92 protein-coding genes and 2 pseudogenes (2 of these 94 only partly in view) are annotated in these 115,343 nt (G+C 63.7%); 44 read left to right on the forward strand and 50 right to left on the reverse strand.

The window, feature by feature from the left end:
• From LOY22_RS04940 to LOY22_RS04950, 3 genes are all read left to right on the forward strand, one after another.
• A protein-coding gene (locus tag LOY22_RS04940; RefSeq protein ID WP_258596621.1) for an MFS transporter crosses the window boundary here: on the forward strand, nucleotides 1-1,126 show its 3' portion. It extends 158 nt beyond the left edge of the window; the window shows 1,126 of its 1,284 coding nt (coding positions 159-1,284); its start codon lies beyond the left edge, outside the window; it ends in the stop codon at nucleotides 1,124-1,126.
• Between the two features lie 88 nt (nucleotides 1,127-1,214).
• Entirely contained in the window at nucleotides 1,215-1,685 is a 471-nt protein-coding gene (locus LOY22_RS04945; RefSeq protein ID WP_093387155.1) for a nuclear transport factor 2 family protein, read from the forward strand.
• 39 nt (nucleotides 1,686-1,724) lie between these two features.
• On the forward strand, nucleotides 1,725-2,024 hold the full coding sequence (locus LOY22_RS04950) for a GIY-YIG nuclease family protein (RefSeq protein ID WP_045196374.1): 300 nt from the start codon (nucleotides 1,725-1,727) through the stop codon (nucleotides 2,022-2,024).
• Here LOY22_RS04950 and yejK read toward each other — a convergent pair.
• Nucleotides 2,005-3,012 (reverse strand): nucleoid-associated protein YejK, encoded by a 1,008-nt coding sequence (gene yejK, locus LOY22_RS04955; RefSeq protein WP_045196375.1) that lies wholly within the window; start codon nucleotides 3,010-3,012, stop codon nucleotides 2,005-2,007. The genes LOY22_RS04950 and yejK overlap by 20 nt on opposite strands.
• A 408-nt stretch (nucleotides 3,013-3,420) precedes the next feature.
• Here yejK and LOY22_RS04960 point away from each other — a divergent pair, with 408 nt between their 5' ends.
• Nucleotides 3,421-3,702 (forward strand): HU family DNA-binding protein, encoded by a 282-nt coding sequence (locus LOY22_RS04960; RefSeq protein ID WP_009398256.1) that lies wholly within the window; start codon nucleotides 3,421-3,423, stop codon nucleotides 3,700-3,702.
• A 51-nt stretch (nucleotides 3,703-3,753) separates the two neighbouring features.
• On the opposite strand, the gene rlmF is transcribed toward LOY22_RS04960, so the two are convergent.
• From rlmF to LOY22_RS04985, 5 genes are all read right to left on the reverse strand, one after another.
• Nucleotides 3,754-4,716, reverse strand: a complete 963-nt coding sequence (gene rlmF, locus LOY22_RS04965) for a 23S rRNA (adenine(1618)-N(6))-methyltransferase RlmF (RefSeq protein ID WP_093387145.1) — start codon at nucleotides 4,714-4,716, stop codon at nucleotides 3,754-3,756.
• Between the two features lie 101 nt (nucleotides 4,717-4,817).
• Nucleotides 4,818-7,664, reverse strand: coding sequence for a valine--tRNA ligase (locus LOY22_RS04970; protein ID WP_045196381.1), 2,847 nt, complete (start codon nucleotides 7,662-7,664; stop codon nucleotides 4,818-4,820).
• A 285-nt stretch (nucleotides 7,665-7,949) separates the two neighbouring features.
• Nucleotides 7,950-8,297: a hypothetical protein gene (locus LOY22_RS04975; protein ID WP_045196382.1), complete on the reverse strand. Its 348-nt coding sequence runs from the start codon at nucleotides 8,295-8,297 to the stop codon at nucleotides 7,950-7,952.
• A gap of 5 nt (nucleotides 8,298-8,302) precedes the next feature.
• On the reverse strand, nucleotides 8,303-8,731 hold the full coding sequence (locus LOY22_RS04980; protein WP_258596624.1) for a DNA polymerase III subunit chi: 429 nt from the start codon (nucleotides 8,729-8,731) through the stop codon (nucleotides 8,303-8,305).
• A gap of 51 nt (nucleotides 8,732-8,782) precedes the next feature.
• Nucleotides 8,783-10,276 carry a leucyl aminopeptidase gene (locus tag LOY22_RS04985; protein WP_258596626.1) on the reverse strand — a complete coding sequence of 498 codons (1,494 nt, stop codon included), beginning with the start codon at nucleotides 10,274-10,276 and terminating at the stop codon, nucleotides 8,783-8,785.
• Between the two features lie 280 nt (nucleotides 10,277-10,556).
• On the opposite strand from LOY22_RS04985, the gene lptF reads away from it, so the two are divergent.
• Both lptF and lptG read left to right on the forward strand, forming a co-directional pair.
• Complete coding sequence (lptF, locus tag LOY22_RS04990) at nucleotides 10,557-11,672, forward strand: LPS export ABC transporter permease LptF (RefSeq protein WP_045196390.1); 1,116 nt, start codon at nucleotides 10,557-10,559, stop codon at nucleotides 11,670-11,672.
• Complete coding sequence (lptG, locus tag LOY22_RS04995) at nucleotides 11,665-12,726, forward strand: LPS export ABC transporter permease LptG (protein ID WP_045196392.1); 1,062 nt, start codon at nucleotides 11,665-11,667, stop codon at nucleotides 12,724-12,726. Before lptF ends, lptG begins: the two co-directional genes overlap by 8 nt.
• A 52-nt stretch (nucleotides 12,727-12,778) precedes the next feature.
• Here the strand turns inward: lptG and LOY22_RS05000 are convergent, their stop codons facing one another.
• From LOY22_RS05000 to arcD (LOY22_RS05055), 12 genes are all read right to left on the reverse strand, one after another.
• Nucleotides 12,779-13,267, reverse strand: a complete 489-nt coding sequence (locus tag LOY22_RS05000) for an RDD family protein (protein ID WP_093387135.1) — start codon at nucleotides 13,265-13,267, stop codon at nucleotides 12,779-12,781.
• Between the two features lie 97 nt (nucleotides 13,268-13,364).
• Nucleotides 13,365-13,577 (reverse strand): cold-shock protein, encoded by a 213-nt coding sequence (locus LOY22_RS05005; protein ID WP_007931076.1) that lies wholly within the window; start codon nucleotides 13,575-13,577, stop codon nucleotides 13,365-13,367.
• A 348-nt stretch (nucleotides 13,578-13,925) separates the two neighbouring features.
• On the reverse strand, nucleotides 13,926-15,050 hold the full coding sequence (gcvT, locus tag LOY22_RS05010) for a glycine cleavage system aminomethyltransferase GcvT (protein ID WP_258596635.1): 1,125 nt from the start codon (nucleotides 15,048-15,050) through the stop codon (nucleotides 13,926-13,928).
• A 28-nt stretch (nucleotides 15,051-15,078) separates the two neighbouring features.
• The gene (locus LOY22_RS05015) at nucleotides 15,079-16,455 is read right to left on the reverse strand and encodes an L-serine ammonia-lyase (RefSeq protein ID WP_258596637.1); all 1,377 of its coding nucleotides are present in this window, start codon (nucleotides 16,453-16,455) and stop codon (nucleotides 15,079-15,081) included.
• 100 nt (nucleotides 16,456-16,555) lie between these two features.
• On the reverse strand, nucleotides 16,556-19,411 hold the full coding sequence (gene gcvP / locus LOY22_RS05020; protein ID WP_258596639.1) for an aminomethyl-transferring glycine dehydrogenase: 2,856 nt from the start codon (nucleotides 19,409-19,411) through the stop codon (nucleotides 16,556-16,558).
• 9 nt (nucleotides 19,412-19,420) lie between these two features.
• Nucleotides 19,421-19,804 (reverse strand): glycine cleavage system protein GcvH, encoded by a 384-nt coding sequence (gene gcvH, locus LOY22_RS05025; protein ID WP_045196405.1) that lies wholly within the window; start codon nucleotides 19,802-19,804, stop codon nucleotides 19,421-19,423.
• 274 nt (nucleotides 19,805-20,078) lie between these two features.
• Nucleotides 20,079-21,587, reverse strand: a complete 1,509-nt coding sequence (locus LOY22_RS05030; RefSeq protein WP_093387118.1) for a sigma-54-dependent transcriptional regulator — start codon at nucleotides 21,585-21,587, stop codon at nucleotides 20,079-20,081.
• A gap of 145 nt (nucleotides 21,588-21,732) precedes the next feature.
• Nucleotides 21,733-22,098 carry a DUF5064 family protein gene (locus LOY22_RS05035; protein WP_195885744.1) on the reverse strand — a complete coding sequence of 122 codons (366 nt, stop codon included), beginning with the start codon at nucleotides 22,096-22,098 and terminating at the stop codon, nucleotides 21,733-21,735.
• A gap of 54 nt (nucleotides 22,099-22,152) precedes the next feature.
• Nucleotides 22,153-23,082: a carbamate kinase gene (arcC, locus tag LOY22_RS05040; RefSeq protein ID WP_093387115.1), complete on the reverse strand. Its 930-nt coding sequence runs from the start codon at nucleotides 23,080-23,082 to the stop codon at nucleotides 22,153-22,155.
• Between the two features lie 131 nt (nucleotides 23,083-23,213).
• A complete protein-coding gene (locus LOY22_RS05045; RefSeq protein WP_045196413.1) occupies nucleotides 23,214-24,224 on the reverse strand; it encodes an ornithine carbamoyltransferase in 1,011 nt (336 codons plus the stop codon).
• Nucleotides 24,225-24,302: 78 nt separating this feature from the next.
• Nucleotides 24,303-25,559: an arginine deiminase gene (arcA, locus tag LOY22_RS05050; RefSeq protein WP_045196415.1), complete on the reverse strand. Its 1,257-nt coding sequence runs from the start codon at nucleotides 25,557-25,559 to the stop codon at nucleotides 24,303-24,305.
• A 33-nt stretch (nucleotides 25,560-25,592) separates the two neighbouring features.
• A complete protein-coding gene (gene arcD / locus LOY22_RS05055; RefSeq protein WP_045196417.1) occupies nucleotides 25,593-27,020 on the reverse strand; it encodes an arginine-ornithine antiporter in 1,428 nt (475 codons plus the stop codon).
• A gap of 442 nt (nucleotides 27,021-27,462) precedes the next feature.
• Here arcD (LOY22_RS05055) and arcD (LOY22_RS05060) point away from each other — a divergent pair, with 442 nt between their 5' ends.
• Nucleotides 27,463-28,890 carry an arginine-ornithine antiporter gene (arcD, locus tag LOY22_RS05060; RefSeq protein WP_045196419.1) on the forward strand — a complete coding sequence of 476 codons (1,428 nt, stop codon included), beginning with the start codon at nucleotides 27,463-27,465 and terminating at the stop codon, nucleotides 28,888-28,890.
• Nucleotides 28,891-28,905: 15 nt separating this feature from the next.
• On the opposite strand, the gene LOY22_RS05065 is transcribed toward arcD (LOY22_RS05060), so the two are convergent.
• The 9 genes and pseudogenes from LOY22_RS05065 to gap form a co-directional block, all read right to left on the reverse strand.
• Nucleotides 28,906-30,264: a CoA transferase gene (locus LOY22_RS05065; RefSeq protein ID WP_258596644.1), complete on the reverse strand. Its 1,359-nt coding sequence runs from the start codon at nucleotides 30,262-30,264 to the stop codon at nucleotides 28,906-28,908.
• 49 nt (nucleotides 30,265-30,313) lie between these two features.
• Nucleotides 30,314-31,069, reverse strand: a complete 756-nt coding sequence (locus tag LOY22_RS27015) for a methyl-accepting chemotaxis protein (RefSeq protein WP_408980946.1) — start codon at nucleotides 31,067-31,069, stop codon at nucleotides 30,314-30,316.
• A gap of 102 nt (nucleotides 31,070-31,171) precedes the next feature.
• A pseudogene (locus LOY22_RS27020) lies at nucleotides 31,172-32,440 on the reverse strand (HAMP domain-containing protein); the annotation flags it as partial.
• 100 nt (nucleotides 32,441-32,540) lie between these two features.
• The gene (locus tag LOY22_RS05075; protein ID WP_045196600.1) at nucleotides 32,541-32,966 is read right to left on the reverse strand and encodes a YbaN family protein; all 426 of its coding nucleotides are present in this window, start codon (nucleotides 32,964-32,966) and stop codon (nucleotides 32,541-32,543) included.
• A gap of 60 nt (nucleotides 32,967-33,026) precedes the next feature.
• A complete protein-coding gene (locus LOY22_RS05080) occupies nucleotides 33,027-33,641 on the reverse strand; it encodes a biliverdin-producing heme oxygenase (RefSeq protein ID WP_093387105.1) in 615 nt (204 codons plus the stop codon).
• Between the two features lie 134 nt (nucleotides 33,642-33,775).
• Nucleotides 33,776-36,370, reverse strand: coding sequence for a TonB-dependent receptor (locus tag LOY22_RS05085; RefSeq protein WP_093387100.1), 2,595 nt, complete (start codon nucleotides 36,368-36,370; stop codon nucleotides 33,776-33,778).
• 119 nt (nucleotides 36,371-36,489) lie between these two features.
• Nucleotides 36,490-37,452: a FecR domain-containing protein gene (locus LOY22_RS05090; protein ID WP_093387096.1), complete on the reverse strand. Its 963-nt coding sequence runs from the start codon at nucleotides 37,450-37,452 to the stop codon at nucleotides 36,490-36,492.
• Between the two features lie 93 nt (nucleotides 37,453-37,545).
• Nucleotides 37,546-38,058, reverse strand: coding sequence for an RNA polymerase sigma factor (locus LOY22_RS05095; protein ID WP_093387092.1), 513 nt, complete (start codon nucleotides 38,056-38,058; stop codon nucleotides 37,546-37,548).
• Nucleotides 38,059-38,142: 84 nt separating this feature from the next.
• The gene (gene gap / locus LOY22_RS05100) at nucleotides 38,143-39,144 is read right to left on the reverse strand and encodes a type I glyceraldehyde-3-phosphate dehydrogenase (RefSeq protein WP_045196433.1); all 1,002 of its coding nucleotides are present in this window, start codon (nucleotides 39,142-39,144) and stop codon (nucleotides 38,143-38,145) included.
• 269 nt (nucleotides 39,145-39,413) lie between these two features.
• Here gap and edd point away from each other — a divergent pair, with 269 nt between their 5' ends.
• From edd to LOY22_RS05150, 10 genes and pseudogenes are all read left to right on the forward strand, one after another.
• Nucleotides 39,414-41,240: a phosphogluconate dehydratase gene (gene edd, locus LOY22_RS05105; protein WP_258596648.1), complete on the forward strand. Its 1,827-nt coding sequence runs from the start codon at nucleotides 39,414-39,416 to the stop codon at nucleotides 41,238-41,240.
• Nucleotides 41,237-42,190: a glucokinase gene (locus LOY22_RS05110; RefSeq protein ID WP_093387076.1), complete on the forward strand. Its 954-nt coding sequence runs from the start codon at nucleotides 41,237-41,239 to the stop codon at nucleotides 42,188-42,190. Before edd ends, LOY22_RS05110 begins: the two co-directional genes overlap by 4 nt.
• A 40-nt stretch (nucleotides 42,191-42,230) precedes the next feature.
• Nucleotides 42,231-42,929: a response regulator gene (locus LOY22_RS05115; protein ID WP_258597783.1), complete on the forward strand. Its 699-nt coding sequence runs from the start codon at nucleotides 42,231-42,233 to the stop codon at nucleotides 42,927-42,929.
• On the forward strand, nucleotides 42,910-44,367 hold the full coding sequence (locus LOY22_RS05120) for an ATP-binding protein (RefSeq protein WP_283817154.1): 1,458 nt from the start codon (nucleotides 42,910-42,912) through the stop codon (nucleotides 44,365-44,367). The genes LOY22_RS05115 and LOY22_RS05120 overlap by 20 nt, the downstream gene beginning before the upstream one ends.
• 145 nt (nucleotides 44,368-44,512) lie before the next feature.
• Nucleotides 44,513-45,772 carry an ABC transporter substrate-binding protein gene (locus LOY22_RS05125; RefSeq protein WP_195885752.1) on the forward strand — a complete coding sequence of 420 codons (1,260 nt, stop codon included), beginning with the start codon at nucleotides 44,513-44,515 and terminating at the stop codon, nucleotides 45,770-45,772.
• Between the two features lie 89 nt (nucleotides 45,773-45,861).
• A complete protein-coding gene (locus tag LOY22_RS05130; protein ID WP_258596656.1) occupies nucleotides 45,862-46,770 on the forward strand; it encodes a carbohydrate ABC transporter permease in 909 nt (302 codons plus the stop codon).
• Nucleotides 46,763-47,608 carry a carbohydrate ABC transporter permease gene (locus LOY22_RS05135; RefSeq protein WP_045196445.1) on the forward strand — a complete coding sequence of 282 codons (846 nt, stop codon included), beginning with the start codon at nucleotides 46,763-46,765 and terminating at the stop codon, nucleotides 47,606-47,608. The genes LOY22_RS05130 and LOY22_RS05135 overlap by 8 nt, the downstream gene beginning before the upstream one ends.
• A 5-nt stretch (nucleotides 47,609-47,613) precedes the next feature.
• A pseudogene (locus tag LOY22_RS05140) lies at nucleotides 47,614-48,767 on the forward strand (ABC transporter ATP-binding protein).
• A gap of 54 nt (nucleotides 48,768-48,821) precedes the next feature.
• Entirely contained in the window at nucleotides 48,822-50,168 is a 1,347-nt protein-coding gene (locus LOY22_RS05145) for a carbohydrate porin (protein WP_258596659.1), read from the forward strand.
• A 143-nt stretch (nucleotides 50,169-50,311) separates the two neighbouring features.
• The gene (locus LOY22_RS05150; RefSeq protein ID WP_213602304.1) at nucleotides 50,312-51,166 is read left to right on the forward strand and encodes a D-hexose-6-phosphate mutarotase; all 855 of its coding nucleotides are present in this window, start codon (nucleotides 50,312-50,314) and stop codon (nucleotides 51,164-51,166) included.
• Here the strand turns inward: LOY22_RS05150 and hexR are convergent.
• Entirely contained in the window at nucleotides 51,159-52,019 is an 861-nt protein-coding gene (gene hexR / locus LOY22_RS05155; protein WP_176794343.1) for a DNA-binding transcriptional regulator HexR, read from the reverse strand. The genes LOY22_RS05150 and hexR overlap by 8 nt on opposite strands.
• A 213-nt stretch (nucleotides 52,020-52,232) precedes the next feature.
• Between hexR and zwf the strand changes: the two genes are divergently transcribed.
• The 5 genes from zwf (at nucleotide 52,233) to LOY22_RS05180 (ending at nucleotide 56,765) form a co-directional block, all read left to right on the forward strand.
• A complete protein-coding gene (gene zwf / locus LOY22_RS05160) occupies nucleotides 52,233-53,702 on the forward strand; it encodes a glucose-6-phosphate dehydrogenase (RefSeq protein WP_195885756.1) in 1,470 nt (489 codons plus the stop codon).
• Nucleotides 53,689-54,402, forward strand: a complete 714-nt coding sequence (pgl, locus tag LOY22_RS05165) for a 6-phosphogluconolactonase (protein ID WP_195885757.1) — start codon at nucleotides 53,689-53,691, stop codon at nucleotides 54,400-54,402. Before zwf ends, pgl begins: the two co-directional genes overlap by 14 nt.
• Before the next feature lie 17 nt (nucleotides 54,403-54,419).
• The gene (locus tag LOY22_RS05170; RefSeq protein WP_258596662.1) at nucleotides 54,420-55,094 is read left to right on the forward strand and encodes a bifunctional 4-hydroxy-2-oxoglutarate aldolase/2-dehydro-3-deoxy-phosphogluconate aldolase; all 675 of its coding nucleotides are present in this window, start codon (nucleotides 54,420-54,422) and stop codon (nucleotides 55,092-55,094) included.
• Nucleotides 55,095-55,266: 172 nt separating this feature from the next.
• Entirely contained in the window at nucleotides 55,267-55,998 is a 732-nt protein-coding gene (locus tag LOY22_RS05175; protein ID WP_093387036.1) for a monalysin family beta-barrel pore-forming toxin, read from the forward strand.
• A gap of 56 nt (nucleotides 55,999-56,054) precedes the next feature.
• Nucleotides 56,055-56,765 (forward strand): monalysin family beta-barrel pore-forming toxin, encoded by a 711-nt coding sequence (locus LOY22_RS05180; RefSeq protein ID WP_093387031.1) that lies wholly within the window; start codon nucleotides 56,055-56,057, stop codon nucleotides 56,763-56,765.
• Nucleotides 56,766-56,831: 66 nt separating this feature from the next.
• Here LOY22_RS05180 and LOY22_RS05185 read toward each other — a convergent pair whose 3' ends face one another.
• From LOY22_RS05185 to LOY22_RS05215, 7 genes are all read right to left on the reverse strand, one after another.
• Nucleotides 56,832-58,184: a hypothetical protein gene (locus tag LOY22_RS05185; protein WP_258596664.1), complete on the reverse strand. Its 1,353-nt coding sequence runs from the start codon at nucleotides 58,182-58,184 to the stop codon at nucleotides 56,832-56,834.
• A gap of 4 nt (nucleotides 58,185-58,188) precedes the next feature.
• On the reverse strand, nucleotides 58,189-59,628 hold the full coding sequence (locus LOY22_RS05190; RefSeq protein WP_258596666.1) for a DUF6384 family protein: 1,440 nt from the start codon (nucleotides 59,626-59,628) through the stop codon (nucleotides 58,189-58,191).
• Nucleotides 59,628-60,767 carry a hypothetical protein gene (locus tag LOY22_RS05195; protein WP_045196463.1) on the reverse strand — a complete coding sequence of 380 codons (1,140 nt, stop codon included), beginning with the start codon at nucleotides 60,765-60,767 and terminating at the stop codon, nucleotides 59,628-59,630. The genes LOY22_RS05190 and LOY22_RS05195 overlap by 1 nt, the downstream gene beginning before the upstream one ends.
• Before the next feature lie 158 nt (nucleotides 60,768-60,925).
• Nucleotides 60,926-62,599: a 2-isopropylmalate synthase gene (gene leuA / locus LOY22_RS05200; RefSeq protein ID WP_045196464.1), complete on the reverse strand. Its 1,674-nt coding sequence runs from the start codon at nucleotides 62,597-62,599 to the stop codon at nucleotides 60,926-60,928.
• Between the two features lie 311 nt (nucleotides 62,600-62,910).
• Nucleotides 62,911-63,735 carry a M23 family metallopeptidase gene (locus LOY22_RS05205; RefSeq protein WP_093387011.1) on the reverse strand — a complete coding sequence of 275 codons (825 nt, stop codon included), beginning with the start codon at nucleotides 63,733-63,735 and terminating at the stop codon, nucleotides 62,911-62,913.
• A gap of 3 nt (nucleotides 63,736-63,738) precedes the next feature.
• On the reverse strand, nucleotides 63,739-65,118 hold the full coding sequence (gene xseA / locus LOY22_RS05210) for an exodeoxyribonuclease VII large subunit (protein ID WP_258596668.1): 1,380 nt from the start codon (nucleotides 65,116-65,118) through the stop codon (nucleotides 63,739-63,741).
• A gap of 105 nt (nucleotides 65,119-65,223) precedes the next feature.
• Nucleotides 65,224-66,108: a LysR family transcriptional regulator gene (locus LOY22_RS05215; protein ID WP_258596670.1), complete on the reverse strand. Its 885-nt coding sequence runs from the start codon at nucleotides 66,106-66,108 to the stop codon at nucleotides 65,224-65,226.
• A 101-nt stretch (nucleotides 66,109-66,209) separates the two neighbouring features.
• Between LOY22_RS05215 and LOY22_RS05220 the strand changes: the two genes are divergently transcribed.
• The 4 genes from LOY22_RS05220 to guaA all read left to right on the forward strand — a co-directional run bounded on the left by LOY22_RS05220 (nucleotide 66,210) and on the right by guaA (nucleotide 70,827).
• The gene (locus LOY22_RS05220; RefSeq protein WP_408980935.1) at nucleotides 66,210-66,992 is read left to right on the forward strand and encodes a sulfite exporter TauE/SafE family protein; all 783 of its coding nucleotides are present in this window, start codon (nucleotides 66,210-66,212) and stop codon (nucleotides 66,990-66,992) included.
• Nucleotides 66,993-67,010: 18 nt separating this feature from the next.
• Nucleotides 67,011-67,568, forward strand: coding sequence for a sugar ABC transporter ATPase (locus LOY22_RS05225; RefSeq protein WP_045196470.1), 558 nt, complete (start codon nucleotides 67,011-67,013; stop codon nucleotides 67,566-67,568).
• An 85-nt stretch (nucleotides 67,569-67,653) separates the two neighbouring features.
• Complete coding sequence (gene guaB / locus LOY22_RS05230; protein WP_045196472.1) at nucleotides 67,654-69,123, forward strand: IMP dehydrogenase; 1,470 nt, start codon at nucleotides 67,654-67,656, stop codon at nucleotides 69,121-69,123.
• A 126-nt stretch (nucleotides 69,124-69,249) separates the two neighbouring features.
• Nucleotides 69,250-70,827, forward strand: coding sequence for a glutamine-hydrolyzing GMP synthase (gene guaA / locus LOY22_RS05235; protein WP_045196475.1), 1,578 nt, complete (start codon nucleotides 69,250-69,252; stop codon nucleotides 70,825-70,827).
• Between the two features lie 65 nt (nucleotides 70,828-70,892).
• On the opposite strand, the gene LOY22_RS05240 is transcribed toward guaA, so the two are convergent.
• Nucleotides 70,893-73,820, reverse strand: coding sequence for a membrane-targeted effector domain-containing toxin (locus tag LOY22_RS05240; protein WP_258596673.1), 2,928 nt, complete (start codon nucleotides 73,818-73,820; stop codon nucleotides 70,893-70,895).
• 210 nt (nucleotides 73,821-74,030) lie between these two features.
• On the opposite strand from LOY22_RS05240, the gene LOY22_RS05245 reads away from it, so the two are divergent.
• The 3 genes from LOY22_RS05245 (at nucleotide 74,031) to tadA (ending at nucleotide 78,635) form a co-directional block, all read left to right on the forward strand.
• On the forward strand, nucleotides 74,031-76,646 hold the full coding sequence (locus LOY22_RS05245; RefSeq protein WP_258596675.1) for a membrane-targeted effector domain-containing toxin: 2,616 nt from the start codon (nucleotides 74,031-74,033) through the stop codon (nucleotides 76,644-76,646).
• Between the two features lie 130 nt (nucleotides 76,647-76,776).
• Nucleotides 76,777-78,153, forward strand: a complete 1,377-nt coding sequence (locus LOY22_RS05250) for a multicopper oxidase family protein (RefSeq protein ID WP_093386984.1) — start codon at nucleotides 76,777-76,779, stop codon at nucleotides 78,151-78,153.
• The gene (gene tadA, locus LOY22_RS05255; RefSeq protein ID WP_093386979.1) at nucleotides 78,153-78,635 is read left to right on the forward strand and encodes a tRNA adenosine(34) deaminase TadA; all 483 of its coding nucleotides are present in this window, start codon (nucleotides 78,153-78,155) and stop codon (nucleotides 78,633-78,635) included. The genes LOY22_RS05250 and tadA overlap by 1 nt, the downstream gene beginning before the upstream one ends.
• Nucleotides 78,636-78,659: 24 nt before the next feature.
• Here tadA and mltF read toward each other — a convergent pair whose 3' ends face one another.
• Nucleotides 78,660-80,120, reverse strand: a complete 1,461-nt coding sequence (gene mltF, locus LOY22_RS05260) for a membrane-bound lytic murein transglycosylase MltF (protein WP_045196482.1) — start codon at nucleotides 80,118-80,120, stop codon at nucleotides 78,660-78,662.
• A 246-nt stretch (nucleotides 80,121-80,366) separates the two neighbouring features.
• Here mltF and purL point away from each other — a divergent pair, with 246 nt between their 5' ends.
• Together purL and LOY22_RS05270 are read left to right on the forward strand one after the other, a co-directional pair.
• Entirely contained in the window at nucleotides 80,367-84,266 is a 3,900-nt protein-coding gene (gene purL / locus LOY22_RS05265; protein WP_258596678.1) for a phosphoribosylformylglycinamidine synthase, read from the forward strand.
• A gap of 3 nt (nucleotides 84,267-84,269) precedes the next feature.
• Nucleotides 84,270-84,581: a YqfO family protein gene (locus LOY22_RS05270; RefSeq protein ID WP_093386966.1), complete on the forward strand. Its 312-nt coding sequence runs from the start codon at nucleotides 84,270-84,272 to the stop codon at nucleotides 84,579-84,581.
• 91 nt (nucleotides 84,582-84,672) lie between these two features.
• Here LOY22_RS05270 and nagE read toward each other — a convergent pair whose 3' ends face one another.
• The 9 genes from nagE to tatA all read right to left on the reverse strand — a co-directional run bounded on the left by nagE (nucleotide 84,673) and on the right by tatA (nucleotide 94,730).
• Nucleotides 84,673-86,340 (reverse strand): N-acetylglucosamine-specific PTS transporter subunit IIBC, encoded by a 1,668-nt coding sequence (gene nagE, locus LOY22_RS05275; RefSeq protein ID WP_258596680.1) that lies wholly within the window; start codon nucleotides 86,338-86,340, stop codon nucleotides 84,673-84,675.
• Between the two features lie 12 nt (nucleotides 86,341-86,352).
• Nucleotides 86,353-88,893, reverse strand: a complete 2,541-nt coding sequence (gene ptsP, locus LOY22_RS05280) for a phosphoenolpyruvate--protein phosphotransferase (RefSeq protein ID WP_258596682.1) — start codon at nucleotides 88,891-88,893, stop codon at nucleotides 86,353-86,355.
• Between the two features lie 19 nt (nucleotides 88,894-88,912).
• Nucleotides 88,913-89,935: an SIS domain-containing protein gene (locus tag LOY22_RS05285; RefSeq protein ID WP_093386953.1), complete on the reverse strand. Its 1,023-nt coding sequence runs from the start codon at nucleotides 89,933-89,935 to the stop codon at nucleotides 88,913-88,915.
• Nucleotides 89,925-91,022: an N-acetylglucosamine-6-phosphate deacetylase gene (gene nagA, locus LOY22_RS05290; RefSeq protein ID WP_258596685.1), complete on the reverse strand. Its 1,098-nt coding sequence runs from the start codon at nucleotides 91,020-91,022 to the stop codon at nucleotides 89,925-89,927. Before nagA ends, LOY22_RS05285 begins: the two co-directional genes overlap by 11 nt.
• 10 nt (nucleotides 91,023-91,032) lie before the next feature.
• Nucleotides 91,033-91,764 carry a GntR family transcriptional regulator gene (locus LOY22_RS05295; protein ID WP_123565693.1) on the reverse strand — a complete coding sequence of 244 codons (732 nt, stop codon included), beginning with the start codon at nucleotides 91,762-91,764 and terminating at the stop codon, nucleotides 91,033-91,035.
• Between the two features lie 80 nt (nucleotides 91,765-91,844).
• Nucleotides 91,845-93,356: a Fic family protein gene (locus tag LOY22_RS05300; RefSeq protein WP_258596693.1), complete on the reverse strand. Its 1,512-nt coding sequence runs from the start codon at nucleotides 93,354-93,356 to the stop codon at nucleotides 91,845-91,847.
• A 92-nt stretch (nucleotides 93,357-93,448) separates the two neighbouring features.
• Complete coding sequence (tatC, locus tag LOY22_RS05305) at nucleotides 93,449-94,228, reverse strand: twin-arginine translocase subunit TatC (protein ID WP_045196498.1); 780 nt, start codon at nucleotides 94,226-94,228, stop codon at nucleotides 93,449-93,451.
• Complete coding sequence (gene tatB, locus LOY22_RS05310; RefSeq protein ID WP_195885775.1) at nucleotides 94,228-94,506, reverse strand: Sec-independent protein translocase protein TatB; 279 nt, start codon at nucleotides 94,504-94,506, stop codon at nucleotides 94,228-94,230. The genes tatC and tatB overlap by 1 nt, the downstream gene beginning before the upstream one ends.
• Complete coding sequence (tatA, locus tag LOY22_RS05315) at nucleotides 94,506-94,730, reverse strand: twin-arginine translocase TatA/TatE family subunit (protein ID WP_258596702.1); 225 nt, start codon at nucleotides 94,728-94,730, stop codon at nucleotides 94,506-94,508. Before tatA ends, tatB begins: the two co-directional genes overlap by 1 nt.
• A gap of 143 nt (nucleotides 94,731-94,873) precedes the next feature.
• Between tatA and gspK the strand changes: the two genes are divergently transcribed.
• A complete protein-coding gene (gene gspK, locus LOY22_RS05320) occupies nucleotides 94,874-95,839 on the forward strand; it encodes a type II secretion system minor pseudopilin GspK (RefSeq protein ID WP_258596704.1) in 966 nt (321 codons plus the stop codon).
• Nucleotides 95,840-95,863: 24 nt separating this feature from the next.
• On the opposite strand, the gene LOY22_RS05325 is transcribed toward gspK, so the two are convergent.
• Nucleotides 95,864-97,912: a PhoX family phosphatase gene (locus LOY22_RS05325; RefSeq protein ID WP_258596706.1), complete on the reverse strand. Its 2,049-nt coding sequence runs from the start codon at nucleotides 97,910-97,912 to the stop codon at nucleotides 95,864-95,866.
• A 237-nt stretch (nucleotides 97,913-98,149) separates the two neighbouring features.
• Between LOY22_RS05325 and LOY22_RS05330 the strand changes: the two genes are divergently transcribed.
• From LOY22_RS05330 to gspN, 12 genes are read left to right on the forward strand one after another with little or no spacing between them, the layout of a single operon-like run.
• On the forward strand, nucleotides 98,150-99,781 hold the full coding sequence (locus tag LOY22_RS05330) for a lipoprotein UxpA (protein ID WP_258596708.1): 1,632 nt from the start codon (nucleotides 98,150-98,152) through the stop codon (nucleotides 99,779-99,781).
• Nucleotides 99,778-100,203, forward strand: coding sequence for a pilus assembly protein PilZ (locus LOY22_RS05335; protein ID WP_093386916.1), 426 nt, complete (start codon nucleotides 99,778-99,780; stop codon nucleotides 100,201-100,203). The genes LOY22_RS05330 and LOY22_RS05335 overlap by 4 nt, the downstream gene beginning before the upstream one ends.
• Nucleotides 100,204-100,206: 3 nt before the next feature.
• A complete protein-coding gene (gene gspD, locus LOY22_RS05340) occupies nucleotides 100,207-102,159 on the forward strand; it encodes a type II secretion system secretin GspD (protein ID WP_258596710.1) in 1,953 nt (650 codons plus the stop codon).
• A gap of 5 nt (nucleotides 102,160-102,164) precedes the next feature.
• The gene (locus LOY22_RS05345; protein ID WP_258597785.1) at nucleotides 102,165-103,613 is read left to right on the forward strand and encodes a GspE/PulE family protein; all 1,449 of its coding nucleotides are present in this window, start codon (nucleotides 102,165-102,167) and stop codon (nucleotides 103,611-103,613) included.
• A 3-nt stretch (nucleotides 103,614-103,616) separates the two neighbouring features.
• Complete coding sequence (gspF, locus tag LOY22_RS05350) at nucleotides 103,617-104,819, forward strand: type II secretion system inner membrane protein GspF (RefSeq protein WP_258596712.1); 1,203 nt, start codon at nucleotides 103,617-103,619, stop codon at nucleotides 104,817-104,819.
• 14 nt (nucleotides 104,820-104,833) lie between these two features.
• Nucleotides 104,834-105,268: a type II secretion system major pseudopilin GspG gene (gene gspG, locus LOY22_RS05355; protein WP_258596714.1), complete on the forward strand. Its 435-nt coding sequence runs from the start codon at nucleotides 104,834-104,836 to the stop codon at nucleotides 105,266-105,268.
• 2 nt (nucleotides 105,269-105,270) lie between these two features.
• Nucleotides 105,271-105,705, forward strand: a complete 435-nt coding sequence (locus LOY22_RS05360; RefSeq protein WP_258596716.1) for a prepilin-type N-terminal cleavage/methylation domain-containing protein — start codon at nucleotides 105,271-105,273, stop codon at nucleotides 105,703-105,705.
• The gene (locus LOY22_RS05365; protein ID WP_045196520.1) at nucleotides 105,702-106,070 is read left to right on the forward strand and encodes a type II secretion system protein GspI; all 369 of its coding nucleotides are present in this window, start codon (nucleotides 105,702-105,704) and stop codon (nucleotides 106,068-106,070) included. Before LOY22_RS05360 ends, LOY22_RS05365 begins: the two co-directional genes overlap by 4 nt.
• On the forward strand, nucleotides 106,067-106,654 hold the full coding sequence (locus tag LOY22_RS05370; RefSeq protein WP_258596724.1) for a type II secretion system protein GspJ: 588 nt from the start codon (nucleotides 106,067-106,069) through the stop codon (nucleotides 106,652-106,654). Before LOY22_RS05365 ends, LOY22_RS05370 begins: the two co-directional genes overlap by 4 nt.
• Nucleotides 106,654-107,763, forward strand: a complete 1,110-nt coding sequence (locus tag LOY22_RS05375; RefSeq protein WP_093386891.1) for a type II secretion system protein GspL — start codon at nucleotides 106,654-106,656, stop codon at nucleotides 107,761-107,763. Before LOY22_RS05370 ends, LOY22_RS05375 begins: the two co-directional genes overlap by 1 nt.
• Nucleotides 107,760-108,146, forward strand: a complete 387-nt coding sequence (gene gspM / locus LOY22_RS05380; protein ID WP_258596738.1) for a type II secretion system protein GspM — start codon at nucleotides 107,760-107,762, stop codon at nucleotides 108,144-108,146. The genes LOY22_RS05375 and gspM overlap by 4 nt, the downstream gene beginning before the upstream one ends.
• Nucleotides 108,143-108,790: a type II secretion system protein N gene (gspN, locus tag LOY22_RS05385; protein ID WP_258596740.1), complete on the forward strand. Its 648-nt coding sequence runs from the start codon at nucleotides 108,143-108,145 to the stop codon at nucleotides 108,788-108,790. Before gspM ends, gspN begins: the two co-directional genes overlap by 4 nt.
• Nucleotides 108,791-108,803: 13 nt before the next feature.
• On the opposite strand, the gene LOY22_RS05390 is transcribed toward gspN, so the two are convergent.
• The 3 genes from LOY22_RS05390 to LOY22_RS05400 all read right to left on the reverse strand — a co-directional run.
• Complete coding sequence (locus tag LOY22_RS05390) at nucleotides 108,804-113,276, reverse strand: hemagglutinin repeat-containing protein (RefSeq protein WP_258596742.1); 4,473 nt, start codon at nucleotides 113,274-113,276, stop codon at nucleotides 108,804-108,806.
• A gap of 28 nt (nucleotides 113,277-113,304) precedes the next feature.
• The gene (locus LOY22_RS05395) at nucleotides 113,305-115,002 is read right to left on the reverse strand and encodes a ShlB/FhaC/HecB family hemolysin secretion/activation protein (RefSeq protein WP_258596745.1); all 1,698 of its coding nucleotides are present in this window, start codon (nucleotides 115,000-115,002) and stop codon (nucleotides 113,305-113,307) included.
• A gap of 151 nt (nucleotides 115,003-115,153) precedes the next feature.
• Nucleotides 115,154-115,343, reverse strand: the 3' end of a protein-coding gene (locus tag LOY22_RS05400) for a murein L,D-transpeptidase family protein (RefSeq protein ID WP_045196533.1). It continues 368 nt past the right edge of the window; 190 of the gene's 558 nt are visible here — the last part of the coding sequence; the start codon falls outside the window, past its right edge — the gene reads right to left on this strand; its stop codon occupies nucleotides 115,154-115,156.

A 115,343-nucleotide genomic window follows, 5' to 3' on the forward strand; every position in this document is an offset into this window, starting at 1 on the left:
GAACCTGCGTCCGGCGTTGTCGAGCATGGCGCCGCTGCTGGGCCAGGTCAGCGACAACCTCGGCTTGAGCGCTTCCCAGGCGGGCCTGCTGACCACCTTGCCGGTGCTTTGCCTGGGCTTGTTCGCGCCACTGGCGCCGGTGTTGGCGCGACGTTTTGGCAGTGAGCGGGTCATTCTCGGCATCCTTCTGGTACTGGCTGCGGGGATTGCCGTGCGCAGCGCCTTTGGCAGCACCGGGGTATTCGTCGGCAGTATCATGGCCGGGGCTAGCATCGGTGTGATCGGCGTGCTGTTGCCGGGCATCGTCAAGCGCGACTTCCCCAAGCATGCCGGGACCCTGACCGGCGTCTACACCATGGCCTTGTGCCTGGGCGCGGCAATGGCTGCGGGCGCCACCGTGCCCCTGAGCGAGCGCTTGGGCGACAGCTGGTCGCTGGGCCTGGGCTTCTGGTTGATCCCGGCCTTGCTGGCGGCGCTGATCTGGCTGCCCCAGGCCCGCCAGGGCCACGGCGCCCACAATGTGGCCTACCGTGTACGCGGCCTGCTGCGCGATCCGCTGGCCTGGCAGGTCACCCTGTACATGGGCCTGCAATCGTCGCTGGCCTATATCGTTTTCGGCTGGCTGCCGTCGATCCTCATCGGTCGCGGCCTGAGCCCGACCCAGGCCGGGCTGGTGTTGTCCGGCTCGGTGATCGTGCAGTTGCTCAGTTCGCTCAGCGCGCCGTGGCTGGCGACCCGTGGCAAGGACCAGCGCCTGGCCATCGTGGTGGTCATGCTCATGGCCCTGGCCGGCTTGTTCGGCTGCCTGTATGCGCCGCTGGAAGGCCTGTGGGGCTGGGCCATTGTCCTGGGGCTGGGGCAGGGCGGTACCTTCGCCCTGGCATTGACCCTGATCGTGCTGCGTTCCAAAGACGCTCACGTCGCCGCCAACCTGTCGAGCATGGCCCAGGGCATCGGTTACACCCTGGCATCGATGGGGCCATTCGCGGTCGGCCTGGTGCATGACCTGACCGGCGGCTGGAACGCGGTGGGCTGGATCTTTGCCGTGCTGGGCATCGGCGCCATAGGCTTTGGCCTCAAGGCCGGGCGCAACCTGCATGTGAAGGTGGTCAGCGAGCGGGTTTGAGCAGACATTCGCCAGGCAAATGCCCATAGCTTTTTGCCACTTCAGCGGACTATGGTGCAGGTCTATTGCCATGAACCGGACCTGCACCATGAGCGACGCCAATACTGCCCTGATCACCCGCTTCTACCAGGCTTTCCAGCGCCTGGACGCCGAAGCCATGGTCGCCTGTTACAGCGACGATATCGTTTTCAGTGACCCGGTCTTCGGTACTTTGCGCGGCAAGGATGCCGGTGACATGTGGCGCATGCTCACCACCCGCGCCAAGGACTTTACCCTGACCTTCGACACGGTACGCGCCGACGAGCGCGCTGGCAGCGCCCGCTGGGTCGCCCGCTACCTGTTCAGCCAGACCGGCCGCACCGTGGTCAACGACATCCAGGCACGCTTTGTGTTTCGGGACGGCAAGATCTGCGAGCACCACGACAGTTTCGACCTGTGGCGCTGGGCACGTCAGGCCTTGGGCACCACGGGGGTGCTGCTGGGCTGGTCGCCGCTGGTCCAGGGCAAGGTGCGCGCCCAGGCGCAGAAAGGCCTGCGGGCGTTTCAGGCGGGGCGCTGAGGCGCTAAGCTGTGCGCTTTGCCGTTGATAGTCACTAACGTGTCCGAGCCCATTGCCCAACCACCGAACAAACCCTGGTACGTCTACCTGGTACGCGCCGCCAATGGCTCGCTGTACTGCGGGATCAGCGACAACCCGGAGCGGCGCTTCCAGGCCCACCAGAAGGGCCAGGGGGCACGCTACTTCAGCACCAGCCCGGCAGTGGCTTTGGTCTATGTCGAGGCCTGGCCCGACAAAACCAAGGCGCTGCAACAGGAGCGGCTGGTGAAAAAGCTGCGCAAGAGTGCCAAGGAGGCGCTGGTGGCCTCCTGGGCGGGGCTCAGTCCTTGCGACGCTTGAGCTGATCGGTCAGTTGCGTCGGCAGGCCTTTGATGATCAGGGTGCCGGCTTCCTCGTCGTACTCGACCTTCGAGCCCAGCAAGTGCGCTTCAAAGCTGATCGACAGCCCTTCGGCACGGCCGGTGAAGCGGCGGAACTGGTTGAGCGTGCGCTTATCGGCGGGGATTTCCGGCGACAGGCCGTAGTCCTTGTTGCGAATATGTTCGTAGAAGGCCCGTGGGCGGTCTTCATCGATCAGCCCTGAGAGCTCCTCGAGGGTTACTGGCTCGCCGGCCTTGGTCTGGCTGGTGGCGTAGTCGACCAGGGTCTGGGTCTTCTCGCGGGCGGCTTCTTCGGGCAGGTCTTCGCTTTCGACAAAATCGCTGAAAGCCTTGAGCAGGGTGCGGGTCTCGCCCGGGCCGTCGACGCCTTCCTGGCAGCCGATGAAGTCGCGGAAGTACTCCGAGACCTTCTTGCCGTTCTTGCCCTTGATGAAGGAGATGTACTGCTTGGAGGCCTTGTTGTTCTGCCACTCGGAAAGGTTGATGCGCGCGGCCAGGTGCAGCTGGCCCAGGTCCAGGTGGCGCGACGGGGTCACGTCCAGCTCGGCGTTTACCGCCACGCCTTCGCTGTGGTGCAGCAAGGCGATCACCAGGTAATCGGTCATGCCTTGCTGATAGTGGGCGAACAACACGTGGCCGCCGACCGACAGGTTGGACTCTTCCATCAGCTTTTGCAGGTGCTCGACGGCGACGCGGCTGAAGGCCGTGAAGGTGCTGCCTTCGTCGAGGTATTCCTTGAGCCAGCCGCTGAACGGGTGGGCGCCTGATTCTGCGTGGAAGAAGCCCCAGGCTTTGCCCTGTTTGGCGTTGTAGCTATCGTTGAGGTCGGCCAGAAGGTTTTCGATGGCACCCGACTCGGCCAGTTCCGAGTCGCGGGCGTGCAGCACGGCGGGGCTGCCATCGGGTTTCTTGTCGATCAGGTGGACGATGCAATGACGGATCGGCATGGGATTCTCGGTTGAAAATGGGCGGTGCTGGCCGCGTTGCAAAGTCGCCAAGTGTACCTCAGCACAGGGGTGATTCAGCGGCCAGATGTTGGCAGATATGTCGGTTGTTTATTTTTTGTTCAAATTTTTGCGTTTTTTCGCGCAAACCCCCGAAAAACCTGCACATTTGCCCTGTGGGAGGCGGATATTTATCTATTCCTGTGGTAGTTTTGCCCGGTCTTGCGCCCCGTGTGTGGCGCATTGCTGGCAGACCGCTCGCGTCACGTCGAACCAAACGTCGTTTTACGTATCTACATACGCGATTGACGTGGCTGTAACACCGGACCGCCGGATCCCCCGCAGGTCTGGCTCGATGACTGACGTAGCACTCTGCATACTCACTGAATTTGATAGGGAAGGAACACCACCATGGCATTGACCAAAGACCAACTGATCGCCGATATCGCTGAAGCTATCGACGCGCCAAAAACCACCGCGCGTAACGCTCTGGAGCAACTGGGCCAGATCGTTGCTGATCAACTGGAAAATGGCAGCGAAATCACCCTGCCAGGCATCGGCAAACTGAAAATCACCGAGCGTCCTGCCCGTACCGGCCGCAACCCTTCGACTGGCGCTGCCATCGAAATCGCTGCCAAGAAAGTCGTCAAGTTCGTACCAGCCAAAGTGCTGACCGACGCTGTAAACAAGTAATTGTAAACAGCTCGACAAAAGCCGCGTCCGGGTTGCCCGGACGCGGTTTTTTTATGACTGGGTTTTGCTCCAGCGCTGCTGGCGCCAAGCCTGGCGCGCTGCGGCGTCCTGGAAGGTCCAGGCGATCATGCGGCTCTGTTTCTGCCCCTGGCCCATCTCCACCACCCGCTGTTCGGCCGCCCCGGCCTTTTTCAGCGCGGCCTGGATGCCGGGCAGGTTGGAGGCTTTCGATACCAGGCTGGTGAACCACAGCACCTGCTGGCTCAGGCTGACGCTCTCGGCCACCAACTGGCTGACGAAGCGGATCTCGCCGCCTTCGCACCACAGTTCGTTGTTCTGCCCGCCAAAGTTCAGCACCGGCAGCTTGCGCTTGGGATCGGCCTTGCCCAGTGCCCGCCATTTGCGCTGGCTGCCGCGGGTGGCTTCTTCGCGTGAGGCGTGGAAGGGCGGGTTGCACAGGGTCAGGTCGAAGCGCTCGTCGCTTTTGAGCAGCCCCAGCAGGATGTGCTTGCGGTTGCCTTGCTGGCGCAGGCTGATGGCCTTGCCCAGGCCGTTGGCCTGGACGATGGCGCCGGCCGCAGCCAGTGCCGTGGCGTCGATGTCTGAACCGAGAAAGCGCCAGCGGTAATCGCTGTTGCCCAGCAACGGGTAGATGCAATTGGCACCGACGCCGATGTCCAGGGCCTGGACCTGCGCGCCACGGGGTATTTCGCCGCCGTTTTCGTCTGCCAGCAAGTCGGCCAGCACGTGTACGTAGTCGGCCCGGCCGGGGATTGGCGGGCACAGGTAGTCAGCCGGGATGTCCCAGTGCTGGATACCGTACTGGGCCTTGAGCAGGGCGCGGTTGAAGACCCTGACGGCATCCGGGTTGGCGAAGTCGATGCTCGGCTTGCCGTGGGGGTTGGTGATCATGAACTGGCCCAGCTGCGGGCTGCTCTTGATCAACTGGGGGAAGTCGTAGCGGCCCTGGTGGCGGTTGCGCGGGTGCAGGGTCGGTTTGTTGGTTGTGGTCATGTTGAGGTCCGGTGCAAAGCATCGCGGGTCAAGCCCGCTCCTACAGAGACTTCTGTGGGAGCGGGCTTGACCCGCGATGGCATCACTGAGGTCAGCGATCGTTACAAGGCGGCAATCCGCGCATGCTGCTCGGTGAAGTTGGCCAGGGCCTGTTCGGCTTCAGCCAGCTTGGCGCGTTCCTTGTCGATCACCGCAGGCGGTGCCTTGTCGACGAAGGCGGCGTTGGACAGCTTGCCGCCGACGCGCTGGACTTCGCCCTGCAGACGCTGGATTTCCTTGTTCAGGCGAGCCAGCTCGGCGTCCTTGTCGATCAGCCCGGCCATCGGCACCAGTACTTGCAGATCGCCGACCAGGGCGGTGGCGCTCAGCGGCGCCTCGTCCTGTTCGCCGAGCACGGTGAAGGACTCGATCTTCGCCAGCTTCTTCAGCAGCGCTTCGTTTTCCTGCAGGCGGCGCTGGTCTTCGGCGCTGGCGTTTTTCAGGAACAGTTGCAGTGGCTTGCCCGGGCCGATGTTCATTTCGCCGCGGATGTTGCGCACGCCGAGCATCAGCTCCTTGAGCCATTCGATATCGCCTTCGGCAGCGGCATCGATGCGGCTTTCATTGGCCACTGGCCATGGCTGCAGCATGATGGTCTTGCCTTGCGCGCCGGCCAACGGCGCCAGGCGCTGCCAGATTTCTTCGGTGATGAACGGCATGAACGGATGGGCCAGGCGCAGTGCCACTTCCAGTACCCGGACCAGGGTGCGGCGAGTACCACGGGCGCGTTCGACCGGGGCGTTCTCGTCCCACAGGACCGGCTTGGACAGCTCCAGGTACCAGTCGCAATACTGGTTCCAGATGAACTCGTAGAGCGCCTGGGCGGCCAGGTCGAAGCGGAACTGGTCGAGCTGGCGGGTGACTTCGGCTTCGGTGCGCTGCAGCTGCGAGATGATCCAGCGATCAGCCAGCGACAGCTCGTAGGCTTCGCCGTTCTGGCCGCAGTCTTCGCCCTTGTCCAGAACATAGCGCGCAGCGTTCCAGATCTTGTTGCAGAAGTTGCGGTAGCCTTCGACGCGGCCCATGTCGAACTTGATGTCGCGACCGGTGGACGCCAGCGAGCAGAAGGTGAAGCGCAGGGCGTCGGTGCCGTAGCTGGCGATGCCTTCCGGGAACTCGGCCTTGGTCTGCTTGGCGATCTTCTCGGCAAGCTTTGGCTGCATCATGCCGCTGGTGCGTTTTTCCAGCAGTTCGTCCAGGGTGATGCCGTCGACGATGTCCAGCGGGTCAAGGACGTTGCCCTTGGACTTGGACATCTTCTGGCCCTGGCCATCGCGCACCAGGCCGTGGACATACACAGTCTTGAACGGTACCTGCGGGGTGCCGTCCTCGTTCTTCACCAGGTGCATGGTCAGCATGATCATCCGGGCAACCCAGAAGAAAATGATGTCAAAGCCGGTGACCAGCACGTCGGTGGAGTGGAACTTCTTGAGGAATTCGGTCTGCTGTGGCCAGCCCAGGGTCGAGAAGGTCCACAGGCCCGAGCTGAACCAGGTGTCGAGCACGTCGTTGTCCTGGTTCAGGACCACGTCGGCGCCGAGGTTGTGCTTGCTGCGCACCTCTTCTTCGCTACGGCCGACATAGACCTTGCCCGATTCGTCGTACCAGGCCGGAATACGGTGACCCCACCACAGCTGACGGCTGATGCACCAGTCCTGGATGTCGCGCATCCAGGAGAAGTACATGTTTTCGTACTGTTTGGGCACGAACTGAATGCGGCCGTCTTCGACGGCAGCAATCGCAGGCTCTGCCAGCGGCTTGGTCGACACGTACCACTGGTCGGTCAGCCACGGCTCGATGACGGTACCCGAGCGGTCGCCTTTCGGCACTTTCAGGGCGTGGTCGTCGACGCTGACCAACAGGCCGGCGGCGTCGAAATCGGCAACGATCTGCTTGCGCGCAACGAAGCGGTCGAGGCCTGCATACTGGGCCGGCAGGGTCGCGTCGATACTGTCGTTGACGCTGCCGTCGAGGTTGAACACCTGGGCGGCCGGCAGGACGAAGGCGTTCTTGTCGAAGATGTTCAGCAGCGGCAGGTTGTGGCGCTTGCCGACTTCATAGTCGTTGAAGTCGTGGGCCGGGGTGATTTTCACACAGCCGGTACCGAACTCAGGGTCGCAATAGTCGTCGGCGATGATCGGGATACGGCGGCCAACCAGCGGCAGCTCGACGAACTTGCCGATCAGCGCCTTGTAACGCTCGTCTTCCGGGTTCACGGCAACGGCGGCGTCGCCGAGCATGGTTTCCGGGCGCGTGGTGGCGACGATCAGGTAGTCCTTGCCGTCGGCAGTTTTGGCGCCGTCAGCCAGCGGGTAGCGCAGGTTCCACAGGTGACCCTTCTCGTCGTGGTTTTCCACTTCGAGGTCGGAAATCGCCGTGTGCAGCTTGGTGTCCCAGTTGACCAGGCGCTTGCCGCGGTAGATCAGGCCGTCTTCATGCAGGCGCACGAAGGCTTCTTTCACTGCTTCCGAGAGGCCGTCGTCCATGGTGAAACGCTCGCGGCTCCAGTCGACCGACGAGCCCAGGCGGCGAATCTGGCGGCTGATGTTGCCACCGGACTGATCTTTCCATTCCCAGACCTTTTCCAGGAACTTCTCGCGGCCCAGGTCGTGACGGTTCTGGCCTTTGGCTTCGAGTTGACGCTCGACCAGCATCTGCGTGGCGATACCGGCGTGGTCGGTACCTGGCTGCCACAGGGTGTTGCGGCCCTGCATGCGGCGGAAACGGATCAGGGCGTCCATGATCGCGTTGTTGAAGCCATGACCCATGTGCAGGCTGCCGGTGACGTTCGGCGGCGGGATCATGATGGTGTAGGAATCGCCCGCGCCTTGCGGAGCGAAATAATTCTCGGACTCCCAGGTGTTGTACCAGGAAGTTTCAATGGCGTGCGGCTGGTAGGTCTTATCCATGCGCGGCGGGACCCTTAGGCATTTATTCAGGAAAGCCGGAGAGTATAGCGAAGCCGCAAGCTTCAAGCGACAAGCTGCAAGCTCAGAGCGCCGCACGGCTCTTGCAGCTTGTCGCTTGAAGCTTGTTACTGCTTTTTATTGGTTAAGCATGCGCTCAGGCTTGGCATCGAGGCGGCGCTTGATTTCGCTTTCGATATGCGGGGGGGCAAACTTCAAGCGACAAGCTGCAAGCTCAGAGCGCCGCACGGTTCTTGCAGCTTGTCGCTTGAAGCTTGTTACTGCTTTTTATTGGTTGAGCAGGCGCTCGAGCCGGGCATCCAGGCGGCGCTTGATTTCGCTTTCGATATGCGGGGCGAAATCGTTGATCACGTCCTGCATGATCAACTGGGCCGCCGCGCGTAGCTCGGCGTCCAGGTGCAGCAGGGTTTCCTGGCGCTTGGCCTGCGGGTCGGCTGGCGCTTCAGGCGCCGGCTGCGGCGCTGCTTCGGCCTCTTCGAGCAGCAGCGGGATCTGCTCCTCGACGGTGTCGGTCAATAGCGGCGGCTCAAGGGATGCATCGCCAAGCAGCTGGCGGATCGACTCCAGGTCGTCCAGCAGGTGCGCGGATTGGGGCAGGGGAGTGGGTTTGTCCATCGTCTTCAGAGTCGCTGTAAGCGGTGATCTTGCAGAGCATAGCCCTGTTCGCGGTAGAAACGGAAACTCTCTCGGGCCGCCTGACGAATCGCCGGCTCTTCGACCACGATCTCGGCGATCCGGGCAAAGCGGGAAGCGAACGCCGGTACCTTGAGGCCAAGGTTGATCAGCAGGTCCTGGTGGCTGCCGGCATCATCGCCAAGGCCCAGAGCGACGCTGCCCTGCGGGTTGTCTTCAGCCGCGTCGTGGGGCACGAAGGCCTCGCCCTTGAACGCCCACAGGCGCGCGTCCAGTTCATCGCGCTGGGCGGCGTCGCTGCAATGCAGGTAAACCCGGTGCCCCAGGCGCCAGGCCTTGTCGCACAGTTTGCAGGCGAAATCCAGGCGCGCCGAGGGCGCGGCGCTGGGCAATATGTAGAAATCGACTTTGCTCATGGTCTGCCTGCCGGCCGGCTACGCCCCAAGGCGCAGACGGCCAGCGTCGCCTCAGGCGTTGGCGCGATCGAGCAGGTACTGGGTCAGCAGTGGAACCGGGCGGCCAGTGGCACCCTTGTCCTTGCCGCCGCTGATCCAGGCGGTGCCGGCGATGTCCAGGTGAGCCCAGTTGTAGGCCTTGGCAAAGCGCGACAGGAAGCAACCGGCGGTGATGGTGCCGGCTTTTGGCCCGCCGATGTTGGCGATGTCGGCGAACGGGCTGTCGAGCTGTTCCTGGTATTCGTCGAACAGCGGTAGCTGCCAGGCGCGGTCGTCGGCGCGCTTGCCGGCGTCGAGCAGTTGCCCGACCAGGTCATCGTTGTTGCCCATCAGGCCCGAGGTGTGGCTGCCCAGGGCGACGATGCAGGCGCCGGTCAGGGTGGCGATGTCGATCACTGCCTGAGGCTTGAAGCGCTCGGCGTAGGTCAGGGTGTCGCACAGCACCAGGCGGCCTTCGGCGTCGGTGTTGAGGATCTCGACGGTCTGCCCGCTCATGGTCGTGACGATGTCGCCAGGACGGGTGGCGCCGCCGCTCGGCATGTTCTCGGCGCAGGCCAGCAGGCACACCAGGTTGATCGGCAGTTGCAGCTCGAGCACGGCGCGCAGGGTGCCGAAGACGCTGGCGGCGCCGCCCATGTCGTACTTCATTTCATCCATGCCGGCGCCGGGCTTGAGGCTGATGCCACCGGTGTCGAAGGTGATGCCCTTGCCCACCAGCACGAAAGGCTTCTCGCTCTTTTTGCCGCCCTGGTAGTTGAGCACGATCAGGCGTGGCGGCTGGTCGCTGCCCTGGCCGACGGCGTAGAAAGCGCCCATGCCCAGGTCCTTGATCTTCTTCTCGTCCAGCACCTCGACCTTGAGGCCCTTGAATTCCTTGCCCAGGGCCTTGGCCTGTTCGGCCAGGTAGCTTGGGTGGCAGACGTTCGGTGGCAGGTTGCCCAGGTCGCGGGTGAAGCCCATGCCGTTGGCGATGGCAACGGCATGCTTGACCGCGCGCTCGACATCGCTGGCACCGGCCTTGGCGCTGAGCAGGGTGATTTTTTTCAGGGCGCGAGGTTCGGCTTTCTTGCTCTTGAACTGGTCGAACACGTACTGGCCATCGAGCAGGCTCTCGGCCAACAGGCGGGTCTTGCCATAGAAAGCATCGCGGCCGGCAACCTTGACGTCGTCCAGGGCCAGAGCTGCGTCGCTGCCGTTCAGCCCCTTGAGCACTGCCAGCACGGCGGCAACGACCTTGCGCCAGCTGCGATCACCCAGCTCGGCATCCTTGCCGGTACCCACCAGCAATACGCGCTCGGCCTTGAGGTTTGGCAGGCTGTGCAGCAGCAGGGTCTGGCCGACCTTGCCGGCCAGGTCGCCGCGCTTGAGCACGCTGGCCAGGGCACCGCCGGTGGCTTCGTCGATGGTTTTGGCGATGGCGCCGAGTTTGCCGCCTTCAGCCACTGGCAGGACCAGGGTGGCGGTTTTCAAGGATGCTGCGGCTACGCTTTTTACAACCAGTTCCATGTCAGGTTCCCCGAATGATCTGTCGATGCGCGTTGTCTATGCAGGCGCGGTCGTGGCCGCGTGGTCGCGTACCAGTGCTAAAGCCCCCAGTTTGAGCCTGCTTCGCCCGCCCTGACAACCCCGAGATGAAGCATTGTGCGGCGCCAAGTGACAGGCACGGCCAATCACAGGATAATGCGCCAACTTTTACCCGGGTTCGCTCTGGCGAGCGGGCTACTATCTTGGCTGTTATGGATTTCTTGTTCGGCTGTCCGAGCCTGACAACCCAGGAGTGTCTGGTTTGATCGTCTTTCGTTATCTGTCCCGCGAGGTCCTGGTGACCTTGAGTGCCGTCAGCGCTGTGCTGCTGGTCATCATCATGAGTGGGCGCTTCATCAAATACCTGGCCCAGGCGGCCCAGGGCGTGCTCGACCCGAGCGTGCTGTTCCTGATCATGGGCTACCGCCTGCCGGGCTTCCTGCAGTTGATCCTGCCTCTGGGGCTGTTCCTCGGTATCCTCCTGGCCTATGGCCGTTTGTACCTGGAAAGCGAGATGACCGTGCTTTCGGCCACCGGCATGAGCCAGCAGCGGTTGCTGGGCATGACCATGGCGCCGGCGGCACTGGTGGCCTTGCTGGTAGCCTGGCTGAGCCTGAGCCTGGCGCCCCAGGGCGTTACCCAGGTCGCACAGATCATCAACCAGCAGGACGCCCTGACCGAGTTCGACACCCTGGTGCCGGGCCGCTTCCAGACCCTGCGCGATGGTTCACGGGTTACCTATACCGAGCAACTGTCGGAAGATCGGGTCAACCTTGGCGGCGTGTTCATTTCCGAGAAGCGCTTCAACCAGGACAAGACCAAGGACCGCGGTCCGTCGGTACTGGTGGCGGAAAAAGGCCACCAGCAGGTCAACCCCGATGGCAACCGCTACCTGATCCTGGAAAACGGCTACCGCTATGACGGTAACCCTGGCCAGGCTGATTACCGCGCAATCAAGTACGACACCTACGGCGTGCTGTTGCCCAAGCCTGAAGTCAGTGAAGAGATCACCGAGCGTGAAGCCATCCCGACCTCGCAACTGATTGGCAGCAAGGGCCTGCGCGAGCGTGCCGAGCTGCAGTGGCGCCTGTCGCTGCCGTTGCTGGTGTTCATCGTCACCCTGCTGGCGGTGCCACTGTCGCGGGTCAACCCGCGCCAGGGCCGTTTCCTCAAACTGCTGCCGGCGATTCTTCTGTATATGGCGTACCTGACAATGCTGATTGCCGTGCGTGGCGCCCTGGAGAAAGGCAAGCTGCCGATCGGCCTGGGTATCTGGTGGGTCCATGGCCTGTTTCTGTTGATCGGCCTGGGGCTGATGTACTGGGAGCCGTTGCGCCTCAAGCGCGCCGCTCGCCGTGCGGAGGTGGCCCATGGTTAAGCTCGACAGTTACATCGGCAAAAGTGTACTGATGGCGATTCTTGCCGTACTGGGGATCATTCTGGGCCTGGCTTCGCTGTTCGCCTTCATCGATGAAATGGGCGATATCACCGACACCTACACGCTGATGGACGCCGGCAATTTCGTCTTGCTCACCGCACCGCGGCGGCTCTACGACATGCTGCCGATGGCTGCCCTGATCGGCTGCCTGATCGGCCTGGGGAGCCTGGCCAGCAGCAGCGAGCTGACCATCATGCGCGCCGCCGGCGTGTCGATCGGGCGGATCGTCTGGGCGGTGATGAAGCCGATGCTGGTGCTGATGCTGGCCGGTATCCTGATTGGCGAGTACCTGGCCCCGGTCACCGAGAACAAGGCCCAGGCCGACCGTTCCCTGGCCCAGGGCGGTGGTGAGGCGCAGAGCTCCAAGCGCGGCATGTGGCACCGCCAGGGTGACGAGTTCGTGCACATCAACTCGGTGCAGCCCAACGGCTTGCTCTACGGCGTGACCCGCTATCGCTTCGACAACGAGCGGCACATGCAGACCTCGAGCTTTGCCCGCCGTGCCCAGTACAAGGAAGATCACTGGCTGCTCAGCGACGTGACCACCACCTATTTCCGCGGCGATCACACCGAAGTCATCAAAACGCCTGAAGAACGCTGGGACGTGTCGGTCACCCCGCAGTTGCTCAATACCGTAGTGGTCGCACCAGAATCACTGTCGATCACCGGTCTTTGGGATTACATCCACTACCTGTCCGACCAGGGCCTGAACAACGCCCGGTACTGGCTGGCATTCTGGACCAAGGTGCTGCAGCCGATGGTCACTGCGGCGCTGGTGCTGATGGCCATTTCCTTCATCTTCGGCCCGCTGCGCTCGGTGACCCTTGGTCAGCGGGTGTTCACCGGGGTGCTGGTGGGTTTTGTGTTCCGCATCGCCCAGGACCTGCTCGGGCCTTCCAGCCAGGTGTTCGGCTTCCCGCCGTTGCTGGCGGTGGTGCTGCCGGCGGCGATCTGTGCGGTGGCCGGGTTGTGGATGTTGCGGCGCGCCGGATAAATTGCCGCAGACAAGAAAAAGCCGACCTCAGGGTCGGCTTTTTTGTGCGCGGTTATTTTTTGCGCTTGGGAATTCGCACCAGTTGAGTGTCGGAGTAGATGTCGTGCCAGCTGCGCTTGCGCTTGTCGAACAACGCCCAGATAAAACCCAGGCCCAGGCACAACCACGAGCCGATCGATACGACAAAACGCAGCAGTGCCTGCCACAGGCTGATGGCGCTGCCGTCGGCATTTTGCACACGGATGCCCCATACCTGCATACCCAGGGTCTGGCCGCCGTGGGTCCAGAACTTGGCGAAAAAGCCGAACAGGGCGAACAGCAGGATGGTCGACAGCAACGGGTCGCCATCCAGGGCGCCGGCCTCGGTCAACTCGCGCATGCGCGCTTCCCCGATGAAAGCCATCTGGATCATCTTGTAGGCACCGGCGGTGACGATCAGCAACGCGGTGCACAGCAAAAAGTCATAGAACATGGCGGCCAGGCGGCGGCCAAGGTCGACAGGGGGAAATTCACCTTCGGGCTGTAACAGCTGCTTGGGCACTGGCGAGGCCCTCCTTGCGCAAAACGCCCATTCTACGGAATTGCGCGCACAAAAAAGCCCCTGCTGTTGCCAGCAGAGGCTTCTTTGTTGATGAAGATCAGCCTTCGGCTTGAACTTCGTCAGCCTGCATGCCTTTCTGGCCCTGCACGGCGATGAAGGTGACTTTCTGACCTTCTTTCAGGCTCTTGAAGCCGTTACCCTGAATAGCGCGGAAGTGTACGAACAGATCCGGACCGCTTTCTGGAGTGATGAAACCAAAACCTTTCTCGTCGTTAAACCACTTGACGGTACCGCTCTGACGTTGGGACATTGTCTTATTTCCTTTGAAACTTAGAATTAGTAACAGCTTCTTCCAAATGAAAGAGTACTGGGCTGGGTTGCAGGAAAGTAAGAGACGTCGAACGGGTGTAGCAAACATCAGAGCTACTGCCCAGGTCACGAACCATAGCGACCCATGCAAACACAGTGCACAGACAATACGCTAACTTTGAAGACAAAAACAAGCCCTGCAGACCGCCGCCGCTGTGCCTTTTAGCCGCCGTTCGGTCGATTTTTTCCGGCTCATTCCAAGCATTGTCGCAACGCTTTTCGAAAGTTATAAAAAGCGTTCGAATTCGAAAATCCGAACGCTTCATGACACGTTGTTTCAAGTATCGATTCAGCCGCGATAATAGCGTTGGGCAACGAAGGGCATCTTGCTCACTTTCATCGCCACGCGCTTGCCGCGCACGATCGCCCACACTGGGGTTTCCAGTGCGCTGTATGCGGCATCGAGGTACCCCATCGCCACCGGCGCATTCAATGTCGGGCCAAAGCCGCCACTGCAGATGCTGCCGATAACCGTGCCTGACTGGTCAACGATCTCGGCGCCTTCGCGCACCGGTGTGCGCTCCTGCGGCAACAGGCCCACGCGCTTGCGCGCAACCCCGCTTTGCTGCTGGGCGAAGATCGCCTCGGCACCGGGGAAGCCGCCGGCGCGCTGGCCATCGGCACGGCGCACCTTGGAGATGGCCCAGAGCAGGCTGGCTTCGATGGGCGTGGTCTGGGTGTTCATGTCGTGGCCATACAGGCACAGGCCGGCCTCCAGGCGCAGCGAGTCGCGTGCGCCCAGGCCGATAGCCTGGACTTCGGGTTCGGCCAGCAGGCGGCGCGCCAGCTCTTCGGCTTTGCCGGCCGGCACCGAAATCTCGAAACCGTCTTCACCGGTGTAGCCCGAACGGCTGACAAAACAGTCTGCGCCCAGCAGTTGTACCGGCTGGAACTGCATGAAAGTCATTTTCGCCACGACGGGTGCCAGGCGCTCGAGCACCTTCACCGCCGCCGGCCCCTGCAGGGCCAGCAGGGCGCGCTCTTCAAACAGTGGCTGGATCTGGCACTGATCGCCGATATGTTTGCGCAAATGGGCCAGGTCTTGCTCTTTGCAGGCCGCGTTGACTACCAGGAACAGTTCGTTGTTGCCCAGGTTAGCGACCATCAGGTCATCGAGGATGCCGCCGTGTTCGTTGGTGAACATGGCATAGCGCTGCATGCCCACCGGCAGGTCGATGATGTCGACCGGCACCAGGGTTTCCAGGGCCTTGGCTGCAGCGGCGCCGCTCAGGCGGATCTGGCCCATGTGCGAAACGTCGAACAGGCCGGCCTGCTCGCGGCTGTGCAGGTGTTCTTTCATCACTCCCAGCGGGTACTGGACCGGCATGTCGTATCCGGCGAACGGCACCATGCGGGCGCCCAGTTCCAGGTGCAGGGCGTGCAGCGGGGTCTTGAGCAGTGTTTCGGTGGACATTGATGACTCCTTGGGGCTTGAGAGGGTGTCAGCATTCGATGATGTTGACGGCCAGACCGCCGCGGGCGGTCTCCTTGTATTTGCTTTTCATGTCGGCGCCGGTCTGGCGCATGGTGCGGATGACCTTATCCAGCGAGACGAAGTGCTGCCCGTCACCGCGCAGGGCCATGCGCACCGCGTTGATGGCCTTGACCGAACCCATGGCGTTACGCTCGATGCAGGGCACCTGGACTAGCCCGCCGATCGGGTCGCAGGTCAGGCCCAGGTTGTGTTCCATGCCGATTTCGGCGGCGTTCTCGACCTGCTGCACCGTGCCGCCCATCACCTCGCACAGGGCTCCGGCGGCCATCGAGCAGGCAACGCCGACTTCGCCCTGGCAGCCGACTTCGGCACCGGAGATCGAGGCGTTCTCTTTATAGAGGATGCCGATGGCGGCGGCGGTGAGCAGAAAACGCACCACGCCGTCGTCATTGGCGCCCGGGATAAAACGCATGTAGTAGTGCAACACTGCCGGGACGATGCCGGCGGCGCCATTGGTCGGCGCGGTGACCACGCGCCCGCCAAAGGCGTTTTCTTCGTTGACGGCCAGGGCATACAGGTTGACCCAGTCGAGCACCGACAGCGCGTCGCGCAGGCTCGCCTCCGGGTTGCTGCACAGCTGGCGGTACAGTGCGGCGGCGCGGCGTTTGACCTTGAGCCCGCCAGGCAAGATACCTTCGTTGCGACAACCGGCAGACACGCAGTCCTGCATGACCTGCCAGATGTGCAACAGGCCGCTGCGGGTGTCGCTTTCCGGGCGCCAGGCGGCTTCGTTGGCCAGCATGACCTGGCTGATCGACAGGTGCTGCGCGGTACAGTGGCCAAGCAGCTCCTTGGCGGTCTTGAACGGGTAGGGCAGCACGGTGCTGTCTTCGACGATGCGATCGGCGCCGGCGGCGTCCTCGTCGACCACGAAACCACCGCCCACCGAGTAGTACTCGCGGCTGCGAATCTGCAAGCCGGCGGCGTCAAAGGCACGGAAGATCATGCCGTTGGGATGGAAGGCCAGGGGTTTGCGGATCATCGCCAGGTGCTGCTTTTCAACGAAGTCGATTGCATGCTCGCCGAGCAGGTTGAGCCGGCCGCTGCTGCGGATGGCCTGCAGGCGTGCGGGGATGCTTTCGGTGTCGACGCTGTCCGGGTGTTCGCCTTCAAGGCCGAGCAGCACGGCCTTGTCGCTGCCGTGGCCTTTGCCGGTGGCGCCGAGCGAGCCATAGAGCTCGGCCTTGACGCTGGCTGTAGCGGCCAGCAGGCCGTCGCGACGCAGGCCTTCAGCAAAACGCGCAGCGGCGCGCATAGGGCCTACGGTATGGGAACTGGAGGGGCCGATGCCGATCTTGAACAGGTCGAAGACGCTTAGTGACATGGTCGTACCCTCGTTGTGATGAAGGCTATCGCGGGGCAAGCTCGCTCCCACAGGGAATGAGGTTCTCACTGTGGGAGCGGGCTTGCCCCGCGAAGAGGCCTCAGACGTCCTGATAGCTCTCGATCGACGGGCAGGCACACACCAGGTTGCGGTCGCCGAACACGTTGTCAACGCGGCCGACCGGTGGCCAGTACTTGCCTTCGACCAGCGAGGCCAGCGGATACACCGCCTGCTCGCGGCTGTACGGGTGGCTCCACTCACCGGCGATTTCGGCGGCAGTGTGCGGGGCGTTCTTCAGCGGGTTGTCGTCCTTGTCCAGGCTGCCGCTTTCGACCGCGCGAATCTCTTCGCGGATGCGGATCATCGCCTCGCAGAAGCGGTCCAGTTCTTCTTTAGACTCGCTTTCGGTCGGTTCGATCATCAGCGTGCCGGCCACCGGGAACGACATGGTCGGGGCGTGGAAGCCGAAGTCGATCAGGCGTTTTGCCACGTCATCGACACTGATGCCGCTGCTGTCCTTGATCGGGCGCAGGTCGAGGATGCACTCGTGCGCCACCAGGCCATTGCTGCCGGTGTACAACACAGGATAGTGCTCTTCCAGGCGGCGGGCGATGTAGTTGGCGTTGAGGATGGCCATTTGCGAGGCACGCTTGAGCCCGGCGCCACCCATCATGCGGATGTACATCCAGGTGATCGGCAGGATGCTGGCGCTGCCGAACGGTGCGGCGCAAACCGCGCCCTGCTTGTTGTCCATGTGCGCATGGCCCGGCAGGAACGGCGCCAGGTGCGATTTGACGCCGATCGGGCCGACGCCCGGGCCGCCACCGCCGTGGGGGATGCAGAAGGTCTTGTGCAGGTTCAGGTGCGAAACGTCGCCGCCGAACTTGCCCGGGGCGCAGAGGCCGACCATGGCGTTCATGTTGGCGCCGTCGATGTACACCTGGCCGCCGTTGTCATGGATGATCGCGCAGATCTCGCCAATGGCTTCTTCGAACACGCCATGGGTCGAGGGGTAGGTGATCATCAGCGCGGCAAGGTGTTCGCGGTGTTCGATGGCCTTGGCACGCAGGTCGTCGATGTCGACGTTGCCGCGGGCGTCACAGGCGGTGACTACAACGCGCATGCCGGCCATGTGCGCGGTAGCGGGGTTGGTGCCGTGGGCCGAGGACGGGATCAGGCAGATGTCGCGACGCGCTTCGCCGCGGCTCTGGTGATAGGCGCGAATCGCCAGCAGGCCGGCGTATTCGCCCTGGGAGCCGGCGTTGGGCTGCAGCGACACGGCGTCGTAGCCGGTGGCGGCGCAGAGCATGGCTTCCAGCTCGCTGGTCAGTTGCTGGTAACCCTGGCTCTGCGCGGCCGGGGCGAACGGGTGCAGGCTGCCGAACTCGGCCCAGGTCACCGGGATCATTTCGCTGGCGGCGTTGAGCTTCATGGTGCAAGAGCCCAGCGGGATCATGGTGCGGTCCAGCGCCAGGTCCTTGTCAGCCAGGCGGCGCAAGTAGCGCATCAGCTCGGTTTCGCTGTGGTAACGGTTGAACACCGGGTGCTCGAGAATCGCCGACTGGCGCAGCAGCGTGCGTGGCAGTTGTGCCTGAACGCTGGCGGCGAGAGCGGCGAAGTCCGGGCTGGCCTTGCCAGCGGCGAACAGCTGCCACAGGGCTTCGACGTCGGCCTGGGTGCTGGTTTCATCCAGCGACAGGCCCAGGCGCTGGGCGTCGATCTGGCGCAGGTTCAGGCGTTGGCCGCGGGCCTGGTCGTGCAGAGCGGCGGTGCTGCTGCCGGTGGCCAGGGTCAGGGTGTCGAAGAAGTGTTCCACTTCGACCTGTACACCCAACTGTTGCAGGCCGGCCTTGAGGATCGCGGTCAGCGCGTGGGCACGCTCGGCGATCTGCTTCAGGCCCTGAGGGCCGTGGTACACGGCGTACATGCTGGCGATGTTGGCCAGCAGTACCTGGGCAGTGCAGATGTTGCTGGTGGCTTTCTCGCGGCGGATATGTTGCTCGCGGGTCTGCATGGCCAGGCGCAGTGCGGTCTTGCCGAAGCGGTCGATCGACACGCCGACCAGGCGGCCGGGCATGTCGCGCTTGAATGCATCGCGGGTCGAGAAGAAGGCGGCATGCGGGCCACCGAAGCCCAGCGGTACACCAAAGCGCTGGGCGCTGCCGATGGCCACGTCGGCGCCGAATTCGCCCGGAGGGGTCAGCAGGGTCAGGGCCAGCAGGTCGGCCGCCACGGCGACCAGGGCATTGGCCGCGTGGAAGCGCTCGACCAGCTCGCGGTAGTCGAAGACTTCACCACTGCTGGCCGGGTATTGCAGCAGGGCGCCGAAGAAGGCGCTGACATCGCTCAGCTCACGCTCGTCGCCGACGACAACCTCGATACCCAGCGGCTCGGCACGGGTGCGCAGCACGTCCAGGGTTTGCGGGTGGCAATGCACCGAGGCGAAGAAGGCGTGGCTGCCCTTGTTCTTGCTCAGGCGTTTGCAGAAGGTCATGGCTTCGGCAGCGGCAGTGGCTTCGTCGAGCAGGGAGGCGTTGGCGATCGGCAGGCCGGTGAGGTCGCTGATCAGGGTCTGGAAGTTCAGCAGCGCTTCCAGGCGGCCCTGGGAAATCTCTGGCTGGTAAGGGGTGTAGGCGGTGTACCAGGCCGGGTTTTCCAGCAGGTTGCGCAGGATCGGCGCCGGCGTGTGGCAGTTGTAGTAACCCTGGCCGATGAAACTCTTGAACAGCTGGTTGTTGCCGGCGATGGCCTTGAGCGAGGCCAGCGCCTGGGCTTCGCTTTGCCCGGCGCCCAGCTCAAGGACGCTGGTGCCCTTGATGCTGTCGGGGATGACCGCGGCGCTCATGGCCTCCAGCGAGTCAAAACCGAGGGTGGCGAGCATGTGCTGCTCGTCGTGCTGGCGCGGGCCGATGTGGCGGGCGATGAATTCGTTGGCAGTGCCGAGGTTGATGGTCATGGCGGTTCCTCAGGCGTCAGCGTTGGCTTTGATCAGGCGGTCGTAGGCGTCCTGGTCGAGCAGTTGCGCGACGGCGCCGGCGTCGGCCGGGATGAAACGGAAGAACCAGCCTTCACCCAGCGGGTCTTCGTTGACCCGTTCGGGGTTGCCTTCGAGCTGGTCGTTGACCGCTACCACTTCGCCGGTCAGCGGCATGTACACGCCGCTGGCAGCCTTGACCGATTCGACGGTCGAGGCTTCGGCGCCTTGCTCGTAGCGTTGCAGCTCTGGCAGTTGCACGTAGACCACATCGCCCAGGGCGTTCTGGGCGAAGGCGGTGATCCCGACGGTGACGCTGCCGTCAGCTTCGCTACGCAGCCATTCGTGATCTTCGGTAAAACGCAACTCGCTCATGGAAACTCCTCAAGGGCCGCAGGGGACGGCTGTGGGCATGGCTCAGGTGAGCCCAGGGATGGGTAATGCCATAGCAATATTGCGGCCATATCTAAAATATCGTTTTAAAACAAATAGTTAGATAATTTACGGGAAGAGAATACATAACCGGTGTAGCGAAATCGCTACACCTAGGGGTGAGAAAAAAAGCTCAAGTGGATCAGAACCTTGCACTGTGGCCCTGAAATTGTGCTGTATCGATATCGTTACGATGTAGTGATTTCGCTACAGTTGTTCAGGGCTTGGCCGGGATGCCGTACTTGCGCAGGCGATGGGCGATGGCGGTGTGCGAGGTTTGCAGGCGGCTGGCTAGCTGGCGGGTCGAGGGGTAGCTGCTGTAGAGCTTTTCCAGCAGGTTGCGCTCGAAGTCTTCCACGGCCTGTTCAAGGCTGTCGACTTCAGCGTCATGGCCGCGAGCCACCGAGGTGCCGGCAATGTCCAGGTCGCCGATGTCCACCAGGCTGCTTTCGCTGATGGCCGCGGCGCGGAAGATCACGTTCTGCAGCTGGCGCACGTTGCCCGGCCAGCGGTTGCCCAGTAGCGCCGGGTAAGTGGCCGGGGCCAGGCGGCACAGCGGGCGCTGGATCTGGGTGCAGGCCTGCTGCATGAAGTAGCGCGCCAGCAGGAGGATGTCCTGGCCACGTTCGCGCAACGGTGGCACCTGCAGGTTGAGCACGTTCAGGCGGTAGAACAGGTCTTCGCGAAAGGTGCCCTCGGCGACCATTTTTTCCAGGTCGCGGTGGGTGGCGCTGAGGATCCGTACATTGACCTTGACCTCGCGATCACCGCCGACCCGGCGAAAGCTGCCATCGTTGAGAAAACGCAGCAGCTTGGCCTGCAGGTACGGTGACATCTCGCCGATCTCGTCGAGGAATACCGTGCCCTGGTTGGCCAGTTCCATCAGCCCCGGCTTGCCGCCACGTTGCGCGCCGGTAAAGGCGCCGGGGGCGTAACCGAACAGCTCGCTTTCGGCCAGGTTCTCCGGCAGCGCCGCACAGTTGAGGGCCAGGAAGGGCGCACTGTGACGGCTGCTGATAGCGTGACAGGCGCGGGCCACCAGCTCCTTGCCGGTGCCGGTTTCACCGTTGATCAGCAGCGGCGCGTCCAGAGCTGCAACGCGTAGGGCGCGGGCCTTGAGGGTGCGGATCGGCGGGGAGTCGCCGAGCAGCGCATCGAAGCCCTCGGCGTGATCATGGTGCAGTGCCGACAGCCGTTCGCCAATGCGGTTGGGCTGGTACAGGGTCAGCAGGGCGCCGGCGTTGGTGATCGGCGTGGCGTCGAGCAGCAGGGTCTGGCCGTTGAGGGTCACTTCGCGCAGGGGCAGGTGAAAGCCCTGTTCGATCAGCGCTTCGAGCAAGCCCGGGTCGCCAAACAGGTCGGCCACCGAACGGTCGGACGGTTCCTGCCCGCACAACGCCACCAGCGCCGGGTTGGCCAGCAGCACGTGGCCGGCGCTGTCCAGGGCCAGCACCGGGTCGCTCATGGCCGCGAGCAGGGCATCGAGCTGCAGGTGACGGCGCTGGCCGGGGAGGATGTCGACCACTTGTACGGTTTGCACGCCCTGCACGTTGAACAGCGCGTCGTGCAGCTCTTCGAGCACGTGGGGGCTGAGGGTCGGGGCGTCGATGTAGACGTTCGGCGGCACCATCTCCACGGCGTCCAGGTTGAGGTTGCGGGCGCCGAGCAGGGCCAGCACTTCCTGGGTGATACCGACACGGTCGATGAAACTGACGTGGATGCGCATGGGGGAGGGGGTCAAGGCTGCCGAAGGCGGCCAGTATGCTGTTCAGCGCAATCGCGGGGCAAGTCGGTTCGCCGCACCGCCGCTCCTACCTGGGTGAGAGCGGCGGTGCGGCGAACCGACTTGCCCGGCGATGAGGCCGGTAGGGCTATTCGAAGTGCTCGGGATTGACCGGGTCGCCCGACTTCACCTCCAGCTTCTCGCGAATGTCCTCGAACATCAGGTCGTAGATCTTGTGCCCTGAGCCCAGGCTCTCGAATTTCTTCGGCGACGGCATGTAGCTCTGCGCCTTGCGCGTGGCAACACTCAGGAAGCTTGGCAGTACCTCTTCCTTGCTCAGGAAGAACTTTTCCTCCACGGTCTTGCCTTCGATGCTCCCATGCATGTGGAAATCAATGCCGTGTTTGTTGGCTTCCCGGACTACTGCGTACTCGATATTCAGGTCGTAGCTGTGATCAGCCTTGTTCAGCGCAGTGCGCTCGATATGCACGTGACCGGGTTCGAATTTGGCCATGATGGAATCCTCCGCAAAGGTGAAAACGGCGGGCCCAAGGCCCGCCAACTGCATTCAACGGTAGCTGATTCCCGGCTTGGCGGTGGAAACCCGGGTACCGGCCGTACCCTTGACGATATCCTCGATGTCGGCCAGAGAACCGATGACCGCCACTTTGCCGGTGTGGCGTGCAAAGTCGCAAGCGGCCTGGACTTTCGGGCCCATGGAGCCTGCGGCAAAGCCCAGGCGTTCGAGCTCGTCAGGGTGCGCCTGGGCAATTGCCTTCTGGCTTGGCTTGCCATAGTCGATGAACGCCGCGTTGACGTCGGTGGCGATCACCAGCAGGTCGGCTTCGAGCTGTTCGGCCAGCAGCGCCGAGCACAGGTCTTTGTCGATCACCGCCTCGATGCCCTTGAGCTTGCGGTCGGCGTCATACATGGTCGGGATACCACCACCGCCGGCGCAGATGACGATGCTGCTCTTTTCCAGCAGCCATTTGATCGGGCGGATCTCGAAGATGCGCTTGGGTTTCGGGCTGGCGACCACACGGCGGTATTTGTCGCCGTCGGCCTTGACCACCCAGCCTTTCTCTTTGGCCAGGCGCTCGGCGTCTTCTTTGCTGTAGACCGGGCCGATGAACTTGGTCGGGTCCTTGAAGGCCGGGTCGTTGGCGTCCACTTCGACCTGGGTCAGGAGGGTGGCGAACGGTACTTCGAAGTCCAGCAGGTTGCCCAGCTCCTGCTCGATGATGTAGCCGATCATGCCTTCGGTTTCGGCACCGAGCACGTCCAGCGGGTAGGCTTCATCAGGTTTGTAGGATTGCGCCTGCAACGACAGCAGGCCGACTTGCGGGCCATTGCCGTGGGCGATGACCAGCTCGTTGCCCGGATGGATCTTGGCGATCTGCTCGGCGGCAATGCGGATATTGGCGCGCTGATTGTCTGCAGTCATGGGTTCGCCACGGCGCAGCAGGGCGTTGCCGCCCAATGCAACAACGATACGCATGATGATGTCCTTCTAGAAAAGGGAGATGCCACCCTGTAGGAGCGGGCTTGCCCCGCGATGGCGGTGCATCTGCTGCACCGCGGTGACGCTATCGCGGGGCAAGCCCGCTCCCACAGAGACTGGCAGCTGGATTACAGGTCAGCCAGGGTCGACACCAGGATCGCCTTGATGGTGTGCATGCGGTTTTCCGCTTGCTCGAAGGCGATGCAGGCTGGCGACTCGAACACGTCGTCGGTCACTTCAATGCCGTTGGCCAGGTTCGGGTACTGCTCGGCGATCTGTTTACCGACCTTGGTGTCGGAGTTGTGGAACGCCGGCAGGCAGTGCATGAACTTGGTGCGCGGGTTGCCGGTGGCTTTCATCAGCTCGGCGTTGACCTGGTACGGCAGCAGTTGCTGGATGCGTTCGCCCCAGGCTTCAACCGGCTCGCCCATCGATACCCAGACGTCGGTGTGAATGAAGTCGACGCCTTTGACCGCAGCTTTCGGGTCTTCGGTCAGGGTGATGCGCGCGCCGCTTTCTTCCGCGTATTTCTTGCAACGGGCGACCAGGTCATCGTGCGGCCACAGGGCTTTTGGCGCGCAGATACGCACGTCCATGCCAAGCTTGGAGCCGACCAGCAGCAGCGAGTTGCCCATGTTGTTGCGCGCATCGCCCAGGTAGGCGTAGCTGATCTCATGGATCGGCTTGTCGGCGTGCTCACGCATGGTCAGCACGTCGGCGATCATCTGGGTCGGGTGGTATTCGTCGGTCAGGCCGTTGAACACCGGTACGCCGGCGAACTTCGCCAGTTCTTCGACGATTTCCTGCTTGAAGCCACGGTATTCGATGGCGTCATACATGCGCCCGAGTACCCGGGCGGTGTCCTTCATGCTTTCCTTGTGGCCGATCTGCGAGGAGTTCGGGTCGATGTAGGTGACGTTGGCGCCCTGGTCATAAGCAGCTACTTCGAATGCACAACGGGTGCGGGTCGAGGTCTTCTCGAAGATCAGCGCAATGTTGTTGCCTTTGAGGTGCTGCTGCTCGGTGCCGGTGTACTTGGCACGTTTCAGGTCGCGGGACAGGTCCAGCAGGTAGCGCAACTCGCGAGGGGTGTGGTGTTCCAGGCTCAGCAGGTTACGGTTGTGGATGTTGAACGCCATGATGTTTCTCCTGTTCTTGTGAACGGAAAGCGGTAATCGGCCCGCCTGCACCGGCAGGTGCAGGCGGTTGATGGTCGTCTAGTAGTCGATAGGGTCGCGCACGATCGGGCAGGTCATGCAGTGACCGCCGCCGCGGCCACGGCCCAGTTCGCCGGCGCTGATGGTGATGACTTCGACGCCTGCCTTGCGCAGCAGGGTGTTGGTGTAGGTGTTGCGGTCGTAGCCGATGACCACACCTGGTTCAACCGCCACCACGTTGTTGCCGTCGTCCCACTGCTCGCGTTCGGCGGCGAAGCTGTTGCCACCGGTCTCGACCACGCGCAGTTTCTTCAGGTTCAGCGATTCGGCGACCACGTCGAGGAACGTCTTGTTCTCGCGGCGCACGTCCAGGCCATATGGCTTGCTGCTGTCCGGGCGAATGACGAACGGCACGATTTCCTTGACCACTTCCGGGAAGACCGTGACCAGGTCGCGGTCGCAGAAGCTGAACACGGTGTCCAGGTGCATCGCTGCACGGGATTTCGGCAGGCCGGCGACCACCACTTTTTCCACCGCGCCTTTGGCAAACAGCGATTGCGCCAGTTGGCCGATGGCCTGGCGCGAGGTGCGCTCGCCCATGCCGATCAGGACCACGCCATTGCCGATCGGCATGACGTCGCCGCCTTCGAGGGTGGCCTTGCCGTGGTCCTGGTCCGGATCGCCGTACCAGATTTCAAAGTCGGCCGCGGTGAACTCAGGGTGGAACTTGTAGATGGCGGTGGTCAGCAGGGTTTCCTGACGTCGCGCCGGCCAGTACATCGGGTTGAGGGTCACGCCGCCGTAGATCCAGCAGGTGGTGTCGCGGGTGAACTGGGTGTTGGGCAGTGGGTCGAGCAGGAAGCTTGAGTGGCCCAGGTAGTCGCGGTACATCTTGATCACGCCGGCGCCTTCACTTTCCGGCAGGTCTTCACCGGCCACGCCGCCGATCAGGAACTCAGCCAGTTTGCGCGGCTCCAGGCCTTCGAGCCAGCTGCGCACTTCGTTGGTCAGGCCGACACCGACGGTGTCCGGGGTGATCTTGCGGTCGAGGATCCATTTCAGCGCTTCGGGGTTCTGGATGGTCTCGGTCAGCAGGTTGTGCATTTCCAGCACTTCGATGCCGCGCTCACGCATTTTGGTGACGAAGTCGAAGTGGTCGCGTTTGGCCTGGTTGACCCAGATAACGTCATCGAACAGCAGTTCGTCGCAGTTGCTCGGGGTCAGGCGCTGGTGCGCCAGGCCAGGGGAGCAGACCATCACTTTGCGCAGTTTGCCGGCTTCGGAATGTACGCCGTACTTAACTTTATCCGTGGACATGGTTCATTTCCTCCAAGTTGCGAAAACGGGTGGTTACAGAGTCAGGAAGCCGTCGTACAGGCCATAGGCAGCCACCAGGGCACCAATGACTACGGCGGCGAAGATCAGCTTCTCCACGTTGGTAAAAATCGGTTGGCCGACCTCGCGCTTGGCCTTGGCGAACAGGATCACGCCAGGGGCATACAGCAGGGCCGAGAGCAGCAGGTATTTGACGCCGCCGGCATACAGCAGCCAGACCGCGTAGAGCAGGGCGATGGCGCCGATGACCAGGTCTTTCTTGCGTTCGGCCAGGGCCTGTTCGTAGGTTTCGCTGCGTACCGCGAGCAGGAAGGCATAGGCCGCCGACCACAGGTAAGGCACCAGGATCATCGAGGTGGCGAGGTAGATCAGCGACAGGTAGGTACTGGCCGAGAACAGGGTGATGACCAGGAAGATCTGCACCATGGCGTTGGTCAGCCACAGGGCGTTGGCCGGCACGTGGTTGGCGTTCTCGCGGCGCAGGAACTCCGGCATGGTGTGGTCTTTGGCGGCGGCGAACATGATCTCGGCGCACAGCAGTACCCACGACAGCAGGGCCCCGAGCAGCGAGATGATCAGGCCGACGCTGATCAGCACCGCACCCCAGTGGCCAACCACGTGCTCAAGCACGGCGGCCATCGACGGGTTCTGCAGCTTGGCCAGCTCCGGTTGGGTCATGATGCCCAGCGACAGCACGTTGACCAGCACCAGGAACAGCAGCACGGTGATGAAGCCGATGACCGTGGCCTTGCCGACGTCCGAGCGTTTTTCCGCCCGGGCCGAGAAGATGCTCGCGCCCTCGATGCCGATGAACACCCAGACGGTGACCAGCATCATGTTGCGCACCTGGTTCATCACGCTGCCCAGGTCCGGGTTCATCGAGCCCCAGATGTCAGCGGTGAAGATATCCAGCTTGAAGGCGAACAGGGCGATCAGCACGAACAGCGCCAGCGGCACGACCTTGGCTACGGTGGTGACCAGGTTGATGAAGGCCGCTTCCTTGATCCCGCGCAATACCAGAAAGTGCACGGCCCAGAGCAGCACCGAGGCGCCAATGACGGCTGCCGGAGTGTTGCCCTCGCCAAAGATCGGGAAGAAATAGCCGAGGGTGCTGAACAGCAACACGAAGTAACCGACGTTGCCCAGCCAGGCACTGATCCAGTAGCCCCAGGCTGAAGAAAAGCCCATGTAATCGCCGAAACCGGCCTTGGCGTAGGCGTATACCCCGCCGTCCAGGTCAGGCTTGCGATTGGCCAGGGTCTGGAACACGAAAGCCAGGGTCAGCATGCCGATGGCGGTGATGCCCCAACCGATCAGAACAGCGCCTACATCAGCACTTGCGGCCATGTTTTGCGGCAGCGAAAAGATCCCGCCGCCGATCATCGAGCCGACAACAAGTGCAACCAGCGCACCAAGTCGTAGTTTTCCGGGAGCGTCTGACATTGAATAACTCCGTACCAGGAGAAGAGATGACGCTAGAATAAATCCAGCGGCGAAGTCATTAGCTGATTCAGGTCAGTTCATGAGGACATTCCATTGCAGATCAATGACTGAAACAGCCTCCCGGAGTCTGCCGATCGCAGTACTGCAAGCCTTGTCAACTGGCACCTCCATGGCGTTTTAGAGCAATCGCTCTTGCGGGGCTGCGAGAATTGAAGCTAGTCCGTTTTGGGCGAATCGCAAATTTTCCCTGAGAATTTTTCTTATTAGCTTGAAGAAGCGCGAATTGTGCACAAAACTCACCGTTTAGTTCGTCAGGCATAGACTCGCTAGTTATGAGCAGAAAGCGCTTAGTGGTTTAATATATATAGACGCTTAGAGTCAGATTATATTTAACTCAGGGTGTACCACTGGCGTTACAAACACGAGACAGAAGGGGATCTGCATGTCCGAACCTGGACAGAAATTACGCCTGGGGGCGTTGATCGCCTTGGTGGTCGGCTCGATGATCGGCGGCGGGATCTTTTCGCTGCCGCAAAACATGGCTGCGCGCGCCGACGTCGGCGCCGTACTGATCGGCTGGGGCATCACCGCGGTGGGCATGCTGGCCCTGGCCTTCGTGTTCCAGACCCTGGCCAACCGCAAGCCGGAGCTCGACTCCGGCGTGTATGCCTATGCCAAGGCCGGGTTTGGCGAGTACATGGGCTTTTCTTCGGCTTGGGGCTACTGGATCAGCGCCTGGCTGGGCAACGTCGGCTACTTCGTGCTGTTGTTCAGCACCCTGGGCTTCTACTTCCCGGTGTTTGGCGAGGGCAACACGCCGATCGCCATCGCCTGTGCCTCGCTGCTGTTGTGGGCCGTACACTTTTTGGTGCTGCGCGGCATCAAGGAGGCGGCGTTCATCAACCAGGTGACCACCGTGGCCAAGATCGTGCCGTTGGTGATGTTCATCGTCATCGCCGCGGTGGCCTTTCGCGCCGACATTTTTACCCGGGACATCTGGGGCCTGAGCAACCCGAAATTCGGCGGCGTGCTCGACCAGGTGCGCAACATGATGCTGGTGACGGTGTTCGTGTTCATCGGCATCGAGGGCGCCAGCGTCTACTCCGGGCGGGCGGCGAAGCGCTCGGACGTCGGCAAGGCCACGGTGATCGGCTTTATCGGTGTGCTGGCCTTGCTGGTGCTGGTCAACGTGCTGTCGCTGGGGGTGATGACCCAGCCGGAGCTGGCGGCCTTGCAGAACCCGTCGCTGGCGTCGGTGCTTGAGCATATCGTCGGGCCCTGGGGCGCCTTGCTGATCAGTATCGGCCTGGCGGTATCGCTGCTGGGGGCGCTGCTGTCATGGGCCTTGCTGTGCGCCGAGATCCTCTTCGCCACCGCCCGCGACCAGACCATGCCGCGCTTTCTGGCCAGGGAAAACGCCAACCACGTGCCGGCCAATGCGCTGTGGCTGACCAACGTGATGATTCAGCTGTTCCTGCTGATCACCCTGTTTTCCGCCGGGACCTACACCAGCCTGATCTACCTGGCCTCGTCGATGATCCTCGTGCCGTACCTGTGGTCGGCGGCCTACGCGGTGTTGCTGGCGGTGCGCGGCGAGTCGTATGAAGGCCACCCCGGTGCACGGCGCAAGGACCTGCTGATTGCCGGTATCGCGCTGATCTACGCGATCTGGCTGCTGTATGCCGGTGGGCTGAAGTACCTGCTGCTCTCGGCGCTGCTGTACGCGCCAGGGGTGATCCTGTTTGCCCGGGCCAAGCACGAGCAGGGCCAGGCGCTGTTTACCACCTGGGAGAAGCTGATCTTCGCCGCCGTGCTGGTGGGCGCGGGGTTGGCGGCCTATGGCTTGTACAGCGGGATGTTGAGCCTTTAATCAGTGCCGGCACATTCACCAACAGGCAGCAGCAGAACCCAGCTCACAAGCCCCCTGCTGCCAATCCAACGGTGCCCCTTCGACCAGCAGCGGCGCCTTCAGCCGCTGCGCCAGCCCCCAGGGCGTCTGCTCCAGCTGCGGGTTCAGATCCGCTGCCGTCTCAGCCTGTAACGGCAAATCCGCTGCCAGCGTCCCCTGATCGATTAACAGCTTTGCCGTGCGCGCCAGCGACAGGCGCAGGGTTGCCCCGCAACCGCTGCCCAGGCGTTCGCTGTAGGCCTTGATCGCCGCAGCCGCCATCAGGTACCCGGTGCCATGGTCCAATGCCTGCACCGGCAACGGCACGGGCTTGTCGGCCTGTTGCCAGCGCATGCCTTCACAAGCGATGCCGCAGCTCATCTGTACCAGGCTGTCGAAGCCCCGGCGCTGTTGCCAGGGGCCGCTCCAGCCGTAGGCGTTGAGGCTCACATCGATCAGCCCGGGGTTGAGCTGGCGGCGCTGTTCGCTGGCATACCCCAGTCGTTCGAGGGCATCGGCGCGGTAACCATGCAGGAGAATATCGGCTTCACTGAGCAGGCGTTCAAACACCCGTCGATCATCCCCATCGTGCAAGTCCAGGCGCGCACAACGTTTACCCAGGGTCACCTCGGCAACCACCGCCGGTTCCTCCCAGCCTGGCGGGTCGATCCGCAGCACCTGCGCGCCGAAGCCTGCCAGCAGGCGACTGGCTGTGGGGCCGGCGAGGATGCGGGTCAGGTCCAGCACCTTGACCCCGGCCAGAGGTCGGACGGCGTTACCGGTCCAGCGTCTTTTTGTAAAGGCTGGAGCCCGTTGGTGATGAATCAACGGCTCGGCATTCACTGCCAGGCCCTGAGGATGGGCCGACCATTCGGACCAGTTGCGCATTTGCGCGGCGCAACCGCCAGCGGTGACTATCGCGCTTTCCAGCTCACGTGCGCGCCAGCGCGCAACCAGCCCAGCCATGTGTGCGCGGTCAGCCGCACGGCCCACTACCTTCTGGGCGGCGGCGCGATGATGAGCTGCGTTGGTATGCAGGCGAATCCAGCCATCCTCGGCGCGGTAGTCACCGGCAATCGGGTCCCACAAGGGCGATGTACTCCAGCCTTGCGGGCGCAGGCTGGTGGCGAACCAGAACGAGCTCAGGCGGCGGTCAACTTCAACGCCAGGCGGTTGCTCAAGCTGGCGCTGCAGCAGTTCGGCGATTGCCAGGCCACAGGCGGCAATGCTGCTGCTGGCAAGCTCGGTGACGGCGAAAGTCGAAGGCAGGGCGCCGTTGCCGCGAAAGCGCAGGCTATTGCGCAGTGCCGTTGGCAGCTGCAGTTCGGCGACAAGGGTGTCGAGTAGCGCGGTCATCAATGGCCCTCCAGCGGAAGGGCCATTGCAGACCATCAGCGGCGCCAGGTCAAACCCGGAACTGATCCATCAAGGCCATCTGCTGCGACGACAGGGTGTTGAGCTGGCTGCTCACCTGCGCCGATTCCGCGGCCTGGCCGGTCAGGGTTTCGGTTACCCCGCGGATCGCCGAGACGTTGCGGTTGACCTCTTCGGCCACCGCGCTCTGCTGTTCGGCGGCACTGGCGATCTGCAGGTTCATGTCGCTGATCACCGTGACCGCCTCGCTGATCTTGTCCAGCGCCTGCACCGCCTGGTGGATCTGCCCGGCGTTTTCCTGGGCCTTGCCGTGGCTCGAATGCATGGTCGCCACCACCTCGCGGGTGTTGCTCTGGATGCGCTCGATCACCTGGCGGATTTCTTCGACCGAGTCCTGGGTACGGCGCGCCAGGTTGCGTACTTCGTCGGCAACCACGGCAAAACCACGGCCGCTCTCACCGGCGCGGGCGGCTTCGATCGCGGCGTTGAGCGCCAGCAGGTTGGTCTGCTCGGCAATGCTGCGGATCACCTCCAATACCGAGCCGATCTGTTCGCTGTTCTGCGCCAGGGTTTCCACTTCGCCAACGGCTTTGCTGACCTCTTCGGCGAGCACGGTGATGTCGCGGGTGCTGCGCTCGATGATCGCCATGCCGTCCTTGGCCGAACGGTCGGCACCGCGGGCGGCGTCGGCGGCACTGGCGGCGCTGTTGGCGACGTCGTGGGCGGTGGCGCTCATTTCGTTGGAGGCGGTGGCCACCTGGTCGATCTCGCGAAACTGCACCTGCATGCCTTCGCTGGTGCGCTGGGCAATTGCCGAAGACTGGTCGGCAGTGGCCCGGGCCTGGGTGATGCTCTGTTTGATCTGGGCAATGGTTGGTTGCAGCTTGTCGAGAAAGCGGTTGAAGCCGCCGGTCAGCCGCCCCAGCTCGTCCTTGCGCGCATAGCGCAGGCGCTGGGTGAGGTCGCCGTCGCCGCTGGCGATGTCTTCGAGCATGCTCGCTACGCTGTTGAGCGGGCGGGTCACGCCGGTGGCTGTCAGCCACATCAGCAGCAGGCCGCCGAGGCCGGCCAGGGTGGCGAACAGCACCACTTTGAGGGTACCGCTGGTGCGGGCCTCTTCAAGGGTCGCCTGCAGGCTGATGGCATCGGCCAGCAGTACCTGCTTGGGCAGGTCGATAAGGATGCCCCAGGGTTTGCTGTCGGCAATCGGCTGCACCGGGTTGACGGCGCGGACGGTATCGCCTTGTTCAAGGATCAGTGGCTGGTTGCCGGCGAGCTTCTGCAGCGCTTGCTGGCCGTCCTGGCCGATGGCCTTGCCGACCTTGCCGGCATCGTCGCTGTTGGCCGCCAGCAAGCCGCTGGGGGCGACGATCATCAGGTGGCCGGCACCATTGAACAGCTCCTGCTGGGCCTTGGCGGCAGCCGCCTGCAGGGCATCGAGGGAGATATCCACACCGGCCACGCCGATCACCTTGCCGTTGTGCAGCAGCGGCATGGTGATGCTGGTCATCAGCATTTGCTTGCCGCCGACGGTGTCGGAGTAGGGCTCGAGCAGGCAGGAGCGCGCGCTGTTGCGTGAGCAGGTGTACCAGACGTTGTAGGGCGTGCCGCTGAGATTGATCTCGGTCTTGTTCAGGTCGACATCGCTGATCACCGTGTTCAGCGCCTGACCCTGGGCGCGGCTCCAGTAGCTGGCAAAGCGCCCGCTCTCGTTGCTCAGGCGTTTGGCGTCGTTGGCAAAGGCACTGTCGCCGCCGTCCAGGCCGTCGGCCTCGAAGGCCAGCCACACGCCCAGCACGTCGGGGTTGCGCTTGAAGCTGGTGGCCAGGCTCTGGTTGATCGCTTCTCGCAGGTCGCCAGCGCTCAGGCCGCGCTCGCGAGCCAGTTGCTGCAAGTCCTGGACCTGGTCGGCGAGGGCGGTGATGACGGTCTGGCTGTCGCTGAAAGTACGCCGCAGCATCTCGGCCTTTTCGCCGGCCCGGGCCTGCAGCAGGGCCTGGACATTGCGGGTGAGCATGGTGGTGCTGGCGTCGCCGACCAGCTCATCGCTCTGGTGCGATTGATACAGGTTGATACCGACGACGAGTGCGACCACGCCAAGCAGGCAGAGGCCGGAGAGCAGGACGATTTTCAGGCGGATCGAGAGCGTGTCGAACATGGACGTACTCGCTAAAAGGCAGGCCGGTAGAGGACCGAGCCACGGGCGGGCTCGATTCGCTACATCCTTTTAGCGATAACAGTTCATCGGCCTTATAGCCTTAGCCATGAGTGCTCGCCGATGAACGGTCGGCAAGGCTCAAGGGCGCGGTTTCTGGCCGCGACCAGATCCACAGGTTACCCAGGCTCATGCCGGCGATGGCGAGAAACACCGGCCAGCGGTGCTCGAGAAACACCAGCATCAGGCCAGCGCACAGCAGCATGCTGACAGTGGCGCTGACCTTGGCCCGGCGCTGGATTACCTTGCCGTTGCGCCAGTTGCTGAGGATCGGCCCGAACAGCCGGTGGTTTTCCAGCCAGGCGCTCAGGCGCGGCGAGCTGCGGGTGGCGGCCCAGGCGGCGAGGAGGATGAACTCGGTGGTGGGCAGGCCGGGAATCACGATCGCTACCAGGCCGATGCCCAGGCTTACGTAAGCCAGCAGGCCGAAGAGCAGGCGCGAGAGTTTTGAAGCGGCTGGGCGGGTCATGGGCTTGTCGGTGTGCACGGGCAAGGCCCGGTTACCACGAGGGTAACCGGGTACGGCGCATCAGGCCAGTTCGGCTTTAGGCGCAGTTGCGTAAGCGTGTTTGAGCAGCTCGGTGAAACGCTCGAAGGCGGCCACGGCGCCTTGCTCGGCCTTGGCTTCTTCTTCGGCGCTCAGTTCCAGGCCGTCGAGGATGCGCGTGAACTGCTTCCAGCCTTCAGCGCGGCCACCGGCCGGCTCGCCCAGGTGACGGGCACCGAAGCTGTCCGACAAGCCCAGGCCGACGGCACGCTTGATCAGGAAGGCGGCGCCGAGCTTGGAGCCTTCGGAGACGAAGATCCAGCCCATGGCTTCACCCAGGCTGGGGTTTTGCAGGGCGCCGGCGAAGTCGGCGGGGATCTCGGTGTTCAGGTCAGCCAGGTCCAGGCCGGCCTGTTCGGCGCGGCAGCGTGCGGCGAGGTCAGGGACGATGGCGATCAGCGCCGGGTCGGTGTACAGCGCCTTGAGCTCGGACTGGAACAGGTACTGGGCAACCACGAAGCGGGCGAAGCTCTCGCGGGTTTCGAACGGCGCGTGGGATTTGACCAGGGCGTCCAGCTCGGTGTGCGGGGCGTGGGTCAGCTGGTTCAAGCGTTGCGAACGCAGGCTGGCGCGTTCGGCGGTGGTAGCGGCGGTCATGGTGATTCCTTGCGAAATGGGCGTGCCTGATGACTAGACGAATGAGAAGACGCGGGACAGTAAAAAAACCTCACCTGTGGGGGGGCTGCATTTGCAGCCCATCGCGGGTCTAGCCCGCTCCCACAGGTTCGCGGTCAGATGTCCCAGACCAGGTTGATGGCGAAATTACGGCCTGGCATGGTCAGGCGGTCGAGGTTGGCGGGGGCGGTCACCGCCGCTTCACCGAGGCCGTCGTAGCCGCGCACGTCATCCCACTGCCAGTACTTCTTGTCGGTCAGGTTGTAGAGGCCGGCGTTGACGGTGATGTCATCGCTGACCTTGTAGAACCCGGTCAAGTCGAGTACGCCGTAACCCGGGGTGCGGAACTGCTTGCTGGTGCCGTCGGGGGCGAAGAAGGTGGTGTCGTCGACGCGATCCTTGCGCTTGACCAGGGTCCAGCTCAGCAGCGCGCCGTATTGCTCTTGCTCGTAACCCAGGCCCATCACCGCGGTCAGCGGGTTGACGCTGTTGAGCGGCTGGCCGGTGTCGTCGTTGCGGCCATGGGCGTAGGCCAGCGAGCCCTGGGTGTAGAGGCCGTGCGGCGCACCGAAGGCGTCGAGGTTCAGGCGGCCCTTGAACTCGGCACCCTTGATGGTGGCGTGCTTGATGTTGTTGGCTTCGAAGGTCTGGCCGAGGTTGCTGCCCTGCACGGCGTCTTCGTTGATGAAGTCGCGGTACTTGTTGTAGAACACCGCGACATCGAAGTTACCCGCTTCGAAGTTACCGCGCAGGCCGGTCTCGTAGCTCTTGCTCTTTTCCGGTTCGAGGTTGGAGTTGCCGCGCACGCTGTAGCCCAGGCCCGGGTTTTCGAAGCGGCCATACAGCGCCTTGGCGGTCGGCGTGCGGAAGCCTTCGGCGTACTGGCCATACCAGGTGTAGTTGTCGTTGAAGGCGTAGGTCAGGCCGAACTTGGGCGAAACCCGATGCCATTTCTTCGCATCGTCATCAACCGGGTCGGTAGGGCTGGCGCCAACCCCACGCAAGAACTCGTCGGTCATGTGCGGCTTGAGTTCGGTGTAGTCGTAGCGCGCGCCCGGCAGGAAGGTCCACTGGTTCCAGCGGATTTCATCCTGGGCGAACAGGCTGTAGGTGTTGACGGTCGGGTCAGGGAAGTCGCTCACCAGTGCCTGGCTGTCACTGGCGCTGATCTGGCCGATGAAGCGGCAGGCGCCGCCGACGTTCAGGCAGGTGCCAGTGCCGCTGCGCGAGCCGGTGACCTTCTGGTGCTTGAGGGTGGTGCCGTAGGTCAGCAGGTGCTCGGTGGCGCCGATGCTGAAGGCCTTGTCCAGCTGGGCGTCGAACACCCACTGGCGGTCCTTGTAGGTGGTCTGGCGGTCACGGAACACCTGGCGACCGGAGGCGAAGTAGAGCTCTTCGGTACGCTGGTCGGTCTTGCCGATCTGGTAGTTCAGGCTCCACTTCATGTTATCGGCCAGCACGCTACCGAGGGCGAATTCGTGGTTGATACCGAAGCGCTCGCGGGTCACGGTGTCGTTGCCGGTGCGGTCGCGGTACGAGTTCATCGCGCCGAAGCCAGGAATGAACGGCCCGCCCACGGCGCTTTTCTGTTTGAGGTCGCGGTCGTCCTTGTAGTTTTCATAGGTGAAGGCCAGGCGTGCGTCGTCGGCGTAGTTCCAGCCGGCCTTGGCGAGGATGTTGGTGGTGCGCACATCTTCCGGGTTGGCGGCGGTGCGCGCCAGGCCGGTGCCGCCGTGGCTGCTGTAGGACTCGGTTTCATGGCCGTTGCGCTGGCTCAGGTGCAGCAGGCCGTCGAACTCGCCCTGGCGGCCGGCAACGGTGGCCGAGTTCAGCCAGCTCTCATCTGCCGAGCTGTAGCCAGTCTTCAGGCGTGCGCCGACGTCCTGGCCGGGCTTGATGATGTCGTCGGGGTCGAGGGTGAAGTAGCTGACCGCGCCGCCAATGGCGTTGCTGCCGTACAGCACCGAGGCCGGGCCACGGAGGATCTCCACGCGCTTGACGATTTCAGGGTCGACGTAGTTGCGCTGGGTCTGGGCGTAGGGGCCGAAGAAGAAGCTGTCGGGGATCGACACGCCGTCGATCTGGGTCAGCACCCGCTCGCCGTCGATACCGCGGATGTTGTAGCCGTTCAGGCCGCTGCGCTGGCCGGTGCCGCTGACCGAAACGCCAGGCTCGTAACGCACCAGTTCCTTGATGTTGTTGACGTTCTGGCGGTCGAGTTGTTCGCGGGTCTGCACGCTGACGGTGCTCGGCACCTGGCTGACGTCCTGGGCGCTGCGGGTGGCGCTGACGGTGATCTGCTGCAGGGCGATGGCCTTGCCGGCGCTGCGTTCGATCACCACGTTGGCGCTGCTCAAGGTGCGGTAGCTCAGGCCGGTGCCGGCCAGCAGGCGCTGCAGGGCGGCCTCAGGCTTCAGTGAGCCATGCACGCCCGGCGAGGCGACGCCATCGGCCAGTTCGGCAGAGAAGCCCACTTGCCAGCCGGTGACCGAGGTAAAGGCATTGAGCGCTGACACCAGCGGCTGCTGGCCGATGGCGAAGCGGTAGTCGCCCATGCGCGGGGCACTGGCCTGGGCCGGCTCTGCGGCCAGCGCCGGCAGACTGCAGGCGCCGCTGGCGAGCATGGCCAGGGTCAACAGGGAGAGCGTGCAACGCTGCAGGCCGGGGGTACGTGAAGTGGCTGAAGATCGACGAGTGAAACCAGTGGACATCGAAAGCGCTCCCTGTCGCGCAAATGTTATAGGTGCTGGCTGATTCAAAAATAAGAATCAGTTGCATTAGCTATAACGAGACGTAACAGCGTCAGGGATCGCGTAAAAAAACTTTTGCCTCAGTTGAGAATCACCAGCGCCGGGTACTCATGCAACTGCGCCGAGGTGATGTGGGCCAGGGCGCGCAGGGTTTCCAGCGGCTGGTCGAGGCGGTAGTTGCCGGTGACCGCGACGTTCGCCAGCTGTTCGTTGCCGTTGATGATCCACCCCGGGTAGTAGCGGCGCAATTCGGCCAGTACCTGGTTCAGCGGGCAGTTTTCGAACACCAGCCGGCCCTGGACCCAGGCCAGGTCTTTTTGCGCATCCAGACGCCCGCGCTGGCCAAAGCCATTGGGGCCGACGCTGATGCTGTCGCCCGCCGACAGGCGAATGCGCTGGTCGCTGCTGGCCTGCAGGTCGACATCGCCGCGTTGCACCCGCACCTGGGCTTCGCCGTTGAGGTAGCGCACGGCAAAGTCGGTGTCGCGCACACTGGCGCGCAACGGGCCGGCTTGCAGCTCCAGGGGCGGTTGGGCGCCAGCGGGAATCTCGAAATAGGCCTCGCCCTGCAGCAGCCGGGCAACCTGGCGGTTGTCGCGCAGGTCGCTGGCAAAGGCCGAATTGGTGTTGAGCAACACCTTGGAGCCGTCGTCCAGTTGCAAGCGCTGGCGTTCACCGACCACGGTCAGGTGATCGGCCTGCAGGCGCACCGGCAGGTTGCCGACGGTGAAAATCCCCACCAGCAGCACAGCGGCTGCGGCCAGGGGCTTGTAGTGCGGGCGGATGCGTGAGCGCAGGCTGCGACGCTGCACCTGGTGCAGTTGCCCGGCTGCCTGGCGCAAGGGCGCGCCGTTCCAGATGGCCTCGGCCTCGACATAGGCGCGGGCATTGGCCGGGTCAGCCTCGAGCCAGGCTTCGAAGGCCTGGGTGTCTTCGGCGCTGGCACATTGCAGGCGGATCAGCCAGTCCAGGGCCTGGTCCATGGCCTGGTCACTGGCAGCTTGGCCAGGCGGCGCGGGGCGAGGAGGGGGACTGTCGGTCACGGGTGGGTCCTTGGCGGGGCTGGCGCTTTTTGCGAATGATCCGGGGTATCCATGGGGATGGCAAGGTTTTAGCTGCGATCCACGACGGGCTGTTTACTTCAGCCGGTCGGCTACCCCTACACAGATGGCCATGATCAGTTTCAGTTCCTTCTGAACCGTGCTTGCCGACACTTTCAACTGTTCGGCGATTTCCAGGTAACTGGCGCCGTGCAGGCGGCTGAGGATGAAGATGCGTTGCTGGCGCTCGGTCAACTGGGCGAGGCTGACGCTCAGGCGCTTGAGCAGTTGTTCGGCGTGGGCGGCGTCTTCGGCGCTGCTGCTGGGCGCGGCGACGTTGTGCAGAATTTGCTCGGGCACGTCCTCGACCAGGTTGCGCGACTGCGCCCGGCGCGCGCGCAAGTGATCAAGGGCGAGGTTGCGCGCAGTCTGGAAAACGAAGGGTTCCAGGTGCTCGATGGGGCGTTCGCCAAGGGCACGGGTAACCCGCAGGTAAGTCTCCTGCAACAGGTCTTCGGCAGTGCTGGGGTTATCCACCATGCGCTGCAGGGTGCGCAGCAGGCTGACCCGCTGGGCGAGGAAAACGACGTTGAACTGGGACTGACTCACAGCGGTACCCGACCATGGCGTGGCGAATGATAATGCTTATCATCAACGCTTTGGTCAAGTACTGCCTCCTGCGAGGTTGTGATCCTAGCGGGCGTTGCACAGTGCCAGGCAGTTATCCAGCATGCGGTTGGAGAAGCCCCATTCGTTGTCGTACCAGGCCAGTACCTTGAGCATGCGCCCGTTGGCGCGGGTGTGGTTGGCGTCGAAAATCGACGACAGCGGGTTGTGGTTGAAGTCGCAGGACACCAGCGGCAGGCTGTTGTAGCCCAGTACCTTGGAGTGCCGGCTGGCCTCCTTGAACAGCGCGTTGACGGCCTCGGCCGTGGCCTCGCGCTCAAGATTGACGGTAAGGTCGACCAGCGACACGTTGATCACCGGCACCCGCACGGCCATGCCGGTGAGCTTGCCGGCCAGTTCCGGCAGCACCAGGCCCACGGCTTCGGCGGCGCCGGTCTTGCTCGGGATCATCGACTGGGTTGCCGCACGGGCGCGGTACGGGTCGCTGTGGTAAACGTCAGTGAGGCTCTGGTCGTTGGTATAGGCGTGGATGGTGGTCATCAGCCCCTGCTCGATGCCGAACTCGCGGTGCAGCACCTGGGCCAGCGGCGCCAGGCAGTTGGTGGTGCACGAAGCGCTGGAGATGATCTGGTGCGAAGGGCGCAGGATGTCATGGTTGACCCCGTACACCACGGTGGCATCCGCGCCCTTGGCCGGTGCCGAGATAATGACTTTGCCGGCCCCGGCAGTAAGATGGGCGGCGGCCTTGGCGCGTTCGGTGAATAACCCGGTGCATTCGAACACCACATCGATGGCCTCGGCTTTCCACGGCAGTTCCGCTGGGTTGCGGATGGCGCTGACGGCAATGCGGTCGCCGTTGACGGTAATACTCTCGTGATCGGATTCAACCGTGGCAGCAAAGCTGCCGTGGACACTGTCGTATTTGAGCAGATGGGCATTGATCGCGCTGTCGCCCAGGTCGTTGATGGCGACGACCTGCAGGTCCTGACGGTAGCCTTGGGTATAGAGTGCGCGAAGGATGTTGCGGCCGATGCGGCCAAAGCCATTGATTGCGATACGAAGGGTCATGGAGCTACCTCTGGCAGACCGGGTGAAGCCCGTGGCAATTGAAGTTTTGCTTCACTGCATCTGATTTTGTTGTTGGAATTACAAGATTATTCGTAAAAAAATAGAAAACAAGCCTTTTTGCTGGCAATATTTTATTCAATCTACAACGAGCGATCGGCCAAGCCGTCCCTCCCGCAACGCATCGCCCCTGCCCTTGAGCCTAGGTCGCGATCGTTGATAAGGGAAACCGCCGCAGAGGTCGCAACCACCGATAGCCTGGAGTCCAGTACATGCATCCGCGCATTCTTGAGGTCACCCAACGGCTGATCGCCCGCAGTCGCCCCACCCGTGAACGCTACCTTGAGCTGATTTGCGGGGCCGCCAGCGACGGGCCGATGCGTGCCAAGCTGCAATGCGCCAACTTCGCTCACGGTGTCGCCGGTTGTGGCAGCCAGGACAAAGACAGCCTGCGGATGATGAACGCGGCCAACGTCGCCATCGTCTCCGCCTACAACGACATGCTCTCGGCGCACCAGCCTTACGAGCATTACCCCGAACAGATCAAGCAGGCGCTGCGCGAAATCGGCTCGGTCGGCCAGTTCGCCGGCGGCGTGCCGGCCATGTGCGACGGCGTCACCCAGGGTGAGCCGGGCATGGAGCTGGGCATCGCCAGCCGCGAAGTGATCGCCATGTCCACCGCCATCGCCCTGTCGCACAACATGTTCGACGCGGCGCTGATGCTCGGCATCTGCGACAAGATCGTCCCCGGCCTGCTGATGGGCGCGCTGCGCTTTGGCCACCTGCCGACCGTTTTCGTCCCCGGCGGGCCGATGCCGTCGGGCATCTCCAACAAGGAGAAAGCCGATGTGCGCCAGCGCTACGCCGAAGGCAAGGCCAGCCGCGAAGAGCTGCTGGAATCGGAGATGAAGTCCTACCACAGCCCCGGCACCTGCACCTTCTACGGCACCGCCAACACCAACCAGCTGTTGATGGAAGTGATGGGCCTGCACCTGCCGGGCGCCTCCTTCGTCAACCCCTACACGCCGCTGCGCGATGCCCTCACTGTCGAGGCTGCGCAGCAAGTCACGCGCATGACCAAGGCCAGTGGCAGCTTCATGCCGCTGGGCGAGATCGTCGACGAGAAATCCCTGGTCAACTCCATCGTGGCCCTGCACGCCACCGGCGGCTCGACCAACCACACCCTGCACATGCCGGCGATTGCCCAGGCCGCCGGCATCCAGTTGACCTGGCAGGACATGGCGCAGCTTTCGGAAGTGGTGCCGACCCTGTCCCACGTCTATCCGAACGGCAAGGCCGATATCAACCACTTCCAGGCTGCCGGTGGCATGGCCTTCCTGATTCGCGAACTGCTCGATGCCGGTTTGCTCCACGAAGACGTCAACACCGTCGCTGGCCACGGCCTGCGCCGCTACACCCGGGAGCCGTTCCTTGAGGCCGGCAAACTGGTCTGGCGCGAAGGCCCGCAGGCCAGCCTCGATGAGACGATCCTGCGCCCGGTGGCCCGGGCGTTCTCGCCCGAAGGCGGTCTGCGGGTGATGGAAGGCAACCTCGGTCGCGGGGTGATGAAGGTGTCCGCCGTCGCCGCCGAGCACCAGGTGGTCGAAGCCCCGGCACTGGTGTTCCATGACCAGCAAGCACTGGCCGATGCCTTCCAGGCCGGCCAGCTTGAGCGTGACTTCGTCGCCGTGATGCGCTTCCAGGGCCCGCGCTGCAACGGCATGCCCGAGCTGCACAAGATGACCCCGTTCCTCGGCGTGCTGCAGGATCGTGGTTTCAAGGTCGCGCTGGTAACTGACGGGCGCATGTCCGGTGCTTCGGGGAAAATCCCCGCAGCCATTCACGTCTGCCCCGAAGCCTTCGACGGCGGCCCGCTGGCGCGCTTGCGTGACGGCGATATCGTCCGCGTCGATGGCGTCGCCGGCACCCTGACGGTGAAACTCAGTGCCGCAGAGCTGGCCGATCGTCAACTGCCCGCCGCGCCGACCGGCAACGACCTGGGTTGCGGCCGTGAGCTGTTCGGCTTCCTGCGCACCGCCCTGAGCCCGGCCGAGAAGGGCGCCAGCGCCTTCACCTCGGCGCTGGAGACGCTCAAATGAAGCGCGCACTGGTCGGCGATATTGGCGGCACCAATGCACGCTTTGCCCTTTGGGAAGACAACCGCATGCACGCGGTGCAGGTCTTTGCCACGGCCGACTACACCAGCCCGGAACAGGCCATCGGCGCTTATCTGGCCGCCCAGGGCCTGGCCCGCGGCGAGCTGGGCGCAGTGTGCCTGGCGGTGGCCGGGCCGGTCGATGGCGACGAGTTTCGCTTTACCAACAACCACTGGCGCCTCAGCCGCGAGGCGTTCTGCAACACCTTGCAGGTTGAGCGCTTGCTGTTGATCAACGATTTCACTGCCATGGCCCTGGGCATGACCCGCCTGCAGGCGGGCGAGTACCGCAGTGTCTGCCAAGGCGCGCCGGATCCAGGCCGCCCGGCGCTGGTGATCGGCCCGGGCACCGGCCTTGGCGTCGGCACTTTGCTGAGCCTGGGTGACGAGCGCTGGATGGCGCTGCCGGGCGAGGGCGGGCATGTCGACCTGCCGGTGGGCAATGCCCGCGAAGCGCAGATACATCAGCAGATCGCCAACGAAATCGGCCATGTCAGCGCCGAGACCGTGCTCAGCGGCGGCGGCCTGTTGCGCTTGTACCAGGCCATCTGCGCCCTCGATGGCCAGCCTGCGCCATTGCAGAGCCCGGCGGCGATCACCGACGCGGCGCTGGCCGGCGAGCCGGTTGCCCTGGCGGTGATCGAGCAGTTCTGCCGGTTCCTTGGCCGGGTGGCGGGCAACAACGTGCTGACTCTTGGCGCGCGAGGCGGGGTGTTTATCGTCGGCGGCATCATTCCGCGCTTTGCCGAGCTGTTCCTGGCCAGCGGCTTTGCCGCCAGTTTTGCCGACAAGGGCTGCATGAGTGGCTACTTCAAGGATGTCCCGGTATGGTTGGTGACCGCCGAATTCTCCGGCTTGCTCGGGGCCGGCGTAGCGTTGCAACAAGCCGGTTGAGCGGTGGAGCAAGGAGTGATTCGTGAGCAAGTCGATACTGATGGTCGACGACGACCAGGACATCCGTGAACTGCTGCAGGCCTACCTGAGCCGCGCCGGTTTCAGCGTCCAGGCGGTGGCCGACGGCCGTGGCTTTCGCCAGGCCCTGGACGCCAGCGACTGCGACCTGGTGATCCTCGACGTGATGCTGCCCGACGAAGATGGCTTCAGCCTGTGTCGCTGGGTGCGCCAGCATCCGCGCCTGGCGCAGGTGCCGATCATCATGCTCACTGCCAGCTCCGACGAAGCCGACCGGGTTATCGGCCTGGAACTGGGCGCCGATGATTACCTGGGCAAACCCTTCAGCCCGCGCGAACTGCAGGCGCGGATCAAGGCGTTGCTGCGCCGTGCCGGTTTTGGCCAGGAGCGCAGTGGCGGTGACGTGCTGGCCTTCGATGACTGGCGCCTGGATACCATCAGCCATCGGCTGTTCCACCGTGACGGTGAAGAGGTGATTCTGTCCGGCGCCGATTTTGCCTTGCTCAAGCTGTTCCTCGATCACCCGCAACAGATCCTCGACCGCGACACCATTGGCAACGCCACCCGTGGCCGCGAGCCGATGCCGCTGGACCGCATCGTCGACATGGCGGTCAGCCGCCTGCGCCAGCGCCTGCGTGACATCGAAAAGCCGCCACGCTTGATTCGTACCGTGCGCGGCAGTGGTTACTTGCTGGCGGCCAATGTTGCGCCTGCGCACTGACGGGCGCTGGCGCCTGCCGCTGCCGCGCTCGCTGCTGGGGCGCATGCTGCTGTTGACCTTGCTGGTAGTGCTGCTGGCGCAAGCGCTCTCGAGCCTGATCTGGCTGTCGCAACTGCGCGCCAGCCAGATGCAAGGCCTGGTTGCCAGCGCCCGTAGCCTGGCCCATTCGATGAGTGCCAGCGTCAGCTATTTTCGTTCGCTGCCGGTAGCGTACCGGCCGATGGTGCTCGACCAGTTGCGCAGCATGGGCGGCACCCGTTTCGTCGTGTCCCTCAACGATAAACCCCTGGACATGCAGGTACTGCCCGCCACGCCGCGCAAGGCCGCGGTGATCGATGCCGTCGGCGAGGTGCTGCACCAGCGCCTGGGGGCGCAGCTGGAAATTTCCATCCAGTTCGTCAGCCCGCAAGACCTGCGAATCTTCAACAGCGGCCTGAAACTCGATGAGCTGCCGCGCTCCTGGGCCCACTATGCGCTGACCCTGGAGCCGATCAACCCGCCAGTGCTGGTGACCCAGATCCACCTCGCCGAAGACGAATGGCTGTACATCGCATCGCTGTTGCCCGAGCCCTATACCAGCCTCGAAGAGCAGGGTCTGCCCAGCCAGCAGCTGTGGTTCATCGTCCTCACCAGTTCATTCCTGCTGCTGTTCATCGGCCTGCTGGTGCACTGGCAGAGCCGCCCGCTCAAGCGCCTGGCCCTGGCTGCGCGGGAGATGTCGCTGGGTGCTGACGTCGAGCCGGTGACCGAAGGCGGCGGCAGCGAAGTGGAGGAGGTGGGCCGCGCCTTCAACGCCATGCGCGAACGCATCAGCCGCTACCTGACCGAGCGCAGCCAGTTGTTCAGCGCCATCTCCCACGACCTGCGCACACCGATCACGCGCTTGCGCTTGCGGGTCGAGCTGCTCGATGACGAGCAGTTGCAGGCCAAGTTCGGCCGCGACCTCGATGAGCTGGAGATGCTGGTCAAGGGCGCGCTGCAGTGCGTGAAGGACACCGACATCCACGAGAACATCGAGCGAATCGACCTCAATCAGGTGCTCGAATGCCTGGTCGAGCCGTACCTGGGCAGTGGCCAGATCACCCTCGAAGGCCGGGCCCTGGCGCCGTATCCGGGCAAGCCGCTGGCGCTCAAACGCTGCATCGGCAACCTGATCGACAACGCCTTGAAGTACGGCGAGCGCGCCCACCTGCGCATCATCGACAGCGACAGCGGCTTCGTCCTGCAGGTCGATGACGAAGGCCCGGGCGTGCCCGAGCAGCGCCAGGAGCAGGTGTTCGAGCCGCACTTTCGCCTGGCCGGGCAGCAGCAGGGCTATGGCCTGGGCCTGGGTATTGCGCGCAACATCGCCCACAGCCACGGCGGCGAGGTGAGCCTGCGCAACCTGCGTGAAGGGGGCCTGCGGGTGACCTTGAGCCTGCCGCGCAGCAATGACTGACACCCTCATTCAGGCGAATGTCACCAACTGGTGACATTCGCGCATCCCTTCGTTACCTGCAGCCCCCGTGCCGCTGGTTAGACTCCGATGCAAGCGCAAGCACCACGACTTGCACCTGCATAACAACAAGAAAAGGTTTCTCTCGATGAATGCGATCAATCGCCTCGCCGCTGTCATTTCCCTCGCCTCCTTGTTGCCCCTCAGTGCAATTGCCGCCAACGGTACCGTTGAAGTCACTCATTGGTGGACTTCCGGTGGTGAAGCCGCAGCGGTGAAAACCCTCAAGGAACAAGTCGAGAAAGACGGCTTCACCTGGAAGGACAACGCCGTCGCCGGTGGCGGTGGCGCCGCGGCCATGACCGTATTGAAAAGCCGCGCCGTGGCCGGCAACCCGCCGGGCGCTGCCCAGATCAAGGGGCCGGACATCCAGGAATGGGGTGCGCTGGGCCTGCTCACAGAACTCGACGATGTCGCCAAGGCCAACAACTGGGATGCCCTGCTGCCGAAGAAAGTCGCGCAGATCATGCAGTACGACGGCCACTATGTGGCGGTGCCGGTGAACATTCACCGGGTCAACTGGCTGTGGATCAACCCGCAGGTGTTCGACAAGGCCGGGGCCAAGGTGCCGACTACCCTCGATGAGCTGTTCGTTGCCGCCGACAAGCTCAAGGCGGCCGGTTTCATCCCGCTGGCCCATGGTGGTCAGCCGTGGCAGGACAGCACGGTCTTCGAGGACGTGGCACTGAGCATCCTCGGGCCAAAGGGCTATCACAAAGCTTTCGTCGACTTGAACGAGAAAACCCTGACCAGCAAAAAAATGGTCAAGGTGTTCGCCACCCTGCAACGCCTGGGCACCTACATGGACCCCAACCGCGCCGGGCGTGACTGGAACATTGCCGCCGCCGAGGTCATCAACGGCAAGGCCGGCATGCAGATCATGGGCGACTGGGCCAAGAGCGAGTGGACCGCCGCCGGCAAGGTGGCGGGCAAGGACTACCAGTGCGTGGCCTTCCCCGGCACCCAGGGCAGCTTTGCCTACAACATCGACTCGCTGGCGATGTTCAAGCTCAAGAACGAGGACGACATCAAGGCTCAGAACGACCTGGCCAAGGTCGCCCTGGAGCCGCAGTTCCAGACCGTGTTCAACCAGAACAAGGGCTCCCTGCCGGTACGCCAGGACATGGACATGAGCCAGTTCGACGCCTGTACGCAAAAGTCGGCGGTGGACTTCAAGGAAGCGGAAAAAGGCGACGGCCTGCAACCGAGCATGGCCCACAACATGGCGACTTCGCTGGCGGTGCAGGGGGCGATCTTCGATGTCGTCACCAACTTCTTCAACGACCCCAAAGCCGACCCGGCGACAGCGGTCAAGCAGCTGAGTTCGGCGATCAAGTCGGCCAAGTGATGGGCTGATGTGGGGGCGGCCTTTCGGGCCCTTCGCGGGGCAAGCCCGCTCCCACAATACCCGCGATTGCCTCCACACGAGATATCCTGATGAGCACTGTTGCCACACTCAACAAGGCCTCACCCCTGGACGCCCTGCAGCGCTGGTTACCGAAACTGGTGCTGGCGCCAAGCATGCTGATCGTCCTGGTGGGCTTTTACGGCTACATCCTCTGGACCTTCGTCCTGTCCTTCACCAACTCAAGCTTCATGCCCAGCTACAAATGGGTGGGCCTTGCGCAGTACGCGCGGCTGATGGAGAACGACCGCTGGTGGGTGGCGAGCAAGAACCTGCTGCTGTTCGGCGGCATGTTCATCGCCATCAGCCTGGCGATCGGCGTACTGCTGGCGGTGCTGCTCGACCAGCGCATCCGCCGCGAAGGCTTCATTCGCACCATTTACCTGTACCCCATGGCGCTGTCAATGATCGTCACCGGCACCGCCTGGAAGTGGCTGCTCAACCCCGGCCTGGGCCTGGACAAGATGCTTCGCGACTGGGGCTGGGAAGGCTTTCGCCTGGACTGGCTGGTGGACCCCGACCGGGTCGTCTACTGCCTGGTGATCGCCGCCGTGTGGCAGGCCTCGGGCTTTGTCATGGCGCTGTTCCTGGCCGGCCTGCGCGGCGTCGATCAGTCGATCATTCGCGCCGCGCAGGTCGATGGCGCCAGCCTGCCGAGCATCTACCTGCGTATCGTTTTACCGAGTTTGCGCCCGGTGTTTTTCAGCGCGCTGATGATCCTTGCGCACATCGCCATCAAGAGCTTCGACCTGGTCGCGGCGATGACCGCAGGCGGCCCGGGCTATGCCTCGGACCTGCCGGCGATGTTCATGTACTCCTTCACCTTCAGCCGCGGGCAGATGGGCATGGGCTCGGCCAGCGCGATCCTGATGCTCGGCGCGATCCTGTCGATCCTGGTGCCTTACCTGTATTCGGAACTGAGGAACAAGCGCCATGACTAGGTCCCTCGCTCCCCGCTCGTTGAGTTTCAGCCGCCTGGCGATTTACTCGACCCTGATCCTGGCCTGCGCGCTGTACCTGATCCCGCTGGTCGTGATGCTGCTGACCAGCTTCAAGTCGCCGGAGGACATCCGTACCGGCAACCTGCTGAGCTGGCCCGAGGTAATCACCGGCATCGGCTGGATCAAGGCCTGGGACACGGTCGGCGGCTACTTCTGGAACTCGGTGAAGATCACCGTGCCGGCGGTGGTGATCTCGACCCTGCTCGGTGCGTTGAACGGTTACGTGCTGTCGATGTGGCGCTTCCGGGGCTCGCAGCTGTTCTTCGGATTGCTGTTGTTCGGCTGCTTCCTGCCGTTCCAGACCGTGCTGCTGCCGGCCTCGTTCACCCTCGGCAAGCTGGGCCTGGCCAGCACCACCAGCGGCCTGGTGCTGGTGCATATCGTCTACGGGCTGGCCTTTACCACGCTGTTTTTCCGCAACTACTACTGCAGCGTGCCGGAGGCGCTGGTGCGCGCGGCGCGGCTCGATGGCGCGGGGTTCTTCACCATCTTCGGGCGCATCCTGCTGCCGATGTCGGTGCCGATCATCATGGTCTGCCTGATCTGGCAGTTCACCCAGATCTGGAACGACTTTCTCTTCGGCGTGGTGTTCGCCAGTGGCGATGCGCAACCGATCACCGTGGCCCTGAACAACCTGGTCAACACCAGCACCGGGGTCAAGGAATACAACGTCGACATGGCGGCGGCGATGATCGCCGGGTTACCGACCCTGTTGGTCTATGTGCTGGCTGGCAAGTATTTCCTGCGCGGGCTCACGGCCGGCGCGGTCAAGGGGTAAACACAATGGCAACGCTTGAACTGCGCAACGTCAACAAGAGCTACGGCAGCGGCATGCCGGACACCCTGAAGAACATCGAGCTGTCGATCGACTCCGGCGAGTTCCTGATCCTGGTCGGGCCGTCCGGCTGTGGCAAGTCGACCCTGATGAACTGCATCGCCGGCCTTGAACAGATCAGCGGCGGGGCGATCCTGGTGGATGATGCCGACATCAGTGGCATGAGCCCCAAGGACCGCGACATCGCCATGGTGTTTCAGTCTTACGCGCTGTACCCGACCATGAACGTGCGCGACAACATCGCCTTCGGCCTGAAGATGCGCAAGATGCCCGCCGCCGCCATCGATGAAGAAGTGGCGCGGGTGGCCAAGCTGCTGCAGATCGAGCACCTGCTGGCACGCAAGCCCGGGCAACTATCCGGCGGCCAGCAGCAGCGCGTGGCCATGGGCCGGGCGCTGGCGCGGCGGCCGAAGATCTACCTGTTCGACGAGCCGCTGTCCAACCTCGACGCCAAGCTGCGGGTGGAGATGCGCACCGAGATCAAGCTGATGCACCAGCGCTTGAAGACCACCACGGTGTACGTCACCCACGACCAGATCGAGGCCATGACCTTGGGCGACAAGGTGGCGGTGATGAAAGACGGGCTGATCCAGCAGTTCGGCACCCCACAGCAGATCTACAACGACCCGACCAACCTGTTCGTCGCAAGCTTCATCGGCTCGCCACCGATGAATTTCATTCCCTGCGCCTGCAGCGCAAGGACGGGCGCCTGCTGGCCCTGCTCGACAGTGGCCAGGCGCGTTGCGAGCTACCCTTGGGGTTCAATGTCGCGGGCCTGGAGGAGCGTGAAGTGATTCTCGGCATTCGTCCCGAACAGATCGCCCTCGCCCCGGCCCAGGCCAACGGCTTGCCGAGCATTCGTGCCGAAGTGCAGATCACCGAGCCCACCGGGCCGGACCTGCTGGTGTTCGTCACCCTCAACCAGACCAAAGTCTGCTGCCGCCTGGCCCCGGATGTGCCAACCCAGGTCGGCGACACCCTCAACCTGCAGTTCGACCCGGCGCGGGTGCTGCTGTTCGATGCCGCCACGGGTGAGCGCCTGGGTGTTGCCGCACCCGCGCAGACAAGTCAGGACAATGTCGCCCAATTCAAGGGCCGCTGAATTCGTTATAGAACGTAGAACCCCATCGAGAACAATAAAACGAGGAAACAAGGGATGGATCACTTCAAGCGTATCAAGCCGCTGGCGCCGCTGACCCTGCTGGCGGCCCTTGGCGTCAGTTGCGGGGCGCAGGCGGCCGGCGCCTTTGCCCCGGAGTCGAAATGGATGAGCGGCGACTGGGGCGGTACCCGCACCGAATTGCTGGAGAAGGGTTACGACTTCACCCTCGATTACGTCGGCGAGGTGGCCGGTAACCTCAATGGTGGCTACAACGACGACAAGACTGCCCGTTACAGCGACCAGTTCGCGCTCGGTGCGCATCTGGATCTGGAGAAGATCTTCGGCTGGCACGATGCCGAGTTCAAGCTGGCGATCACCGAGCGTAGCGGGCGCAACCTGTCCAACGACCGCATCAGCGACCCGCGCGCCGGCCAGTTCAGTTCGGTGCAGGAAGTCTGGGGCCGTGGCCAGACCTGGCGCCTGACGCAGATGTGGGTCAAACAGAAATATTTCGATGGCGCCCTGGATATCAAGGTCGGCCGTTTCGGTGAAGGCGAGGATTTCAACAGCTTCCCCTGCGACTTCCAGAACCTGGCGTTCTGCGGCTCGCAGGTGGGTAACTGGGTTGGCGGCATCTGGTACAACTGGCCGGTCAGCCAGTGGGCCATGCGGGTCAAGTACAACATCACCCCGGAGTTCTTCGCCCAGGTCGGCGTGTATGAGCAGAACCCCTCCAACCTTGAGACCGGCAATGGCTTCAAGCTCAGCGGCAGCGGCACCAAGGGCATGATCCTGCCGGTGGAGCTGGTCTGGTCGCCGCAGGTCAACGGCCTGCCGGGTGAGTACCGTCTGGGTTACTACTACAGCACGGCCAAGGCCGATGACGTCTATGAAGACCTCAATGGCCAGCCCCAGGCATTGACCGGCGCCGCCTTCAAGTCGCATTCGAGCAAGCATGGCTGGTGGGTGGTGGCCCAACAGCAGGTCACTACGCACAACGGTGATGCCAACCGCGGCCTGAGCCTGTTCGCCAACTTCACCGTGCACGACAAGGCCACCAACGTGGTCGACAACTATCAGCAGGTGGGCATGGTCTACAAGGGCGCCTTCGATGGCCGGCCCAAGGATGACATTGGCTTTGGCGTAGCGCGCATCCACGTCAACGATGACGTGCAGGACAGGGCAAGACTGCTCAACCAGCAGAGCGGTATCGCGGATTACAACGACGCCGATTTCGTGCCGATCCAGAAGACTGAGTACAACGCCGAACTGTACTACGGCTTCCACGTTACCAACTGGCTGACCGTGCGGCCGAACCTGCAGTACATCAAGAGCCCGGGCGGGGTGGATGAGGTGGATAACGCGCTGGTTGCCGGGTTGAAGATTCAGTCGTCGTTCTGAGGCGATATGTTGTAAATTTACGCATATTGCGACCGCTGTGCGGTCGATCGCTGGCAAGCCAGCTCCCACATGGATTGCGCAGAACCTGTGGGAGCGGGCTTGACCCGCGATGAGGCCCTCACTAACAACAAGAGTTTCCCGCCATGCCAGAGCACCCGCTACAACGTTTCTTCACTTCGCAGAGGCCTAGGCCGACCTTCGAGTGGGAGCGTTACCAGCAGCGCGATGTGCTGATCATCGATCACCCGCAATGCCAGGCAGTATTCAGCCGTCAGGGCGCGCAGTTATTGCACTTCCAGCCCCAGGGCGAGCGCCCCTGGCTGTGGTGTGCGGCGCAGTGGCCGCAAGTCGGCGCCATCCGCGGCGGCGTGCCGGTGTGCTGGCCCTGGTACGGCCGACACCCCAGTGAAGACATGTGGCCGGCCCATGGCTGGGCGCGCCTGCTTGACTGGAAGCTGATCGACAGCAGTGAAGACGAAGACGGCGTGACCCTCAAGTGGCGCTTGCAGCTGTGCGACTGGCAGGTCGACCTGCTGGCCAAACTGGGCAAGCGCATGGAGCTGCAGCTCAGTACCGAACACCAGGACAGCCAGCCTTGTCAGTTGAGCCATGCTCTGCTGGCCTACTGGCGTATTAGTGACGTTTCCGAGATAGCGCTGTCTGGGCTAGAAAACATTGAGGGTTACGACCGTTTGAACCGTCAGGCCTGTCGGCAGAAGGGCGCCTTGAAGGTCCATGGCGGTTGCCAGCGGGTATTCCCCAATGCGGCGACCCTGCAGTTGCACGACCCAGCCTGGCAGCGCCAGTTGTGCATCGATACCGGTGACAGTGAGGACACCGTGGTCTGGCACCCCGGCAGCCGGCCGTTGATGGGCGTCAGTGGCAGCGAAACCCTGGGCTTCGTCTGTGTCGAGGCGGCTAGCGGCAGCAGTGACAGCCTGAGCCTGGCGCCGGGTGAGCAAGCACACCTGCGGCTGCAGGCGCACTTGCTCAGTTGAGTTCGTCGTCGATCGGGTAGCGGCTGGCGTTGAGGCTTTCCTTGATCTTGCGCAGGTGCGGCTGGAAATCGACGCCGCGGCGCAGGGTCATGCCGGTGGCCAGCACGTCGAGCACGGTCAGCTGGATGATCCGCGAAGTCATCGGCATATAGATGTCGGTGTCTTCCGGCAGCGGGATGTTCAGGCTCAGGCTGCTGGCCTTGGCCAGTGGCGAGTCGGCGGCGGTCAGGCCGAGTACCGAGGCGCCGTTTTCCCGGGCCAGGCGCGCGACTTCGACCAGCTCGCGGGTGCGTCCGGTGTAGGAGATGATCACGAACAGCTCGCCGGTGTGGGCCACCGAGGCCAGCATGCGTTGCATCAGCACATCGGCATGGGCTGACACTGCCAGGTTGAAACGGAAGAACTTGTGCTGGGCATCCAGCGCCACCGGCGCCGAGGCTCCAAGGCCGAAGAAGTGGATCTGCCGGGCCTGGATCAGCATGTCGACGGCGCGGCTGACCAGTTGTGGATCAAGTTGCTGGCAGGCACTGTCCAACGAGGCGATGGCGCTGCCGAAGATCTTTTGGGTGTAGGAGGCCGGATCATCATCGGCCTCTACCGCCCGGCTGACATAGGCGGCGCCACTGGCCAGGCTCTGCGCCAGTTGCAACTTGAGCTCGGGGTAACCGCTGACGCCGAACGAGCGGCAGAAGCGGTTGACCGTCGGCTCGCTGACCTTGGCGGCCTGGGCCAGGGCGGCAATGCTGAAGCGGGTGGCTTGCTGGGGGTTGAGCAGGATGACTTCGGCGACTTTGCGCTCAGCCTTGTTCAGCTCTTCGAGGCGGCCCTGGATCTGCTCCAGGAGGTTTCGCACGCGGTCCATGGGTGTTTTCCTTGGGTCGTTGAGACAGCCGGCTGGCGACAGCAGCGGGCTTTTGACACGGTGGCCTATCGTACTGATGGCATGGTTGGCACACCACTTGAATCTGTCCATTGAGTAAAATGTTGTGGTTTTTACTACATTATTCCTTGAAAACTGCGATTGAAAACGGTATTTCTACGTCAACTTGATAAAAGAACCAACATCATGGCTTCGATCAGCGTTGAACCCTGCACCTTTGCCCTGTTTGGCGCCCTCGGCGACCTGGCCTTGCGCAAGCTGTTCCCGGCGCTCTACCAGCTCGACCGGGCCGGCCTGCTGCACGCCGATACCCGGGTGCTGGCCCTGGCTCGCGAGCCGGGCAGTGTCGCTGAGCACCTGGCGTCGATCGAGGCGCACCTGCAGGAGTTCGTGCCTGCCGGGCAAATAGAGGCGCCGGTACTGCAGCGCTTTCTCGCCCGCCTTAGCTACCTGCACGTGGACTTTCTCAAAGCCGAGGACTACCAGGCGCTGGCTGAGCAGGTTGGCAGCGATAGCCAGCTGATTGCCTATTTCGCCACCCCCGCGGCGGTGTATGGCGGCATCTGCGAGAACCTCGACAAAGCCGGCCTCAGCGCCCGTACCCGGGTGGTGCTGGAAAAACCCATCGGCCATGACCTGGAGTCTTCACGGCGGGTCAACGACGCCGTGGCCCAGTACTTCCCGGAAAACCGCGTTTACCGCATCGACCATTACCTGGGCAAGGAGACGGTGCAGAACCTGATTGCCCTGCGTTTTGCCAACAGCCTGTTCGAAACCCAGTGGAACCAGAACTCGATCTCCCACGTGGAGATCACCGTTGCCGAAAAGGTCGGCATCGAAGGACGCTGGGGCTATTTCGACAAGGCCGGGCAATTGCGCGACATGATCCAGAATCACCTGCTGCAGCTGCTTTGCCTGATTGCCATGGACCCGCCCAGTGACCTCTCTGCCGACAGCATCCGCGACGAGAAGGTCAAGGTGCTCAAAGCCCTGGCGCCGATCAAGGGCGAGGGCCTGAGCACCCAGGTGGTGCGTGGCCAGTACATTGCCGGCTACAGCGAAGGCAAGCCGGTGCCCGGCTACCTGGAAGAAGACAACGCCAACGCCCAGAGCGACACCGAAACCTTCGTCGCCCTGCGCGCCGATATCCGCAACTGGCGCTGGGCGGGGGTGCCCTTCTACTTGCGCACCGGCAAGCGCATGCCGCAAAAGCTGTCGCAGATCGTCATCCACTTCAAGGAAACCCCGCACTACATCTTCGCCCCGGAACAGCGCTTACAGATCGGCAACAAGCTGATCATCCGCCTGCAGCCGGATGAAGGCATCTCGCTGCGGGTGATGACCAAGGAGCAGGGCCTGGACAAAGGCATGCAGCTGCGTAGCGGGCCCTTGCAGCTGAATTTTTCCGACACCTGGCGTAGCGCGCGGATCCCCGATGCCTACGAGCGGTTGTTGCTGGAAGTGATGCGCGGCAATCAGAACCTGTTTGTGCGCAAAGACGAAATCGAATACGCGTGGAAGTGGTGCGATCAGCTGATCGCCGGCTGGAAACAGTCGGGCGACGCGCCCAAGCCCTATGCCGCCGGTTCCTGGGGGCCGATGAGCTCGATTGCACTGATTACCCGCGATGGGAGGTCCTGGTATGGCGATATCTGAACTGCAACTGCCGGCAAACGTCGCGGCACATGAATTCACTGCCCCTGCGCTGTTGGCCGAAGGCTTGGCCAAGGATGTGGCTGCTCGCCTGAATGCGACGATTGCCGACAAGGGCCAGGCTACCTTGGTCGTCTCCGGCGGCCGCAGCCCGGTGGCGTTCTTCGCCGCACTGCTCAAGCAGCCGCTGGACTGGTCGAAGGTACTGGTGACACTTGCCGATGAACGCTGGGTACCGGTGGAACATGCCGACAGCAATGCCGGCCTGCTCAAGCGCCATTTGTTGACCGGCCCTGCTGCCAAGGCGCGTTTCCTCAATCTCTACAATGCTGCTGCGAACCTTGAAGCGGCCGCATTGGAAGCCGACCAGGCCCTGGCCGAGCTTGCGGGTATCGACGTATTGGTGCTGGGCATGGGCGACGATGGCCATACCGCCTCGCTGTTCCCCAACAGCCCGAACCTTGCCGAAGGTCTTGATCCGAACAGCGCCCGCCGTTGTCTGCCGATGCTGGCGCCGAGCGTGCCGCATCAACGCCTGAGCATGACCCGCGCGCTGCTGGCGAGCGCCGGTTTTACCGCCTTGTCGGTGCAAGGCGCGGGCAAACTCGCTACCCTGCGCGCCGCACTGGCGGGCAATGACCTGGCCGAGATGCCGATTCGTGCCTTCTTACAAGACCCTCTGGATATTTACTGGTGCCCATGAGCCAAGGATCCGCCGTTATGACCACGCATGAACTGAAACAGCCGGGAGCTTCCATGGCCGACAAGATTGCCCGGATCGATCAGATCTGCACCCAGGCGCGCATTCTGCCGGTGATCACCATCGCCCGCGAAGAAGACATCCTGCCCCTGGCTGACGCCCTGGCGGCCGGTGGTATCAAGACCCTGGAAGTGACCCTGCGCTCCTCCCATGGCCTCAAGGCCATCCAGGTCCTGCGCGAGCAGCGCCCGGAGTTGTGCATCGGCGCGGGCACGGTCCTGGACCGCACCATGTTTGCCGCCGTGCAAGCGGCCGGCGCGCAGTTCGTGGTCACCCCGGGCATCACCCAGGATTTGCTCGAGGCCGGCGTCGACAGCGACATCCCGCTGCTGCCAGGCATCAGCACGCCGTCGGAAATCATGATGGGCTATGCCCTCGGCTACCGGCGCTTCAAACTGTTCCCGGCCGAAATCAGCGGCGGCGTGGCGGCGATCAAGGCCTATGGCGGGCCGTTTGGCGATGTGCGTTTCTGCCCCACCGGTGGGGTCAACCCGGGCAATGTGAAACAGTACATGGCCCTGGCCAATGTGATGTGCGTGGGTGGTACCTGGATGCTCGACAGCAGCTGGATCAAGAATCACGACTGGGCCCGTATTCAAGCCTGCAGCGCCGAGGCCCTGGCACTGCTGGACTGAAACCGAATTCGTTGTGTGCTACACGGCTTTGAGGTGCGCTTGGTCGGCGCACCTTTTTTTTGCCGGTGATATTTCGATGCAGCTGGCGTTGTAGGGAAGGGCGTCCGGCTGTCGCGATTGTCGACCGCGCCGTACGGTTAAGAGGCTGCACGACTTTTAACTGAGGTGCGTTATGCAAGAAGAAGTACATGAAGCCATCGGCTTCCCGCTCAAGAGCGGGTCGTACGAAATTGAACGCTATCTGATTGGCGATCGAAATTTCAATCGAGGCTGCTGGGTGAGCGGGCAGTCAATCTACGGCGAAGTCAGCTTCAAAGGGCGTAAATGGCCGACCATCAGCCGGCCGGTTTTTGCCTATCTGAACTATGTTGATACGCGAGTGATACAGGCTACTGGCGATCAGAACATAGAAGTCAGCGCTGCTCAGGGGCATCACCTTTGGTTCTTCAAGGGCACGGCAAAAGACTGTTCTGTGGCGCCGGCGATTGATCAAGTCAATGCGTTTTCCAATCTTCAAACCGGGATGGATTCCGAGCAGGCCTGGGCACCTGCACGGCCGCAAAAACAATCGTTACTCGTCCCGGGTAGTGCGACCTACTTGGTTTATCAGGTAGCACTGGTCTATGCCCATCGCGTATTCGCTGCTGCTGACACTATCGGTGGCCTGTTCAGCTCCAATCATGCGTGCGTTGTGAGCACGGGTGGGAAAAACGACTTGATACTGCTTTCTTCGGTGGCAACCAGTCGGCTTTGTGCTCGCGAGCAGGTCCACGAGCCGGACCAGCCTCTATCCAGAGATGACCTATTCAAATTGATACTGCTCGACAAGTACTCCGCGGCTGTCAATGCCGGCGCCTGGAGTTTTGATATGGACGCCATTGACGATCCGCGAAAACGCTACTGAGCGTCAAGTGTGCTCGGACATTGCAGACACTACCCGTTACGACAAGGAATGCACCTATGACTCAGCAACCAGAAATACGCAACTTGCCCTTTAAAGAAGGCGCCTACGAAATTGATCGTTATTTATTTGCAAAAGGCGCACCCAGTTATGGCTGCTGGGTGAATGGCCTGACGGTGGAAGGTAATGTCAGTTACCTGGGGTCCACGTGGGTAGTTTTAACACGTCCTATCTTTGCTTATATGGATTACCTCAAGGCGCTGTCGAACCTAATCGATAAAGATCAGATCGTCAAAGAGACAATCAACCAGGGGTTGAGCAAAAGTTATGCGACCGCAGTCTCGAAAACCTATGGCGCCGGGGTAAAGCTGGGGGCGATCAAGTTGGGGGCTGAGATCACTGAGTCCAGCGTCTATGGTGAGACATTCTCAGAGTCCAGTTCTGTCGAGTGTTCATTGACTCTTCCCGCTCATTCGACGAACTACATGTATCAAGTCAATATGGTGTATGCACACAAGATGCTGGCTGGCGGTAAACTTAAACAGGCTGCGGACAATAATCTCGTCGATCTGGTCGTTGACGAGTTTCATCGCGTGACACGCGAGGACCTGATCTTTCTCACCTCGTTTGCCACCCAGAAAATTGTCCTGTTGCCCGACGACACTTCGATCAACCCTTACAGTTGGGAGCAGATCAAAAGGTCGGTTCTGTTTGAAGGCTACCAGCACTATAACGAAGAGCAGGGTGAAATCGGTTTCTGGGGCTTCTGACTACCTCAAAGATTGATGGCCAGCATGCCGGTCACGCCTGAAATACGGGCAAGACCGGCATAGCACTTAGAAGCTGTCGCTGGTGCTGAAGCTGCCACCACCGCTGCTGCTGGAGGTGGAGAAGTCACTGGCGCTTGAGCTCGAACTCGAACTGCTGGAGCCGGAGCTCGACCAGCTGAATGACGTAGAGCTGCTCGACGAAGAACTGCGCGGCACCAGGCGCCGACCACTTTGCAGCACGGTTTCCAGGGCGTGCAGGCTGAGGTCGCGGGTCATGTAATCGGTCAGCAGGCGCTCGATGCTCAAGGTCGTGTTGTAGGTGTAGTCGCTGTCCCGGTAATAGTCGGTGCGCAGCGCCCGCTCCAGTTCCTTGGCTCGCTCATAATTGTGCAGGGCGCGGTCATGCTCCTCGCGCAGCTTCGGCAAACGGTCCTGGACGTCACGCAGGCGCGGGTACAGTTCCTTGAGCTGGGCGGCGATCTTGTCGTCGTTGCTGTCCGGGGTCTTTTGTACTTCGACCAGCAGTTGCTCGATGGTTTGCGCCTGCAGGCGCTCGGTGATGTTCTGGCGGATGCGCAGGTAATGCGGGTCCTGCTTGCCGGCAAAATTGGCCAGTTTCAGGTGCTGCTCGTTGGCCCGGGCCTTGGCGGCGGCGATGTGCTTGTTCAGGGTGACGTCTTCGCGGCTCAGCGGGTCCATGCCAGCGGCTGTGCGCGCCAGGGCAAGTTGCTGGTCGACTGCCTCCTGCAACCCGGCTATCAGGCTCAGGCGCTCACCTTGCAGCTCTTCGTTGCGGGTCTGCATGGCCCGCAGGATCAGCTCGTTGTTGCGGTTGCCGGCAAAGTTGACGCGCTTGGCCAGCGTGTTGTCGAGCCAGCGGTGCAGAAAATTGTAGCGGTACTGCTCAGTGCCGTAGTCGCGCTTGAGCAGGTGGTAGTAGATCGGGTTGGCGCTGTACGAAGGCAGCTTGTCGACGCACTCCTGGCGGATTTCCTGGTAGCCGGTATTGGCTTCAGTGTTGGCCTCTTGCGCGGCCAGCAACTGCTCGCCCAGCTCACACCAGGCAGGTTCGAGCGCCAGTTGCTGCTTGACCTGGCGGTCGATGCTTTCAATCTGGCTGCGCACCGCGTGCTGGGCGGCCAGCGACTCGGCGATATCGGTTTCGAGCCGGGCAAGTTCGGCGCGCAGTTGCGCTTCGGCGTCCTGGCGGGCTTGCAGTTGTTGCAGGGTGTCCTGATCGAGGGCCGGGCGATGTTCAAGCTTGAGCGTGGCGATGTTACTTAGACGGGTGAGGATGTCCTGCTCCAGGCGCGCTTCCTGGTCGCTCAGGGCCGACAGCAGTTGCTCGGCGCTGCGCAGCAAGGCCTCGCAACTGCGAGCGTTCTGCGCCACGTTGCCGGTGAGGGTAGAAGGGGTCATGTGTTCACCAGTCCATGATCATGTCAGGGTTGCCCGTGGTGCGCTGGTTGAAGCGCAGGGTCAGCGAGTTGGCAGCCTTGCTGCCCATCATGCGGTTATCGACATGGCCATCGTCGAGCTTGTCCGCTTTGACCTTGAGGTATTCGGCCTGGCTGACGCGCACGGCGAACAAACGAGTCCAGCGCTGCTTGCCGGTTTCGGCGCTGGTAACCGGCACCTCGACGCTGATGCCACCTGCGTCGGTAGCCTCGACCACCAGGAACCAGCTCTTGCCCTTGTCGGTGTCTTCGCCGCGGTTGCAGCCGGCGGGGTCGTAGCAACGTTCGACCCCGGACTTGATCCCGGTGCGGTCGACGATCTGCACAGTCAATGGCACGGCGGCAAAGTCGAGCATCTGCTTGAGGTGCTCGAGCTGATAACGGGCCTGGGGGACGTTCTGCTCATGCAGGGCATTGTTGGCTTGTGCCAGCAGCGCTTGCAGTTGCGCGCGGTCATCGGCGGCCAGCGGCATCGCTTGCAGGCGCTGCTGCAACTGATCGCGCAGGGTGCTCTGTTCGAGCCAGTAGGCGATGCGCTCGATCTCAAGATCCAGTTTGGCCACTTGCTGGCTGGCCGCTTTGAGCGTATCGCCATCGTTAACCTGCAGCAGTTGCCGGTCAGCCGATTCGGCAAGCGCCTTGAGCGTGGGGAACGGCTTCAGGCCTTCGAGGTAGGCTGGCATCGCCAGCAGCCTGGCGAGGTTATCGCGCTGCGGGTAGATACCCTCTACCGTGGTAAAGGCTGCGCGGGCCGAGGAAACGGCCTTGCGGGCCTGCTCGATCTGCGCCTCGTGCATCGTGACCAGGTTTTTGACATTGTCGCGGTTGGTCTTGTTGACGAACTGCGGCACATCGCTGGCAAAACTCTGGTCCAGCGGCGGCAAGGTTTGCCGGACCTGATCGAGGATGCGGCTGACAGCGGCATCGGGCTGGGCCTGCGCCTTTTGCTGCCACTGCCTGAGCTGCTCGTGCTTGAGCTGGATGTCAGCGCGCACGTCTTCATCATGGCGGCGCAGGTCGCGGGCGCTGTTTTCGATTTCGACGGTAATGCCGCTGTCGTGGGCAATGCGCGTGCACTGGGTGATCAGTGCCGCGGCGATGATCGCCAGGACCACCTTGAACAGTTGGCTGCGCGCCATCGACGCCTTGCTCAGCAGCTTTTGCCGCCAGCTCAGCGGTGGTGCCTCGAACATCAGGCGGCGGGCGAAGAAGTCACGCACGCCTTGTTCGATCAAGGCCTCATCGAAAGCGATGTTGTGGCTTTGGTAATAGGTCCGGATGCGCGCCGCAACTTCCGCGCGGCGCTTGGGCAGGTCCAGGTGTTCCTGGACCTGCATCTGCTGGTGGCGCAATTCGTCGACGAACGCCATCGCTCCGAGCTGTTCGGAGAGTGGAATACTGCTCATCAGGCCGCCTTGCTGAGCAGTGCGGCGAACTTACGCTTGGAGTCCTCGACCGCAGCGGCGATGTCGCGCGATGCGTTGCTCGACTCGGCCCGGTAGGTTTCGGTCAGGCTGTGCATGTCGTTCTGGAACGACAGCGTGGCATCGGCCAGGGCGCGAACCGAATCGACCTTGATGGTCGAGCCGTAGCTGGCCTTGACCGCAGCTTCAAGTTGCTGGTTGCCGGTAGTGCCCAGGGCTTCGAGGCCCTTGCTGATGCCATCGGTGGTGGCATTGAGGGTATGAGTGGCTTCGGCCAGGCCGCTGTTGGCGGTGAACGAGACCGCAAGGCCGGTGAGTACCACCTCGTTGGTCGAGAAGAACGAGACCATGCGTTGGTACTGGCGCTCCTTGATCACGTGCACCTGGTTGATGCGGGCGAAGACCATCTCGGCGGTGTTGTAGCCGACCTTGAGGTCGTCGGCGATGTCCTTGACGATCTGGTAGCGCTTGTCTTCATCCTGCAGGGCGCGCACGGCTTCATCGCGGCGCAGCTCAAGGGCGGAGCGCTGGGCAGGCTCGGCCGACTCGGCTGCGGCGACTTGCTGGTTGGCTTCGTTAAGCTCGACCGTGCGCTGCTCCAGGGCCTGGCCGGCAATCGCCAGCACTTGCTGGGCCTCGACCTCGGCGGCTTTCATGGCCATGCGAAAATCCAGGTAGGACTCGAGGATCACCGTCTCGCGGCTGATCTGGTCGTTGGCCGACTTGCACACTTGCAGGTAGTTGTCGCGAATGTCGTTGAAGCGGCTGGGGATCGAGCCACGGCGTACATTCATCCACGCCAGCTTGAGTTTTTCCATGCTGTCCAGGCGCCCGTCGTCCATCCAGCCGGCCATGGCGGCGGCGTCTTCGCGGATCGAGGTAAAACTCTGGGTGATGTCCATGAAGCGGGTGGAAATGTCCATGCCCTCGATCTGCTCGCGGACCATGCTGTTGAAGGCGGTGGCTTGCTGCAGCACGGCGGCGATCGAGGTGACCTTGCTGCTGTCGTATTGCGCCACACGGTCGAGCAGTACCAGTACCGGAGCGTCCTGGACCGGACGAACGAGGTTGATGCCGATGGTGCGCAGGCCGCTCAGTGCCCGCTCGAGGTAGTTGCTCATCGAGTGTCCTTTCATGATGTGCGCGCAGCGCAAGGTAAAGCGAGGAGGGGAGTATACCGGGGGTTGCCGGCAAGCTGACCGACGATTTTTATTGCACGCAAACGAAAGTGCCCGCCTCCGGAGGGAGGCGGGCACTCGGTTGCAGCTCAGTTCAGGGCTCAGGCCGCCTTGGCTGCCTGCTGGCTCAGCGAACGGTTCAGTGCACTGAACAGCGCCTTGAAGCTCGCGGTGGTGATGTTTTCATCGATACCCACGCCGTGCACCGGACGACCACCGGCCACGCGCAGTTCGATGTAGGCCGCGGCCTTGGCGTTGGTGCCGGCGCCGATGGCGTGCTCGTTGTAGTCCATGATCTCGACGGCGATCGGCAAGCCGGCCACCAGGGCTTCAAGGGCGCCGTTGCCCTTGCCGCGCCAGTGCAGGGTGGTTTCGCCTTCACCGGCAACTTCCACTTCCACCGCGCTGTGGCCGTTCTCTTCCTGCAGGCGATGGCTGACCAGCGCGTACGGCGCGTTGGCCTGCAGGTACTCGCGGTGCAACAGCGAGTGGATCTGCTGGGCGGTCATCTCCAGGCCCAGGCGGTCGGTTTCACCCTGAACCACCTGGCTGAACTCGATCTGCATGCGCCGTGGCAGGCTGATGCCGTATTCCTGTTCGAGCAGGTAGGTGATACCGCCTTTGCCCGACTGGCTGTTGACGCGAATTACTGCCTCGTAGCTGCGGCCGATGTCGGCCGGGTCGATCGGCAGGTACGGCACTTCCCACTTGGCATCGTCTTTCTGCTGGGTGAAGCCTTTGCGGATGGCGTCCTGGTGCGAGCCGGAGAATGCGGTGTGAACCAGGTCGCCGACATACGGATGACGCGGGTGCACCGGAATCTGGTTGCACTCCTCGACCACCTTGCGCACGCCGTCGATGTCGGAGAAATCCAGCTCGGGGTCGATGCCCTGGGTGTAGAGGTTCAATGCCAGGGTCACCAGGTCGACGTTGCCGGTACGCTCGCCGTTGCCGAACAGGCAGCCCTCGACACGGTCGGCGCCGGCCATCAGGCCCAGCTCGGTGGCGGCCACGCCAGTACCACGGTCGTTGTGGGTGTGCAGGCTGATGATCACGCTGTCACGACGGTTGACGTTGCGGCCGAACCACTCGATCTGGTCGGCATAGATGTTCGGCGTCGAGACTTCGACGGTGGCCGGCAGGTTGAGGATGATCTTGTGTTCAGGCGTTGGGTTCCACACCTCGATCACTGCATCGCAGACTTCCTTGGCGAACTCGAGCTCGGTGGCGCTGAAGGTCTCCGGCGAGTACTGGAAGGTCCACTGGGTTTGTGGCTGCTGGGCGGCATATTTGACGAACAGCTTGGCCGCGTTCACGGCGATGTCCTTGACGCCTTGCTTGTCCTGGTTGAAGACGATGCGGCGGAACGACGGGCTGGTGGCGTTGTACAGGTGGACGATGGCCTTTTTCGCCCCGCGCAGCGATTCGAAGGTGCGCGCGATCAGGTCTTCACGGGCCTGGGTCAGCACCTGGATGGTGGTGTCGTCCGGGATGTGGCCATCTTCGATCAGGGTGCGAACGAAGTCGAAGTCGGTTTGCGAAGCGGACGGGAACGAGGCTTCGATTTCTTTTACGCCAACGCTGACCAGGGTCTTCCAGAAGCGCAGTTTCTTTGCCGCATCCATGGGCTCGATCAACGACTGGTTGCCATCACGCAGGTCCGAGCTGCACCAGATCGGCGCCTGGGTAATGGTCTTCGAAGGCCAGGTGCGGTCCGCCAGGTTGACGGTCGCGAAGGCGCTGTATTTTTTCGAAGGGTCTTTGAGCATGGTCATGAAAGCAATCCTTGAATGTGCGGCCTTGAAAGGGGCCCGCCGAACGAAAACGAGATGAAAAGGCGAGGCGACGCGATTCAGCTTGGTAGTCGTGCACTGACCAGGCAGAGGCTGCGGTGTTGACGAAGCAGGATGAGGGTCTGAAAGGTTTTCATGGCTTCAACCCTAACCAGTGGGGTTAAAGATGGCAAGCCTTGCGAGAAAATTGAGAGAAATGCTTAAAAAACCAGTTTTGTCGAGATTTTATGGCGGTTTACAAATAAAAAGACCGCGCCAGTTGCGCGGTCTTTTTGAATGGCGCAAGCCAGGCCTCAGGGCTGGAAGGCGCCGATGAAGATCGCCGGATCGACCCGCGCATCATTGAGGCTGACGTTCCAGTGCATATGCGGGCCGGTGGCGCGGCCGGTCGCGCCGACGCGGCCAACCACGGCGCCGCGGCTCAGTTGCTGGCCGGGTTTCACGTCGATCTTCGACATATGGCAGAACATGCTGATAAAGCCCTGGCCGTGGTCGACAAACACCGTGTTGCCGTTGAAGAAGTAATTGCCGATGAGGATTACCTTGCCGTTGGCCGGGGTCTTGATCGGCGTGCCGGCGGGTACGGCGAAATCCAGGCCAGCGTGCGGGTTGCGTTCTTCGCCATTGAAGAAGCGGCGCACGCCGAACTTGCTCGACAGCGGGCCGTTGACCGGCTTGTCGAGAATCAGGTTGCTCGGCAGGGTGGGGCTGAAGCTGCGGTAGGCCTTGATCTGCTCGGCCAGCTCGGCGTCGATGCGCTTGAGGTCGGCAGGGTCGGGGTTGACCTGGCGCTTGTTCTTCAAGGTGATGCGCTGTTCCGGGTACTTCTTGCTGCCCACGTTGAAGCTAAGGGTACGGCTGCCCTGGGTGAGCTGCGCGGTGCCGGGCTTTTGCGTCAGTGGCAGGCCGACGATGGCCAGCCAGGTGTCCTGTTCCCTGACCACCAGCACTGGCTTGCCATCAAAGCGCGCGCTGGGTGGCGTGGCGGCCGGGCCCAGGTCGACGACGGCGACGCCGCCGGGTACCGGCTTGTTCAGTTGGCGGGTGATGTAGCTGGCCTGGGCGCTGCTGGCGAACACCAGGCACAGGAGCAACAGCGGGGCAAATAGACGCGGCATGGTTCAGTCCAGTAAAGAGAGCGTGACCGGGGTCAGGTGGTTGTCTTCGACCCGCACCTGCAACTCGCCCTCGCCCAGGCGGGCGGTCAGGCGCTGGCCGTTGTGGGTCTGGGCGGCGTTGCGGATGGCCTGGCCGCGCTCGTCGAGCAAGATACTGTAGCCACGGCCCAGGGTCGCCAGCGGGCTGACCACGTGCAGGGTCTGGACCTGCGCCTGCAGACGCTGGCGACGGTCCTTGAGGGTCTCGCGCATGGCGCGCGGCAGGCGTTCGGCGAGGCTGTCCAGGCGCTGCTTGAGCAGGGTCAGGGTGCGCCCGGGATGTTGCGCGGCCAGGCGCGTGTCCAGGCGGGCGAGGCGCTCGCGGCGCTGATTCAGGCGCTGCTCGAAGGCGCGGCGCAGGCGCATGTCCAGGTCGTCGAGGCGCTGGGCCTGCTGGCGCAGGCGCTCGCCCGGGTGGCGCAGGCGCCGGGTCAGGCTGTCCAGGCGCAGGCGGTCGTGCATCAGACGGCTCTGGATGCGTAGCAGCAGGCGGCGCTTGAGGCTGTCGATGCGCCGTTGCAGGTCGCTGCTGTCCGGGGCCAGCAGTTCGGCGGCGGCAGACGGCGTCGGGGCGCGCACGTCAGCGACGAAGTCACTGATCGAGACGTCGGTTTCATGGCCGACGGCGCTGACGATCGGCGTCTGGCAGGCGGCGATGGCGCGGGCCACGGCCTCTTCGTTGAAGCACCAGAGGTCTTCCAGTGAGCCGCCACCGCGGGCCAGGATCAGCGCGTCGAAGCCGCGACTGTCGGCCAGTTGCAGGGCGCGGACAATCTGGTTGATGGCTTCGCGGCCTTGCACGGCAGTGGGGATCAGGGTCAGCTCGACCTGCGGCGCACGGCGGCGGAACACGCTGATGATGTCGCGGATCACCGCGCCGGTGGGCGAGCTGACGATGCCGATGCGCTGCGGATGAGCGGGCAGGGCGCGCTTGTTTTCGGCACTGAACAGGCCTTCGGCGCCGAGCTTTTCCTTCAGCGCTTCGAAGGCCAGGCGCAGGGCGCCGTCACCGGCCGGCTCGACAGTATCGAGGATCAGTTGATAGTCGCCACGGCCTTCGAACAGCGAGACCTTGCCGCGCACCTTGACCGCCAGACCATCGCGCAGGGCCTGGCGCACCCGCGCGGCGTTCTGGCGGAACAATGCGCAGCGCACCTGGGCACCGCTGTCCTTGAGGGTGAAGTAGACATGACCGGAGGCCGGGCGGGCGAGGTTGGAGATCTCGCCTTCGACCCAGACATTGCGGAACACGTCTTCCAGCAGCACCCGGGCGCGGCCGTTGAGTTGGCTGACGGTCAGGACTTCGCGGTCCAGGCCGAGTCTTTCGAAGGGGTCTTTGATCATGGGCTGCATCATAAAGGAATGTTGCACAGGTGTCGGCATGTAGGAGCGGGCTTGCCCCGCGATGCGATCTGGCTGACCATACCTGATCGCGGGGCAAGCCCGCTCCTACCGGTCCTGCATGCAGTTCAAGAATCCTTGCACCAGCGCTCCGGCATCGCGCCGATACGCCAGCGCCACGGTGCTGTTGCAGTCTTCATCGGCCAGTGTCACGAACTTCACCGTCGCCGGCGCAAGGTCCTGCATGCAGCGCGGTAGCAACGCCACCCCGAACCCGGCCTGGATCAGCTGCAGTTGTGTGGTTTTGCGCGACACCACCCGCGCAGCCCGGGGGAAGAAGCCTTCACGCGAACACAGCTGAGCAGACAGGTAGCTCAAGCCGCCACGCTGACGGTGAGGGATGGAGATAAAGGCTTCTTCATGCAACTGCGCCAGGTGCACGCTGCTTTCCCCGGCCAGCCGATGATCCTGAGCCACTGCCAGTAGCAAGGGTTCCTCGAACAGCGCCTGCACACATACGTCCTCGTGCTGACGCAGCACCGGCAGGCGCAGCAGGCCCACTTCCAGGCGACCTTCGGCCAGTTCCTCAAGCTGCGCCTCGGAGGACTGCTGGGCGATTTCCATGGACACCCCGGGGTTGTCATGCAGATAGCCACTGAGCCGTGCCAGCAACTGCCCGCTCAGCGGCACGGTGCTCGAGTGATTCAGGCGCAGGCTGCCGCGTACGCCCTGGCCGACCTCACGGGCCAGGCGCTGGGCTTTTTCCAGGTCCACCAGCAAGGTCCGCGCCCGCGGCAAAAAGGCCTGGCCCGCAGCGGTGAGGCGCGGCTGGCGGGCGGTGCGCTCGAACAGCAGGGTCTCGAGTTGCGACTCCAGCTCCTTCACTTGCCGGCTCAGCGCCGACTGGGCGATGAACAGCCGCTCGGCCGCAGCACTGAAGCTGCCGCTCTCGGCAATTTCGACGAAGTAACGCAACTGACGGGTAGAGATCATGCTGCTATGCCGTTTCAAGATGGCTTGTAAGGTAATTGCATATTAGTCGGCATGGCTTGCAGCTGGCTAAAGTTTCTACACCTCCACTGGTGAAGACCGTCATGCTTTCCACCCTGTTTGCCCAATTACCGTTTACCCCGCTCGACTGGTTGCCGATCCTGTTGGGTATTGGCGCCGCCTATGTCGTCTTCGGCATCGCCGGCTTCGGTACCGCGCTGGTGGCCGGCCCGGTGCTGATCAACTTCATGCCGCTGTCGCGGATCATTCCATTGCTGGTGCTGCTGGATTTCGTCGCCGCCTTCGGCAACTGGTTGCCGGCGCGCAAAGACGTGGCGCGCCCGGAGCTGATGCGCCTGCTGCCATGCATGGCGCTGGGCTGCACCTTTGGCGTGGTGTTTCTGCTCAACCTCAAGTCCGACGTGTTGCTGTTATTGATGGGGCTGTTTATCAGCGCTTATGCCCTCTACAGCTTGGCGGTGAAGGTCAGGCCGGCGCAGCTGTCGGCGGCCTGGTCGGTGCCGATGGGGACGGCGGGCGGCCTGTTCGGTGCCTTGTTCGGCAGCGGCGGCTTTCTCTATGCGCTCTACCTCAACGCCCGGTTGCCCTCCAAGGAGCAGGCGCGGGCCACCCAGAGCGCGCTGATCAGTTGCAGCACTGTGGTGCGTCTGAGCCTGTTCCTGATCGCTGGCGTATATGCCGACCTGCCGCTGTTGCTGCTGGCCTTGTGCCTGGCGCCGATGATGCTGGGCGGTGTGTACCTGGGCCGGCGCCTGACCCTGAACATGTCGCGTGAGACCTTCGTGCGCCTGGTCACCTGGCTGGTGCTGGCCAGCGGCATTGCCCTGATCGGCCGCTACCTGAGTGAGGTAAACTGGCATCTTTGAACCTGTTTGGCCGCTGTGATGACAAACCAGAGCATTATTGTCCCGAAGATTTCCACCGTCCCCGTCCATGAGGCCCGCGCCCGGGCGATCCTGCGCTGGCTGGTGCGCGAGAAAGTCATTGAGGAGCAACTGAGCACCTGCGGCAGCACCGGTAGCCGTATGGCCTACGCCATCGCCGAGGGCGCACGCAAAGTCGTCGAGCGGCCCGAACTGCTGCCGTTCGGCCAGCCGGTCAACGGCCTCGAGGTGATCACCAAACGCTGCATCTATACCCCCACCGATGGCTTTCTCGAAGAAGCCGGCTGCGCCGAGTGCCGCAAGGAAGTCGGCGTGGCGCTGTTCGAGAGCCTGGAAGACTGGATGCCCGGGCGCACGGAAAACTTCGTTTGCCCGCTGTGCGGCCATGAAGACGACATCAACGGCTTTCTGTTCCTGCAACCCTGTGCGTTTTCCAACCTCGGTTTCATCTTCAATAACTGGACTGCGGCGGGGTTCAGGCAGGGTTTTCTGGATAACTTCGCCGATTGGCTGGACCAGCCGGTGGCCGTGGTGCAGGTAAGCCGCGAAGGTAACTGACCGAAGGCCCATCTTTGCATTGAGCGAAGGGCACTGGATGAGTATAATGGCGCGCTTCCATTTTTCCCGCCCGGGAGCCCCCGCGATGCTGCGTATCAGCCAAGAAGCCCTGACCTTCGACGACATTCTCCTAGTGCCTGGTTATTCAGAGGTGCTACCCAATGAAGTCAGTCTCAAGACCCGTTTGACCCGTGGCATCGAGCTGAATATTCCGTTGGTTTCCGCCGCCATGGATACCGTGACCGAAGCCCGCCTGGCCATTGCCATGGCCCAGGAAGGCGGCATCGGCATCATCCACAAGAACATGACCATCGAGCAGCAGGCTGCCGAAGTGCGCAAGGTCAAGAAGTTCGAGGCTGGCGTGGTCAAGGACCCGATCACCATCGAGGCTGACGCCACGGTCCGTGACCTGTTCGAACTGACCCGGCTGAACAACATCTCCGGCGTTCCGGTGCTGCACAATGGCGACCTGGTCGGCATCGTCACCTCCCGCGACGTGCGCTTCGAAAACCGCCTGGACGCCACCGTCCGTGAAGTGATGACGCCTAAAGAGCGCCTGGTCACGGTCAAGGAAGGCGCCGACAAGAACGAAGCCCGCGAGCTGCTGCACAAGCACCGCATCGAGCGCGTACTGATCGTCGACGACAAGTTCGCCCTCAAAGGCATGATGACCGTCAACGACATCGAAAAAGCCAAGGCCTACCCGCTGGCCAGCAAGGACGACCAGGGTCGTCTGCGTGTTGGTGCTGCGGTCGGTACCGGTAAAGACACCGGTGATCGCGTTTCCGCACTGGTTGCCGCCGGCGTTGACGTGGTGGTGGTCGACACCGCTCACGGTCACTCCAAGGGCGTGATCGATCGCGTTCGCTGGGTAAAAGAGAACTTCCCGCAGGTTCAGGTCATCGGCGGCAACATCGCCACCGGCGCTGCGGCCAAGGCCCTGGCCGAAGCCGGCGCTGACGCAGTCAAGGTCGGTATCGGCCCGGGCTCGATCTGCACCACCCGTATCGTCGCCGGTGTCGGCGTGCCGCAGATCAGCGCCATCGCCAATGTTGCCGCGGCCCTCGAAGGCACTGGCATCCCGCTGATCGCCGATGGCGGTATCCGCTTCTCCGGTGACCTGTCCAAGGCCATCGTAGCCGGTGCCTCGGCAGTGATGATGGGTTCGATGTTCGCCGGTACCGAAGAGGCTCCGGGCGAGATCGAGCTGTTCCAGGGCCGTTCCTACAAGGCTTACCGCGGCATGGGCTCGCTGGGCGCCATGTCCCAGGCCCAGGGTTCTTCCGACCGTTACTTCCAGGACTCTTCGGCCGGTGCCGAGAAGCTGGTTCCGGAAGGTATCGAAGGCCGTGTGCCCTACAAGGGCACCCTGACCGCGATCATCCACCAGCTGATGGGCGGCCTGCGTTCCTCGATGGGTTACACCGGCAGCGCCAACATCGAAGAAATGCGCACCAAGCCCGAATTCGTGCGCATCACCGGTGCCGGCATGGCCGAGTCCCACGTGCATGACGTACAGATCACCAAAGAAGCGCCAAACTATCGGGTCGGCTAACGCCTCCAGCGGCAAGTGACAAGCTTCTAGCTCCAAGCGGTAGTTGCTCTGCAGCGGCTACCGCGTAATTCCCGAACAACTTGCGGCTTGCAGCGTGAAGCTTGCAGCTGCATCAGAGATTGAGTCATGGCCCTCGACATTCACGCTCACCGCATCCTGATCCTCGACTTCGGTTCCCAGTACACCCAGCTGATCGCTCGCCGCGTGCGCGAAATCGGCGTGTACTGCGAACTGCACCCGTTCGACATGGACGATGAAGCGATTCGCGAATTCGCCCCGCGCGGCATCATCCTCGCCGGCGGCCCCGAGTCCGTGCACGAAGCCAACAGCCCACGCGCGCCACAGGCGGTCTGGGACCTGGGCGTACCGGTATTCGGTATCTGCTACGGCATGCAGACCATGGCCGAACAGCTGGGCGGCAAGGTTGAAGGTTCCGAGCTGCGTGAGTTCGGTTATGCCCGCGTCGACGTAGTCGGCAAGAGCCGCCTGCTCGACGGCATCGAAGACCACGTTGACGCCGATGGCGTATTCGGTCTGGATGTGTGGATGAGCCACGGTGACAAGGTCACCCGCATCCCGGAAGAATTCCACATCCTGGCCAGCACCCCGAGTTGCCCGATCGCCGGCATGGCCGACGACACCCGGGGCTACTACGGCGTGCAGTTCCACCCGGAAGTGACCCACACCAAGCAGGGTGGTCGCATTCTCTCGCGCTTCATCCTCGACATCTGCGGTTGCGAAGCGCTGTGGACCCCGTCGCACATTGCTGAAGACGCCATTGCCCAGATCCGCGCCCAGGTCGGCAGCGACAACGTCCTGCTCGGCCTGTCCGGCGGCGTTGACTCCTCTGTGGTTGCAGCGCTGCTGCACAAGGCCATCGGCGACCAGCTGACCTGCGTATTCGTCGACAACGGCCTGCTGCGCCTGCACGAAGGCGAGCAAGTGATGGCCATGTTCGCCGAGAACATGGGCGTCAAGGTAATCCGCGCCAACGCCGAAGAGCAGTTCCTCGGCAATCTGGCCGGCGAAGCCGACCCCGAGAAGAAGCGCAAGATCATCGGCCGCACCTTCATCGACGTGTTCGATGCCGAGTCGAGCAAGCTGCACAACATCAAGTACCTGGCCCAGGGCACCATCTACCCGGACGTGATCGAGTCGGCTGGCGCCAAGAGCGGCAAGGCCCACGTGATCAAGTCGCACCACAACGTCGGTGGCCTGCCGGAAGAGATGAACCTCAAGCTGGTCGAGCCGCTGCGCGAGCTGTTCAAGGACGAGGTTCGTCGCCTTGGCCTGGAGCTGGGCCTGCCGTACGACATGGTCTACCGTCACCCGTTCCCGGGTCCGGGCCTGGGCGTGCGCATCCTCGGTGAAGTGAAGAAGGAATACGCCGACCTGCTGCGTCGCGCCGACCACATCTTCATTGAAGAACTGCGCAAGGCCGACTGGTACCACAAGGTCAGCCAGGCCTTCGTGGTGTTCCAGCCGGTGAAATCGGTCGGTGTGGTTGGTGACGGCCGCCGTTACGCCTGGGTCGTGGCCCTGCGTGCGGTCGAGACCATCGACTTCATGACCGCGCGTTGGGCACACCTGCCTTACGAGCTGCTGGAAACCGTCAGCGGCCGGATCATCAACGAGATCGAAGGCATCTCCCGCGTCACCTACGACGTGTCGAGCAAGCCGCCAGCGACCATCGAGTGGGAATGATCCCGCTGCGTGAACCGCTGTAGCGCTTGAAGCAAACGCCCCGACTTGTCGGGGCGTTTGTTTTTTCAGGCTTGAGTCAGGCCCGTGAGTTTGAGCGCCGAGACCAGTTCGCGCAGGTCTTTGAAGCGATGGTTGTGGACGCGGGGCCAGGGCCGGTCGATTGAGACCTGGTCCTCGGTGATGTGGATGACGGTGCGCACGATTGAGCGGTCGTTGCTGCGATGAAACAGTAGAGTCTGATCACCCTGCTGCTCAATCAAGAACATGCCGACCCGCGGCAGGCGGGTTTCGTGCAGGGTTGTCAGATCGGCGGCCCATGACCCCGGGGTTACAATGCGCAAGACCAGGTCATTCTTGACGAAGCGTGGCGCTTGGCCTTTAGACAGCTCGCCAAACCGGCCTTCATCGACAAACAGGCCAACGGTGGCCCCTGGCTCGGCGTCGACTACCCGGATGCCAATTGCCTGGTTCAACTCGCTGAGCCCTGGCACCTGTTCGAAGGTATTGGCGTGGGACTCTCCTACCAGTGCAATCCAGCGCCCTGGGCTTTGCTGTTCTACAGCACTGATGATTGAAGTGGCATAGCGATTCATCATTTCGATGCGCAGGGTGCCCTCCGGGTCTGCCAGGCCCGCCTGACGGTAGCTGGCCATGCAGTCGATGGCCTGGATGCGCAGGTGGTTGCGCTGCGCGGCCTTGACCAGGTTGAGAAAGGTGAACTGGCCTGACGGGTCGGTCTTGAACCCGGCATCAAGGCTCTTGAGGTATTTCCTCAGGCCCTGAGGCATCTTCCCGGTGCGCATGAAAATGTCCAGGTCGGCCTGATGGAAGTCGCTCAGCAGATGTTCCATGTACAGCGTGCGGACTTTCTGCTTGGCTAGCACCTCCATGTTCTCGATCAGGAACTTCTTGCTGGCAATCGAGCTGTGACGCTCGCCAATCACCAGTCCCTCGGCGCGCTGAAACACCTCCTGGAAAATCGATTTGGGTGTGGCGCTGGCCGCCAGCGTGGGGATCTCTACCCGGGGCTGCACTTGCACTGTACGAAAATACGAGCGGCTTTCCTCCGCTAATTGCGTGCGTATCCGGGTGAATGATTCGGCGGCAGCGTTGAGTTCGGGATCGTTCATGACGATATAGCCTTTGAGTAACTGATCGCCCGGGTTGTTGGCGGCGCTCTCCAGCTTCGCGCGTAACTCGACCGGTACTTCATAGGGCGATAGGGAAAGTACGACGGGTGTTTGCGCTGCCGCGCTGGACCCCCAGGGATGTTTGCTCCAGAACTTGCCACCCCCTTGCAGGCCGGGCTTGGGCAGCAGTTCCCACTGGCCATTGGCGTTGAGCCTCACGGGCTGGCTGCGGTAGAACGCGTACGGGTTCTGTTCATCGATGATCACCCAGGTTTTCATTTCGCCAACGTAGCGCACCGCATAAGGATCACCGTTGAGGGTGATGTAGGTCTGGCCATCGAGCAGATAGGTGCCGCGCAGGTTGCCTTCCAGTTGTGGGCGTTGCCCATCGACAATCACGTTGGCAATCGGCTGCTCCAGGGGCAGATCGATTATCTCCGGCAGGGGACGGGCTTCACTGGCGAAGGGCGGTCGAGGTGTGCGTATGCCGCTGGCGCTGCGTTCGGCTTCAAGTGGATCAACTACTTCAGCGACTTCGGCGGCTGCGCCGACGCCAAATACCAGGGTGGCGTCGAAGGCGGCACTGACTGCGCTGACGATGGCGCCAGTGACACCGGCCTTGCGTTCTGCGGTGGTGTCGCCGTTCACCGCCTGGTCGATGTTCAGTCCCAGGCTGGCCAGGTCCGCACCGACCACTGCCAAAGCCACTGGCCAACACACTGCACCGATGACACCAAAGGTGTTGGTAAAGGCATTGAGGTAACCGATCCACATCTGTTTGCGCAGTTCGCTGTTCGAGCGCAGCGCCGTGTCGGCGTCGGCATACATGCGTTCGCGGGCCTGGTCGCGCAGGTAGCTGAACAGATCTCCGGCGATTGGCCGGTCGAGCTGATTGATCAACGAATGGTCAGCATGACCGTAACTGGATACCAGTAGCTCGATAAGGCTGTTCAGGCCGACGCCCGAGCCCCGTGGCGGGTGGACCGACAACGGGAAGTGCGATTCGAAGCGCGCCCGGCTGGCCAGGTCGGTACAGGCCTGTTGCAGCACCCAGATGTGCAGGTCGTTGTTGGTTTCGAAGCTGTGCAGGGCGGTTGTTTCTCCGGGCATATAGACAAACTGATGACCTTCAGGGGAGACAATGCGCACGATGTCGCTGGCCAGGTAGCCGCCTATGTCGAAGGTCCGAACACTCCAGCCCTGCGCCGCCTGCACCTGATCTGCCAGTTGCTTGCGGGTGATCGGGGCACGCAAGTCGCCTGCCACTGCCTTGAAGATCGCCTGGCAGTGATGCGGGTACAGCACGCCGCTTTGATAGTCCTCATACGCCTTGGCGAGGAAGTTGACCTTGGCCATCAGGCGAAAATCATCGGCATGGGCTTGCCAGAAGGCATCGAGCCGGTGGTTGAACAGCGTGCTGAAGTCGATCTGCCAGAACTCATTGAGCACATCCTGGCCCAGCATGCGAATTTCATTGGTTTCGTTGAAAACCGGGCTGTGTGGCCCGGCTCGGTAAAAGCCACCGTTCTGTTGCAGCAGATCGCTGTTGTCCTGGTCGTGACTGTTGAAACGGCGCATGACCAACTGTGGCAAGGTCATCGATTCAAGCGGTGGGCCGTAATGCTCCCAGCCGGTGAAGCTTCGTGTACTGCTTACCGCGCCAGCGAAGCGGTGCCAGTAAATGGTGTCTGGCTCTGGAGTCTGTCCGGTGTGCTTGAGCAGCAAGTTGCGGGCAACTTCACGGGCCATTTCCCACATGTCGGGGCATTGAGTCACCAGCGTGGAGGCGATGGTGTCGAGCGCTTGCTTCTGGCCTTGGCTGGAGGCCAGCGAATCGGAATGGACATTTAATTGATAGGGCATGAGCATCTCCTTGCAGATGAATGCCCATTGAGAAAGCCTGCGTCATACCTGCTGCCATAGGTATTTGTTGTTACAACGAAATGGATTTTTCTGACGTTACATCGAGCCGTTTCCCTGTCTAGCTGATGGCCGCCGGGAATACTTATGTAGTACCGCTGGCATCGACGCACGACCCAGGCTGAGGGTTTCTTGTACAACGGAACTCATGTCATGGAACATTCGCAACCTGATGATCAGTCCACCCTGCAATTGGCGGCGGTTCGTGCGTCGCTGCGCCAGCTTGCCGAAACGGTGGTCAATGCCTTCCCGGACCTGCATGCCAGCGCCGGCGACGCAGCGGCGCAGCTGCTGGCCACACAAGCCAACCTGCACGCTGATCCGGACAGGATCTACTGGAACCGTTTCTCTCACGCTGCCAGCAACAGCCGCAGCTTTACAGGCTGGGAGCACTATGGAACACCTGATCAGTCCTTGACCTTGACCGAACTGGTCATGCGCCGCTTTCGCGTCAGTGACCAGGACAATGCCGACCTGCTGCTGTTGTACGGCGGTTTCTACACCGAGGGGGCAGAGGCGAGGCGCTTCGATGAAAGTAATGAAGTGCGGCTGGACCCGCAAAAGGTCCTCAACGCCTTGTGGGAGATGGACTTTGGCGCCAGGTTCCAGCGCCAGCGAACGGCGTTCTGGGTCGAGCACGGTGCTGATGTGCGCGCGCTCAGCAAGCTCACTTACCTCGCGCAGGCACTGCAGGCTGGCCTCGGTGGGCAACTGAACGAGCAGCAGTTGCAACTGGTGTTCGACGCTGTCGGCTTTGACAGCAGCGTTGCTGCCCATCTGCAGCATTTTGAACAAGTACAGCAACCTGCTGCCGGCATTCAGCTTGCGACCTTGAGCCTGGCCGGGCAGGCGTCGTCGGCGCTGGTGTGGTTGCAGGGGCCGGGGGCGCAGCATGTGCTCTATATGCCCGGTGCGGTGCCGTCGTTCCAGGCTTTCAGTAGCCAGCAGGAGCTGGCCGAATGGCTGTTTGGCTGGCTGCAGGTGGCCGTCAGCCGCGAGCAATTGTTGGCTTATTTCGCCAGTGATGCGCAGCAGGTGCAGAGGTTGCGTGAGCAACTCGCCTCTTGGGCGCAAGGCTCGGTCGAGGCTTTTGCCGCTCAGGTAAAGCGTGCGCCGATCAACGGCGAGGTCTTCACCTGGATGCGCGACAACGCCCGGCAGCACATGGAACTTGAAACCGATGCGGCCCTGCGTACCAATGCCGAACTGCGTGCGCAATTGTGGGTGGGTTACCTGGGCGTGGCCTCGCGCCTGCTGGGCGCCGTAGCGCCGGCGGGTTGGCCGTTGGCATTGCTGGCGGTGGCAACGGGCACTGCCAGTCTTGCCTTGAACGTCGAGCAGGCGGTCGATGGCGACAATCCCGTGGAGCGGCGGGCGGGTGTGCTTGGGGCGATTCTTGCCGGTGTCGAGGTCTTGCTCAACCTGCCATTCCTGCTACCGCTGGGGCGTGGCGCGGCGCAAGCGCTGGGCCAGCTTGAAAGCAACCAGATCATTGACGTACCCGAGGCTTTCAGCGGCATCAAACGAGGTGTCAGTACCCTGGCTGATGGCGCCCAGTACATCGAGCTTGAGGGCGTGCCCTATCGGGTTCGATATGACCAGGCCTTGCGTACCTGGCTGATTGTTCCTGATGACAATCCCTTTGCGTTCAATGGGGTAGTGCCCGTGCGTCTGGACGAGCAGGGGCAGTGGGGCGTGCTCGAGGCTGCCTGCCTGCGCGCAGGTGGCCAGTGCCTGGGGGGGCTGACGCCCGAGGCGCCGGCGGTGCCGGTAGATTACTCGCCCTTCGACGCTGCGCCTGGCAGCTATGAAGTCCCGGAACCGTCCCGGCCCGCTGTGCGGGAGCTCATCAGTGCAAACAATCGGCGGGCGATCGGCGGTGATTACTACGACCCCGCGTCGCCACTGATGGAGGTGCGTGACAGCCTGCAGCAGATCCGGCAGCAATTGCGCACGGATGCCGAGCGGTTTTTCACCCGGCTGACCCTGCCCAGCTTCAAGATTCACCCGCCAGCGGCCTCTATCAGCCCGCAGCGGGCATTCATCGAGCTATTCGACGAGCATGCCGGCGTGGTCATTGGCGAATCCCACGCTTCGATCGCCAGCAAACGCTGGCTGCTGGAAAACCTCACTCCCCTGTATGCCAAGGGCGTGCGCACGCTCTATCTTGAGCACCTGATGACCGACCTGCACCAGGCGGACCTCGACCTGTTCCATCGCAGCGGGCGCATGACTACGCAATTGCGGCGCTACCTGGACCGTCTGGATCTTGGCCATCGCACCGACAGCGCCGGCCGCTATAACTTCCTGGAACTGGTGCGCAAAGCCCGGGCCAACCGAATCAGGGTACAGGCCTTGGACTGCGTCGCCAGTTATCACCTGGAAGGCCTCGACCTGGAGCAGCCGGGCAATCCGCTGCGCCAGAAAGTCATGAACTACTATGCCAACCGGGTTATTGGCGCCACGCAAGGCGAGGCTGACGCCGGCAAATGGATCGCGCTGGTCGGCAACACCCATAGCAACCTGTACAAACGCGTGCCAGGCCTGGCCGAGCTGCAAGGGGTGCCGGGCTTGCGCCTGGTCGATGCCGGGCCGGGGCAGGCCAGCGGCATTACCCTGGATACGGGAGAGTACTATCTGCCGAGCATGGGCAGGCCCGACGGTATCGTCCAGGGCGATTTGCGCCTGGCACTGCAGACCCAGGATCAGCCCGTTGCCTTTCGCGACGCCATCACTGCGCCGCCAGGGGTTATAAGGCCGGGAACCTAGGCCCTGCGGCAACTCTTCACTTAATATTTCTCAATTGCAGGTGTATCGTATTCGCCCTTCATCGCCGGTACCTTGGCACTTTGCCGCCAGGTGCCGGCATGTTGTTCCTGCGATGTGAGGTACCTGCTGCATGTCCTTTACCCGGCGACAAATTCTCGGTGGCCTGAGCGGCCTGGTGGCGATTGGCCTTGGCGCCGGTGGCGCATCGCGGTACTGGCTAGGAAGGACCGATCCGGATGCCGGGCATGACTACGAGCTGATCGCCGCGCCGCTGGATGTCGAGCTGGTCTCCGGCTTCAAGACCGAGGCCTGGGCCTTCGGCCCGTCGGCGCCGGGCACCGAGTTGCGGGTGCGCCAGGGCGAATGGCTGCGGGTGCGTTTCATCAACCACCTGCCAGTGGCCACCACCATCCACTGGCACGGCATCCGCCTGCCGCTGGAGATGGACGGGGTGCCTTACGTCTCGCAGTTGCCGGTATTGCCGGGCGAGTATTTCGATTACAAGTTCCGCGTGCCGGATGCTGGCAGCTTCTGGTATCACCCGCATGTGAACAGTTCCGAAGAGCTCGGCAAAGGCCTGGTCGGGCCGCTGATCGTCGAGGAGCGCGAGCCCACCGGCTTCCAGCACGAACGCACCCTGAGCCTGAAGAACTGGCACGTCGACGAGCAGGGCGCTTATCTGCCCTTCAGCATCCCCCGTGAAGCTGCCCGTGGCGGCACCGCCGGCCGGTTGATTACCATCAACGGCCAGGCCAACGCCGTGGTCGAGATGCCTGCCGGGCAGATCGTGCGGGTGCGTCTGCTCAACCTCGACAACACCCTGACGTATCGCATTAACCTCAAAGGCAACTTTGAGGCGCGGGTCTACGCCCTGGACGGCAACCCCATCGTTCCGCGCCCGCTGGGCAAAGACTACTGGCTGGGCCCGGGCATGCGTATCTGCCTGGCGATCAAGATGCCGCCAGCCGGTGAAGAACTGTCATTGCGCGATGGCCCGGTGCGCCTGGGCACCCTGCGTTCGGTAGCCAGCAGCGAAGCCCCGGGCGACTGGCCGCCGGCGCTGCCGGCCAACCCGATCGCCGAGCCGGACCTAGCCAACGCCGAAAAGCTCAACTTCAATTTCGAGTGGGTCGGCTCGGTTTCGGTAAATACCGACAACGGTAAGCCGCCGAGCCTCTGGCAGATCAACGGCAAGGCCTGGGACATCACCGACAAGACCTGCGCCGACCGGCCGATTGCTACGCTGCAAAAGGGCAAGAGCTACATCCTCGAGCTGAAGAACATGACCCAGTACCAGCACCCGATCCACCTGCACGGCATGAGTTTCAAGGTGATCAGCTCGAACAAGCGCAAGATCGAGCCGTATTTCACCGACACTTACCTGCTGGGCAAGAACGAGCGCGCGCGGGTGGCGCTGGTGGCGGATAACCCGGGTACCTGGATGTTTCACTGCCACGTGATCGATCATATGGAAACCGGCCTGATGGCCGCGATCGAGGTGGCCTGATGCGTCAGCCGCAGATCATCGATCGCAGCCGCGACCAGCAATTCATGCGCCTGGCGCTGGAGCTGGCGGCGCAAGGCGCGGCCATGGGCGAAGTGCCGGTGGGCGCGGTGCTGGTCCAGCACGGCCAGGTGATCGGCCGGGGCTTCAACTGCCCGATCAGCGGCAGCGACCCCAGTGCCCATGCCGAGATGGTCGCCATCCGCGCCGCCGCCCAGGCCGCGAGCAACTACCGGCTGCCCGGCAGCACCCTGTACGTGACCCTGGAGCCGTGCAGCATGTGCGCCGGGCTGATCGTGCATTCGCGGATCAACCGGGTGGTGTACGGTGCGCTGGAGCCCAAGGCCGGCGTGGTGCAGAGCCAGGGGCAGTTCTTTACCCAGGGCTTTCTCAACCACCGGGTGCTATTTGAGGGTGGGGTGCTGGCAGAGGAGTGCGGAGCGATTCTGTCCGAGTTCTTCAAGGCGCGACGGGCCAAGGCCTGAGGTGGCCTTGCCCCGCGAAACAGTTCAGAGTGGCGGGGTCTGCTCGGTCGGCTTGGTCTTGTTCACGCCGGGCACGTGCAGGTTGCTCTCGGCCACCTGGCTGCCTTCAAGCTGCGGCTGGGTCACCCAGGTGAGGATGTCGTAGTAGCGGCGGATGTTGGCGACGAAGTGCACGGGCTCGCCACCGCGGGCATAGCCGTAGCGGGTCTTGCTGTACCACTGCTTCTGCGACAGGCGCGGCAGCATCTTCTTCACGTCCAGCCACTTGTTGGGGTTCAGGCCTTCGCGCTTGGCCAGCTTGCGCGCATCGTCCAGGTGGCCGCTGCCGACGTTGTAGGCGGCCAGGGCGAACCAGGTGCGGTCCGGCTCCTCGATACTGTCATCGAGCTCGGATTTGACGTACATGAAGTACTTGGCACCGCCGCGGATGCTCTGCACCGGGTCCAGGCGGTTGGACACGCCCATGGCCTGGGCGGTGCGCTGGGTCAGCATCATCAGGCCGCGCACGCCGGTCTTGGAGGTGACCTCGGCCTGCCACATCGACTCCTGGTAGCCGATTGCGGCCAGCAGGCGCCAGTCGACCTGTTCCTTCTTGGCCGAGGCCTGGAAGGCCTTCTCGTAGCGCGGCAGGCGTTGCTGCAGGTGCTGGGCGAAGGTATAGGCGCCTACATAACCCAGTACATCGACGTGGCCGTAGTAGCGATCTTTCAGACGCTGCAAGGTGCCATTCTTCTGCACCTTGTCGAGAAATTCGTTGATCTCGTTGAGCAGGCTGTTGTCTTCGCCGGCTGCCACCGCCCAGCGCTGGTCACGGGCATCGCCGAGATCGAAAGCCACCCGTACCTTGGGGAAGTAGACCTGGTTCATTGCCAGTTCATTGGAGTCGACCAGGGTCAGGTCGATCTGCCCCTCATCGACCATGCGCAGCAGGTCGACCACCTCAACTGCATCAGATTCTTCGTATTCGAGCGCCGGATACTGCTTTTTCAGCTCGGCCATCTGCTCGGCGTGGGTGCTGCCCTTGAGCACCATGATCTTCTTGCCGACCAGGTCCTTGGCGTCGGTGGGCCGTGGACGGCCGTTGCGGTAGATGATCTGCGGGGTGACTTCCAGATACGGGTGTGAAAAGCGCACCTGCGACTTGCGCTGTTCGCTGCTGACCAGGCCGGCCGCTGCCAGCACCGGGCCGGACGGCTGGCCGAGCTGGTTGAACAGGTCGTCGAGATTGTCGGCGGTCTCGATCTTCAGCTCTACGCCCAGATCGTCGGCGAAACGCTTGACCAGCTCGTACTCGAAGCCGGTTTCGCCGTTGCGGTCCTGGAAGTAGGTGGCCGGGCTGTTGCGGGTAATTACGCGCAGCACGCCGTCTTCCTTGACACGCTCGAGGGTGCTGGGTTTTTCAACACAGGCACCGAGCATCAGGAAGAGTCCGGTTGCGATGAGCCATCTGGCGCACCGCTGGCGCAAAGCGGTTTGGGCGAACATAGGTTGCAGTATACGCAAAGGACCGGCCGCGCCATATCTCGACAACGGTTTGCTTGTCTGCTAGCGATCTTTGCGTTAAAGGCAAAATGCAGGGCAAAACCGGCGGTTTTTTTTGACCCCCGAGTCCGCTTTGCCGGGCCGACATGCGGAGGTGCTGCAATGCTGTGTTTCGGGTGCCGGAAGCGCCGGAATTAGGCTAGAATGCACGGCCTCTAAGCACACCCCCTTCCTGAGGCTGTCCCGACGATGTTGATCCTGCGCGGCGCTCCTGCCCTTTCTGCCTTTCGCCACGGTAAGTTAATCGAGCAACTGAGCCAGAAAGTCCCCGCTGTTAGTGGTTTGTATGCTGAATTCACGCATTTCGCCGAGGTTGACGGCGATCTGAGTGCCGACCAACAGCAAGTGCTCGCGCGCCTGCTCAAGTACGGCCCGAGCGTACCGGTCCAGGAGCCAAGCGGGCGCCTGTTCCTGGTGGTTCCGCGTTTCGGCACCATCTCGCCCTGGTCGAGCAAGGCCAGCGACATCGCTCACAACTGCGGCCTGGAAAACATCCAGCGCCTGGAACGGGGCATTGCCTACTACGTCAGCGGTGAGCTGAGCGACACCGACGCCGCCATCGTTGCCGACATCCTCCACGACCGCATGACCCAGCTGGTGCTGGCCAAGCTTGAAGAGGCCGCCAGCCTGTTCAGCCACGCCCAGCCCAAGCCGCTGACTGCCGTCGACATTCTCGGCGGTGGCCGCGCCGCGCTGGAGAAAGCCAACGTCGAGCTGGGCCTGGCCCTGGCCGAAGACGAGATCGACTACCTGGTCACCAGCTTCCAGGGCCTCAAGCGCAACCCGCACGACATCGAGCTGATGATGTTCGCCCAGGCCAACTCCGAGCACTGCCGCCACAAGATCTTCAACGCCAGTTGGGATATCGACGGCCAGAGCCAGGAAAAAAGCCTGTTCGGCATGATCAAGAACACCTACCAGATGCACAACGAAGGCGTGCTGTCGGCTTACAAGGACAACGCCTCGGTGATCGTCGGTTCCGTCGCCGGGCGTTTCTTCCCGAACCCTGAGACCCGCCAGTACGGCGCGGTGCAGGAGCCGGTGCACATCCTGATGAAGGTCGAGACCCACAACCACCCGACCGCCATCTCGCCGTTCTCCGGCGCCTCCACCGGTTCCGGCGGCGAAATCCGTGACGAAGGCGCTACCGGCCGCGGTGCCAAGCCCAAGGCCGGCCTGACCGGTTTCACCGTTTCCAACCTGCGCATCCCGGGCTTTGAACAGCCATGGGAGCAGGCCTACGGCAAGCCGGACCGCATCGTCACCGCCCTCGACATCATGGTCGAAGGCCCGCTGGGTGGCGCCGCGTTCAACAACGAATTCGGCCGTCCGGCGCTGACTGGCTACTTCCGCACCTTCGAGCAGTCGATCAACACCCCGCACGGTGAAGAAGTACGCGGTTACCACAAGCCGATCATGCTGGCCGGTGGCCTTGGCAACATCCGCGAAGACCACGTGCAAAAGGGCGAGATCACCGTCGGCGCCAAGCTGATCGTGCTCGGTGGCCCGGCCATGCTCATCGGCCTGGGTGGCGGCGCGGCTTCGTCGGTCGATACCGGCGCCAGCTCCGCTGACCTCGATTTCGCCTCGGTGCAGCGCGAGAACCCGGAAATGGAACGCCGCTGCCAGGAGGTCATCGACCGTTGCTGGCAGCTGGGTGACAACAACCCGATCGCCTTCATCCACGACGTCGGCGCCGGCGGTATTTCCAACGCCTTCCCGGAACTGGTCAACGACGGTGGCCGCGGTGGCCGCTTCGAACTGCGCAACGTGCCCAACGACGAGCCGGGCATGGCCCCGCACGAGATCTGGAGCAACGAATCCCAGGAACGCTACGTGCTGGCGGTCAGCGCTGGCGACTTCGAGCGCTTCCAGGCCATCTGCGAGCGCGAGCGTTGCCCGTTCGCGGTGGTCGGCGAGGCCACTGCCGAGCCGCACCTGACCGTGACCGACAGCCACTTCGGCAACACCCCGGTCGACATGCCGCTCGACGTGCTGCTGGGCAAGCCGCCGCGCATGCACCGTTCGGTGACCCGCGAAGCGGAGCTGGGCGATGATTTCGACCCAAGCACCCTGGAACTGAACGACTCGGTCGAGCGCGTCCTGCGCCACCCGGCCGTGGCCAGCAAGAGCTTCCTGATCACCATCGGCGACCGCACCATCACCGGCCTGGTTGCCCGCGACCAGATGGTCGGCCCTTGGCAGGTACCGGTGGCCGACTGCGCCGTCACCGCCACCAGCTTCGACGTCTACAGCGGTGAAGCCATGGCCATGGGCGAGCGTACCCCGCTGGCCCTGCTCGACGCCCCGGCGTCCGGGCGCATGGCCATTGGCGAGACCCTGACCAACCTGGCTGCCGCGCACATCGGCAAGCTGTCCGACATCAAGCTGTCGGCCAACTGGATGTCGGCTGCCGGCCACCCGGGTGAAGATGCCCGCCTGTACGACACCGTCAAGGCTGTCGGCATGGAGCTGTGCCCGGAGCTGGGCCTGACCATTCCGGTGGGCAAGGACTCGATGTCGATGAAGACCAAGTGGAGCGAAGAGGGCGTTGACAAGAGCGTCACCTCGCCGATGTCGCTGATCGTCAGCGGCTTCGCCCCGGTGCTCGACGTACGCAAGACCCTGACCCCGCAACTGCGTATGGACAAGGGCGAGACCGACCTGATCCTGATCGACCTGGGCCGCGGCAAGAACCGCATGGGCGCCTCGATCCTGGCCCAGACCCACGGCAAGCTGGCCGCCGTAGCGCCGGACGTCGACGACGCCGAAGACCTCAAGGCCTTCTTCGCCGTGATCCAGGGCCTGAACGCCGACGGCCACCTGCTGGCCTACCACGACCGTTCCGACGGTGGCCTGCTGACCACCGTGCTGGAAATGGCCTTCGCCGGCCACTGCGGCCTGGACCTGGAACTGGACACCCTGACCAGCAAGCGCGAAAAAGTCGCCGCCATCCTCTTCAACGAAGAGCTGGGCGCGGTGATTCAGGTGCGTCAGGACGCTACTCCGGACGTGCTGGCGCAGTTCAGCGCAGCCGGTCTGGGTGAAGACTGCGTCGCGGTGATCGGCCAGCCGATCAACAACGGCGAAGTGCTGATCAAGCTGGCCGGTGAAGAACTGTTCAAGGGCGACCGCCGCCTGCTGCAGCGCCAGTGGGCCGAGACCAGCTATCAGATCCAGCGTCTGCGCGACAACGCCGACTGCGCCGACCAAGAGTTCGACGTGCTGCTGGAAGAAGACAATCCCGGCCTGAGCGTCAAGCTCGGCTTCGACGTCAACCAGGACATCGCCGCGCCGTACATCAAGAAGGGCGTGCGTCCGCAAGTGGCAGTGCTGCGCGAGCAGGGCGTCAACGGCCAGGTCGAAATGGCCGCAGCCTTCGACCGCGCCGGCTTCAACGCCATCGACGTGCACATGAGCGATATCCTTGCCGGTCGCGTCGACCTCAACGACTTCAAGGGCCTGGTGGCCTGCGGCGGTTTCTCCTACGGTGACGTGCTCGGCGCCGGTGAAGGCTGGGCCAAGTCGGCGCTGTTCAACGCCCGTGCCCGTGATGCCTTCCAGGGCTTCTTCGAGCGCAGCGACAGCTTCACCCTGGGCGTGTGCAACGGTTGCCAGATGATGTCCAACCTGCACGAGCTGATTCCGGGCAGCGAGTTCTGGCCGCACTTCGTGCGTAACCGCTCCGAGCAGTTCGAAGCCCGTGTGGCCATGGTCGAAGTGCAGAAGTCGAACTCGATCTTCCTCCAGGGCATGGCCGGTTCGCGCATGCCGATTGCCATCGCCCACGGTGAAGGCCATGCCGAGTTCGCCAGCGAAGAAGCCTTGCTCGAAGCCGACCTGTCCGGTTGCGTGGCCCTGCGCTTCGTCGACAACCACGGCAAGGTCACCGAAAGCTACCCGGCCAACCCGAACGGCTCGCCGCGCGGGATTACCGGCCTGACCAGCCGCGACGGTCGCGTCACCATCATGATGCCGCACCCTGAGCGGGTCTTCCGTGCCGTGCAGAACTCCTGGCGTCCGGATGACTGGAACGAAGACGCGGCGTGGATGCGCATGTTCCGCAACGCCCGGGCGTGGGTGAACTAAGGGGTGTACAAGCTCGCCTTCTTCGTCCCGCCAAGCCACGTGGAGGTGGTCAAGGCCGCTGTGTTCGCTGCCGGTGGCGGGCGCATCGGCAACTACGACTGCTGCGCCTGGCAGGTGTTGGGCCAGGGCCAGTTCCGTCCGCTGGACGGCAGTCAGCCGTTCCTCGGGCAGGCGGGCGTGGTCGAGCAGGTCGAAGAGTGGCGGGTTGAGCTGGTGGTGGCCGACGAGCTGATCGGCTCGGTGGTCGCTGCCCTCAAGCTCAGCCACCCTTATGAAACCCCGGCTTATGAGGTCTGGCAGCTAGCGGACTTCTAAGGATCTCATCGCGGGTCAAGTCGGGTCGCCGCACCGCCGCTCCCACAGCGGGAGCGGCGGTGCGACGCCTCGACTTGACCCGCGATGCTTTTCAGCCCTGCAACGCCTGGCTCAAGGCAGCAGCACGCTTGCCCAGCAACAAATGCCAGGTCCCATCCGCCAGCGGACTGACCCCCTGGCACCCCAGCGCCAACAGGCGCTCGCGCGTCACTTTGCGCGCATCCTTGAGCTCGACCCGCACTCGGGTCAGGGCCACGCAATCGACCTTCAACAAGTTGTCCTTGCCACCCAATGCACTGAGCCAGTCTTCAGCGGCCATGCTTTCGCTCGCCTCGGCTTTCACTTGCGGCTGTTCGACGACATTCGCCAGGGCATGGGGCAGCTGGTTGCGAATCTCGTCGGCAATGGTGTCGGCCAGCGGCCCGACCACCACCTGCAGGCTACCGCCGGAACCCGGACGTACCACGGCCATGGCCCCGAGGGTTTTCAGCATGCCATCGTGGGCCAGGCCGCGGTCATTGAGCAACAGGCGCAGGCGTGTGGTGCAGGCGTCTACCGAGAGCAGGTTGGCGGCACCGCCGAGAGCATCGATGTAGCGCTTGCCGCGTGGTGCGCTAGCGTCCTGGACTGGAGCTTCTTCGCTGGGCTGGTCTTCGCGGCCCGGGGTTTTCAGGTTGAAGCGGCGGATACAGAAGTCGAAAACGAAGTAGTACACCAGCGCATACAAAAGCCCGACCGGGAACACCATCCAGCCATTGGTCGAGCGGCCCCAGCCCAGGGCCATGTCGATGGCGCCACCGGAGAAGGTAAAGCCCAGGCGGATATTGAGCAGGTCGCACAGGGCCATGGCCAGTCCGGTGAGCACGGCATGGATCAGGAACAGCAGCGGCGCGAGGAACATGAAGGCGAACTCGATCGGCTCGGTAACGCCGGTCAGCGCCGAGGTCAGGGCCATCGACAGGAGGATGCCGCCAATCAGTTTGCGCCGCCCCGACAGGGCATGGCGGTACATGGCCAGGCAGGCGGCGGGCAGGCCGAAGATCATCATCGGGAACATCCCGGCGAGGAATTGGCCGGCCCGGGGATCGCCGGCGAAATAGCGGCTGATGTCGCCGGTTACCGTCAGGCCATTGGCACCTTCGAAACTGCCAAAGACGAACCACACCAGATTGTTGAGGATATGGTGCAGGCCGGTGACGATCAGCAGGCGGTTGAACACGCCGAAGAAGAACGCGCCGATGCTGCCGCTGTCGAGCAGCAGTTGGCCGAGGCTGTTGATACCGTTCTGCAGGGGCGGCCAGATCAGGCCGAACAGCAAGCCCAGGCCCACCGCCGATAAACCGGTGGCAATCGGCACGAAACGCCGGCCACCGAAGAAGGCCAGGTACTCGGGTAGCTTGATGTCCTTGAAACGGTTGTACAGCGCACCGCCGAGCAGGCCGCACAGAATCCCGGCGAGCATGCCCATGTCGATGTGCGGGTCGATGACCTTGAGGGTCGAGACCAGCACCAGGTAACCAATGGCCCCGGCCAGGCCCGCGGTGCCGTTGTTGTCGCGGGCAAAGCCGACGGCAATGCCGATGGCGAAGATTAGCGCCAGGTTGGCGAAAATCGCGTTGCCGGCATCGTGGATCAGGGCGATGTCCAACAGGTCGGTGTCGCCCAGGCGCAGCAGCAGGCCGGCAATCGGCAGGATGGCGATGGGCAGCATGAGGGCGCGGCCGAGCCGTTGCAGGCCCTGGATGAAGTGCTGGTACATGGTGCGCTCCGGTTATTGTTCTGTGCTGAGTGGGGAGTGGCGGTGGTGTAGCGGGCGTGCGGCGAAATCGCGGCAGGCCTGGCGCACCGCGCGGGCGCTGGAAAGGCCCAGCAGCTGCTGGCTGAAGGTGCGGCATTCACTGCTGTCGAGCTGGCGCACGCGCTCCTTGATCTCGCCGACCTGCGGGGCGCTGACCGACAGCTCGCTGACCCCGAGGCCGACCAGCACCGCGGTGGCCAGCGGCTCCGAGGCCAGCGCGCCGCACACCCCGACCCAGCGGCCATGGCGGGCAGCGCCCTGGCAGGTCAGGTCGATCAGGCGCAGCAGCGCCGGGTGCAGGGCGTCGACGCGGGCGGCCAGACCCGCGTGGTCACGGTCCATGGCCAGGGTGTACTGGGACAGGTCGTTGGTACCGATCGAGAAAAAATCGGCGTGTTCGGCCAGGCGCTCTGCGAGCAGGGCGGCGGCCGGAACTTCGATCATCACCCCGAGTTCGGCGCGCTGGTTGATGCCCAGTTCGCTGGCCAGGTGGTCCAGGCGCTGGCGGATTTCCAGCAGCTCATCGACCTCGCTGACCATCGGCAGCATGACCCGGCAGCGGCGCTGCGGGCTGACCTGCAGCAGGGCACGCAATTGCAGGTCGAGCAGCTCGGGGCGCACTTGGCCCAGGCGAATGCCGCGCAGGCCGAGTACCGGGTTGGCCTCGTGGGGCAGGGGCAGGTAGTCCAGTTGCTTGTCGCCGCCGACATCGATGGTACGGATGATCACCGGGCGATCGCCCATGGCGTCGACTACCGCCTGGTAGGCGCTGAGTTGCTCTTGTTCATCCGGGGCGGTGTGGCGGTCGACGAAGAGGAATTCGGTGCGCAACAGGCCGACGCCGTCGGCGCCAAGAGTCAGGGCCTGGGCAGCTTCGGCCGCCGAGGCGACATTGGCGGCAACTTCGATCAGGCGCCCGTCACGGGTCTGGGCGCTGCCCTGGGCGGCGGCTTGTTGCTGTTGGCGGCGTTGCTGCTGTTGCTGGCGAAGCTGCGCGACTTCGGCCAGGCGTTCGGCGTCTGGCGCGGTTTCCAGCCGGGCCTGCTCGCCGTCCACCACCAGCACCTGGCCGGCCTGCAGGTTCAACAGCTCCGGGCCCAGGGCAACCAGGCACGGCAGGCCGCGGGCGCGGGCGAGGATGGCAACGTGCGAAGTGGCGCCCCCGGCGACCATGCACAGCCCGGCTACCGCGTGCTTGTCGAGCAGCAGCAGGTCCGAGGGCGTCAGTTCATGGGCGGCGACAATCGCCGAGGGTGGCAACTCGAGTTCGCGGCTTTCGCCGAGCAGGGCGCGTAATACCCGTTGCTGCAAATCCTGCAGGTCGTTGGCGCGCTCGGCCAGCAGCGGCTTGTCGAGGGCGTTGAGGATCGCGCACTGGGCGTCGATGGCCTGGCTCCAGGCGTGGCTGGCGGCAATGCCCTGGTCGATGCGCTGACGTGCAGCGTCGATCAGTGACGGATCGTCGAGCAGTGCCAGGTGCGCTTCGAAAATGGCTGCAGCATCACCTTGTTGCAGCTGTTTCAAGTCGCCTTCAATGGCGGCTTTGACGCTGACCAGTGCGGCGTCCAGGGCCTGGTGCTGCGCAGCGGGCGTATGGCCGCCCGGGTCTGGCGGCAGGCGTATCCCGTCCAGACGCGCCAGCGGGCCACAGGCCAGGCCCGGCGATGCGCAGACACCGTTGAGGATGCCGGGCTGCAGGTTGGCGACGGGTGTGGCCTGAGCACTGATGGCAGGGGCGGCATGCTGTTCGCCGACGCTCGCGGTGGTGACTGCTGCCAATAGTGCCTGCAGCGCCTGCGCACTGTCGGCACCGCTGCAAACAATTTCAACTTCATCCTGCTCGCCGACACCCAGGCCCATGATCGACACCAGGCTGTTGAGCGCGGCGACCTGGCCGTTGAAGTGCAGCTCGGCGCGGCTGCCAAAGCCCTGGGCAGTCTGGCGCAGCAGCGCCGCAGGGCGCGCGTGCAAGCCGCCGTGATGAGCGACTCTGGCGCTGCCGCGCACGGTTTCGCCGCTGCTGGCTGCTTTGCCTGCAGCGATGCTGGCATTGGGGATGACATCCAGCAGCGGCGCACCCAATGCCACCGAGCGAGTGGTGCGCGGCAGCAAGCGGTAGTCGCTGCTGTTGCTGAGGATCATCACCGTGATCAGGCTGGTGCAGTGTTGCGCCACCAGGTCGAGGTCAAAGCGGATCAGCGGCTGGCCACGTTCGACCCGTTCGCCGTTGGCCACCAGTGCTTCGAAGCCGCGGCCCTGCAGCTGCACGGTATCCAGGCCGATGTGCATGAGGACCTCGGCGCCGTTGTCGGCGCGCAGGGTCAGGGCGTGCAGGGTTTTCGCCAGGTGGATGACGGTGCCGGCGCAAGGCGCCTGCAGGCAGTCGTTGAGCGGGTCGATGGCGATGCCGTTGCCCAGGGTGCCGCCAGCGAACACCGGGTCGGGCACCTGGTCGAGCGGCAATAGCGGGCCTTCGAGGGGGGCATGGAGGGTGATGTTCTTGTTGTTGGGCATGCGCAAGGTCCTCGGTGCCTCAGTGAGTTCGGGTCACTTTGCTCAAGTGACGGGGCTGATCCGGGTCCATGCCACGCGCCTCGGCCAGGCCTGCGGCCATGACATAGAAGCTCTGGATCGCCAGCAGCGGATCGAGGCCCGGGTGGGCGGCGCAGCTTAAGGTCAGGTTGCGCTGGGGGATGTCCGCCGGCGCCGCCAGCAGCACTTTGGCGCCGCGCTGGCGCATGTCTTCGGCCAACTGCAACAGGCCGGCCTGCTCGACGCCACGAGGCGCCAATACCAGCAACGGGTAATGGGCATCGATCAGCGCCATCGGGCCATGACGCACCTCGGCGCTGCTGAAGGCTTCGGCCTGGATCGCCGAGGTTTCCTTGAACTTGAGCGCCGCTTCCTGGGCGATGGCAAAGCCGGCTCCACGGCCGATGACCATCAGCCGCTGGCAGTCGCGCAGTTGCTCGATGGCCAGGCTCCAGTCTTGTTCGGCGGCTTCACGCAGTTGCCCGGGTAGAGCCAGGCCGGCGTCGAGCAGCGCCGGGTCCTGCTGCCACTGGGCGACCAGGCGGGCGCTGGCGCTGAGGGTGGCGATAAAGCTCTTGGTCGCGGCAACGCTCAGCTCGGGGCCGGCGCACAGCGGCAGGTGGTACTGGCAGGCCTGCTCCAGTGGCGAGTCTTCGGCATTGACCAGCGCCAGGGTGGTGGCGCCGCGTTCGCGCAGGGTGCGCAGGCTGTCGACCAGGTCCGGGCTCTGGCCCGACTGGGAAAAGCCCAGGGCCACCTGGCCGCGCACCTGCAGGGGCGAGTTCTGCAGGGTCACCACCGACATCGGCAGCGAGGCCACCGGCAGGCCAAGCTGCTGCATGGCCAGGTAGGCAAAGTAGCTGGCGGCGTGGTCCGAGCTGCCGCGGGCGACCGTCAGGGCAACCTGCGGCGCGAGGCTGCGCAGCTGTTCGGCGACGCTGGCAATACGCGCGTCGCAGCGCTGCAACTGGGTCTGCACAACGTTGGCCGCGGCCAGGGCCTCGGCAAGCATCTTAGAGCTCAAGGTGTTCTCCTTCGACCATTACGCCGATCAGGTTGAGGTTGCGATCCAGGCTCACGGCGTCGGCCCAGCTACCGGGCTGCAGGCGCCCGCGCTCTTGCAGGCCGAGGTAGTCGGCGGGGAACTGCGACAGGCGCTGGGAGGCTTCGGCCAGGGGCAGGCCGATCTTCACCAGGTTGCGCAGGGCCTGGTCCATGGTCAGGGTGCTGCCGGCCAGGGTGCCGTCGGCCAGGCGCACGCCGCCCAGGCATTTGGTCACGGTGTGGCTGCCAAGCTTGTACTCGCCATCGGGCATGCCCGCGGCGGCAGTGGAATCGGTCACGCAGTACAGGCAAGGAATCGAGCGCAGGGCCACGCGGATGGCGCCGGGGTGCACGTGCAGCAGGTCGGGAATCAGCTCGGCAAAGCGCGCATGGGCCAGGGCCGCGCCGACGATGCCCGGCTCGCGGTGGTGCAGCGGGCTCATGGCGTTGTACAGGTGGGTAAAGCTGGTGGCGCCGGCTTCCAGGGCTGCCACGCCTTCTTCGTAGTTGCCCAGGGTATGGCCGATCTGCAGGCGCACGCCGCGCTCGCTCAAGGTGCGGATCAACGGCAGGTGGCCGGCGACTTCCGGGGCGATGGTGATCACCTTGATCGGTGCCAGGGCCAGGTAGGCGTCGACCTCTTCGAGCAGCCCCAGGTGGGCGAAGTTCGGCTGCGCGCCGAGCTTGCCGGGGTTGATGTACGGGCCTTCCAGATGCACACCGAGCACCCGCGCGCCGCCGTTGCACGGTTGGCGAACGTACTCGCCGAGGGCGCCGAGCACCTGGGCCAGTTCTTCCTTCGGCGCGGTCATGGTGGTGGCCAGCAACGAGGTGGTGCCGAAGCGCACGTGGGTACGGGCAATGGTGGCGAACGCCTGGGCACCTTCCATGATGTCGCTGCCACCGCCGCCGTGTACATGCAGGTCGATGAAACCGGGCAGCAGGTAGGGCAGATCGTTGCCCTGCGGGTCGCAGGGCTGGCCGTCGATGGCGGCGACGCGGCCGTCACGCAGCAACAGGCGTCCGCGTACCCAGCCCGTCGGGGTGAGTATGTTGTGTTCGCTCATGGGGGCTCCGCTAGCGTCGCAGCTCGGCGACAAAGTCGTAGTAGTCGTCGCGACAGTAGGTGTCGGTCAGTTCGATGGGGGTGTTGTCGTCGAGGTAGCCGACCCGGGTCATCAGCAGCATGGCGGTGCCGGGCTCGATGCCGACCCGCGCCGCCAGTTCGGCGCTGGCATTGATCGCGCGAATGTGTTGCAGGGCGCGCACCACCGGCTTGCCGATCTGGTCGAGGTACTGGTACAGCGAATCGCCGATAGCCTCGGGGTTGCCCAGCAAGCGCGCGGGCAGGGTGCTGTACTCGACGGCCATGACGATGTCATCGGCCTTGCGCAGGCGCTTGAGGTGCACCACCTGTTCGTTGGGCGACAGGCCCAGGCGCACCAGCTCATCGGCAGACGGCGCATCGACGCTGCGCTCCAGCCACTGCGAACTGGGCGTGAAGCCCTTCATACGGAGCATTTCGCTGAAGCTCGACAGGCGCGAGAGTGGTTGTTCCAGGCGCGGGGTAATGAAGGTACCGGAGCCCTGGATACGGCGGATCAGGCCTTGTTCGAGCAGCACTTCCAGGGCCTTGCGTGCAGTCACCCGGGAGATGTCCAGGGCTTCGCTGAGGCTGCGCTCCGACGGCAATGCCTGTTCGGCTTTCCATTGCCCGGCGTGGATGGCCTGTTCCAGGTTGCGCGCCAACTGAAGGTACAAGGGCGTGGCCAGAGTGTCGTCGGGGCGCAGGGCGGTCAACGGAGGCATGGCGGTAGCTTCAGGTGGCGAGTGGTATTAAAAATTTAATACCACTTGAATACCACGTCAATACCACTTGTCAGCCTGTTTCATTTTGCGTCGTCATCATTCGACTCAACCTCAGACTGCTGGCCAGCCAGGGCTTGTCGTGCCGCCTGTTCGATAAAATCGAATACGTGGGCGGGAACCGTGTATTGAAACTGCTTACGCCGGTGCCTGGACACGACACCACCATTGGTCAGGCACATCATGACCAGATTCGAAAGCTCGCTGCCGCGCACGTCAAATTGCTCGTCGACGGCTTTGTAAACGCTATCGAAACAGGCCAGGAAGGTCGTTTCTTCGCGCAGTTCCACTTCAAGCGCATGCTTGGCCATTTCCAGGGTGAAGGCCACGCAAGGCGTTGCATCCCAGTAACGGTAGACGGCCGCATCACCACGGAACTGGAAGTTCAACTGCCCGAAGTCAATCCACTGGACATCCCAAAAATCCCTCACGGGTCGGGAGAAGCTTTGCAGAGCTTGCAGGTATCCTTGCTCGTTCCGTTTCATGGCAACCGACACGGGAAGCAACAGGCCGTTGTCCAGCGCGCCGGCCCGGCACAATGTCTGATGGATCAGGAAGCGAGAAAGCCGACCGTTACCATCCATGAAGGGATGGAGCAGGACAAAGCCGAAGGAGATGATCCCGGCTGCCACCAGTGGATCGGTGCGGGCTGCATCTTCATTGGCAAAGTGCATCAATGATTCCATCAGCTCCCGGCAGAGCTCCGCTGGGGGAGGAACGTAGGTCACACCCGCAGCGCCTTGCAGGGCACCGGCAAGATGGTTCTGTTCATGTCTGAAGGCGCCAGCCATGTCATACGGGTTGCTGATCGTGGCGTTCTGCAAGGCGACCAGATAGTCCTCGGTTAGCGGCTGGCGTTCGTGGGCCTGGCGCAGCAACTGTATGAACTTGCGCGATTTGTCTTCACTAGGCGCTTCCCGTTCGATGGCGAAAGAGTCCTTGGTTTCGTGCAAGTACGCCCAGTTGATGGCGCTGTCCATCATGATGGGCGGCAGCGACTGCATGAACGCCCTGGCGCGTGCTGGAATGTCATAGTCGAGCAGGGCTTTGATGTGCGGCGTACGTTCGACTGTGGCGCAGTAAGCCAGTGAACCGAGGCCATTGAACTCGACCCGCCACCTGGAGCTTCGCTCCCCAGGCTTGGTGATGTAGTGTTCAGGATCGAAAAGGTCCACGAAAGGGCCACGGACCGGAGCTTGCTGCTTCAGCAACTCGTCAGAGAACGCCTCGCGTAAATAGCAGGCCTTACGGATGTATATCCCGTTGGGTGTTGAGCGCAGGGCATCTTCGAATGCTTCGGCGGGGATCTTCGGCAACGCCTGGGCCAATAGCGCAAGGTTGATCCCTTCGTGCTTCAGGGCAAACAGCGCATGACCCAGCAAGTCGTTGGCCGCAGGCGCAATGGCGGCGGGTACGGCCAAGGTGGTACCGATTTGCTGGATACGCGTAACCCGCTGAACGACAGCCGGTAGCTGCAGCGGTACTACCGTCAGTTGAAGCTGCTGATGAAGATGGGCGTAGCCAACCGCTTGCATGCTGGAAATCCTGTTTTTCGGTATCAAAGGCCAGGATTTTCTTCACTGGCCCATGAAAATCTTCAGATTTCTCGAGTATGCCGATTTTTTCTTTAGTTGCCAGGCTCATTTGAGGCCTGAAGGCTGACTGGCATTGTGCGCTGTTCTTTGCGCTCGACCGCAGCACAGGCCAGCAAACCGACCTCAAACAAGATCCACATCGGCACCGCCAGCAGGGTTTGCGAAAACACGTCCGGCGGAGTCAACAGCATGCCGACGACGAAGCAGCCGACGATCACGTAAGGGCGGCTTTTGCGCAGGGTACCGACGTCGGTGACCCCGGCCCAGACGATGATGAAGGTCGCCACCGGGATTTCGAACGCCAGGCCAAAGGCTAGGAACAGGGCAAGAATGAAGTCCAGGTACAGGCCGATGTCGGTCATCATCGCCACGCCATCCGGGGTGACGCTGGCAAAGAAGCCGAACATCATCGGAAAGACCACGAAGAAGGCGAAGGCCATGCCCGAGTAGAACAGCACGATGCTCGACACCAGCAACGGCAGGGCGATGCGCCGTTCCTGGCGGTACATCGCCGGGGCAATGAAGCTCCAGGCCTGGTGCAGCAGCACCGGCATGGCGACGAACAGCGCCGCCATCAGGGTCAGTTTGAACGGCGCCAGGAACGGCGAGGTGACGCTGGTGGCGATCATGCTCGCGCCTTCGGGCAGGTAGCGGCGCAGCGGTTCCGAGACCTGGGTGTACAGGGTCTGGGCAAACGGCAACAGGCCGAGGAATACCACGGCGATGGCCAGCAGGCAGCGCACCAGGCGCCTGCGCAGTTCGCGCAGGTGAGCGGTGAGCGGCATGGCGCAGTCTTGGCTTGCTGTGTTCATCAGGGGTTTCCGCTGGTTGGGCTGTGGTCCGGCTGCAGGCTGACGCCGCGGCGCAGGTCCTGTTCAAGGCGCTGCAAGGGCAGGGCATCGAGTTCCTGGCTCAGGGCCTGGGTGTCCAGTTCGCGCTCGACCTGGGTCTTGATCGTGGCCATGGCGCGCTTGGCCTGGCCCAGGCCGCGGCCCAGGGTGCGCGCCGCCGCCGGCAGGCGCTCGGGGCCGAGCACCAGCAGGGCGACGATGGCCACCAGCAGCAGTTCGGTAAAACCGACTTCGAACATCAGCGCTGGTGTTCCGCTTGCTGCACGCTGTCGGCCTGCAGCGGCGCTTGGGGTTTGACCGGGCTTACGGCTTCGTCCGTGGCCGGGCCGTTGCCCATGGATTTGCGAAAGCCCTGGATCGCATCGCCGACGTCCGCACCCAGGCCCTTGAGGCGCTTGGTGCCGAACAGCATGAACACGATCACCAAGACGATAAGCAACTGCCAGATCCCGATACCACCCATGAAAAACGCTCCAAGCTCATGAAAAAGAAGGCCTTATCCTGCCTGCGCTTTGTGACGCAAAAGTGACGTGCAGCTGTATTTGCCATGTGCCTGCAACATCCGTTGTGTTGACTGACGGCTCATTGGCTAGGGATGTGCAGTTCATGGGTGCGAAGCGGCAACAAGGAGCGGCGCTGTTGATGGTGCTGGTGGTGCTGGCGATGCTCGCAGGCGGCCTGAGCTGGCTGGTGCAGGACGGTCGCCAGCAGATCGACAGCGTGCGCCTGGTGCAGCAGCGGGTGCAGGCCAGGGCCATGGAAACCGCCGGCCTGGCCTTTGCCGAGCAGGCCCTGAAAGACCCGGCCTGGCGCGCCAGCCCGCTGTTCTGGCAGGCGCTGCGCGGGCAGCCGCTGTCTTATGCCTTTGCCGGCGGCTCGGCGGCCTTGCGCATCCGCGACCTGCACAGCTGTTTCAACGTCAACGCGCTGATTGGCGAAGAGAGCGAACGGGCCGCACGGCAATTGCGCTACCTGCTGGGCGATGACATGGCCGCGCAACGCTTGACCGATGCCCTGGCCGACTGGATCGACAGCGACGGCCAGGCCCGGCTCAGCGGCGCCGACAGCGACCAGTACCTGCGCCAGTCACCTGCGCGCCTGGCGGCCAACCAGATGATGGTCGACATGAGTGAGCTGAACCTGCTGCTTGAGCCCGATGCCAGCCGCCAGCAACGCTATCCACAGTTGTGCGCGCTGCCGCAGACCAGCGGCTGGCGGCTGAATGCCAATGCCTTGAGCCTGGAGCAGTTGCCATTGCTTGAAGCGCTGTACGAAGGGGAGGTGTCACGTTCGCTGCTGACCCGGATCATCACCGGCCGGCCTGCTGGCGGTTATCACGATGCGGGTGCGTTGCGCCAGGCACTGGGGGCGATGGACGACGCAACATTCGCACGGTTGAGCGAAGGCTTGCTGCTCAACAGCGGTGACTTTGCCTTGCAGCTGGAATTCGAACAGGACGGGCAGAAGATGCGCAGCGAGTTTCAACTGCGCGCACGCGGGATCGTGCAGTGGCACGCGCTGGTGCCGGTCCAGCAGGTGCAGGTGATCAGCCGCTCGCCGCAACCCTGGTAAGGGCTGCGCCGAGCGAGGCTTGGGTTACACGCCGATTTCACCGCCATCGGCACGCTGGATCACCACGGTCGAGGCCCGTGGCCGCACCTTGGTGCCGGCCGGAGTAACGGCAGTGGCGACGTCGGTAGACGGCCAGTTGTCCGGGTGCTGGATGTTTACGAAGATCGACTTGTTGTCGGGGGTGAAGGCAATGCCGGTGACTTCGCAGCCGTTGGGGCCGACGAAGAAGCGGCGCAGGTCGACCTGGTTCTTGGCGTTGACCGGCACCTGCTTGCCCGCGGCATCGACCAGGTCGGTGGGGATCACCGCCAGCATCTGGTCGTTGGTGTAGTCGGTCAGGGTTTTTTCACCGTTGTCGGTCTGGAACCAGAGGATGCCGCGGCTATCGAAGCTCATGCCGTCGGGGCTGGCGAACTGGTTGAGTTCGGTCAGGCCCGAGCGGTTGATGTCGGCAGTGCCGGCGGCGTTGGCGCCAAACACGAAAATATCCCAGCTGAAGCTCAACTGATCGTCGCTGTCGTGCCAGCGGATGATATGGCCGTGGCGGTTCGGCCCGCGCGGGTTGGCGGCATCGACCTTGGCCGCGGTGCGTGCGCTGTTGTTGGTCAGGGTCAGGTACACGTCGCCATTGAGCGGGTTGACCGTGGTCCATTCCGGGCGGTCCATCGGTGTTGCGCCGAGGGCGTCGGCAGCGCCGCGGGTGTTGAGGATGATCCCCGGCAGGTCGCCGTAGATCGAGCCCAGGGTCTTGCCGCTGCTGGTCGGGGTGTTGACGTCGAGCAGCAGCCACACGCCCGAGCCGTCGGCATTGAAGCGGGCGACGTACAGCTTGCCCTGGTCCATGTACTTGTTGCCGGTGGCCAGGCGGTCGGCCGGGTTGGCATCGGCGGCTTCCCACAGCGCGCTGGAGACGAATTTGTACAGGTACTCGTTGTTGGAGTCGTCGCCCATGTACCAGACCAGCGGCTTGCCCACCACCGGCAGCCCCGGGCAGCAGCCCTCGTGGCGGAAGCGCCCGAGCGCGGTGCGTTTTACCGCAAGGGTATTGGCCGTGTACGGGTCGATCTCGACGATATAGCCGTAGGTGCTGGCTTCGTTGCGGAAGTCCTCGGTGGCGCTGGCGCCGCTCGGGGTGACGTTGAAGCGGCTGAATTCACCGTCCACTTCGCTTGGGTCACCGGCGACGCTTTCCCACTTGTAGTTACCGGCCTTGGTGCCGACGCCAATGCGCTTCTGGTCGGCCGGCAGGGTGGCGCTGGTGTTGACGAAAATCCCCGGCCAGTTCTCTTCGCAGGTCAGGTAGGTGCCCCACGGGGTGTAGCCGTTGCCGCAGTTGTTGTTGGTGCCGCGGGCCTGGGTGCCGTTTTTCGAGAAGCGCGTCTTGACGTGCTCGCTGCCGCGCAGGGGGCCTGCGATGTTCATCACCGTGGCGGTGGTGAAGCGGCGGTTGAGCGGGTCGTTGTCGACCACCTGCCAGCGGCCGCTGACTTTCTTCAGGCGGATCACCCCGGCGCCATGGGCGTTGATTTCCTTGCGCACTTCCTCGACCGGGCGCTTGCCGCTGCTGTCGCTGGTCGGGCCGTTGGGGTGCAGGGCGTCGGCGTCGATGTATTCGTGGTTGATCGCCAGCAGACCGTCTTCGGAGCTGCCGTTGATGGGGAAGAAGTGCATGCCGTCATGGTGCATGCCCACCGAGTTGGCCTGGTCGGCGGCGGTGTTGCTACCGTCGGCTTTCCACGGGTTGGCGCTGCTGTTCAGCGGCGTGCCCCAGGGCGCCAGGACGTAAGCAGTGTAGCCGGCGGCGACCACGCAGGCGTCGGTGCGCGAGCCTGGGATTGAAGTGAAGCCGAGCTTCAGTTTCGGCGGGGTTGGCGGCTCGACTACGGGTTCATCGTCATCCGAGTCGCTGCTGTCGAAGCAGCCCGTCAGGCCAGTCCCGGCAATCATCGCGATCGCGGCGCCCAGGCCACCGCGTACCACGCTGCGGCGGCTCAGGTAAGACTCCAGAACGCTGTCCATGGGCAGGTTGCCACTCTGGTTGCGGTTCAGGTTGTCGCCGGTGTCTCGACTCATCAGTTCAGTTCCTTTTGTTCAATGATGCGGCGTGAAAGAAACCGGGACTTTAGTGAGCAAGTGTGATGATTGATTGGCAGTTTTGTTAAAAGGCGTTGAAGGAAATAAATCGTTACCACCTGATTTGCCTGAGGTTTTGCCCTGGCTGTCGATTAACTGCCATCAAACTGTAATCCAGGCGCCCCAATATCCCGGCCCGACAACCAACAAGCGCGAAGGCGACGGGACAGGCTGAACATGCACAGACGGGAAGTGTTGAACTGGATCGGCGTTGGCGCTGCGGCGCCGCTGCTCACGGCCTGCGCGGGCCTGGGCGGGACGTCGGCCGGCAACGACGCGGCGCTCGATGTGCTGTATTTCGCTGACACCCTCGATGCCCGCCAGGCCGGTAAACCGGTGGTCCCGGCCACGCGCCTGGGGCCGGTCACCCACCTCGGCCAGGCGCCCTGGATGACCGGCGCCAGCGCCCGCCAGGCCCGCGCCGAACTCAACCCGCTGCTCGACGCCAGCCTCGCCGATGGTGTGCGCACCGGCGGCTACGCGGTGCTGGCGGCCTTGCTCGAGCAACTGCGCCAAGGCGCCGGGGCTGACAACTGCCTGACTCTGGAGAACGGTCAGGGCTGGAATGGCAGCGGCCTGGCCTACCTGACCCAGGGGGGTAGCGGTGTTGAAGGCAGCCAGTTGCTGGCCAGCGACGTGCGGGTCAGCAGCGATGAGCGGGTGCTGTGGCCGCAGCGTTGCACCGGCCTTTATCGGCAATATGGCAAGCCCGTGCTGGGCGCTGGCTTGGCTGCGGAGCAGGCCACCGCGCTGGGTGTTGCAGCCTTTACAGTGTTTCGTCGTGGTGGTGTGCGGGTCGCCGTGGTCGGCATCACCGACCCCTATGCCCAGGACCAGAAAGCCTCGCTCAAGCAGTGGTACCAGTCGCTGCTGCCGGCCTTCGAACAAGCCCGCGGGCAGGCAGACCTGGTGATCGCCCTGGCCGATGTCGGCACCGGCCCCGGCCTGTGGCTGGCCGAACGCCTGAGCGATGCCGACTTGCTGCTGTGCGCCCGTGGCCAGGACTTCTGGCCTGAGCCGGTGACCGTGCTGCAAGCCAGCGGCAAGCGCGTGCCGGTGCTGTTCGCTGGCAATCGTGCCAGTGGCGCCTTCCAGGTGCGCTGCCAGCGAAGCGCTGGGCAATGGCAATTCAGCGCGCATTTTCATCCGGCCTTCGAAAGCAGCCTTACCCCTGGCGCCCAGGCCCGCGCCGCGCAGATCCGTGGTGTGCTGGCGCAGCAACGCGCCGGTCACGCCGCCTGGCTCGATCAACCCCTGGCGCGCGCACCGCAGGCACTGTGGCGCCGTGATACCCGCGGTGGTAGTTGGGACCGCCTGCTGCACCTGGCCCTGGCCGCCGACAGCGGCTACCCGGTGTTGCTCCCGGGCCTGCGCTACGACAGCCCCCTGGCTGCCGGCCGGGCCATCACCCGCGAACACCTGATCAGCCTGACCGGCAGCTACCCGGCGCCGGTGGTCGAGGCGCCTGCGCGGCAAGTCGAGCAGGTGCTGGAAAACGCCGCCGAGCAGTTGTTCGGTGACCCGCTATTGCTCGACAACAGCCAGGACCTGCCGCGCTGGCTGGGCCAGCCCTGGCAGTTGAGCTACAGCCCGAGCGGCAAGCGCGTCTCGGGCTTCAGCGAAACCCAGGGGCAGTGCCGCACCTTCGGCCTGCAGTACGCCTCCAGCAGTGGCGAGCCGCTGTGGCAACGGGTCGAGGCCTGGCTGGCGCAGCAGCCAACCGACTGGCAATTGCCAGCGTTGCAATTGCCGCAGCTGCGCTATGTCCAGGGCCATCCCGGTTGGCATCCCCGTGAGTTGAGCGCGTGATCCGCGCCTCGCGCCTGTTCAGCGGCGCGCTGCTGACCCTGGCCGCCTGGCTTGCCGCCCAGTGTGTTTTGCAGCTCAGCCGCACGCCGCTGCCGGCGGTGGCCGATGTGCCGCAAGCAACGCCTTTACCGGGCCTGATGGTCGGCCATTGGCAGGCCCAGGCCGACAGCGGTGAGGTGCCGCTGACCCGTTTACCGCTGGAGTACCTGGGCGGCCTGCGGGCCGTGCCGCTCAGCGCCACGGTGGTGGTGCTGCGTTACGGCCAGGCTACGCGCAGCATGCGCCGTGGCCAGCGCCTGGCGCCGGGCATCGTGCTGGAGAGCATCGATGACCAGGGCCTGATTTTCGACAACCAGGGGCGGCGCGAACGCCTGCCCTGGCCGCCACGGCCTGCCGTGACCGGCTTTAAGCGCCAAGGATGAATGATGATCGCAAGACTCTGCCTGGCCAGCGTGCTGAGCCTGGGCCTCAACCTGGCCTGGGCCGAAGAGCCGGTGGCGCTGGATGACAACGAGACGCCGTTATACGAAGTCAATTTCGTCGACACCGAGCTCAGCGAGTTCATCGACAGCGTCTCGCAAATTACCGGCACCACCTTCATCGTCGATCCACGGGTCAAGGGCAAGGTCACCGTGCGCACGGTCGATCGCCATGACAGCGACGCGATCTACGACATCTTCCTGGCCCAGTTGCGCGCCCAGGGTTTCGCCGCCGTCGACCTACCCAACGGCAGCGTCAAGATCGTCCCCGACCAGGCCGCGCGGCTTGAGCCGGTACCGGTGGAGACGGCGGACAAACCGGCGCAAGGCAGCGACGGGGTCGCCACCCGTGTGTTCAATGTACGCAACGCCGCCAGCGAGCAATTGCTGGGCATCCTCAAGCCGCTGATCGATCCCCGGGTCGGGGTGATCACCCCGTACCCTGCGGCCAACCTGCTGGTGATCACCGACTGGCGCAGCAACCTGGAACGCATCGACAGCCTGCTGCTGCAGCTCGACCAGGTCAGTGACGAGCCGATGCAGGTGATGCCGCTGCAGCATGCCAGCGCCAACGACACCAGCAAGTTGATCAGCCAGTTGCTGGCCCGCGAGCAGGGCGCCGACAGCGCCCAGGTGGTGGCCGACCCGCGCAGCAATGCGTTGCTGGTGCGCGGCAGTGCCGACAGTCGTGAGCGGGTGCGCGCCTTGTTGGCGCAACTGGACCGCCCCGGCGATAACCTGCGCAGCTCCAACACCCAGGTGATCTACCTGCGCCACGCCAATGCCAGCGAAGTGGTCAAGGTGCTGCGCAGCCTCAGCCAGGACACCCTGCCAGCCGCCAACGGCGAGGGCGGCAAGGACGACAAGGCGCCGATGCCGGTAAGCAGCTCGGGGATTCGCCTGGAATATGAAGAAGGCACCAACGCCGTGGTCATGGTCGGCCCCGACAGCGAACTGGCGGCTTATCGCAACATCGTCGAGCAACTGGACGTGCGCCGCGCGCAGGTGGTGGTCGAGGCGATCATTGCCGAGGTCTCGGATTCACGCGCCGAAGAGCTGGGGGTGCAGTGGCTGTTCGCCGATGAGAAGTTCGGCGCCGGCACGGTCAACTTCGGCAGCAGCGGCCCGAGCATCGCCGCCATCGCCGGGGCTGCAGCGGGCAAGGACAACGCCGCGCTGGCCAAGCTGCTGTCAGGCACCAACGGCCTGACCGCAGGCTTTGGCAACTTCGGCGGCGGTTTCAACTTCGCCGTGCTGGTCAATGCGCTGAAGAGCAAAAGCGGCTTCAACCTGTTGTCGACGCCAACCCTGCTGACCCTGGACAACGCCGAAGCGTCGATCCTGGTCGGCCAGGAAGTGCCCTTCGTCACCGGCTCCGTGACCCAGGACAACACCAACCCGTACCAGACCATCGAGCGCAAGGAAGTCGGGGTCAAGCTGCGCATCAAGCCGCAGATCAACATCGACAACACCGTGCGCCTGGACATCGTCCAGGAGGTCTCGTCGATTGCCGACAACGCTTCGGCCAGCGACGTGATCACCAACAAGCGCGAGATCAAGACCAAGGTCATGGTCGAGGATAACGGCCTGGTGATCCTTGGTGGGCTGATCAGCGACGAGGTCACCTCGAGTAATCAGAAAGTGCCGTTGCTCGGTGATATTCCCTGGCTGGGGCGGCTGTTCAGTTCCTCCGGCCAGCAGGGCGTGAAGCAGAACCTGATGGTGTTCATTCGCCCGCGGATCCTGCGCGACGGCCCGAGCCTGGCCAGCCTGAGCACCGAAAAATACCGCAACCTGCAGCAGGACACTGCCCTGAAGCTGCCGGCCATCAGCGATGACGGCAAGCTGCTGCAAGCCTTTCCGGCCAGCCGTCAGCGCCTGGACGAGGGTGTCTGGTGATGGAGCTGTTGCCCTATCGCCTGGCCCGCCAGGCCGGCCTTGCCGTGGCGCCTTTGGCGACGGGCTGGAGCCTGTGGCTGCGCAGCGATGCCGACAGCGACCAGTTGCAGGAACTGCTGCGCGTGCAGGGTCAGCCGGATGAAGTCTGCCACCTCGACAGCGCCAGTTTCGACAGCCGCCTGGGGCAGTTGTACCAGGCCGGTGAAGGCGCCACCGCCGCGCTGATCGAGGGCATCGGTGAACAGGTCGACCTCGACGGCCTGATGAGCGAAATGCCGCGCATCGAAGACCTGCTCGAAAGCGACGACGAAGCGCCGGTGATTCGCCTGATCAACGGCCTGTTTGCCCAGGCCTTGCGCCTGCAGGCCTCGGACATTCATATCGAGACCTTCGAGCAGAGCCTGGTGGTACGTTTGCGCATCGACGGCCACTTGCGCGAAGTGCTGCGCCCGCCGCGCGCACTGTCGGCGATGCTGGTGTCGCGGATCAAGGTCATGGCCCGCCTGGACATCGCCGAGAAACGCCAGCCTCAGGATGGGCGCATCACCCTGCGCGCAGCCGGGCGCGAGGTGGACGTGCGGGTCTCGACCTTGCCCGGCATCCACGGCGAGCGGGTAGTGATGCGTGTGCTCGACAAGCAGGCCAGCCTGCTGGCGCTGGCCAACCTCGGCATGCCTACAGCGGTGGAACAGGGCCTGCGCGGCTGCCTGGCGCGGCCCAACGGTATCGTCCTGAGCACCGGGCCGACCGGTTCGGGCAAGACCACCACGCTGTACGCCAGCCTCAACAGCCTCAACGATGGCAGCCGCAACATCCTCACCGTCGAAGACCCGGTCGAATACGCCATCGCCGGCATCGGCCAGACCGCCATCAACCCCCGCGCCGGGCTGACCTTCGCCACCGGCCTGCGGGCGATCCTGCGCCAGGACCCGGACGTGATCATGCTCGGCGAAATCCGCGACCGCGAGACCGCGCAGATCGCCGTGCAAGCCAGCCTCACCGGCCACCTGGTGCTTTCGACCCTGCACACCAACAGCGCCGTGGGGGCGGTGACGCGCCTGCGTGACATGGGTATCGAGCCGTTCCTGATCGCCTCGTGCCTGCGCGGGGTCATGGCCCAGCGCCTGGTGCGGCGCCTGTGCAACTGTGCGCGGCGGCAACCCTTGCAGGCGGCTGAGCGGCAGCTGTGGCCGGAGCTGGCGGAGCTGAGCGAGACCTTCCATGCCGTCGGTTGCGAGCAGTGCCAGGGCAGCGGCTATCGTGGCCGCCTCGGTCTGTACGAATTCATCGAGCTGGACGCCGGGCTGATCGCCCTGCTGTACGACGGCGCCAGTGAAGTAGCCATGCACGAGCATCTGGCCGGGCGCCGCCAGAGCCTTGCCGGCATGGCCAGCGAGTGCCTGCGCCGCGGCGATACCAGCCTCGCCGAAGTGCTGCGCGCGGTGCAGGGCTAACCCATGCCGACCTTTCGTTACCAAGCGGTCGACCTCAGCGGCCGGGCACGCAAGGCCAGCATCCAGGCCGACAGCGAGCGCCATGCCCGCCAGCTGTTGCGTGAGCAAGGGCTGTTCACTCGCCAGTTGCAACGCCACGATGCGGCCACTCAACAGCCGCGCCGCCAGCGGGTCAACCGCGCCCAGTTGTGCGAGCTGACCCGGCAACTGGCGACCCTCACCGGCGCCGGCATTCCCTTGGTGGATGCCCTGGCGACCCTGGAGCGGCAACTGGTGGAACCGGCCCTGCGCAACCTGCTGGTGGCGGTGCGCGGATCGCTTGCCGAAGGTCTGAGCCTGGCCCGCAGCCTGGCGCGCCAGGGCGGGCTGTTCTCCGGTTTGTACTGCGCCCTGGTCGAGGCCGGCGAGCGTTCCGGGCGCCTGGCCCAGGTGCTGGAACGCCTGGCCGAGCACCTCGAACAAGTCCAGCGTCAACAGCACAAGGCGCGCACGGCGCTGATCTACCCCTGTGTATTGATGGGTGTATCGCTGGCGGTGGTGGTCGGCCTGATGACCTTTGTGGTGCCCAAGCTTACCGAGCAGTTCGCTCACTCCGGGCAGAGCCTGCCGTGGATCACTTCGCTGCTGATCGGTGTCAGCGACCTGCTGGTGCTGCTCGGGCCCTGGTTGCTGCTCGGTGGTGTATTGGCTTCGGTGCTCGGCGCCTGGCTGTTGCGCCGTCCGCACTGGCGTTTGCGCCGCGATGACCTGCTGCTGCGCCTGCCGCGGATCGGCAACTTGCTGGCAGTGCTGGAGAGCGCGCGGCTGTCGCGCAGCCTGGCGATTCTTTGCGGCAGCGGCGTACCGCTACTCGAAGCCCTGCAAGTGGCCACGGCCACGGTCAACAACCGGCGCATCCACCTGGCCCTGCAACGGGTCAGCAGCGATGTGCAGGGCGGGGTCAGCCTGCACCGGGCGCTGGATGCCAGTGGCCACTTCCCGCCGTTGCTGCTGAACATGGTCGCCAGTGGCGAGGCCAGCGGCACCTTGCCAGACATGCTCGAACGGGTCGCCGACAACCAGGAGCGTGGTTTCGCCCGCCAGGTCGACAGCGCCATGGCCTTGTTCGAGCCGCTGATGATCCTGGTGATGGGCGCGGTGGTGTTGTTCATCGTCCTCGCCGTGCTGTTGCCGATCATGCAGCTCAACCAGGGCCTGACACTTTGAAAAGGAGCAAGACCATGCACAGCCCACGCGCGCGTCAGCGCGGTTTTACCCTGATGGAAATCATGGTGGTGATCTTCATCATCGGCCTGTTGATCGCCGTGGTCGCCCCAAGCGTGCTCGGCAGCCAGGACAAGGCCATGAAGCAGAAGGTCATGGCCGACCTGTCGACCCTGGAGCAGGCGCTGGACATGTACCGTCTCGACAACCTGCGTTTCCCTTCGGCCGAGCAGGGCCTGACGGCGCTGGTCAGCAAACCGACGGCGGAGCCGCTGCCACGCGCCTGGCGCGCCGACGGTTACATCCGCCGCCTGCCGCAGGACCCCTGGGGCACTGCCTATCAGTACCGCGCCCCCGGCCAGCACGGGCGCATCGATATCTACTCGTTGGGCGCCGACGGCGTCGAGGGCGGCGAAGGTATCGATGCCGACCTGGGTAACTGGAACCTTTAAGGATGCGCAACGAGCGTGGTTTTACCCTGCTGGAGATGCTTGTGGTGCTGCTGATCGCCGGGCTGATGAGTACCTTGAGCATTGCCTGGCTCGACAGCGGCAAGGCGCCGGTGCAGCAGGCCCTTGAGCGCCTGGCCGGGGCCAGCCGCCAGCAGGCTGAGCTGGCGCTACACGGGGGGGAGATTCGCGGCTTGCGCTGGAATGGCAGCCGCCCCGAATTTGTCCGCCGGGTCGCCGAGCGCTGGCAGGTCGAGCCCGTCGATTTCGCTGACTGGCCGGCAACGCTGCAAGCCGACTGGCCTGCCAGCCGCGAGCCACGCCTGGTGTTCACGCCCTCCGGGCTTGCCCGCAGCGCCACCTTGAACTGGCATTGGCCCGAAGGCACCCAGCGTTGGCAATGGAGCAGCGCCGGCCAGTTGCACAGGACGCCGCTGTGAAGCGCGCACAACGCGGCTTCACCCTGCTTGAGGTGACGGTGGCACTGGGGATTGCCGCCGCCCTGGCAATCATGACCAGCCAGGTGTTGCGCCAGCGTCTGGCGGTGCAGCAGAGCGTGCAGCACCACCGCCTGGGGGTGTTCTGTGCGCGCGAGCTGCAGGCGCGGTTTGCCGTCGAGCGGTTCTGGCCGCTGCAAAGCAGCGCCGCCGGGCAATTGCAGCAAGGCGATGGCCAGTGTCACTGGCAACTGCAGTTGACCTCGACCGGCGTGCGCAACCTGCGCCGAGGGCAATTGCACCTGTTTGCCGACCGAGACGGGCGCGATCCGCTCGGCCAGTACCGTATCTTTCTGGTGCGCCCATGAAGCGCCGCCAGCAGGGCCTGACCTTGCTTGAACTGCTGGTGGCCCTGGCCCTGACCGCGGTGCTGGGGATCTTGCTGGCGGCGCTGGTCAATGCCTGGGCCGGTATGCGCGAGCGCTTGCAGCAACCTGCCCAGGGCTCGCCGGTGCTGGATTTCTGCCTGGCCCTGGAGCGGCGTTTCGACTCCACGGTGTTGCGCCAGCTCTATGAGCAACGTCTGCCCCTGGCGATCAACTGGCTCGACTGGCAACCCGCCACCCTGCAGTTGCAATGGGTGGCGCGCAGTGCCTGGCCGCAAGCCGAGGGCGGCTCGCGCCTGCAGCGTCAGCGCCTGAGCTACGACACTCGCGGGCAACGCCTGCTGCTGGAAACCTCGTCCGACCTGTATGCGGTGGGTAAGCCTCAATGGCGTCAACGTGAACAGCTCGATCAGGTCACGGCGCCAAGCTTTGCGTTTTTTCAATCGGGCCGCTGGCTGGCCTTTCCTTCTGCCGAGCGGTCCGCCCCGGATCGCGGTGTGCGCCTTGAGTTCAAGCGTGATGGAGCACCTTATGTCTGTACCTTCGCCCTGCCGGAGGCACCCTGATGAAATGGCTTGAACGCTGGCAAACGCCACGCGAAAGCAACTGGTTGCTACTGCGCCCTGGTGTGGGGCAAGCGCCCTGGAGCTGGTTACGCCTGGCCGACGGCAGGCGCGAAGCCGGCGAGGGAGAACCGCCCAGCCCGGACGGCGCGCGTGTGGCGCTGATTCTGCCCGGTAACCACTGCAGCCATAGCCAGCTTGCGGCGCCGCCGGGGCTCAAGCGTGATGAGTGGCCTTTGCTGCTTGAAGAGCGTTTGCTGCAACCGGCCGAATCGATCCGTTGTGGCTGTGTTTCACGTCAGGGCAATCAACTGGAGCTGGTCAGCGTCGATCAGGCTTTGCTCGAACAATGGTTGGGCCAGTGCGCCGACTGGGGCTTGAGCGTCGAGCGCTGCTGGGCCGAGTTTCAGTTGCTGGCAGACACTCCAGCGGGTACCGCCCTGTGCTGGCAGCGCAGCCCGGACCTGCTGTTGCTCAAGGGGGTAACCGAACTCTCACGCCAGCATTGGCTGGCCTGGCCGACGCTGCTTGGATCGAACTTGCCGGCTCCCTGGCCAAGCCTGCAACCCGAAATGTTTGAAGGGGCCTGGCCAGCGCGGTTGGCCGCGTTGGAGCCTTTGCCCAGCCTGTTTGCTCTGCACCCGGCGCGGCAGATGCGGCTGCGCGTTGCCATGGCCCCCGGGCAATGGCGCCTGATGGCCGCCTGCGCGCTGTTGGGGCTGGTCTGCAGCGGCCTGTGGCTGGTCCAGCAATGGCGCCAGAACGAGGTCTACAAGGCGCAAGTGGTGGCGGTCACCGGGCCGGTCACTTCATCTCGCCAGGCAGCCCAGCTCCTCAAGCGTCAGCGCCAGGCCGAGGCGGATCGCCACTTGCGCCTGCGTCAGATCGAGCAGTTGCAGATGGCGGTGCAGCAATGGTTGCAGGCACAACCCGGTTGGCATGTCAGCGCCAGTGGCTTTGACGGACAACGCTGGACCCTGCGCCTGCGTGGCGACCAGGCACCCGAGGCGGCAACCTGGCAGGCCATCGCCCGGCAGGTTGGCGTGGCGGTTGCAGCAAGCACGGGCGAAGGCCAACTGCAACTGGTGTTCGACCTGGGAGCTGTCTCATGAGTGCATGGCTGCAGCGCCGCTGGTTGATGCCGGCAGCCTGGGTGATGGTAGGCGTATTGCTTGTCACCTTGATCGTTCGTGAAGGCACGGCGCGCTTGCAGGACGCACGGCAGTGGCAAGCCCTGGCCCGCTCGGCGGCCAGCCTGCAAGTGCAGACGCGCTTCAGTGCCGAGCAACTGCAGCAATCGGCGCAGGCACACAGTATTGCCCTCAATGAAGTGCTGGCAGAAAACCACAGTTGGCAGATCAAGGGCCATGCCGCCGATGAGCAAGGTGTGCAGCGCTGGCTACTGGCTGTACAGCGCGAAGGCGTGCGCCCGCTGCGCTGGTCGCTGGAGCAGGGCGAGGCTGGAATGAGCTTCGAGCTGGAGTTGCAACAATGAAGCGCGCGGGCGGGTTCGCCCTGGTGTTCGTGTTGAGCCTGTTGGCTGCTTTGCCGGCGAACTGGCTGCTCGCGCCCGTTGCCGCCGAAGGCGTCTCCGGCAGCCTCTGGCAAGGCCAGGCGCAACGGCTGGGGCAGGTGGGGCCGGTCGCTTGGCACTGGCAGCCCTGGCGTCTGCAGGCCCAGGTCGAGCTTGGGTTCCAGGGGCAAAGCTGGCAGGTCCAGGTCGCTGGCTGGCCGTGGAACTGGCGGGCGGCAGTAGAGCCAATGCAGCCTACACTCACGACGCCTTCGTCCTATCGGCTGACGGGTGAGTGGAGCGGGCGGATCGACGTGCAGGGCAGCGGTCGACAGTGTCGAGGCAGCCAGGGCGAGATCAGTGTCGACGGTCTGGCCATGGACGCGCCCTGGGCGCTGCCCTTGGGGGCGGGCCATGTGCGCATTGATTGCTCGGCAGGCATGCATCTGCTGGCGCGGTTGCAGTTGCAGGGGCAGCATCAGGCCGAGCTGGATGCCGACCTGCTCGCCCGGCGCGCGAAGCTGCAGGGCGAGATGACACCGGGTACTTCCCTGTACCCGGTGTTGCTGGCGGCCGGCTGGCTCAAGGCGGATGCAACCGGCATCAGCCGCACCCTCAAGTGGTGACCGGCAGGCGGCCTCAGCGCGGCTTGCTGCCCTCCGTTATGCTCGAGGCCAGAGTGGTGCTGCGATCATGCCCGCTGGTACGCAGGAAACCGAGGTCCAACGGCTTTTCTCCTGCGTTGCTGTTGGCGCCGGAGCCGTAGACATCAATCAGGCCGCTGACCAGGTCGACCGGTGCGTTCGAGGCGTTGATGCCCACCTGGCGATAGTAATCGCGCCCCTGCACGTTCTGCTCGGTGACGGCGGCACCGCCCAATTGCACCTTGCCCTTGTTCGCTTGCAGGCTGGCGCCGGAGAGGCGCACGGCGCCGCCGACCTCAAGGTCGATGCCGTCGCGGCCGTTGAGCACGCTCTGGCTGGCGACGGTGTCGCGCTGGGTGTGCTCGACCTTGAGGGTGAAGGTGGGTGAGGTCTTCGGGTCGACTTTCTGCAACGCGCCGCCGACCGGTTTACCGACCTTGTCAGCCAGCGGGCCGGCCACCGCGTTGGCGGCGTTGATATAGCCCTGTGGGTTCTTTTCCTGGCTCAAGCGCGCATCCACCTGCACGTTCAGCTGGTTGACCCGGTCCTGGCGGCTGGCGATGTGCAGGTCGCCGCCGACCTGGCCGTCGATGCGCCCGGCATCCAGGCGCACGCCTTCAAGGCGCGTGTCGCTCAGGCTGGTCAGGCTGATCTGGCCGGCGCGCCATTGGCTGTTGGCGAAGGTGATATTGTCTGCGTTGTCGATGTTCACCTGCCCGCGGGCATACAGCCCGCGTTTGGCCTCTTTCGCGGTCGCCCCTGGAGCGGCGTTAAGGCCGGCACCGGCGGTGATGTCGAGGTTGTTGCGCCGTTCGCTGCTGCCTGCGGCCTCGATCAGCACGCCGCCTTCGCTGGCGCTGATGGCGACCCGGTTTGCCGAGGCCTTGACGCCTTGCAGCGTCAGCGCATCGTCCTGACTGGCGGTGCTGCTCAACAGCAGTTGCTCCCTGGCAAACCAGTTGGCCCCGCTGGCCGTGGTACTGGCTTCATCGACCCGGCCCGTGCCGAAGTGGCCACCCAGGCCACCGCCTTTGCCATTGCTGGTGCTTTTACCGAGCAATTCCAGGCCGCCGCCGATGTTGCTGCCTTGAGCCTTGTGGGTATCAGTGGCAGCGCTGACTTTCAGCGCACCTGCGCTTTGCAGCTCGATATCGGCGACCTTGGCCGCGCTGCTGCCGATGCGCCCACCCACAAGCTCGAGGGCACCACCGGCCTGCAGTTGCACTTTGCCTTTGGCGTCTATCTCTACCGCGCGGGCCTGGGTATCGAGACTGTCCAGTTTGCTCTGGTCAAGGTAGCCGCGAAACTCCAGGGCACTGCCCGCCGGTGCGTTGCCTGCCTTGAACCAGCCGTTGCCGTCGAGTTTGTTCAACTGTTGGCGCTGTTGATCGTAGGCCTGGGCAAGGCTCAGGTCACCCTTGGCCGTTATTTCAAGCGAGCCGTCGCCGGCATTGAAGCGCGTGCCTTCGTACAGGCCATCACTGCCCAGTTGCACCTGGATGCCGGTTTGCCCATAGAGGCTGCCAGGGCGTGCGGTTTGCGTGCTGTTGTCGGTCAGCAGCGAGCCACCCTTGCCGGAAAGACGCAGGTTGATATCGCTGCCGGTGCTGGTTTCGACGCGCACCGCAGCGTCCACATCCAGGCGCTCGACACCTGCGCTGGTGCTGTCCTGGGCGGCGACGAAGCGGTGGTTTTGCGCCTGGATCGACAAAGGCCCCTGGCTGGCCCGGTACTGGGTGCCGGCATCGTCGAGGCTGCCGGCCTTGAGGTTGAGACGCTGGCCCGTGAGTTCGGTGACCTGCGCGGTGCTGCTGCGCGTGGTTTGCTCGCGATTGAGGTGTTTGAACTCAAGATCAGCGCCCAGCGTTGGCGGGGCCAGGGCGTCTTCGATTGATGCCTGCTGGAAGCGACTGGCTTCTTTACCGGTGACCAGGTTCTCCACCGGGCGGGTCAGGTCCTTGTACACCAGGCTGGCGCCGAGGCTGGCTTGCCAGTGGGTCTGGGTCTGTTTTGATTCGCGGGTATCGTCGACGGCGCGATTGTCCACGCTGCCGGCCTGCAGCTCCAGCGACCGGCCAGCTGTCAGGCGGGCAGCCTCGTTGACCAGCGTGTCGGCAGTCACGCGCAGATCGCCAGTGGCGCTCAGGCTGCTGCGTTGCGCCTGGCTTGCGCGTTCATCGACCTCCTGGCGCCTGTAGTAGCCTTCGAAGGCGCTGCCAACAGCATCGATGCCGCCACTGACCCGCAGGCCGCCGCCACTTTCGCCGGTGGTGGTCTGCTGCGACTGTAGCTCGCGAGCTGCGCTTACGGTGACAGTGCGACCATCCAACTGAAGGTCACCGGCGAGCGCCTCAATGCTGGAGCCCGTGATGTCGATGGCTTTAGCACTTTCGAGTGCAACGCCTGCGCCCTTGAGCTCGCTGGCAACCTGCTTGAGGTGGGATGCCTGCGTGTCGGTGTTGACCACGGCGTAACCCACCGAAGCCGTGTACTGGTGCGAGTCGGGCTTGCCGTCGATGGCGTCCTGGGTCTGGCTGGCATTGGCAGTGAAGCCCTGTTGCCGGTTTTGTTCGCTGACGGTCTGCAGTTGTTCGGCACTGCGCACATCGATGGCGTTTTGCGCCTGCAGGTGCAATTGCTTGCCGGCCTGAAGCCTTGACCCGATCACCTGCAGGTCATCGGCGCTGGCCAGGCGCAGGTTGCTGGCAGAGGCCAGGTCGCTGCTCAGCACTTGCTGGCGGTGTTCCTGGCGCTGGCTTTTCTCGGCGATCAGGCCGAACAGTTTGCTGTCGCTCTCGCGTTGCTCGACGCTGGACGCATTGTGTGTCGCTTCGACCGACAGCCGGGCTTTTTCACTGAGCAACAGTGCATCGCCTTTGGCTTGCACCTTTGAGCCTTTGATTTGCACCTGGTCAGCCACCACGGTCAATGCACCTTCCGCCTGAAGGTTACTGGCACTACCCTGTTGGCCCTTGGCTTCGGTCTGGCCGTTCTTGCCGAAGAAGCTGCCGGAGACCAGGTCGCCACTGTAGTTGCGGGTGTTTTCGTCGTTGCTCAGTGCGATGCTGGCGACCTCCAGCTTGCCGGCCTTAAGGTTCATGTCGCCGGCGCTGCTCAGGGCGCTGCCCAGTATCTGCGTGTTGCCTTTGGACGCCAGGGAAACCTGCTGGCCGGACAGAACACTGGCCTTGGCGCTTTCCTGGTAGCTGCTGCTGTCCTTGTCACCGCGCCACAGATGTTTGCGGTGGCGGATTTTTTCATCGACCTGCAGGCTGTCGACGCCGGCGCTGATGGTCAGGTTCTGGCCCGCCTTGACCGACAGGTCGCCACCGGCCTCGACGCTGGCGGCGACCATGCGCAGGTCGCCGCCCGCCTGCAGGTTGATGTCCTGGCTGGCCTTGATCTGGCTGCCGACCTGTTGGCGCTCGGTGCGGGTGCTTTCGCGCTCGTAGGTTTCGGTGGTGATGAGCCCCCACTTTTCTTTGCGGTTCTGCTGTTCGCGGCTGATGTTTTCCCGAGCCTGGGCATTGAGGGTGAGGTTCTTGCCGGCCTTGATGTTTACCTGTTGCGCCTGGGCGCGTACGGCGCTGATCTCCAGGGTGCCGGCAGCGTCTATGGCGATCCCGTCGCGGGCTTGCAACTGGCTGCTGGCCATGCGCACACCGGCGCCCGCCGCGGTGCTGAGGATACGGATGCGCCCGGCTTGCATGGCGCCAAACAGGCTGGCATCGATACTGCCAGCCGGCGCCGCCAGGTGCTCGATGACCTGGCCGTCGGTGGCGTCGATGCGGTTGCGCCCGACCACCAGGCTCAAGTCGTCGCGCGCCGCGAGCGCGCCGCGGCTGTCGATGCGTGGGGCGATCAGTTCGAGAGCTCCGTAGTGGTTGCTCTGGCCGACGCCGAGGACCTCCAGGGTGCCGCTGGCGGTACGGGTATCGAGGTACTTGAGGCGCTGGTCTTGCAGCTCGACCGTACCGACCAGAAAGCCTGCACGGGTGGTGTTGATGAAGCTGCCACCGTTGAGGGTGATGCCATTGGGGTTGGCCAGGATGTAGTCGGCCGGGCGACCGAAGATTTCCTGTGGGCCGGCAATGCGCGAGGCGTTGCGGCTGATCACTTCATTGAGAATGGTCGAGGCGGCCTGGCCCTGGAACTGCGGGTTGGCGGCCAGGGCGCCGGCCAGTTGCGATTGCCCGGCCTGCAGGGCGTTGTTCAACACCAACCCGGATTTGTTGACGTTGTAATCGAGAAACTGGTTGTGCGACAGGCCACTGGCGTTGGGCGCGACGATATCGATCACCGGCACGCCATGCCGATCGGTGATCAGCGGCGTACCGGCAACCCCGGCTGCCGCTTGCAGGCCGTTGGCGGCAAGGCCAATGCCCGGGCTCATCAGACTCAAGGCGATTATCCAGCGCAGGCGATTGAGCCTGCGCCGTTGTACAGCGGGGGAGGGCGTCTTGGGCATCACGGTCTTCTCTTTTTTGTTGTGGACTTCAGATGTTCAGTACCCACTCCAGCAGCCAGTAGCCGGGCTCCAGGTCCTGGCGGCGGGTGTTGCTGGCGTGCAGCGCGCGTTGGTAGTCAAGCTTGAGCAGGCTGTCGGGCAGGCTAAGTTCAAGGCCGGCATGGGCGCCGGCCAGGCGCTGTGCGGCGCGGCCGTGGTCGAATTTGCTCCAGCCCAGGTCCAGGCCCAGTTGCGGGCGAATCACTAGCCCGGCGGGCAGGTTCAGGGCCAACGGCTGGCTCAGGGTGTTGCGCCACGCGGCGCCGCTAGCACCAGCCGCCACCTGTTGGCGAAAGCCGCGCACGGCACTGTTGTCGCTGAGCAGCAATTGCTCGACTGCCGGCAGAGCGTCGGCGCTGTACTGCAGGTTCAGTTCGCTCTGCCAACGCCAGGGCCAGGCCGGGTCACGGCCCTGGCGCAGGTGCAGGGCGCTTGCGCGGTACTTGCGAAACTGCGGCTGCGGCGCGTTGCTGGCCAGCGGCGCAGTATCGGCGCCAAACCAGTCCAGGCCCTGGGCAATGCCCAGGTAGGCACTCCACAGGTTGGCGTCGAGCCACAGCAGGTTCAGGCCTGCTTCCAGGCTGGTAAGGGTCGGGCTTTGCACGTGCAGGCGTTGCCCGGCCAGGCGGTTGTCCAGGCGCTTCTGGTCCAGGCGCAGGCTGGCGCTGAGCAGCCCGTGCTGGTTGCGCCACAGGTTGCGTTCAAGGCTCAGGCCGTAGAACCCGCTCTGGCCACTGCTGCGCTCGCGCCGGCCCGGCAGTTGCGCCTGGTACTGCAGCTGGTTGAGGTTGAGCGCGTAGGTCCAGGGGCCGTAGGGAATGCTGTAGTACAGGCCGTAGCCGCGGCTGTAACTGGCGCCGGAACCGAGCGTCGAGGTAAGCGACAGCTGGCTGTAGTCATTGAGTTGCAACGGGCTGTCCAGGGTCAGGCTGGCGCCGACCCGCTCGCGCCCGGTCAGTTCGCTGCCGCGGTTGTCGAAGCTGCTGCCCAGGCGCCAGCGCGGGTTGATCTGCCGCGGCGTGATGAGGATGCGGGTGCCGCCTTGCAGCTCGCCGGGCAGCAGGTCGGCGCCCAGGTCGAAGGCCCGCAGCCGGTTCAGCTGGTCCATGCCCTGTTCCAGTTCGCTCAGGCGCAAGGGCTGGCCGAGCAGGGACGGGAATGCGCTGTGCAGTGACAGCGGCAAGTCGGGGTCGGCCAGCTCGATCGACTCGACAAAGCCCTCGACGACCTCGATGTCCAGAGTCGCGCCTGCTTGCGGCGGCTGGCTCAGGTAGGGGCGGCTGGTCAGGTAGCCGGCTTGCACATACTGCTCGGTGATGGTTTTGAGGATCAGGTTGATCCGTGCCACGTCCATGCATGGCGTCAGCAGCGGTCGCACGCTGGCTGCCAGTTCTGCCGAGCCGATTTGCCGGTTGCCAGCCAGGCGCACGCCGTTCAGCGGCCAGCAGGGCGAGGCCTCGGTGGCGGCTGGTGCTTGGCTGGCCGGTTCGGCCAATTCATCGCTACGTTGCAGCTTGCGCAGGCGTTGACGTTGCTCGAGTTGTTCCAGTTGCAGACGCTGGTCGCGTAGCGGCTGAATGCCCAGGTGTTCATGAGCACTGGCGGGATGCACCATCAACAGCATTACAAAGAGGGCCGAAGGCCGGATGACAAGGCGTGCAGCGACAATGCTGAGTGAACTGGGCATGCAGTAGCGTCCAGGAGATATCCAGATGCGTGGATTTTATGGACGCTACTATTCGAATAGATGCGCTACCGAGCCGGTAGACGAGTAGGGCCGAAGCCTGAGTTGCGAGGGAAGCTTCCGACGTGCTTGTCGGAAGCGCCTTAAGGGGCGATCAGGGGCGGATCTCGATCATGGTGCCGTCCGGGACCATGTTCCACACTTCACGCATGTCGCGGTTGGTCATGGCGATGCAGCCTTCGGTCCAGTCGAGGGTGTGGAAGACTTCTTCCGGGTATTCCTCACTCAGCGGCGTGCCGTGGATCATGATCATCCCGCCCGGCGGAACGCCTTCACGACGGGCG

It is taken from the genome of Pseudomonas sp. B21-035, from assembly GCF_024748945.1.
Classification (GTDB): domain Bacteria; phylum Pseudomonadota; class Gammaproteobacteria; order Pseudomonadales; family Pseudomonadaceae; genus Aquipseudomonas.

Bases quoted from the DNA above. Each gene is read 5' to 3' on its own strand.
- LOY22_RS04945 (WP_093387155.1), top strand. From the start codon at position 1,215: ATGAGCGACGCCAATACTGCCCTGATCACCCGCTTCTACCAGGCTTTC.
- yejK (WP_045196375.1), bottom strand. From the start codon at position 3,012: ATGCCGATCCGTCATTGCATCGTCCACCTGATCGACAAGAAACCCGAT.
- LOY22_RS04960 (WP_009398256.1), top strand. From the start codon at position 3,421: ATGGCATTGACCAAAGACCAACTGATCGCCGATATCGCTGAAGCTATC.
- rlmF (WP_093387145.1), bottom strand. From the start codon at position 4,716: ATGACCACAACCAACAAACCGACCCTGCACCCGCGCAACCGCCACCAG.
- LOY22_RS04970 (WP_045196381.1), bottom strand. From the start codon at position 7,664: ATGGATAAGACCTACCAGCCGCACGCCATTGAAACTTCCTGGTACAAC.
- LOY22_RS04975 (WP_045196382.1), bottom strand. From the start codon at position 8,297: ATGGACAAACCCACTCCCCTGCCCCAATCCGCGCACCTGCTGGACGAC.
- LOY22_RS04980 (WP_258596624.1), bottom strand. From the start codon at position 8,731: ATGAGCAAAGTCGATTTCTACATATTGCCCAGCGCCGCGCCCTCGGCG.
- LOY22_RS04985 (WP_258596626.1), bottom strand. From the start codon at position 10,276: ATGGAACTGGTTGTAAAAAGCGTAGCCGCAGCATCCTTGAAAACCGCC.
- lptG (WP_045196392.1), top strand. From the start codon at position 11,665: ATGGTTAAGCTCGACAGTTACATCGGCAAAAGTGTACTGATGGCGATT.
- LOY22_RS05005 (WP_007931076.1), bottom strand. From the start codon at position 13,577: ATGTCCCAACGTCAGAGCGGTACCGTCAAGTGGTTTAACGACGAGAAA.
- gcvT (WP_258596635.1), bottom strand. From the start codon at position 15,050: ATGTCCACCGAAACACTGCTCAAGACCCCGCTGCACGCCCTGCACCTG.
- LOY22_RS05015 (WP_258596637.1), bottom strand. From the start codon at position 16,455: ATGTCACTAAGCGTCTTCGACCTGTTCAAGATCGGCATCGGCCCCTCC.
- gcvP (WP_258596639.1), bottom strand. From the start codon at position 19,411: ATGACCATCAACCTCGGCACTGCCAACGAATTCATCGCCCGCCACATC.
- gcvH (WP_045196405.1), bottom strand. From the start codon at position 19,804: ATGAGCGAGTTGCGTTTTACCGAAGATCACGAATGGCTGCGTAGCGAA.
- LOY22_RS05030 (WP_093387118.1), bottom strand. From the start codon at position 21,587: ATGCGCATCCACGTCAGTTTCATCGACCGTGTCGGTATCACCCAGGAA.
- LOY22_RS05035 (WP_195885744.1), bottom strand. From the start codon at position 22,098: ATGGCCAAATTCGAACCCGGTCACGTGCATATCGAGCGCACTGCGCTG.
- arcC (WP_093387115.1), bottom strand. From the start codon at position 23,082: ATGCGTATCGTTGTTGCATTGGGCGGCAACGCCCTGCTGCGCCGTGGC.
- LOY22_RS05045 (WP_045196413.1), bottom strand. From the start codon at position 24,224: ATGGCGTTCAACATCCACAACCGTAACCTGCTGAGCCTGGAACACCAC.
- arcA (WP_045196415.1), bottom strand. From the start codon at position 25,559: ATGTCCACGGATAAAGTTAAGTACGGCGTACATTCCGAAGCCGGCAAA.
- arcD (WP_045196417.1), bottom strand. From the start codon at position 27,020: ATGTCAGACGCTCCCGGAAAACTACGACTTGGTGCGCTGGTTGCACTT.
- arcD (WP_045196419.1), top strand. From the start codon at position 27,463: ATGTCCGAACCTGGACAGAAATTACGCCTGGGGGCGTTGATCGCCTTG.
- LOY22_RS05065 (WP_258596644.1), bottom strand. From the start codon at position 30,264: ATGACCGCGCTACTCGACACCCTTGTCGCCGAACTGCAGCTGCCAACG.
- LOY22_RS27015 (WP_408980946.1), bottom strand. From the start codon at position 31,069: ATGCAGGTGCAGTTTCGCGAGATCGACCAGGTGGCCACCGCCTCCAAC.
- LOY22_RS05075 (WP_045196600.1), bottom strand. From the start codon at position 32,966: ATGACCCGCCCAGCCGCTTCAAAACTCTCGCGCCTGCTCTTCGGCCTG.
- LOY22_RS05080 (WP_093387105.1), bottom strand. From the start codon at position 33,641: ATGACCGCCGCTACCACCGCCGAACGCGCCAGCCTGCGTTCGCAACGC.
- LOY22_RS05085 (WP_093387100.1), bottom strand. From the start codon at position 36,370: ATGTCCACTGGTTTCACTCGTCGATCTTCAGCCACTTCACGTACCCCC.
- gap (WP_045196433.1), bottom strand. From the start codon at position 39,144: ATGACCCTTCGTATCGCAATCAATGGCTTTGGCCGCATCGGCCGCAAC.
- edd (WP_258596648.1), top strand. From the start codon at position 39,414: ATGCATCCGCGCATTCTTGAGGTCACCCAACGGCTGATCGCCCGCAGT.
- LOY22_RS05110 (WP_093387076.1), top strand. From the start codon at position 41,237: ATGAAGCGCGCACTGGTCGGCGATATTGGCGGCACCAATGCACGCTTT.
- LOY22_RS05115 (WP_258597783.1), top strand. From the start codon at position 42,231: ATGGTCGACGACGACCAGGACATCCGTGAACTGCTGCAGGCCTACCTG.
- LOY22_RS05120 (WP_283817154.1), top strand. From the start codon at position 42,910: ATGTTGCGCCTGCGCACTGACGGGCGCTGGCGCCTGCCGCTGCCGCGC.
- LOY22_RS05125 (WP_195885752.1), top strand. From the start codon at position 44,513: ATGAATGCGATCAATCGCCTCGCCGCTGTCATTTCCCTCGCCTCCTTG.
- LOY22_RS05130 (WP_258596656.1), top strand. From the start codon at position 45,862: ATGAGCACTGTTGCCACACTCAACAAGGCCTCACCCCTGGACGCCCTG.
- LOY22_RS05135 (WP_045196445.1), top strand. From the start codon at position 46,763: ATGACTAGGTCCCTCGCTCCCCGCTCGTTGAGTTTCAGCCGCCTGGCG.
- LOY22_RS05145 (WP_258596659.1), top strand. From the start codon at position 48,822: ATGGATCACTTCAAGCGTATCAAGCCGCTGGCGCCGCTGACCCTGCTG.
- LOY22_RS05150 (WP_213602304.1), top strand. From the start codon at position 50,312: ATGCCAGAGCACCCGCTACAACGTTTCTTCACTTCGCAGAGGCCTAGG.
- zwf (WP_195885756.1), top strand. From the start codon at position 52,233: ATGGCTTCGATCAGCGTTGAACCCTGCACCTTTGCCCTGTTTGGCGCC.
- pgl (WP_195885757.1), top strand. From the start codon at position 53,689: ATGGCGATATCTGAACTGCAACTGCCGGCAAACGTCGCGGCACATGAA.
- LOY22_RS05170 (WP_258596662.1), top strand. From the start codon at position 54,420: ATGACCACGCATGAACTGAAACAGCCGGGAGCTTCCATGGCCGACAAG.
- LOY22_RS05175 (WP_093387036.1), top strand. From the start codon at position 55,267: ATGCAAGAAGAAGTACATGAAGCCATCGGCTTCCCGCTCAAGAGCGGG.
- LOY22_RS05180 (WP_093387031.1), top strand. From the start codon at position 56,055: ATGACTCAGCAACCAGAAATACGCAACTTGCCCTTTAAAGAAGGCGCC.
- LOY22_RS05185 (WP_258596664.1), bottom strand. From the start codon at position 58,184: ATGACCCCTTCTACCCTCACCGGCAACGTGGCGCAGAACGCTCGCAGT.
- LOY22_RS05190 (WP_258596666.1), bottom strand. From the start codon at position 59,628: ATGAGCAGTATTCCACTCTCCGAACAGCTCGGAGCGATGGCGTTCGTC.
- LOY22_RS05195 (WP_045196463.1), bottom strand. From the start codon at position 60,767: ATGAGCAACTACCTCGAGCGGGCACTGAGCGGCCTGCGCACCATCGGC.
- leuA (WP_045196464.1), bottom strand. From the start codon at position 62,599: ATGACCATGCTCAAAGACCCTTCGAAAAAATACAGCGCCTTCGCGACC.
- LOY22_RS05205 (WP_093387011.1), bottom strand. From the start codon at position 63,735: ATGCCGCGTCTATTTGCCCCGCTGTTGCTCCTGTGCCTGGTGTTCGCC.
- xseA (WP_258596668.1), bottom strand. From the start codon at position 65,118: ATGATCAAAGACCCCTTCGAAAGACTCGGCCTGGACCGCGAAGTCCTG.
- LOY22_RS05215 (WP_258596670.1), bottom strand. From the start codon at position 66,108: ATGATCTCTACCCGTCAGTTGCGTTACTTCGTCGAAATTGCCGAGAGC.
- LOY22_RS05220 (WP_408980935.1), top strand. From the start codon at position 66,210: ATGCTTTCCACCCTGTTTGCCCAATTACCGTTTACCCCGCTCGACTGG.
- LOY22_RS05225 (WP_045196470.1), top strand. From the start codon at position 67,011: ATGACAAACCAGAGCATTATTGTCCCGAAGATTTCCACCGTCCCCGTC.
- guaB (WP_045196472.1), top strand. From the start codon at position 67,654: ATGCTGCGTATCAGCCAAGAAGCCCTGACCTTCGACGACATTCTCCTA.
- guaA (WP_045196475.1), top strand. From the start codon at position 69,250: ATGGCCCTCGACATTCACGCTCACCGCATCCTGATCCTCGACTTCGGT.
- LOY22_RS05240 (WP_258596673.1), bottom strand. From the start codon at position 73,820: ATGCCCTATCAATTAAATGTCCATTCCGATTCGCTGGCCTCCAGCCAA.
- LOY22_RS05245 (WP_258596675.1), top strand. From the start codon at position 74,031: ATGGAACATTCGCAACCTGATGATCAGTCCACCCTGCAATTGGCGGCG.
- LOY22_RS05250 (WP_093386984.1), top strand. From the start codon at position 76,777: ATGTCCTTTACCCGGCGACAAATTCTCGGTGGCCTGAGCGGCCTGGTG.
- tadA (WP_093386979.1), top strand. From the start codon at position 78,153: ATGCGTCAGCCGCAGATCATCGATCGCAGCCGCGACCAGCAATTCATG.
- mltF (WP_045196482.1), bottom strand. From the start codon at position 80,120: ATGTTCGCCCAAACCGCTTTGCGCCAGCGGTGCGCCAGATGGCTCATC.
- purL (WP_258596678.1), top strand. From the start codon at position 80,367: ATGTTGATCCTGCGCGGCGCTCCTGCCCTTTCTGCCTTTCGCCACGGT.
- nagE (WP_258596680.1), bottom strand. From the start codon at position 86,340: ATGTACCAGCACTTCATCCAGGGCCTGCAACGGCTCGGCCGCGCCCTC.
- ptsP (WP_258596682.1), bottom strand. From the start codon at position 88,893: ATGCCCAACAACAAGAACATCACCCTCCATGCCCCCCTCGAAGGCCCG.
- nagA (WP_258596685.1), bottom strand. From the start codon at position 91,022: ATGAGCGAACACAACATACTCACCCCGACGGGCTGGGTACGCGGACGC.
- LOY22_RS05295 (WP_123565693.1), bottom strand. From the start codon at position 91,764: ATGCCTCCGTTGACCGCCCTGCGCCCCGACGACACTCTGGCCACGCCC.
- LOY22_RS05300 (WP_258596693.1), bottom strand. From the start codon at position 93,356: ATGCAAGCGGTTGGCTACGCCCATCTTCATCAGCAGCTTCAACTGACG.
- tatC (WP_045196498.1), bottom strand. From the start codon at position 94,228: ATGAACACAGCAAGCCAAGACTGCGCCATGCCGCTCACCGCTCACCTG.
- tatB (WP_195885775.1), bottom strand. From the start codon at position 94,506: ATGTTCGAAGTCGGTTTTACCGAACTGCTGCTGGTGGCCATCGTCGCC.
- tatA (WP_258596702.1), bottom strand. From the start codon at position 94,730: ATGGGTGGTATCGGGATCTGGCAGTTGCTTATCGTCTTGGTGATCGTG.
- gspK (WP_258596704.1), top strand. From the start codon at position 94,874: ATGGGTGCGAAGCGGCAACAAGGAGCGGCGCTGTTGATGGTGCTGGTG.
- LOY22_RS05325 (WP_258596706.1), bottom strand. From the start codon at position 97,912: ATGAGTCGAGACACCGGCGACAACCTGAACCGCAACCAGAGTGGCAAC.
- LOY22_RS05330 (WP_258596708.1), top strand. From the start codon at position 98,150: ATGCACAGACGGGAAGTGTTGAACTGGATCGGCGTTGGCGCTGCGGCG.
- gspD (WP_258596710.1), top strand. From the start codon at position 100,207: ATGATCGCAAGACTCTGCCTGGCCAGCGTGCTGAGCCTGGGCCTCAAC.
- gspF (WP_258596712.1), top strand. From the start codon at position 103,617: ATGCCGACCTTTCGTTACCAAGCGGTCGACCTCAGCGGCCGGGCACGC.
- gspG (WP_258596714.1), top strand. From the start codon at position 104,834: ATGCACAGCCCACGCGCGCGTCAGCGCGGTTTTACCCTGATGGAAATC.
- LOY22_RS05360 (WP_258596716.1), top strand. From the start codon at position 105,271: ATGCGCAACGAGCGTGGTTTTACCCTGCTGGAGATGCTTGTGGTGCTG.
- LOY22_RS05370 (WP_258596724.1), top strand. From the start codon at position 106,067: ATGAAGCGCCGCCAGCAGGGCCTGACCTTGCTTGAACTGCTGGTGGCC.
- LOY22_RS05375 (WP_093386891.1), top strand. From the start codon at position 106,654: ATGAAATGGCTTGAACGCTGGCAAACGCCACGCGAAAGCAACTGGTTG.
- gspM (WP_258596738.1), top strand. From the start codon at position 107,760: ATGAGTGCATGGCTGCAGCGCCGCTGGTTGATGCCGGCAGCCTGGGTG.
- gspN (WP_258596740.1), top strand. From the start codon at position 108,143: ATGAAGCGCGCGGGCGGGTTCGCCCTGGTGTTCGTGTTGAGCCTGTTG.
- LOY22_RS05390 (WP_258596742.1), bottom strand. From the start codon at position 113,276: ATGCCCAAGACGCCCTCCCCCGCTGTACAACGGCGCAGGCTCAATCGC.
- LOY22_RS05395 (WP_258596745.1), bottom strand. From the start codon at position 115,002: ATGCCCAGTTCACTCAGCATTGTCGCTGCACGCCTTGTCATCCGGCCT.